We start from the raw sequence: 115,343 nt of genomic DNA, 5'->3' as shown, positions 1-115,343 counted from the left end.
GGTGGCGGTGCATTGGCAGGTGCGCGATGGCGAACGGGTTTCGCCGAACCAGCCGCTGTTTCATCTGGAAGGCCCTGCCCGTTCACTGCTGACCGGTGAGCGCAGCGCCCTGAACTTCCTGCAATTGCTGTCGGGCGTGGCGACCCGCGCACAGTACCTGGCGGACTTCGTTGCCGAGACTTCGGTGAAACTGCTCGACACCCGCAAGACCCTGCCGGGCCTGCGTCTGGCGCAGAAATACGCGGTCACCTGCGGCGGTTGCCATAACCATCGCATCGGTCTGTACGACGCGTTCCTGATCAAGGAAAACCACATTGCCGCCAGCGGTGGCATCCCGCAGGCCATTGCCGCTGCACACAAGATCGCCCCGGGCAAGCCGGTGGAAATCGAAGTGGAAAGCCTGGAAGAGCTGAAAGAAGCGCTGGCCGCCGGTGCCGACATCATCATGCTCGACGAACTGAGCCTCGATGACATGCGCGAGGCCGTGCGCCTGAACGGCGGCAAGGCAAAACTGGAAGCCAGTGGCGGCATCAACGAAAGCACGCTGCTGCCGATCGCACAGACCGGGGTGGATTACATTTCGATCGGCGCGATGACCAAGGATGTGAAGGCCGTGGACCTGTCGATGCGCCTGAGCATCTGAGCCGACCACGCAATAAAAAACGCCAGCCTTTCGAGGCTGGCGTTTTTGTTTCAGACCACCAGATTGTTCATCTCGCAGTATTCATCCCACTCGACGCCCAACACTTCGGCCGCTTCCTTGTGCAGTTCCAGACGCTTGGCCTCGAACTCCTCAGGCGTGCTGGTGTACTTGAGGGTCAACTCCCAAGGTTGCAGGCCCTGGGCTTCGGCTTCGTCTTCGAACGCCCACTGGATCTGGTCTTTCTGATCATCGGGACTCAGGTCCTTGATCTCTTCCTTCAGATCCGGAACATCCAGGATGTATTTTCTAAGCGCTTCTTCGTGACGTTGCTCTTGAGTTAATTCGGTCATGGCGTTCTCGCTGATCATAGGAATGGAGGATGGATCTGGATCATCAAGGATCTCTCTGACGCGGACTGTCCGGCCTTCGGAACCATTCGGGATCATCTGAAAACTGCTGGGCGATGCTCATGCAGACTACGAATATAGGACGTTTGGCGAGCGAATTACACGGGACTTTACATCTCTCGCACAAAAAGTTGACCGGGGGAACATAAAACCGGATTTCGAGGGGGGGAGCAGGAAGAAGGGAAAAGCGAAGTGGTGCCCGAGACAGGAATCGAACCTGCGACCTTCGCGTTACGAGTGCGCTGCTCTACCGGCTGAGCTACACGGGCGGTGGGCTAAACCTAGCACTGGTCTTGCAGGTCGGCAACTTCGTCGAATGACTCGATATTTCACGGACAAAAAAATGCCCCGCCGTTTTCATGGCGGGGCATTTTATTGCGCTAAAGCGGCGGGGTGATTAAACGCCCGAAGCCTTGGCAGCTGCCACGTCTTTGATGGACAGCTTGATACGGCCGCGGTTGTCCACGTCCAGTACCAGCACTTCCACTTCCTGGCCTTCTTTCAGGATGTCGGTCACTTTCTCTACGCGAGCGTCGCTCAGCATCGAGATGTGAACCAGACCGTCCTTGCCCGGCAGGATGTTGACGAATGCGCCGAAGTCGACGATGCGCTCAACCTTGCCGACGTAGATCTTGCCGATCTCGGCCTCTGCGGTGATGCCCAGAACGCGCTGACGTGCTGCTTCAGCCGCTTCCTTGGTTTCGCCGAAGATCTTGATCGAACCGTCGTCTTCGATGTCGATCGAAGCCTTGGTTTCTTCGCAGATCGCACGGATGGTCGCGCCACCTTTACCGATAACGTCACGGATCTTGTCGGTGTCGATCTTCATCGCGATCATGGTCGGAGCGTTGGCCGACAGTTCGGTACGCGACTGGCCGATGATCTGGTTCATCTGGCCGAGGATGTTCAGGCGCGCTTCCAGGGCTTGGCCCAGAGCGATTTCCATGATCTCTTCGGTGATGCCCTTGATCTTGATGTCCATCTGCAGCGCGGTCACGCCTTTGGCGGTACCGGCTACTTTGAAGTCCATATCGCCCAGGTGGTCTTCGTCACCCAGGATGTCGGTCAGGACGGCGAACTTCTCGCCTTCTTTAACCAGACCCATGGCGATACCGGCAACCGGTGCCTTCATCGGAACACCAGCGTCCATCAGGGCCAGGGAAGCGCCGCAAACGGAAGCCATCGAGCTCGAACCGTTGGATTCGGTGATTTCCGATACCACACGGATGGTGTAAGGGAACACGTCAGCGGCTGGCAGCATGGCCGAAACCGAACGACGGGCCAGACGGCCGTGACCGATTTCGCGACGACCGGCGCCACCCATGCGACCACACTCGCCCACCGAGAACGGAGGGAAGTTGTAGTGCAGCATGAACGGGTCTTTTTTCTCGCCTTCCAGAGTGTCCAGCAGTTGTGCATCACGGGCGGTGCCCAGCGTTGCAACGACCAGAGCCTGGGTTTCGCCACGGGTGAACAGTGCCGAACCGTGGGTCTTCGGCAGAACGCCGACTTCGATGTTCAGCGGACGTACGGTGCGGGTGTCGCGACCGTCGATACGTGGCTTGCCGTTAACGATGTTTTCGCGAACGGTGCGGTATTCGATTTCGCCGAAAGCAGCTTTGACGTCGGAAGCCGAAGGTTGGCCTTCTTCACCGGACAGCTTGGCAACAACCTGGTCACGCAGCTCGCCCAGACGCGCATAACGGTCGGCCTTGATGGTGATGGTGTAAGCCTGGGAAATCGCTTCGCCGAACTCGGAACGGATAGCAGCCAGCAGCTCGGTGGCTTCTGGAGCAGGTGCCCAGGTCCAGGTTGGCTTGGCCGCTTCGGCAGCCAGTTCTTTAACGGCATTGATTACGACCTGGAACTCGTCGTGAGCAAACAGTACCGCGCCCAGCATCTGGTCTTCGGTCAGCTCTTTGGCTTCCGATTCAACCATCAGCACGGCGTCCGAAGTACCGGCAACAACCATGTCCAGGCTCGAGGCAGCTTGCTGCTCGTAGGTCGGGTTCAGCAGGTAGCCGGTGCTTTCGTGGAAAGCAACGCGAGCGGCGCCGATCGGGCCGTCGAAAGGAATGCCGGAGATCGCCAGGGCAGCCGAGGTACCGATCATCGCAGCGATGTCCGGATCGGTCTTCTTGCTGGTGGAAACGACGGTGCAGACAACCTGCACTTCGTTCATGAAACCTTCCGGGAACAGCGGACGGATCGGACGGTCGATCAGTCGGGAAGTCAGGGTTTCTTTCTCGGAAGGACGGCCTTCACGCTTGAAGAAACCGCCAGGGATCTTACCGGCAGCGTAAGTCTTTTCCTGGTAGTGAACGGACAGAGGGAAGAAGCCCTTGCCCGGATCGGCTTGCTTGGCACCGACTACGGTCACCAATACGCTGACGTCGTCGTCAACGGTGACCAATACTGCGCCGGAGGCCTGACGGGCGATACGGCCAGTCTCGAGGGTAACGGTCGACTGACCGAACTGGAATTTTTTGATTACCGGGTTCACGGTGTCCTACCTTCTTTGTGGCTCTTGGGGGAACTGGTTTCTTGCGAAATTCTTGGGCAATGTCGGGAATCGGCCCAACGCCTGTCCAGGGTAAAACGTGTATCCAGATAAAACTTGAGGCTGGGAGCCTGCCGGACGCCGGCGGAAACCCGCTGACGTCTGACAGACAACCAACCTCATAGCGCAATCGCTGATTAGCGACGCAGACCCAGGCGAGCGATCAGAGCGCTGTAACGGCTCACGTCCTTGCCTTTCAGGTAGTCCAGCAGCTTGCGACGCTGGTTAACCATGCGGATCAGACCACGACGGGAGTGGTGGTCTTTACCGTTGGCCTTGAAGTGACCTTGCAGTTTGTTGATGTTGGCGGTCAGCAGTGCAACTTGCACTTCTGGCGAACCAGTGTCACCAACAGCTTGCTGGTAGTCGGCAACGATTTGAGCTTTTTCTTGAACGTCGAGAGCCATGAGGCAATCCTTTTATCAGGAAACTGTTTCAAAAACAGTTTCAACAGGCCAGGGACAAATCCCTGTATCTATAAATGAGTAGTGACCGTGCCTGTTGACAGCCACACTCGCCGGCCTGCTGTTACACAGACCGGTTTCCGGTCATTCTGACCGAATCAGTCGACGCGGCGCGATGCGCCCGTCTTCGCTCACTTCACCGATACCGATGAAGCGACCGTTGTGATCCTGTACCCGCACCATGCCAAACTTCGGAGCATCCGGGGCACGTACCGGCTGGCCGTTGAGCCAGTAGAACGCGCTCGCTTCCGAGAACTGCAGCAACGGCCAATCCTGCAGGCCGCTGTCCGATGGCATCAGGAAGCGGTCGACCGCTTCGTTGCCGCCTTCGGCATGTACCGCTTCCAGCTCTTCGAGGGTCACGGTCTGCGCCAGGGTGAAAGGCCCGGCCTGGGTACGACGCAGTTCAGCGACGTACGCACCACAACCGAGTTGCTCACCGATATCCTCCACCAGGGTGCGAATATAGGTGCCCTTGCTGCAATCCACCGCAAGACGCGCAGTATCGCCTTCGAAGGCCAGCAATTCCAAGCGCGCAATAGTAACAGAACGCGGTTCGCGCTCCACTACTTCGCCTGCACGGGCCAACTTGTACAGCGGCTGGCCATCACGCTTGAGAGCGGAGTACATCGGCGGTATCTGACTGATTTGTCCACGAAATTTCGGCAGAGCCGCTTCAATGTCGGCCTGACCAACGGTCACCGGACGCTCCTGCAAAACCTCACCTTCGGCGTCCGCCGTGGTGGTGGTCTTGCCCAGTTGCGCCAGGGTTTCGTAACCCTTGTCGGAATCGAGCAGGTACTGCGAGAACTTGGTCGCCTCGCCAAAGCACAGCGGCAGAACGCCGGTGGCCAGTGGGTCGAGACTGCCGGTGTGACCGGCCTTCTCGGCGTTGAGCAACCAGCGAACCTTCTGCAACGCGGCGTTGGAGGTGAACCCCAGCGGCTTGTCGAGCAGGATGATGCCGCTGACGTTACGACGGATACGTTTGACCTGAGCCACCGAGTTACTCCTTGGTGTCTTCGGGTTCTGCCGCAGCCACGTGCTGATTGTCCTCAGCCACGGCGCGCTCGATCAGGGCCGACAGGTGCGCACCACGCACGACGCTTTCGTCGTAGTGGAAGTGCAATTGCGGCACGCTGCGCAGCTTCATTTCGCGGGCCAGCTGCATGCGCAGGAAACCGGCAGCTGCATTGAGCACCTTGATGCTTTGCGCGATGTCTTCAGCATTGTCCTGCCCCATCACAGTGATGAAGATCTTCGCGTGACCGACGTCACGGCTGACTTCCACAGCGGTAATGGTGACCAGGCCGACGCGCGGGTCTTTGACTTCACGACGGATCAGTTGGGCCAGCTCACGCTGCATCTGATCGCCGATACGTTGGGTACGGCTGTATTCTTTTGCCATGATTTGTTACCTGTTACTGCCCCGCGGTGAAACCCGCAAGGTCTGAAAGCGGCAAACGCCCGGCCTGACAAAAGCCAGACCGGGCGTTGCGTTTAGAGTCCTGACGCCGTGCCGCGCACTTGCATGCGGCGGCCCGACGTGGCCCTTGAAGTGCGCGAGTCAGAGGCTGCGAGCAACCTGAACCTTCTCGAAGACTTCGATCTTGTCGCCGACTTTGACGTCGTTGTAGCTCTTCACGCCGATACCGCATTCCATGCCGGCACGTACTTCGGAAGCGTCATCCTTGAAGCGGCGCAGGGATTCCAGCTCGCCTTCGAAGATAACGATGTCTTCACGCAGTACACGGATCGGACGGTTACGGTGAACAGTACCCTCGATCACCATGCAGCCGGCGATGGCGCCGAACTTAGGCGAACGGAATACGTCACGGACTTCGGCCACACCGAGGATGTTCTCGCGAACATCGCTGCCAAGCATACCGGTCAGGGCTTTCTTGACGTCTTCGATGATGTCGTAGATCACGTTGTAGTAACGCATGTCCAGACCTTCCTGCTCGACGATCTTCCGTGCGCCGGCATCGGCACGCACGTTGAAGCCAAACAGTACAGCGTTAGAAGCCAGTGCCAGGTTGGCATCGGATTCGGTGATACCACCGACGCCGCCACCGACCACGCGCACTTGCACTTCGTCGTTGCCCAGGCCGTTCAGAGCGCCCTGCAAGGCTTCCAGCGAACCACGGACGTCGGATTTGAGGACGATGTTGAGCGTCTTCTTCTCTTCCTGACCCATGCTTTCGAAGATGTTTTCCAGCTTGCCGGCGTGAGCGCGAGCCAGTTTGACTTCGCGGAACTTGCCTTGACGGAACAGAGCCACTTCACGGGCTTTCTTCTCGTCGGCAACCACGCTCATCTCGTCGCCGGCGTCAGGCGTACCGTCCAGGCCGAGGATCTCGACCGGAATGGCCGGGCCCGCTTCCTTGATCGGCTTGCCGTTCTCGTCGAGCATGGCGCGCACGCGGCCATAGTTCGAGCCGACCAGCACCATGTCGCCTTGACGCAGCGTACCGTCCTGAACCAGGACAGTCGCCACCGGGCCACGGCCCTTGTCGAGACGCGATTCAACCACAACACCACGGCCAGGGGCCGAAGGAGTGGCGGTCAGTTCGAGAACTTCGGCCTGCAGCAATACAGCTTCGAGCAGTTCGTCGACGCCGGTACCCATCTTCGCGGAGACCGGAACGAATGGAGTGTCGCCACCCCAGTCTTCAGAGGTCACGCCGTGGGCCGACAGTTCGCTACGGATGCGATCGAGATCTGCACCCGGCTTGTCGATCTTGTTCACCGCAACTACCAGCGGAACGCCAGCAGCAACAGCGTGCTGAACAGCTTCGATGGTTTGTGGCATCACACCGTCGTCCGCCGCGACCACCAGGATCACGATGTCGGTCGCCTTGGCACCACGGGCACGCATGGCGGTAAACGCGGCGTGACCAGGGGTGTCGAGGAAGGTGACCATGCCGCGTTCGGTTTCAACGTGGTATGCACCGATGTGCTGGGTGATACCGCCAGCTTCGCCAGCAGCTACCTTGGCACGACGGATGTAGTCGAGCAGCGAGGTCTTACCGTGGTCAACGTGACCCATTACGGTCACAACCGGCGCACGAGGAACCGCTTCACCTTCGAACTTCAGGGACTCGGCCAGGGAATCTTCCAGGGCGGTGTCGCTGACCAGGGTCACTTTGTGGCCCAGTTCTTCGGCTACCAGTTGAGCAGTTTCCTGATCAAGCACCTGGTTGATGGTCGCTGGAGTACCCAGTTTGAACATGAACTTGATGATTTCGGCAGCCTTCACCGACATCTGCTGAGCGAGATCGCCAACAGTGATGGTTTCGCCGATCTTCACTTCACGCACGACAGGACCGGTAGGGCTCTGGAAACCGTGGGCGTTGCGTTTCTTCAGCTTGGCCTTGCCGCGACCGCCGCGACGGAAGCCATCGCTTTCTTCGTCGGTAGTGCGTGGCGCCACACGTGGAGCCGGAGCCTTTTCCTTGACCGATGCGCGATGCGGAGCGTTTTTGCGCTCGCCATCACCACCGCCACGACGGTTGTTGTCGTCGGCACGTGGTTTGTCCGGACGGCGCTGTTCGTCACGCTTGCGAGTGTCGGCAGCTGGGGCAGCAGCCACAACCGGCGCGGCTTCGCGCACAGGTTCGGCCACTGGCGCAGGTGCAGCGACGGCTTCGGCAGGAGCGGACGGCGCAGCAGGCTGGCGACGCGCTTCTTCTTCGGCGCGAACGCGGGCTTCTTCTTCAGCCTTCTGACGGGCAGCATTTTCTACTGCGCGACGTTCATCCAGTTCACGCTTGCGCTCGGCTTCGATTTCTTCCGGGCTACGCTGTACGAAAACTTTCTTCTTGCGGACTTCAACGCTGATGCTTTTGCTGCCAGCCACACGCAGGGTGCTGGTGGTTTTACGCTGCAGCGTGATCTTGCGTGGTTCTTCCACTTTCGCCTTGTGGCTGCTTTTCAAGTGGGTCAGCAGGGATTGCTTCTCACTGTCAGTCACATTTTCTTCGGCGGCGGTGTGCGGCAGACCTGCCTCACGCATCTGCTGCAACAGGCGCTCTACCGGTGTTTTGACCTCATCGGCCAGTTGTTTCACCGTGACTTGCGTCATGCACTTCTCTCCTCAGGCCGCGCCTAATTACTCGAACCAGTGGGCTCGGGCGGCCATGATCAACTTGCCGGCACGATCATCGTCAATGCCGTCGATGTCGAGCAGGTCGTCAATAGACTGCTCGGCCAGGTCTTCGCGGGTAATTACGCCGCGCACCGCCAGTTCCATCGCCAAATCCTTGTCCATACCCTCAAGCGAGAGCAGGTCTTCGGCCGGATGGGCGTCTGCCAGCTTTTCCTCAGTAGCGATGGCTTTGGTCAACAAGCGATCCTTGGCACGAGCGCGAAGCTCGTTGACGATGTCTTCGTCAAAGCCGTCGATGTTGAGCATTTCTTCCAACGGTACGTAGGCAATCTCTTCCAGGCTGGTGAAGCCTTCGTCTACCAGCACCTGAGCCAGTTCTTCGTCGACTTCCAGCTCGTCGATGAAGTTGCGCAGGATGTCGCCGGTTTCCGCTTGCTGCTTAGCCTGGATGTCCGATTCGGTCATCACGTTCAGGGTCCAGCCAGTCAGCTGGCTCGCCAGACGCACGTTCTGACCACCACGACCAATGGCCTGAGCCAGATTGTCTGCGCCAACGGCGATGTCCATGGCGTGGGCATCTTCGTCAACGATGATGGCCGCCACTTCTGCCGGCGACATGGCATTGATCACGAACTGGGCCGGGTTGTCGTCCCACAGGACGATGTCGACACGCTCGCCACCCAACTCGCCCGACACGGCCTGGACGCGCGAACCGCGCATACCGATGCACGCGCCTTGCGGGTCGATGCGTTTGTCCTTGGAGCGGACAGCGATCTTGGCCCGCGAACCCGGATCACGGGATGCGGCCATGACTTCGATCAGGCCTTCAGCGATTTCCGGCACTTCGATACGGAACAGCTCGATCAGCATTTCCGGCGCGGTACGCGACAGGATCAGCTGAGGGCCTCGGTTCTCGGTGCGGATTTCCTTGAGCAGCGCACGCAGACGCACGCCAACACGGAAGGTTTCGCGAGAGATGATGTCTTCACGGGCCAGCAACGCTTCAGCGTTATTACCCAGGTCGACGATCACGTTGTCGCGGGTCACTTTCTTCACGGTGCCGGAGATGATTTCTCCCAGGCGCTCGCGATAAGCGTCAACCACTTGAGCGCGCTCGGCTTCGCGCACTTTCTGCACGATGACCTGCTTGGCGGTCTGCGCAGCGATGCGGCCGAACTCGATGGACTCGATCTTTTCTTCAACGACGTCGCCAACCTTGGCGCCAGGGTGCGTTTCAGCAACCTTGCTCGGCCAGGTTTCGATGGCCGGATCATCGAGATCATTCTCTTCGACGACCGTCCAGCGACGGAAAGTTTCGTAAGAACCGGTGTGGCGGTTGATTTCCACACGCAGATCAACTTCGTCTTCAAAACGCTTTTTGGTAGCAGTGGCCAGAGCCAGCTCCAGCGCTTCAAAAATTACGCTTGCCGGTACACCCTTTTCATTGGATACCGACTCAACAACCAGCAGTACTTCTTTGCTCATCGTACGCCTCGCCTTTCGCAAGCCATTGGATCCGCGGGATCCGCGTCTCAGTCAAAACTGGGAATAATGTTGGCCTTGTCGATCATATCGATCGGCAACAGGAACTCATGGTCATCTACCTGCACCACGACGTCCTGCTCTTCTACACCGCGCAGAAGGCCCTGAAAGTTGCGTCGACCTTCAAAAGGCGAGCGCAGCTTGATCTTCACTTGTTCACCGACATATTTGGCAAACTGCTCAAGAGTGAACAGTGGGCGTTCCATGCCTGGCGAGGAAACTTCAAGGGTGTATTCAACGGAGATCGGATCTTCAACATCCAGCACACCGCTGATCTGACGGCTGACGATGGCGCAATCGTCCACCAGTACGCCGCCTTCCTTATCGATATAAACGCGCAACATTGAGTGGCGACCTTGAGCCGAAAACTCAATACCCCAGCATTCATAGCCTAGGGCCACGACCACCGGGGCCAGCAAGGCCTGCAACTCTTCTAGCTTGCTCGACACCTGAACCCCCTCGTGCATGTATGTGCATGCTATGCAAAATAAAAAAATGGGCGAAACGCCCATCCTTGAAACGCCGTCGAACAGCGGCGTTGAAAGTGTCCAGCTAACAAAAAGCCCCTTAAAAGGGGCTCCTTAAACTGGTTGCGGGGGCCGGATTTGAACCGACGACCTTCGGGTTATGAGCCCGACGAGCTACCAGACTGCTCCACCCCGCGACAAAGCTGGGGCGGAAGTATACGACCGATCCCTTATAGGGTCAATGTAACCTTCCACCTGCAAGAAAGCCCGCAACAGCGGGCTCTCCTGACTAATTGGTACCGAGAAGGGGACTCGAACCCCTACACCCTATGGGCACAACCACCTCAAGGTTGCGTGTCTACCAATTCCACCACCTCGGCAATACTACGTTTGAAACCCTTCTTACTTCTGCTCTTGAGCTGGAGGTACGTCAGTCGCTGGAGTAGCCGACTTTTGCTCTTGAAGCACCGGGACATCATCAGAAGCCGGTTGTTGCTTTGGAACTTCCAACACTGCCGGGTTTGGCAAACCTGCCTGAGTCAGCTGATGAGCCTTCTCTTTAGCAAAATAACCTAACCCCAAGCTGGTTATGAAGAAACCGGCGGCAAGTATAGCAGTAAACTTACTAAGAAAGGTAGAGGAACCTTGGCTTCCGAACACAGTATTTGAAGCACCTGCTCCGAAAGACGCGCCAGCGTCCGCACCCTTACCCTGCTGCAGCAAAACCAGAGCAACTACGCCCAATGCACCCAGCAGATGAAAAACGACTACGACTGTTTCCAGCATTTTTTCAGTTTCCCGCGGCGCGACAAATCGCACCGAACTCATCTGCATTCAGGGAAGCTCCACCAATGAGCCCCCCATCGATATCCGGCATGCCGAACAGTTCGACCGCATTGGCCGCCTTCACGCTGCCGCCGTATAGAAGCCGCACACCTCGTGCCACTTCAGAATTCTCTGCCGCCAACTGCTCGCGAATGGCTTTATGCACATCCTGAGCCTGTTGCGGCGTTGCAGTCAGCCCGGTGCCAATCGCCCAGACCGGCTCGTAAGCGATCACTGCGTTGGCAAAAGCACCGACACCCAGCTCCTCGATGATGCTGCCCAGCTGACGCCCGACAACTTCAAGAGTTTTTCCGGCTTCACGTTGCTCCAGGGTCTCCCCTACACACAACACCGGAATCAAGCCACACGCCTGTGCCGCTGCGAACTTGCGATTCAGCATTCCGTCTCGCTCGCCCATGATCTGGCGGCGCTCGGAGTGCCCGACAAGCACCAGGGAACAACCTGCATCCACCAACTGACTCGGCGCAATCTCGCCCGTCAACGCACCTTGCATGGATTCCACCGCAGAGTTCTGCGCACCGACCGAAATCGATTTGCCTTTCAAGCCATCAATCACTTGATTGATATACAAGCAAGGCGGGAATACCGCGACATCAACACCGCTTGGCAAGGCCAGATGACGAAGGCCGTTGATCAGCTCAGCGACGCTGGCGCGGGTACCGTGCATCTTCCAGTTACCAGCTACCATAGGGCGACGCATGCTGTACCTCGTCGGTCAAAGTGGGCGCAGATGTTACCCAACACAATCATGGCTGGCAAGCCGAATCAGGCAGAAACTTCAGTTACCAGTTTTGCCAGTTCTTCGGCATAGCCACGAACCTGGGTTTCGTCCTCGCCTTCGACCATCACACGCACCAGAGGCTCTGTCCCGGACTTTCGCAAAAGCACACGACCACGACCCGCCATCGCCTCGGTTACACGCTTGCTGGCTTCCTTGACAGCTGGATGTTCAAGCGGACTGTCGCCACCACCGAAACGCACATTGATCAGCACCTGAGGACACTTGCGCAGGGCCTGGCGAGTTTGCGCCAAACCTTCGTTACGGGTTTTCAACGCCATCAAAACCTGCAACGCCGCGATGATCGCATCGCCAGTCGTCGTGTGATTGAAGCAGACAACATGTCCGGAGTTTTCGCCCCCGATCAGCCAATCGCGCTCCAGCAATTCGGCAATCACATAGCGGTCGCCGACATTTGCCCGGACAAAAGGAATCCCCAGATCCGCCAGAGCCAGCTCCAGCCCCAGATTACTCATCAGCGTACCGACCACACCGCCCTGCAACTTGCCTCGCTCATGCAGATCGCGCGCAATAATGAAGATCAGCTCATCGCCGTCAACAATCGCACCCGTGTGATCAACCATCAACACCCGGTCGCCGTCGCCATCGAATGCGATCCCAAGGTCAGCGTGCTCGGACAGCACCGCCGCCTGCAACTGCCCCATATGAGTGGAGCCACAGTTATCGTTGATGTTCAGACCGTTAGGCTGCGCAGACAGCACCACGACTTCGGCGCCCAGCTCGCGAAAAACGCTAGGTGCGACCTTGTAGGTTGCTCCATGCGCACAGTCGATGACAATCTTGAGACCGGCAAAACTGGTGTTGGTCGGTACGCTGCTTTTGCAGAATTCAATATATCGACCGGAAGCATCGTTGATTCGCGAGACCTTGCCGATCTTGCTCGACTCGACGACCGTCATAGGGGTGTCGAGCAGCTCTTCGATCATCAACTCCAACTCATCCGGCAGCTTGGTACCTCTGCCGGAGAAAAACTTGATGCCGTTATCGTCATGCGGGTTGTGCGATGCGCTGATCACGATTCCGGCCTCGGCCTGAAATGTACGCGACAGGTAGGCAATTGCCGGAGTCGGCATCGGGCCCAGCAGCATCACATCGGCACCTGCGGATGTCAGGCCAGCCTCAAGGGCCGATTCGAACATGTAGCCGGAAATCCGCGTGTCCTTCCCGACCAGCACCTTGCAGGCACCCATCTTGCGAAAGGCCATACCGGCAGCCCAGCCGAGCTTGAGCATGAAGTCAGGAGTAATCGGATATTCCCCGACGCGACCACGAATGCCGTCAGTACCAAAATATTTCTTGCTCATAAGTGCTCCATCATTCTTATTCGGCTGATTCCACGGCTGCGAGCATTCGCACCACGTCCACCGTTTCCGCCACATCATGGACGCGCAATATACGCGCACCTTTCACCGACGCCAGTGCAGCCAGTGCCAAACCACCGTATAGACGCTCACCCACCGGGCGATTCAATGCATGACCGATCATGCTTTTGCGCGAAACGCCCACCAACAGTGGCCGCCCCAGCGCATGCAGGGCTTCCATATGCTTGAACAAGCTTAGATTGTGCTGCAGGGTTTTGGCGAAGCCGAAACCCGGATCAAGAATGATCCGCTCGGCCGGAATACCTGCCAACTCACACTGAGCCATGCGTTCGGCAAGAAACTCACCCACTTCCCGGGTGACATCCTGGTAACGCGGATCATCCTGCATGTCGCCAGGCTCGCCGAGCATATGCATCAGGCATACAGGCAACCCGGTGGCAGCAGCAGCATCCAGCGCGCCATCCCGCCGTAGCGAACGAACGTCGTTGATCAAACCGGCACCCAACCGCGCCGTTTCGCGCATGACCGCCGGAGTGGACGTATCGACCGATATGACCACATCCAGTTCGCGGTTGATCAGCTCGACGACGGGAGCGACACGCTCCAGCTCCTCCAATGGAGAAACCGCCCGCGCGCCGGGCCGGGTTGACTCCCCGCCCACATCGATCAGCGTTGCACCCGCCGCAACCATGGCTTCGGCATGACGCAAGGCCGCATCGAGCTGGCTGTATCGGCCACCGTCGGAAAAAGAATCGGGAGTGACATTGAGAATGCCCATGACATGCGTCCGGGCCAAATCAAGAACCCGGTTGCCGCAAGGCAACCGGGTCAGGGACTGTACAGAAGTCATTTCAAACCTTAAACGTCGGCAGCCGGGCCGCCAATCGGTGTTTCCGGACGCTCGCCCTGAATGACAGGAGGCGTGCCAGTACCGGTACCGCCCGACCAGTCGCGAGGCTCGCGAGGTGTACGACCGGCCATGATGTCGTCGATCTGCTCGGCATCGATCGTCTCGTACTTCATCAGGGCATCCGCCATCGCATCGAGCTTGTCGCGATTGTCCGTAAGGATCTGCTTGGCGGTGCCGTAGCACTGATCGATGATGCTGCGTACTTCGGAATCGATCAGCTTGGCTGTCTCACCGGAGAAGCTGGCATTCTGACCGCCACCACCGCGACCGAGGAATACTTCACCCTCTTCTTCGGCGTACATCAACGGACCGAGTTTTTCCGACAGGCCCCACTTGGTCACCATGTTCCGCGCAATCTGACTCGCACGCATGATGTCGTTGGAGGCACCAGTCGTCACACCATCAAAGCCCAAAGTCATTTCTTCGGCAATGCGGCCGCCGTACAGCGAGCAGATCTGACTGATCAGCGCACGCTTGGACAGGCTGTAGCGATCTTCTTCCGGCAGGAACATGGTCACACCCAGCGCACGACCGCGCGGGATAATCGACACCTTGTAGACCGGATCATGCTCGGGCACGACGCGACCAACAATGGCGTGGCCAGCCTCGTGATAAGCGGTGTTCTGCTTTTCCTTCTCGGACATGACCATGGATTTGCGCTCGGCGCCCATCATGATCTTGTCTTTGGCCAGTTCGAATTCCTTCATTTCGACGATTCGCTTGCCGGCACGGGCAGCGAACAGCGAAGCCTCGTTGACCAGGTTCGCCAGATCGGCACCGGAGAAGCCCGGAGTACCACGCGCGATAACGGCCGGAGCAACATCGTCACCCATTGGCACCTTACGCATGTGAACCTTGAGGATCTGCTCGCGACCACGGATGTCTGGCAAGCCGACCACCACCTGACGGTCGAAACGCCCCGGACGCAGCAGAGCCGGGTCCAGTACATCAGGACGGTTGGTTGCGGCGATGACGATGATGCCGTCATTCATTTCGAAACCGTCCATCTCAACCAGCAACTGGTTGAGAGTCTGTTCGCGCTCGTCGTGACCGCCACCCATGCCGGCGCCACGATGGCGACCAACGGCGTCGATCTCGTCGATGAAGATGATGCATGGAGCGTGTTTCTTGGCCTGTTCGAACATGTCACGAACGCGGCTGGCACCGACACCGACAAACATTTCGACGAAGTCGGAACCGGAAATGGTGAAGAACGGCACCTTGGCTTCGCCGGCAATCGCCTTGGCCAGCAAGGTTTTACCGGTACCCGGAGGACCGACCATCAGCACGCCGCGAGGAATGCGACCGCCCAGACGCTGGAACTTGCCCGGATCACGCAGGAACTCGACCAGCTCGCCCACTTCTTCCTTGGCTTCGTCGCAACCGGCAACGTCAGCCAGGGTGGTTTTCACCTGATCTTCGGACAGCAGACGCGCCTTGCTCTTGCCAAAGCTCATCGGCCCGCCCTTGCCGCCCGCACCGCCCTGCATCTGGCGCATGAAGAACATGAACACCGCGATGATCACCAGGATCGGGAAGCTGGCCACCAGAAGCTGGGTCCAGATGCTTTGCTGTTCAGGCTGCTTGCCTTCGACAACAACGTGGTTGTCGACCAGATCGCCGATCAGGCCATTGTCCTGGATTGCCGGACGAATGGTCTTGAAGCTGTCGCCATCGTTGCGTTTGCCGGTAATCACATAGCCGTCGACGGCCACGCGTTCGACCTTGCCATCCTTGACCTGCTGGATGAAGTCGGAATAGTTGAGGGTCTGCGGCTCGTTAGGGCTGGAGAAGTTGTTCATCACCGTCACCAGGACAGCCGCGATGATCAACCACAGGATCAGATTCTTTGCCATATCGTTCAATTAACTACCCTCTGAAGCAAGCTCCGCTACTGGCGCGCGCTTCGCATGATATTCACCGGCCTAACTTACTACATTACCTACAGCTCTGGCAGGCGCCGTCTGTAACCCTTTGTGAAACACTTTCTACACAATATTCGCTTATGCGCGCGGGGCGAAATACGAAAAACCTATCACCCCGCCAAAAAACCTCGTTTTACTCGCTACGACCGCGGTAGCCCCAAGCCAGCATGTACTGCTCGCGAGAGCTGCCACGAGAGGAGTCCGGCTTGATCATCTGGATCTTGTCGAACTTCTTGCGAGCGTCCTTCAGGTAAACATCGAACCCTTCGCCCTGAAAAATCTTGATCACGAAATTGCCACCCGGCTTGAGTATCCGCTCCGCCAGATCAAGCGCCAGCTCGCAAAGAAACATGGCTTTTGGCATGTCCACTTCAGGCGTACCACTCATATTGGGGGCCATATCGGAAATCACAAGGTCCACCTGCGAATTACCCACAGCCTCAAGGATCTGAGCGAGCACTGCATCCTCGGTGAAGTCACCCTGGATGAAAGTCACGTCCGGAATGCTGTCCATTTCCAGGATGTCCGAGGCGATCAGTCGCCCCTGACCACCGATGAGCCGGCTGGTGACCTGCGACCAGCCGCCAGGCGCCGCGCCGAGGTCGACGACGTTCATGCCCGGACGGATCAGTTTGTATTTCTCCTGGATCTCCAGAAGCTTGTAACTCGCACGCGAGCGGTAGCCATCCTTCTGCGCTTGCTTCACATAGGGATCATTGACATGTCTTTTCAGCCAACCAAGGCTTGTCTTGGAACGCGCCATTGGGCACCTCGTTGATTAGGGTCGTGATTAATTGGGCGGATCCACGAGCCCTCGGGTAAAATGGCCGCCATTTTACAGAATCCAGACGAAAGGGTCAGATTATGCCGCTCACTCCAGAGCAGAAGAAACAGTACAAATCCATTGGCCACCACCTGAAACCAGTTCTGACTGTGGCTGACAACGGTTTGACTGAGGGTGTTTTAGCCGAACTCGAACGCGCATTGGCAGATCACGAGCTGATCAAGATCAAGCTCAACATTCTCGATCGCGAGGCGCGCCTGGCGTCCGTTGCAGAGCTGTGCAAGACCGGCAAGGCCGATCTGGTTCAAGTCATCGGCAAGATGGCACTGATTTACCGCAAGAACTTCAGCGTCAACAAGCAGCTGTCGAACGTCCATCGCTTCAAGTGATGGCAAGGGTCAAGGGTGTGCTTCGCGCACCCTGCCACTCCATCCCGGCACCGGCTGCAATACCAGCACCAACCCGGAAAAACCCAACACAAGAAAGCTGAACACCTGCCAGCGCTGCGCATCCGGCCAGCCGACACGCACTGCGACAAACATCGCACACGCATACAACGCCATCAGCAACACCTGCCCGCGAAAATCTCGCCATAGACTGGCAAGGCCCTCGGCCTGTAACAGCACCAAAGCCTGAAATATCACGCACGCGACGGCAAAACCCACCACCGCCACTTCAAACGTACTTGCAACCTCATCGATCAGCAGCGGCGCCAGGCCAATTTGACCCAGCACCGGGCGCAGACCGAGATGTACCAGCCACAGGCCACCGACCCACAACATCTGGGCCAGTTGCCAGAGCATCGCGCCCGCATGCAGCGGGCGCCCACCCTCAGATGTGACGGACTTCGACAATCTCGTACTCGATATCGCCACCTGGCGTTTTCACGACGACCGTATCGCCCTCTTCCTTGGCAATCAAGGCGCGAGCGATCGGCGAGCCAACCGAAATCTTGCCGAGTTTGATGTCCGCCTCGTCCTCACCCACGATCTGGTAAGTCACGCTTTCATCGGTCTCGACGTTGGCGATTTCGACGGTGGTGCCGAAAATCACTTTGCCGGTGTGCGGAATGGTCGTCACATCGATGATCACCGCGTTCTGCAGGCGACCTTCGATATCACGGATCCGCGCCTCGACCATGCCTTGCTGTTCGCGCGCGGCATGGTATTCAGCGTTTTCTTTCAAGTCACCCAACTCGCGGGCCGTACCGATGTCCTGGCTGAGCTTCGGACGAACGACCTTGGTCAGGTGAGCATGCTCTTCTTCCAGGGCTTTGGAGCCCTGGACGGTCATTGGGTATTTATTCATGCCTTCAATCCTGCGTGTAGATCCTGCAAGCGGCGCACGGTCTTCTCGGGACCGAACTTCAGCGCTTCACAGATAGCTTCGCCAGCAGCAATGGTGGTGGTGCAGTAAATCTTGTGCTGCAAGGCGTTACGGCGAATGGAATAGGAATCGGCGATCGACTGGCGACCTTCGGTGGTGTTGATGATCAGGGTGACTTCGTCATTCTTGATCATGTCGACCACGTGCGGACGACCCTCGGTCACCTTGTTCACGCGACGCACTTTCAGACCTGCGGCTTCGATCAGCTTGGCAGTGCCGGCAGTGGCGACGACTTCGAAGCCCAAGTTGATCAGATCACGAGCCACGCCTGCAACCAGCGGCTTGTCATCGTCGCGTACGCTGATGAATGCGGTACCGCCGGTCGGCAGCACTTCGCTGGCACCCATCTGGGCTTTGGCAAAGGCTTCGCCGAAGGTGTCGCCGACGCCCATCACTTCACCGGTGGACTTCATCTCTGGGCCGAGGATCGGGTCAACGCCAGGGAATTTGGCGAATGGGAACACCGCCTCTTTCACGCTGTAGAAGTTCGGAATGATTTCCTTGGTGAAGCCGATTTCCTTCAGGGTTTTACCGGCCATGACGCGGGCCGCGATCATCGCCAGGGAAACACCGATGCACTTCGACACGAACGGTACGGTACGGGAAGCACGCGGGTTGACTTCGATAACGTAGATGTCTTCGCCTTGCAGCGCCAACTGAACGTTCATCAGGCCGACCACGCCCAGCTCCAGGGCCATTTTCTTGACCTGTTCGCGCATCTCGTCCTGGATGTGCGCCGGCAGCGAGTACGGCGGCAGCGAGCACGCGGAGTCACCGGAGTGAACGCCCGCCTGTTCGATGTGCTGCATGATCGCGCCGATCACTACGTCCTTGCCGTCGCAGACCGCATCCACGTCCATCTCGATGGCGCAGTTGAGGAAGTGGTCGAGCAGCACCGGGCTGTCGTTCGACACTTGCACCGCGTCACGCAGGTAACGCTTGAGTTCTTCTTCCTTGTAGACGATTTCCATCGCCCGGCCGCCCAGTACGTAGGACGGACGCACCACCAGCGGGTAACCGATTTTCGCAGCAGCGCGAACGGCTTCGTCTTCGCTGCGCACGGTGGCGTTTGGCGGCTGACGCAGGTTCAGGCGCTCAACCATTTGCTGGAAGCGCTCACGGTCTTCGGCACGGTCGATGGCGTCAGGGCTGGTGCCGATGATCGGCACGCCGGCCGCTTCCAGGGCGCGAGCCAGTTTCAGAGGCGTCTGGCCACCGTACTGCACGATCACGCCTTTCGGCTTCTCGACGCGGCAGATTTCCAGCACGTCTTCCAGGGTCACTGGTTCGAAATACAGACGGTCGGAAGTGTCGTAGTCAGTGGAAACGGTTTCCGGGTTGCAGTTGACCATGATGGTCTCGTAACCGTCATCGCGCAGCGCCAGTGCCGCGTGCACGCAGCAGTAGTCGAACTCGATGCCCTGACCGATACGGTTCGGGCCACCGCCGAGGATGATGATCTTGTCGCGACCGGACGGCGCGGCTTCGCACTCTTCCTCGTAGGTCGAGTACAGGTAGGCGGTGTCGGTGGCGAACTCGGCCGCGCAGGTGTCAACGCGCTTGTAGACCGGGAACACTTCCAGCTTGTGGCGGTGAGTGCGCAGGTTTTTCTCGGTGACGCCCAGCAGCTTGGCCAGACGCTGGTCGGAGAAACCCTTGCGCTTGAGCTTGTACATCAGATCGCGGTCGATAGCGGACAGACCGAGGGTCTTGACCTTCTCTTCGTCCTTGATCAGATCTTCGATCTGCACCAGGAACCACGGATCGATCATGTTCATGCCGAAGATTTCTTCGACGGTCATGCCGGCGCGGAAAGCGTCCGCCACGTACCAGATACGCTCGGCGCCCGGCACGGTCAGTTCGCGCTTGAGCACGCTCATGCTTTCCGGGTTGCTCAGGTCGACTTTCTCGTCCAGACCGCAAACACCCACTTCCAGACCGCGCAGGGCTTTCTGCAGGGATTCCTGGAAGGTACGGCCGATGGCCATGACTTCACCGACCGACTTCATCTGAGTGGTCAGGCGCGCGTCAGCGTTGGCGAACTTCTCGAAAGCGAAGCGCGGCAGCTTGGTCACGACGTAGTCGATGGACGGCTCGAAGGACGCCGGGGTACGGCCGCCGGTGATGTCGTTCTGCAGTTCGTCGAGGGTGTAACCGACGGCCAGCTTGGCCGCGATCTTGGCGATCGGGAAACCGGTGGCTTTCGAGGCCAGAGCCGACGAGCGGGATACACGCGGGTTCATTTCGATCACGACCATGCGGCCGGTGTCCGGGCAGATACCGAACTGAACGTTGGAACCGCCGGTCTCGACGCCGATCTCGCGCAGTACCGCCAGCGAGGCGTTGCGCAGGATCTGGTATTCCTTGTCGGTCAGGGTTTGAGCCGGGGCAACTGTGATCGAGTCACCGGTGTGCACGCCCATCGGGTCGAAGTTTTCGATCGAGCAGACGATGATGCAGTTGTCCTTTTTGTCGCGGACAACTTCCATTTCATATTCTTTCCAGCCGATCAGCGATTCGTCGATCAGCAGTTCCTTGGTTGGCGACAGGTCCAGACCACGGGCGCAGATTTCTTCGAACTCTTCACGGTTGTAAGCGATACCGCCACCGGTGCCGCCCATGGTGAAGGACGGACGGATGATGCACGGGAAGCCCAGGCGCTCGAGCACCGCGTTGGCTTCTTCCATGCTGTGGGCGATACCGGAACGCGGGCATTCCAGGCCGATGGCTTTCATCGCCTTGTCGAAACGCGAACGGTCTTCAGCCTTGTCGATGGTGTCGGCGTTGGCACCGATCATCTCTACGCCGAACTTCTCCAAAACGCCTTCCCGCTCCAGGTCCAGGGCGCAGTTCAGAGCAGTCTGGCCGCCCATGGTTGGCAGCACGGCATCCGGACGCTCTTTTTCGATGATCTTGGCAACGGTCTGCCACTTGATCGGCTCGATGTAGGTGGCGTCGGCCATGTCCGGGTCGGTCATGATGGTGGCCGGGTTGGAGTTCACCAGGATGACGCGGTAACCCTCTTCGCGCAGGGCTTTGCAAGCCTGGGCGCCGGAGTAGTCGAATTCGCAGGCCTGGCCGATAACGATCGGGCCAGCGCCGAGAATCAGGATGCTTTTAATGTCTGTACGTTTTGGCATGGGTTTGTCACTCAAATCCGCAGGTCAGTCGGCAAGCCGTCTTGATCGATTTCTGAAGTCCCGAGGGGGCCGCCGGTTCCGGGGCCGCCCTCGTGGGGCTTCTCGCTACAGTCTCAAGGCGAGCGCTTAGCGTCGCTTGGCCATCTCGTTGATGAAGCGGTCAAACAGAGGGGCCACATCGTTCGGGCCCGGGCTCGCTTCAGGGTGACCCTGGAAGCTGAACGCGCTCTTGTCGGTGCGTTCGATACCTTGCAGGGTGCCGTCGAACAGCGATTTGTGGATCGCGCGGACGTTGGCTGGCAGGGTTTCTTCGTCTACCGCAAAACCGTGGTTCTGGCTGGTGATCATCACGACGCCAGTGTCCAGATCCTGAACCGGGTGGTTGGCACCGTGGTGACCGTGGCCCATTTTCAGGGTCTTGGCGCCGGAGGCCAGAGCCAGCAGCTGGTGACCGAGGCAGATGCCGAAGACCGGAATTTCGGTTTCCAGCACTTCCTTGATTGCCTTGATCGCGTAGTCACATGGCTCCGGATCACCAGGGCCGTTGGACAGGAACACGCCGTCCGGTTTCAGAGCCAGTACGTCGGCAGCCGGGGTTTGCGCCGGCACCACGGTCACGCGGCAGCCGCGCTCGACCAGCATGCGCAGGATGTTGACCTTGACGCCGTAGTCGTAGGCAACCACGTGGTATGGCAGCTCGGACGCTTCGATGGTCGCGTGGCTGTCGGTTTTCAGATCCCAGACAGTGGAGCGCCATTCGTATTGGGTCTTGGTGCTGACGACTTTCGCCAGATCCATGCCCTTCAGGCCCGGGAAGCCTTGCGCCGCGGCGATGGCCGCTTCTTCGGAGATGTTGTCGCCGGCCATGATGCAGCCGTTCTGTGCGCCTTTTTCACGCAGGATGCGGGTCAGGCGGCGGGTGTCGATACCGGCGATCGCCACAACATTGTTGGCTTTCAGGTAATCGGACAGGGACATCGTGTTACGCCAGTTGCTCGCTACCAGCGGCAGGTCACGGATGACCAGGCCAGCGGACCAGACGCGGTCGGACTCGGCGTCTTCCGGCGTGGTGCCAGTGTTGCCGATGTGCGGGTAAGTCAGGGTAACGATCTGTTGGGCGTAGGAAGGATCGGTAAGGATTTCCTGATAGCCGGTCATTGCGGTGTTGAACACCACCTCACCAACGGTCTGACCGTCGGCTCCAATGGCTTCGCCGCGAAAAATGCTGCCATCAGCAAGGGCGAGTATGGCTGGCTTAGTCAAGAAGACCTCCCGTAAATAACGCATGAAAGGGCAATCGCAGGTTGTAAAAAAGCGGAGTGACGTATGGACACGTCACCCCGCTTCTTCACTGAATTATTCTGCGCGCTTTTAGTGGACACACTAAAGCTGTAGCTTACAGAAAAAGGGATTTTTGGTCTACCGCCAATGAGGCCGAAAGGCCGGAGAATGCGACAGGGCGTCGCTCGGCGGAGCAAAACCGGCACAAACAGGGCGTTTGCGCCGGCTTCAGAACATCTCAATGCAGGTCGAGCACGTCCTGCATGTCGTACAAACCAGGCTCGCGAGCATCCAGCCACAACGCCGCACGCACCGCGCCCTTGGCGAACGTCATGCGGCTCGAAGCCTTGTGCGTGATCTCCAGACGCTCACCTTCACAGGCGAACAGCACCGTGTGATCGCCCACCACATCACCGCCGCGAACAGTGGCGAAGCCGATGGTTTCACGCTCACGAGCACCGGTGTGGCCTTCACGACCATAGACCGCGACTTTCTGCAGATCACGATCCAGCGCATTGGCGATCACTTCACCCATGCGCAGGGCCGTACCCGACGGCGCATCGATCTTGTGCCGGTGATGAGCTTCGATGATTTCGATGTCCGCATCTTCCGCCAACACCCGCGCCGCCATATCGAGCAGCTTCAGCGACAGGTTGACGCCGACACTGAAGTTGGCCGCGAACACGATCGGAATATCCTTGCCCGCCTCGGCCAGCAGCTGCTTCTGCGCAGCGTCCAGCCCGGTCGTGCCGATCACCATCGCCTTGCCGGCCTTGCGGCAGAAGGCCAGGTTTTTCAGCATGACTTCCGGCAGGGTGAAGTCGATCAACACATCGAACTCTTCCGCCACCGACTCCAAATTCCCGGACAGCGGCACACCGATTCGACCGAGCGAAGCCAGCTCACCGGCATCCACACCGATCAGCGTACTGCCAGGGCGGACAATCGCGGCCGTCAGACCGGTCAACGGCGCGCGTTGCTGCACCGCCTCGACCAGAATCTTGCCCATGCGCCCGGCAGCGCCCATCACAGCTATACGTCGCATGCCGTCTCCTTACAGATCGCCGAAGAAGCGTTTCACACCGTCGAACCAACCGGTGGTTTTCGGGGAATGGCTGTTGTCATCCGCCAGGGAGCTGCGGAACTCTTCCAGCAGTTCACGCTGACGACGGTTCAGATTGACCGGTGTTTCGACGGCCACACGGCACATCAGGTCGCCCGCACCACCGCCTCGCACTGGCGCAACGCCTTTGCCGCGTACGCGGAACTGCTTGCCGGTCTGAGTCCCTTCCGGAATCTTCAGTTTGACGCGACCGTCGAGGGTCGGAATTTCCAGTTCGCCGCCCAGGGCTGCGTCGACGAAGCTGATCGGCACTTCGCAGAACAGGTGCTTGCCGTCACGCTGAAAGATGTCGTGCTCGCGGACGTTGATCACCACGTACAGGTCGCCGGTCGGGCCACCCTGAGTGCCCGCTTCGCCTTCGCCGGACAGACGAATGCGGTCGCCAGTGTCGACACCGGCCGGCACTTTGACGGAGAGGGTTTTGTACTCTTCAACGCGACCGTCACCGTGGCAGGAATCGCACGGATCGGAAATGATCTTGCCCTGGCCATGGCAGCGCGGGCAGGTCTGCTGCACCGAGAAGAAGCCTTGCTGCATGCGCACCTGACCGATGCCGCCGCAAGTCGGGCAAGTCGAAGGCGACGAGCCTTTCTTGGCACCCGAACCATCGCAAGGCTTGCAGTTGACCAGTGTCGGAACGCGGATATTCACGGTGGTGCCGCGCACCGCTTCTTCCAGGTTCAGCTCCAGGGTGTAGCGCAAATCGCTGCCACGCTGGGCGCCGCCACGGGAACCGCCGCGACCGCCACCGAAGAAGTCACTGAAGACATCGCCGAAGATGTCGGAGAAGTTCTGACCGCCGAAGCCTGCACCGCCGCCACCCATGCTCGGGTCGACGCCGGCATGACCGTACTGGTCGTACGCTGCACGCTTGCTGGAGTCGGACAGCACTTCGTAGGCTTCGTTGGCCTCTTTGAACAGCTCTTCCGACGCTTTGTCATCGGGATTACGGTCCGGGTGATGCTTCATCGCCAGACGGCGATAGGCCTTTTTCAGGTCTGCTTCGCTTGAGCCGCGCTCAACACCCAACACTTCGTAATAGTCACGCTTAGCCATAAGTTCTTCATACTCTTGAGGACGTTCGGCAAACCCCTCCTGAGCTTCGCCAAACTCGTTGAGCCCCAATACAGGCCCGGACCCAACTCACGTCAATTCAACGATCCTGGTCTTTGGTTCATGCAGTATTTGCGGCGCGAAAAGCAGGAGCATTCCCGGCCATACCGCCAGCACCCGAACCTTGTCGCATGCTGTAAAAATTCGCGTATTCCAGATACGCCAACGCGGGAGCAAGCTCCCGCGCGGCGACATCCTACCAGTCAGTGCCCAAAGGCAGTCAACCGGCCGACCAACAACTTACTTGTGGTCTTTGACTTCTTCGAACTCGGCATCGACAACATCGTCAGCCTTTTCAGCTTTCTCGTCGTGCGGTGCCGCGCCTTCAGCAGGCTGAGCCTGTTCGGCGTACATCTTCTGGGCAACCGGCGCAGAAACTTTCGACAGCTCTTCAACCTTGGCGTCGATGGCAGCCTTGTCGTCGCCTTTGACGGCAGCTTCCAGGGCAACCACGGCCGCTTCGATTGCAGCCTTCTCTTCTGCAGTCACTTTGTCGCCAGCGTCAGCGATCATCTTGCGAGTCGAGTGAACCAGTGCATCACCCTGGTTACGGGCAGCGGCCAGCTCTTCGAACTTGCGGTCCTCTTCGGCGTTCAGCTCGGCGTCGCGCACCATCTTCTGGATTTCTTCATCCGACAGACCGGAGTTGGCCTTGATGGTGATCTTCTGCTCTTTACCGGTCGCCTTGTCTTTCGCGCCGACATGCAGGATGCCGTTGGCGTCGATGTCGAAGGTCACTTCGATCTGTGGCACACCGCGTGGAGCTGGTGGAATTTCGGCCAGGTCGAACTTGCCCAGGGACTTGTTCTGTGCGGCTTGCTTGCGCTCGCCTTGCAGGACGTGAATGGTCACGGCGCCCTGGTTGTCGTCGGCAGTCGAGAACACTTGCGATTTCTTGGTAGGAATCGTGGTGTTTTTCTCGATCAGCGCGGTCATCACGCCACCCATGGTTTCGATACCCAGGGTCAGAGGGCTGACGTCGAGCAGCAGAACGTCTTTCACGTCACCGGCCAGAACGGCACCCTGGATGGCAGCACCCATGGCAACGGCTTCGTCCGGATTCACGTCTTTACGTGCTTCTTTACCGAAGAAATCGGTAACTGCCTTCTGCACCAGTGGCATACGAGTCTGACCACCGACCAGAATCACGTCGTCAATTTTGCTGGCGTCGATACCGGCGTCCTTCAGAGCAATACGGCATGGCTCGATGGTACGGTTCACCAGATCTTCGACCAGCGACTCGAGCTTGGCACGAGAGATCTTCACGTTCAGGTGCTTAGGACCAGTCGCATCTGCTGTGATGTACGGCAGGTTGACGTCGGTCGACTGCGAAGAAGACAACTCGATCTTGGCTTTCTCAGCGGCTTCTTTCAGACGCTGCAAGGCCAGAGGGTCGTTCTTCAGGTCCATGCCGGACTCTTTTTTGAATTCGTCGACGAGGTAGTCGATCAGACGCATGTCGAAGTCTTCACCACCCAGGAAGGTATCACCGTTGGTGGCCAGTACTTCGAACTGGTGCTCGCCGTCAACTTCAGCGATTTCGATCACGGAAACGTCGAAGGTACCACCACCCAGGTCGTAAACGATCACGGTGTGATCGCCCTTGGCCTTGTCCATGCCGTAAGCCAGAGCAGCTGCGGTTGGTTCGTTGATAATACGTTTTACGTCCAGACCGGCGATGCGACCGGCATCTTTAGTCGCCTGACGCTGGCTGTCGTTGAAGTAGGCCGGAACGGTGATCACCGCTTCGGTCACTGCTTCGCCGAGGTAGTCTTCGGCGGTCTTCTTCATCTTCTTCAGGACTTCGGCGCTGATTTGCGGCGGAGCCATCTTCTTGCCGGAAGCCTCGACCCAGGCGTCACCGTTGTCGGCCTTGACGATTTTGTAAGGCACCAGCTTGATGTCTTTCTGCACGACTTCTTCGTCGAAGCGGCGGCCGATCAGGCGCTTCACCGCGAACAGTGTGTTGTGCGGGTTGGTCACAGCCTGACGCTTGGCGGACTGACCCACCAGGATTTCACCATCGTTGGCGTAAGCGATGATCGACGGCGTGGTACGCGCGCCTTCAGCGTTCTCAATAACTTTGGCTACGCCGTTTTCCAGCACGGAGACGCAGGAGTTGGTAGTCCCCAGGTCGATACCGATAATTTTGCCCATGTTCACTCTCCCGAAACTTTGGATTTTTTTGCCGCAGCAGTGGTGGCTAACTGCGGTAATACTTAAACGCTTGACTTCTAAATGGGGGCCTTACGGCTAATTTCAAGCCTTCTCGTCAATCGAAGGCGAAACTGGCGCCGGCGCCTTGCTGACTACGACCATCGCCGGACGCAACAGGCGACCGTTGAGCTGGTAGCCCTTCTGGAACACTTTCAGAATGCTATTCGGCTCAAGGTCCGCACTTTCCTGCATGGCCATTGCCTGATGCTCCACAGCGTTAAACGGCTCGCCTTCCTGCGGGGTTACAGCGACAAGCTGATAACGCGCGAGGGTGTCGTGAAACATTTTCAGGGTCAGCTCGATGCCTTCGCGCATCGGACGGATGCTTTCGTCATCCGGGCTCGACAGCTCGAGGCCGCGCTCCAGGCTGTCGACGATCGGCAACAGGTCGCCGGCGAATTTTTCCAGCGCAAACTTGTGCGCCTTTTCGACATCCTGCTCGGCACGGCGGCGGACGTTCTGCAGATCGGCAGCTACGCGCAGCGATTGATCCTGCGCGGCGGCCAATTGCTCTTCGAGCACTTGTACACGGGTCGCCAGGTCATCACCCGAAGTCTCGGGCGCCTGATTGGCTTCTGGATTTTGCGTATCTACTGTCTGTTCGTCAGCCATAGAATTCTCCTTTCAATATCGTCCGCGAGTTCGATTCGCGCTTCTGCCCCGGTATATGGGGCCGCAAAATCAGGCTTCAAGGGCTGACAACGATTAACCCTACAAAAAAGTGCTGCATTGTCATTCCCGGGCGCGATAAACATTTGATCGGATCATCCCCATCGAGCTAAGCGAGGGCATTGTCAGCCCGAAACAAAACACTGTATAAATAACCAGACCTGAAGCCTGGGAGCGGCCTTTATGCTGGTGCACCTGTCCGTACACAACTACGCCATCGTTGAACATCTCGATCTTGAACTCGATCGCGGCATGAGCGTGATTACCGGGGAAACCGGCGCCGGCAAATCGATCATGCTCGACGCGCTGGGCCTGACCCTTGGCGATCGCGCCGACAGCGGCGTGGTTCGACCGGGCGCCGACAAGGCCGATATCCTGGCGACCTTCGATCTGGCCGACATCCCCGAGGCCAGTGCCTGGCTGGCGGAACGCGACCTGGAAATCGACGGCCCGTGCATCCTGCGCCGGGTCATCACCTCCGAAGGTCGCTCACGCGGCTATATAAATGGCACGCCCTGCCCGCTTGGCGATCTCAAGGCGCTCGGCGAGCTGCTGATCGACATCCACAGTCAGCACGAACACCAATCCCTGCTCAAGACCGACACCCACCGGCGCCTGCTCGACGAGTACGCCGGGGCTACCGATCTGGCGCGGCAGGTTCACCTGGCCGCCCAGCGCTGGCGCCAGACCCGTCAGGAGCTGGAACGCCTTTCCAATTCCGGCGACGAACAGCGCGCACGCCATCAACTGCTCAGCTACCAGCTCGAAGAACTGGAAAACCTCGGCCTCGGTGAAAACGAGCTGGAGGAACTGGAGCAGGAACACAAGAACCTGACCAACGCCGAAACCCTGCTCGGCATCTGCCGACAAGTGGTCGAGCAATGCAGCGAAAGCGATTCCGGCAACGTGCTGAATGCTCTGACGGCCAGCCTCAATCGCCTGTCGAGCGTGAACAACTCGGTCGGCGCGCTGGGTGAGGCGAGCAGCCTGCTGACCAGCGCGCAGATCCAGGTCGAAGAAGCCGTCGGCGAACTCAATCGCTTTCTCGACAACTTCGATGCCGATCCGGCGCGCCTTCAATATCTGGAAGAACGTCTGGACTCGATCTACACGCTGGCACGCAAACACCGCATTCAGCCGACGGAAGTGGCAGAGATGCAGCAAAAGCTGCTCGACGAAATCGAAGCCCTGGACGCCAACGATGAATCCATCGAACGTCTTGCCGAAGAACTCGCATCCTATGCCCGCCACTATCAGGAAAAGGCCCGGGAGCTGAGCGAGCTGCGTCATCAGGCGGCCGGCAGTCTGGCCAGCGCGGTGGAGCAAGAGATTCAGCGCCTGGGCATGCCCGGCGGTCGTTTCACCATCGAATTGCGCGCCAACAACAGCAGCGAACTGCAACCCAATGGCCTGGAACAGGTCGAGCTGCTGGTCAGCGCCAACCCGGGCCAGCCTTTGAAGGCCCTGGCCAAAGTGGCGTCCGGCGGTGAGCTGTCACGGATCAGCCTGGCCATCCAGGTGATTACCGCCCAGACCTCTCGCGTACCGACGCTGGTGTTCGACGAAGTGGACGTGGGGATTGGCGGTCCGACGGCCGAAATCGTCGGCCAGTTGTTGCGTCGCCTCGGAGATCGCGGACAGGTACTGACGGTCACGCATTTGCCACAAGTCGCGGCGCAGGGGCACCAACATCTGTTCGTGCACAAGGTGCGAGGCGAGCAGGCCACTCACACGGCCGTTTCGAAGCTGAGCAAGAATGACCGTATAGAAGAAGTCGCGCGGATGCTTGGCGGCATCGATCTGACCAAAGAGTCTTTGGCGCACGCGAAAAAGATGGTGGTTACCGCAAAAGTTTAAGCACCGCAGAAAGCACGAAGGCGACCCTTGGGTCGCCTTCGCTCGTTTCGCGAACCTGAAATTCGCGCGACATGCTTACTTTTTCTTGCGTACGTACAGCACCAGGTTGTGATCCACCAACTCGACACCGTGCTCCTCGGCGATTGCCTTCTGGAGTTTTTCGATTTCGGTGCTGACGAATTCGATGACCTCACCGGATTCCACGTTGACCATATGGTCGTGGTGGCCACCGTCGGCCAATTCGAATACCGCGTGGCCGCCGTCGAAGTTGTGACGGACCACGAGGCCAGCCGCTTCGAACTGGGTCAGAACACGGTAAACCGTGGCCAGACCGACGTCCTCGCCAGCTTCCATCAACGCCTTGTAGACGTCCTCGGCACTCATGTGACGCTGCTCTGTAGAGTCGAGCATTTGCAGGATCTTGACCCGTGGCAGGGTCACTTTGAGGCCGGCTTTGCGTAGTTCGCTATTTTCAACCATGGTCAGCTTTCTCGCGATGCTGCTTCGCAGCTTCTCTTAATGCGGGTATGATCGGCGTTTACGTTGTCCCAGCCAAGATAGTGGAAGTCGCCCACCGATGCAAAACACCAAGCTCTTGCTAACCAGTTTCACCTTTGTGGGACTGCTCGCACTCGCCGGTTGTTCATTCCCCGGGGTTTACAAAATCGACATCCAGCAGGGCAATGTCGTCACGCAGGACATGATAGACCAGTTACGCCCGGGAATGACCCGGCCGCAAGTACGGTTTATCATGGGCAACCCTCTGCTTGCCGACACGTTCCATGCCAACCGCTGGGATTATCTGTACAGCCTGCAACCTGGTGGCGGTGAACGCCAGCAGGAACGCATGAGTGTCATTTTCGACTCGAATGACCGCCTTGTCAGCCTGTCCGGTGACTTCATGCCGGGCGTCAGCCGTGACGAAGCCATTCTCGGCAAGGACAGTGGCACCAGCGTGACCGCTCCTGCTGAAAACGCCGAGCAGCCGAAACCGGAAAAACCGGCCAAGCCAGGCTCCTTGCTGGATCAGATCCAGAAGGACGTCGATGGTGTGGAAACCGTTCCGGTTCCAACGCCAGAACCGCTGGACACCTCGCCGCAATAATTTGCGACGCAATAAAAAACCCGGAAATTCCGGGTTTTTTATTGCCTGCCGTTTGGCCAGCCTACTGATTTCGCGCCTTGGCCTCGGCAGCTTTGGCGGCACGCAGACGGCGCACTTCTTTCGGATCAGCCAACAGTGGCCGATAGATCTCGATGCGATCGCCCTCCTGAACCCGTCGAGCATCCGGATCAGCGATCACTTTGCCGAAAATCCCCAAGGGACAACTGCTCAGATCCAGCCCCGGAAATTCACCATCAATCCCGGACGCCATCAGCGCCGCACGCACTGTTGTACCCTCAGCGACACTGATTACACGCAAAATCTGACGATCAACGGCGGCATACACCACTTCGATTTCGATCACCGGCTCAACCATGCATCTGCTTGGCACGCTGGCAGAACGCATCCACCAGCGTATTGGCCGCCTGATTGAACAAAGGCCCAAGCGTCGCGCGGACGAGCGGCCCGGCATAGTCGAAGGACAGATCCAGACTGATCTTGCAGGCTTTCTCGTTCAGCGCCTTGAATACCCAGACGCCGTGCAGCTGATTGAACGGCCCCTCCTCCAGGTTCATTTCAATCGACTGCCCCGGCACCAGCGTGTTGCGCGTCACGAAGTGCTGACTGAGGCCACCCTTGGCCACGCCGACACTGGCGCGCATATGCTCAGGCGAGCTTTCCAGGACTTCAGCAGACGAACACCACGGCAAAAACTCGGGGTAGCGCGCCACGTCATTGACCAGGTCGTAGAGAAATTGCGCCGGGTAAGGCAGCAGCGCCGATCGTTGAATATGTGTCGTCATGTAAGCGTCACTTCCAGAGCTGGGCGGCAAACACTACAAGAATGCCGATGGGCGCCACATAGCGCATCAAGAATAGAGACAGGGCGAACAGCGCCGGACTGCGAATCGACAATTCGTCACGCACCGCTTCACGCCCCATCACCCAACCGGCAAACAGCACGAAGCACAGTCCGCCGAGTGGCAACATGATCCGCGAGGTGAAGAAGTCGATCACGCCAAAGAAGTCCAGGCCACCGGCCGCACCCCATTGGTAGAGATGGAACACCCCGCCATCGTTCACGAAAAATTTGGCTTCCTTCCAGATATTGAAGGAAAACACCGTGCCCAGGCCGACGAACCAGCAGGTGAACGCCAACCAGAATGTCACCCAGGCACGACTGATTTTAGTCCGCTCGACCAGATAGGCGACCATCGGCTCCAGCAGGGAAATCGCCGAGCTCCAGGCGGCAATGGCCACCAGAACGAAGAACACCACGCCCATCAACTGGCCGAAAAGCACGTTACCGAAAGCAAATGGCAGGCTGACGAACATCAGCCCCGGGCCTTCACTCGGGTTCAAACCACCGGCGAACACAATCGGAAACAACGCCAGACCGGCCACCAGCGAAACGAAGGTATCGAGCAGCGCCACACCCACGACCGTGCCGGACAGCGAAGCTTCCTTGGTCATGTAGGCGCCGTAGATCATGATCGAGCCCACGCCCACGCTCAGCGAGAAGAACGCGTGGCCCATGGCCGGCAGCAAGCCGTCGAGGACTTTTTCCGGGTGGAAGTCGAACATGAAGTGCACGCCTTCCATGAAATGCCCGGTGGTCATGCTGTAACCCAGCAACACCAGCACCATCACGAACAGCAGCGGCATCATGATCCGCAGGCTGCGCTCGAGCCCGGCAACCACGCCTTTGGCGATCACTACGGCCGACAACAGCATGAAAACCGTGTGCCACAGCGTGATGCGCCACGGGTCGGCGATGACATTACCGAAGTACGCCCCGACCTGATCGGCCGTCGCGCCCTGGAAATCCCCGCGTCCCATATCAATGATGTAATCCAGCGACCAGCCGCCGACCACACTATAGAAAGACAGGATCAGCAGCGCCGTGATCATCCCGGCGAACGCGCCCCACGACCATTTGCCCGAATGCCCGGCTTCCAGCGCCAGCACCTTCAGGGCATTCGCCGGACTCTGACGGGCACGCCGGCCGATCAGGGTTTCGGCGAGCATCACCGGGATGCCGATCAGCGCGATACACGCCAGAAACATCAGCACGAAGGCGCCGCCACCGTAGACCCCGACCATGTAGGGGAATTTCCAGATGCTGCCCAATCCCACGGCCGAACCGGTCGCGGCGAATATGAAAACCCAGCGGCTAGCCCAACTGCCGTGGACAGAAACCTTGTCTGTCGACATCGTTTATCACGCCCAAGCGTTAGAAAAAGAGGCCGCATTGTCCGGGATTCACTCAACCTGCTCAAGCACGCAGCATCACCGTAGCCGACAGCCGTTTATCTCCATATAATGCCGCCCCTATGGCTAAACAGAAGAAACACCCAACAGGGACCATCGCGCAAAACAAAAAGGCGCGACACGATTACTTCATCGAGCACAAGTTCGAGGCTGGTCTGGTCCTGGCCGGCTGGGAAGTAAAAAGTCTGCGGGCAAGCAAACTGCAACTGGTCGACAGTTACGTGTTGCTCAAGGATGGCGAAGCCTGGTTGCTCGGCAGCCACATCACGCCTCTGATGACCGCCAGCACCCACGTCATTGCCGACCCGGTGCGTACCCGCAAGTTGCTGCTCAACCGCCGCGAGCTGGACAAGCTCGCCGCCGCCGTGCAGCAAAAGGGTTACGCCTGCGTGTGCCTGTCCTGGTACTGGAGCAAGCACATGGTCAAGTGCGAGATCGCACTGGGCAAGGGCAAGAAGGAATACGACAAGCGTGATACCGAACGCGAACGCGACGCCGGTCGCGAGTTGCAGCGTGCGGTGCGCAACAAGGGCAAGGAAGACTGATTCTTCTGCTTGAATGACCGTTCCCGCGCCCGGCACGGGAACGGTCATGCCTACATCCCTTTGCGTCGCTCGGCGCGAGCCATGCGCTGCACTTCCTGACGCACCTCTTCCAGCACTTCCTGCACATACAGAATGTGTCGACTGGACACTTCACGCGCCTGTTCCGCGCGCCCCTCGATAATCGCCAGATACAACTCCCGATGCTGCGTGATCAGCATGTCGCGGGTTTCCGTGCGCTGCTTGTACATGCCACCGATGTTGGTCACCACGTTGCGCTTGAGCAGATCGAACAGGCCGCGAATGGTGTGCAGCAACACCGCGTTATGACTGGCTTCGGCAATCGCCAGGTGGAATTTCGCATCCGCCGCGCCCTCTTCCGCCCGGCTCACTTCGTCGTGACGCGAATAGCAGTCCTGTAACTCTTCAAACGCAGCCGTCAGTCGTTCGCGATCCACATCCGTGGCGCGCAATGCTGCGTAATAGGCACACGATGCCTCCAGCGTGTGGCGAAATTCCAGCAGATCGCGCTGCGCCTCGGGATTGCTTTCCAGCAATTGCAGCAGCGGATCACTGAACGTCGAGCCGAGGCTTTCCACGACATAGTTGCCGCCGCCCTGCTTGCTGACCAGCAAGCCCTTGGCCGCAAGCTTCTGAATCGCCTCACGCAACGAGGGCCGGGAAACGCCGAACTGCTCCGCCAGTGCCCGCTCGGCCGGCAGACGTTCGCCGGACTTCAGCGTGCCTTCGAGAATCATCCCCTCCAGTCGCTCGACAATGTCGTCAGACAAACGGCGCTGACGTATCTGATCAAACCCCATCACTCAACTCTCCACCATCCCGACCGCTCGCCGGGCTCTCTATTCTGGCCTATCGACGCTGCGCCGACACCTGCCAGATGACGCCAATTCAACCGGTGCAATCCGACTCGCCGTCCGGTTGTTCGACAAAAGTTTTAGGGCGGCAAATTGACACACCGATATCAAGGCTTTTACCCTAGCCAACAGCGATTGTAAATTGGTCTTACCAATTAACCAAGAACGCTGACAGTGCCTGACCAACAACAATTAGGGGCCACCCCATATGCAAACCTGGCAACAGCTCTACAGCCCGCTCGGCAGTCTCGGCGTGTCCGCACTCGCGGCCGTCATCCCCATCGTGTTCTTCTTCCTCGCCCTGGCGGTGTTCCGCCTCAAAGGTCATGTAGCCGGCAGCATCACGCTCGCCTTGGCGATCCTTGTGGCGATCTTTGCGTTCCAGATGCCGGTCGACATGGCGTTCGCCGCCGCCGGATATGGTTTCGCCTATGGTCTATGGCCGATTGCCTGGATCATTGTGGCGGCGGTGTTTCTGTACAAACTCACGGTCAAGAGCGGTCAGTTCGAGGTCATCCGCAGCTCGGTGCTGTCGATCACCGATGACCAGCGCCTGCAGGTGCTGCTGATCGGTTTCTGCTTCGGCGCATTCCTGGAAGGTGCCGCCGGTTTCGGTGCGCCCGTGGCGATTACCGCTGCGCTGCTGGTAGGCCTGGGCTTCAACCCGCTGTACGCCGCCGGCCTGTGCCTGATTGCCAACACCGCACCGGTGGCGTTCGGCGCGCTGGGTATTCCGATCATCGTGGCCGGGCAAGTCACCGGCATCGACGCGTTCAAGATCGGCGCCATGACCGGCCGCCAACTGCCGCTGCTGTCGCTGTTCGTGCCGTTCTGGCTGGTGTTCATGATGGACGGCCTGCGCGGTGTGCGTGAAACCTGGCCAGCCGCACTGGTTGCCGGCCTGAGCTTCGCCGTGACCCAGTACTTCACTTCGAACTTCATCGGCCCGGAACTGCCGGACATCACGTCGGCCCTGGCCAGCCTGATTTCGCTCACCCTGTTCCTGAAGGTCTGGCAGCCAAAACGTGCCGCCGGCCAGCACATTGCCGGCGCCGTTTCCGCTTCGGTGGTGACTGCCAGCGTCGGCGGTTTCGGCCAGAAGCGCACCACCGTCGCTTCGCCTTACAGCCTTGGGGAAATTTTCAAGGCGTGGTCGCCGTTCCTGATCCTCACCGTGCTGGTGACCATCTGGACCCTCAAGCCCTTCAAGGCCATGTTCGCCGCCGGCGGCTCGATGTACGCCTGGGTGTTCAACTTCGCGATTCCGCACCTCGATCAACTGGTGATCAAGACCGCACCGATCGTTGCCGCCCCGACGGCGATCCCGGCCGTGTTCAAACTCGATCCGATTTCCGCGACCGGCACGGCGATTTTCTTCTCCGCGCTGATCTCGATGCTGGTGCTGAAGATCAATTTCAAAACTGGTCTGACCACTTTGAAAGAGACCTTCTACGAACTGCGCTGGCCGATCCTGTCGATCGGCATGGTGCTGGCGTTTGCCTTCGTCACCAACTATTCCGGCATGTCCTCGACCATGGCTCTGGTGCTGGCCGGTACTGGCGCAGCGTTCCCGTTCTTCTCGCCGTTCCTCGGCTGGCTCGGCGTGTTCCTGACCGGTTCCGATACCTCGTCCAACGCCCTGTTCAGTTCGCTGCAAGCGACCACCGCGCACCAGATCGGGGTCAACGACACCCTGCTGGTGGCGGCCAATACCAGCGGCGGCGTGACCGGCAAGATGATTTCGCCACAATCGATCGCCGTGGCCTGTGCCGCGACCGGTCTGGTGGGCAAGGAATCCGATCTGTTCCGCTTCACCCTCAAGCACAGCCTATTCTTTGCCACGATCGTCGGACTGATCACTTTGGCTCAGGCCTACTGGTTCACCGGCATGCTGGTGCATTAAGACTACAAGCGACATGGAAATAACCGACGCCGGTTCGTGATTCCGGCGTCAGCAATTCACAACCCGGTCTGTAAGGCTGCTGAAAGCAACGCGCTCTATATTCGGCAGCCTCAACAGACGGATAACCGGGCCCACCCGGAGACACGCCTGATGAGCGAGCTTTTTTACAACGCTGTGCCCAACGCCACTCGCGTCGCACCGCCACTGCCCGAACCCCGGCAATACCCCAGCGAGAAACCCTCGCAGGTCTACCTGTTCGGCACGTGCGTGGTCGACCTGTTCTACCCGGAAGCCGGGATGGACGCGATCCACTTGCTGGAACGCGAAGGCATCCGGGTCGACTACCCGCAAGGGCAGAGCTGCTGCGGACAACCGGCCTACACCTCGGGTTACACCGAGCAGGCACGGACGGTGGCGCGCTCGCAACTGGCTCTGTTTGCCGGGGACGATCCGGTGGTGGTGCCGTCAGGTTCGTGCGCCGGGATGATCCGCGAGCATTACGCCGACTTGTTCAAGGACGAGCCGGAAACGTTGAAACAGGTTCAGGCCCTCGCGGCCCGCACCTATGAGCTGGCCGAGTTTCTGCTGTTCGTCTGCAAGGTGCAGCTCAAGGACAGCGGCGAGCCGGTCAAAGTGGCGCTGCACACCTCGTGTTCGGCGCGACGGGAAATGAACACCCACTTGCACGGCCGCGAGTTGTTGGCGCAGTTGAGCAACGTGGAACGGGTCAACCACGATCACGAAAGCGAATGCTGTGGCTTCGGTGGGACATTCAGCGTCCGTATGCCAGACATTTCCGGCGCGATGGTGGCTGACAAGACCCGGGCGTTGAAGGAATCCGGCGCGCATCAGGTACTCAGTGCCGACTGCGGCTGCTTGATGAACATCAACGGCTCGCTGGAAAAACAGAAGGAAGCGCTGCGCGGGCAACACCTGGCGAGCTTCCTCTGGCAACGAACCGGAGGTGCGCGATGAGCACTTCCACGATTATTCCTACGGTTGCCGTAGAAGAAGATTTCCGCACCCGGGCACACAATGCCCTGGGCGATTCGCAGTTGCGGAACAACTTCCGCACCGCGATGGATTCACTGATGACCAAGCGGGCAGCGGCTTTCAGCGATGCCCACGAAAGAGAACATCTGCGTGAACTGGGCAATGCGATTCGTGCCCGCGCGCTCTCCAAGTTGCCCGACCTGCTCGAGCAACTGGAACAGAACCTGACCCGCAACGGTGTGACAGTGCACTGGGCGGAAACGGTGGACGAGGCCAATGGCATCGTCCTTTCGATCATCCGCGCTCACGAGGCGCGGCAAGTGATCAAGGGCAAATCGATGGTCAGCGAAGAGATGGAGATGAACCATTTCCTCGAGGCTCGGGACATTGAATGTCTGGAGTCCGACATGGGGGAGTACATCGTCCAGCTCGACCACGAGAAGCCTTCACACATAATCATGCCGGCAATCCACAAGAATGCCGGTCAGGTCGCGTCCTTGTTCCACGACAAACTTGGCGTGGAATACACCAAGGACGTTGACCAACTCATTCAGATCGGTCGCAGGGTCCTGCGGCAGAAATTCTTCGAAGCGGACATCGGCGTCTCCGGTGTCAACTTCGCCGTGGCCGAAACCGGCACCCTGCTGCTGGTGGAAAACGAAGGCAACGGCCGCATGACCACCACCGTGCCGCCGGTGCACATCGCCGTCACCGGCATCGAAAAAGTCGTGGAAAACCTGCGCGACGTGGTGCCGCTGCTGTCGCTGCTGACCCGCTCGGCGCTGGGCATTCCGATCACCACCTACGTCAACATGATCTCCGGCCCGCGCAAGGAACACGAACTCGACGGCCCGCAGGAAGTGCATCTGGTACTGCTCGACAACGGTCGCAGCCAAGCGTTTGCCGACAGCGAACTGCGCCAAACCTTGAACTGCATCCGCTGCGGCGCCTGCATGAACCATTGCCCGGTTTACACCCGCGTCGGCGGCCATACCTACGGCGAGGTTTACCCCGGCCCGATCGGCAAAATCATCACCCCGCACATGGTCGGCCTGGCGAAAGTCCCGGATCACCCGAGCGCTTCTTCGCTGTGCGGAGCCTGCGGTGAAGTGTGTCCGGTAAAAATTCCTATTCCCGCACTGCTGCGCCGCCTACGCGAAGAGAACGTCAAAGCCCCCGACAGTCCTCATCAAGTGATGCGCGGTCAGGGCAGCAAGTATTCGCGCAAGGAACGCTTCATCTGGAACGCCTGGGCGAAGCTCAACAGCTCGCCGACTTTGTATCGACTGTTTGCGTTTTTCGCCACACGCCTGCGCGCGCTGGCGCCGAACAATGTCGGCCCTTGGACGCAGAATCACAGCGCGCCGAAACCCGCCGCCCGCTCACTGCATGACATGGCTCGCGAACACCTGGCCAAACAAGGAGACCGTTGATGAGCGCCAAGCAAAACATCCTCGGCAAGTTAAGGAAAAGCCTGACCGGCACCACCCCGATTGCCGACAACTTCGACGTCGATCTGGTGACCCAGCCTTACACCTACAGCGCCGAACAACGGATCCCGCAACTGCGCAAACTGATGGAAGCGGTGCACACCGAAATCCACCTGACTTCCGCTGATGCGTGGCCTGCGCTGCTGGCGCAATTACTGCGCGACCGTCAGTTGCCAAGCCTGCTGATCGCACCGACTACGCCCCACGGGCAACGGATCACACAACACTGGGCGAACAATCCTGATCTGCCGGCGCTGAAGTCCTACGACCGGCCGATGGAGGAATGGAAAGCCGAGCTGTTCAACGACACCCCGGCCAGCCTGACCGGCACCCTCGGCGCCATCGCCGCCACCGGCAGCCTGATTCTCTGGCCGACCCGCGAAGAACCACGGCTGATGAGCCTGGTACCGCCAGTGCATTTCGCCCTGCTCAAGGCCAGCCAGATCCGCGACAACTTCTACCAGGTGCAGCAGGAATTCGAGTGGGCGCAAGGCATGCCGACCAATGCATTACTGGTGTCCGGCCCGTCGAAAACCGCCGACATCGAACAAGTGCTGGCCTACGGCGCCCACGGCCCGAAAGACCTGGTGGTGTTGATCCTGGAGGACCAATGACCTTACCGGCGACTTTCCTGCGCGATGCGCAGCAACTGATTCCTGCCGAACGCCGTTTCGACGATCCGCTGTCGACCCTGGCCTTCGGCACCGACGCCAGCTTCTACCGGTTGATTCCGCAACTGGTGATCCGCGTTGAGTCCGAAGATGAAGTGGTGGCACTGCTGAAACTGGCCCAGCGCGATCAGGTCCCGGTGACCTTCCGCGCCGCCGGCACCAGCCTGTCCGGCCAGGCGATCAGTGATTCGGTGCTGATCGTGCTTGGGGATAACTGGAACGCCCGGGAGATCCGAGGGCAAGGCACACAAATCCGCCTGCAACCGGGCGTGATCGGCGCTCAGGCCAACGCGTGGCTCGCACCGTTCGGGCGTAAGATCGGCCCGGATCCGGCTTCGATCAACGCCTGCAAGATCGGCGGCATTGTCGCCAACAACGCCAGCGGCATGTGCTGCGGCACCGCGCAAAACACTTATCACACGCTGGCCGGGATTCGTCTGGTGCTGGCCGACGGCACACGTCTGGATACCGAAGATGCTGCCAGCGTCGAGGCGTTTCGAGTCAGCCACGGTGAATTGCTGGAACGTCTGGCGACCTTGGGCCGCGAGACCCGCGCCAATGCCGAACTGGCCGCGCGAATCCGCCACAAATACCGTCTGAAAAATACCACCGGCCTGTCGCTCAACGCTCTGGTGGATTTCGATGAGCCTGTGGATATCTTGAGCCACTTGCTGGTCGGTTCCGAAGGCACTCTCGGCTTCATCAGCGCGGTGACTTACGACACAGTGATCGACCACTCGAACAAGGCCTCGGCGCTGATCGTTTTCCCAGACGTGGAAACCTGCTGCAACGCCGTCACCGTACTGAAAAGCCAACCGGTGTCCGCCGTGGAACTGCTCGACCGCCGCAGCCTGCGCTCAGTGCAGGACAAACCCGGCATGCCGGCTTTCGTACAGCAGCTGTCGAACAATGCCTGCGCGCTGTTGATCGAATCCCGCGCCGCTTCTTCCACTTTGCTGCAGGAACAACTGGCGCAGATCATGGCGTCGCTCAGCGCCTTTCCGGTGGAAAAGCAGGTCGACTTCACCGAAGACCCGGTCGAAAACGCCCGCCTCTGGGCGATCCGCAAGGACACCTTCCCTGCCGTCGGCGCCGTGCGCAAGACAGGCACCACGGTGATCATCGAAGACGTGACCTTCCCGGTAGAACAACTGGCGATCGGCGTGAACCGCCTGATCGAGTTGTTCGACAAACATCACTACGACGAAGCGATCCTTTTCGGACACGCGCTGGAAGGTAATCTGCACTTCGTCTTCACCCAAGGCTTCAACAGCGCGGAAGAAGTCGCACGCTATCAGGCGTTCATGGACGACGTGGCGCAACTGGTGGCCGTGGAGTTCGGCGGTTCGCTGAAGGCGGAACACGGCACCGGGCGCAACATGGCGCCCTTCGTCGAACTGGAATGGGGCAGCGACGCCTATCAATTGATGTGGCAGCTCAAACGCCTGCTCGACCCTAACGGCATTCTCAATCCGGACGTGGTGCTCAGCGAAGATCCGCAGATCCACCTCAAGCACCTGAAACCGCTGCCGGCGGCCGACGAGATTGTGGATAAATGCATCGAGTGCGGTTTCTGCGAGCCGGTCTGCCCCTCGAAAGGCCTGACCCTGAGCCCGCGCCAGCGCATCGTGATCTGGCGCGACATCCAGGCAAGAAAACGCGCCGGAATCGACACCACCGAACTGGAAAAAGCCTACGAGTACCAGGGCATCGATACCTGCGCCGCGACCGGTTTGTGTGCGCAACGCTGCCCTGTAGGCATTAACACCGGCGAGCTGGTGAAAAAGCTTCGCGGCCGTCACGCCACGCATACGAAAACCGCCAACTTGATCGAAGGAAATTTCGCCACCACCCTGCAAGGTGCGCGTTTCACCCTGCATGTGGCCAATGGTGCGCGGATGTTGCTGGGCGCACCGCGTCTGGCGAAGCTTTCGGCCACCCTGACGCGGCTGTCCAAAGGTCAGGTGCCGCTGTGGACCCACGCGATGCCGCAGCCGGAAAAAGCCATTCGCTTCAGCCCGGCCGTGTCGGATGAACGTCCGCGCGTTGTGTATCTGGCGGCCTGCGTCTCGCGAGTGATGGGGCCGGCGGCGGGCGACAAGGAGCAGATGTCGCTGTACGACAAAACCCGTGGCCTGCTGGAAAAGGCCGGTTATCAGGTGGTGTTCCCGGACAATCTGGACAACCTCTGCTGCGGCCAGCCTTTCGCGTCAAAGGGCTATGCCGAACAGGCCGAGCACAAGCGTCAGGAGCTGATCGGCGCATTGCTCCAGGCCAGTCGCGGCGGGCTCGATCCGATCTATTGCGACACCAGCCCCTGCACGTTGCGGCTGGTGCAGGATGTGGGAAATGTTCGCCTGGATCTGTATGACCCTGTCCGATTCATCCGTACGCATCTGATGGATCGTCTGGAGTTCATGCCGCAGGAAGCACCGATTGCAGTTCATGTCACGTGCAGCACTCAGCACCTGGGGGAAAGCCAGGCGCTGATCGACCTGGCCCGCAAATGCAGCAAGACGGTGGTGATTCCGGAAGGCATTCACTGCTGCGGTTTCGCCGGCGACAAGGGTTTCACCACGCCGGAGCTCAACAGCCACTCACTGAGAACGCTCAAGGATGCGGTGCAACAGTGCAGCGAGGGGATTTCCACCAGTCGCACCTGCGAGATCGGTCTGACGCAACATGGCGGCATCGACTACCACGGTCTGGTGTATCTGGTGGACCGGGTAACCCGATCCAAAGCCCCCGCAACTGCCCTCTGAAGAAATATAGAACCCTTGCGAGCGACCGCAGTCCACAGAACAAGCCCCGAACAATCGGGGCTTGTCCTCCATTCGGTTGCCCGTCCTGACGGCCAGCGAAGTCTGGATCCCTCAGTTCAAGGAGATTCATATGAAACGTTCTGTACTGTTAGGTCTGTTCGTTACTGCCTCGATGATGGCGTCTGCTTCGTTCGCCGCCGACAAGCCCGCCGATCTGTGCGATGCCAATCTGCAAACCATCAACAACGCCAAGGCGCAGGCAATGGCCTCACCCGACCTGAATCAACGGGTAGAAGCCAGTGTGCAAAAAGCCCAGGCACTCAAGGCCCAGGGCAAGATCGACGAATGCGTGGCTGAAACCCAGCAAACCATTCTGGAAATCCGCAAAACCAGCGGAACCAACAACTGATCGAAGCTCAGGCCAACCTTCGGGTTGGCCTTATGAGCCGTTTGGCGTACACTGCGCAGGCTTGTTGCTCACAAGATCCACAGAGCACCAGGCTCGGGGCCGTTTAGGATTCGACGCCGGTTGCGAAACTCTAGGTGCATGCCGACTTGGTAACAGAAGTCGTAAATCCACTGTTGCAACTACTTATAGTTGCCAATGACGACCAATACGGTGCTGCTCTCGCTGCTTAATTGCAGCTGACATGCACTCCTGGTACCTTCGGGTCCAGCAATCATCAGGGGATGTCTGTAAACCCAAAATGATTGTCATATAGAACAGAATCGCCGTGCAGTACGTTGTGGACGAAGCGGCTAAAACTTACACAACTCGCCCAAAGCACCCTGCCCGTCGGGTCGCTGAGGGTTAACTTAATAGACACGGCTACGCATGTAGTACCGACAGCGGAGTACTGGCGGACGGGGGTTCAAATCCCCCCGGCTCCACCAAATAGACAAAAAAGACGTCCATGGACGTCTTTTTTGTGTCTGCGATTCGGTGCTGATTTGGGAACTTCAAATCAGCACCTGCTTTTTCGGCCAACGAGGCTTTTTACGCAGGCATGTAAAAATAGCTCAACGGCACCAATCGCTTGGTCTCCGGATCAGTAGCCGGGTAATGGGCCATCAGAGTGCGAGCCAGTTCATCCAGCGTCCACATTGTCAGATGGACATGGGCCCTCTCTCCCTCATAAAGCGCCTCCTTGGTGAACCCGCCAGTGCTGACATACAGCCCGCGATCATCCTTGTGCCGACCGCCCAAGAAGCTACGAATCTCACTACTCCCCATCCGGGCATTTCGATGTTTAACCTCCACAACAATGCGTGGCGGTTCAAATCCAAAACCATCAGGGGAAGCGATGATGTCTTTCCCCCTGTCAGCACCGGCCGGGGATACGAGTGTCTTGTAACCCATAGCTCGCAAAATCCCGGCTACCAGCTCCTGCATTTCAGCCCAATCCAGACTGTTGATTTGGTCCTTGATCCTCTCAAAGGCAATCTCTTGAACATCTTTCAACGGGTCTTCCAGAGCCTCTGGGTCTTCAATAAGATCTTTCGGCGTAGCGGAGACGTTTTTACCAGTAGCGAGGGCCAGCAATTCCTTCTGAGCATCCTCTGCAACATTAAATACGGTTAGTGTTGATCCCAGACTGTTTCTGCTCGCGCCAGTTAGCTTGTCGCGATCAACTTCCTCTGGGAACCACTCAACAGACCGAGTTAAAGACATCCCATCATCCGCCAGATCTGGGCGAAGCTGGCATTCGCCAGTGAAGCGACCGACCAGATACGTTCGGTTCGCGGGAGAATACGTAACGACCGTATCGCCAATGCTGATTTCGTTAACGAAACGAAATACCTGTGAAGCACCAGATACGGCACTCCCGTCCTTAATCCCTGGCTGGAGGTCTTTATAGGCCTGAATCAACGCCTTCCGAGAAACACCTGGCTTGGCCTCAGGGGCTAGTTGAGCCCAACCAATCGCCGCCATATTGCGATCTCTGAAATCGTCATAGAGACGGCCGCCGTCACCTCGAATCATCCACATCGCTGGCATGCTGACACTCGTTATTTCCATGAATTCGAAGTGAGACTGTAGCAATGGTGGGCGTTTGTGTGAACGAAAAGCACGACTATAGCGGCCAGATAATGCCATAGCTCTGCCGGTCGTTTTAGTATCGTGGCCATGCTCCGGAATGAGGGCGTCGAGGTGGGACACTTCCAGATCAGAGGATTAATGAAGAAGCAGCGGTTGATCAGCAGAAGTTGGTTCTCATGTGTGTAAGAAAGCCCCGGCTGAATGCCCGGAACTCCCGACCTCCTCTATCAGCAGTACGCCGTGGCAACACCGAACACGACTTAGTGCGCTGACATCACCTATATCTGGGCAAAGGGCCACTGGAAACGGATGCAGGGCTGGGCGATATCGATCTGGTCATCCAAACACTCGACAGGGCTTTTGAAATGCGTCGCAGGCCAAGAGACGTCCTGTTTCATAGCAATCAGGGAAGCCAATACGGCAGGCGTAATTTACGCCAGCAACTGTGGCGCTATCGGATGACCCAAAGCATGAGCAGACCGAAAAAACTGCTACTCCCTACCGATAGAGCAGCTGTTTCGTAGCCTGAAGAAGGTTTTGACTGAGCAGGACATGGGTGTCGATACCTCATAACTGGCCACGGCCTTATCCGCACAACGGTTTCGTGCCACTGGCGGCTGCGGAAATTGTTGACAACCAATTTAGGGATGGGTGCCAACCCTAACAGGACGCCCATTAAATTTGCCCTCCAACCCCCTTGAATTTATCGACAAAAATAGCAACTTTGCGAAAGACCCTTTGTTTTTTTGCCAAGTAAGCCGGATTAAGTGGACTCATCTTAGGCAAAACGGAACTGAGCTCAGTTCCATTATCGCTAGCAAACTCCCGCTTCAGTGAAGTGGCGATGTAGCGCTTAGCCGCCACTTCATTCAACTCCTCATCGCTGACCAGCTCTTGGGCCTCGCGCCGCTGCTCTGATTGGGCGAAAGTGAAAAAAGCATCGATCACGCTAGCCTTGTCATCAATTCGATCCAAATCGGTCTGGTTGATGAAATCCACCACCAGGCTTTCTTTGGCTCGGTTGCCCAGGCTAGCTCGAATTACCCGGCGCATCTCCTCGACCAGCACCGCCTTGTCCTTGACCTTCTTATTCTTCTCGAAGATGAGCTCAAGGATGTAATCCAGATTGATTTCCTGAGACTTGAGCAGGTCCACTTCGAAAACCACATCGTCCCAATCGATAGTGGACTCGCTTGCTTCGTTGCCCGCTTTCTCGCGCCTCAGCCAATCGCGGATGTCATTGTAGGTGGAGCGATAGTCCTGCACCTTACGCTCGGCAGGTAGGCGGATGGTCTGCAGCTCGGCTACCTTCTCGTCATCCAGGTGGTGTTCGAGCTTAAATGCTTCCACGGCCTGAGGGTCGCTAATATCGACCGTTTGCAGCGCCTTCAGCGCCGCAAACTCGTCGTAGTTCTGCAGCACACTTTCCACACGTAGGTACTCACCAAACAACTTGGCGAAGTCTTTCTTCTCCGATTCCTTGATGATGTTGGCCGGGTCGGGAAAACGTTGCTCCAGCTCCGCAACCACATCCATGAAGCCACGCCGCGCCTCGCCGGTCAGCGTGTCGGTGAAGCCCTCCATGTACTCCTTGTAACTTTTTTCCAGCACTACGTTGCGCGTGTTCTTGTCGCCGAACAACGTGATGGCATCGACCGTAGCCTGCTCCAGATCGCGGAAGGTGATTATATTGCCGAAAGTCTTGGTGGCGTCGAAGATACGATTGGTGCGTGAATAGGCCTGGATCAGGCCGTGATAGCGCAGGTTTTTGTCGACGAACAGCGTGTTGAGCGTTGGCGCATCGAAGCCGGTCAGGAACATGCCGACCACAATTAGCAGGTCGATTTCCTGTTCCTTCACGCGCTTGGCCAGGTCGCGGTAGTAGTTCTGGAAACCCTTGCTGTCCACGCCAAAACTACTTTTAAAAAGCGCGTTGTAGTCAGCAATCGCCGCGCTCAGGAACTCTTTAGCGGTGCTGTCCATCGCCGACACTTCGAAGCTCTCATCGACGATGTCACCAATGGCGTCCTGTTCTTCATTGGGGGCGAAGGAGAAGATGGTTGCGATGCGCAGCGGCTTGTCGCTGCCTTCCTGCAGCTTTTGCAGTGTCTCGTAGTACGCCTTGGCGGCATCGACGCTGCTCACCGCGAACATGGCATTGAAGCCCCTGTTTGCTCCCTGTACACGATGGGTCTTCTGGCGAAAATGAGTGAGCAGATACTGCGAGATTTCTCGGATGCGCGTGGGGTGGAGCAAAGCCTGGCGGTTCTCTGCGGCGCTGAGCTTCTTCTCGTCCTGCTCGGTTTCCAGAGCCTTGAACTGTGGACGGACATCGTTGTAGTCAACCTTGAACTTGAGCACCTTCTCGTCACGGATGGCATCTGTGATTACATAGGAATGCAGCTCGCGGCCAAACACGCTGGCGGTTGTATCGGCGCCCAGTGCATTTTTTGGGAAGATCGGCGTGCCTGTGAAGCCGAACTGATAGAAGCGCTTGAACTTCCTCTTCAAATTCTTCTGCGCCTCGCCAAACTGGCTGCGGTGGCACTCGTCGAAGATGAACACCACCTGCTGGTGGAACACCGGCAGGTCGCCTTCGCTCTTCATCAGGTTGTTAAGCTTCTGGATGGTTGTGACGATGATCTTGTTGTCGTCCTTATCCAGGTTGCGCTTGAGGCCCGCCGTGCTCTCTGAGCCATTGACACTGTCGGGTGAAAAACGCTGGTACTCTTTCATGGTCTGGTAATCCAGATCCTTGCGATCCACAACGAAGAACACTTTGTCGATGAACTCCAGCTCGGTGGCCAAACGCGCAGCCTTGAAGCTGGTCAGCGTCTTGCCTGAGCCGGTAGTGTGCCAAATAAAACCGCCGCCCTCAGCGCTGTTCCAGCGCTTGGCCTGCCAGGCACTGCGGATCTTCCATAGGATGCGCTCGGTAGCGGCAATCTGGTACGGGCGCATCACTAGCAGGGTGTTGCTGACGTCGAACACCGAATAGGTGAGTAGTACATCGAGCAGGGTGCGCTTCTGGAAGAAGGTCGCGGTAAAATCCTTCAGATCTTTAATCGGGCTGTTGTCCGCCTGCGCCCAGTTCATGGTGAAGTCAAAACTATGCTTGTTGCGCTGGGTGGTGTTGGCGAAGTAGCGCGTATCGGTGCCATTGGAGATCACGAACAGCTGCAGATACCGGAACAGCGAATGCGCGGTGTTGAAGCTCTCCTTGCTGTAGCGGTGCACCTGATTGAAGGCTTCGCGGATCGCCACGCCACGCTTCTTCAGCTCCACCTGCACCAACGGCAGGCCATTGACCAGAATCGTCACGTCATAGCGGTTGGCGTGGCTGCCCGCCTGCTCGAACTGCTTGATAACCTGCATCTTATTGCGGGCCAGGTTCTTCTTGTCCAGCAGGTAAATATTCTGGATGCGCCCGTCATCGAACACGAAGTCATGTACATGGTCATCGTGAACCTTGCGGGTCTTGTCGAGGATGTTGTCACTGGGTTTGTCCAACCAGCTTTCCACGAAGCGCTCCCATTCGGCCTCGGAAAATTCGACTCTGTTCAGCGCCTGCAACTGCGTGCGCACATTGGCCATCAGCGCCGGCATCGTCTTCAGCCCGGTGGAATGCTCATAGCCCTGATTGACCAGATCCTGGATGAACTCGCGCTCCAGATCGCCTTCACTCTGGTAGCTCTCGGCAACTTTCCATTCCTTGGCGTATTTATCCAGGACGATGAAGTTGTTAGATTCAGCGATGACCTTGCTGTACTCAAGCATTTTGTTGTTCCTGTTGCCAGTATCGATGGCTGCTATTCAAGTGGTCGAGTAACAGTTTGACCATCGCTTTCTCTGCGGGCGTTGGCTCGGCGATCGCTTCATTCGATAGCGTGCTGTGGCTGGTGAAATTGAGAACTCTGCTCAAATAAAGCTGCTTGTCATCAGGCAAAAGGTCGGACCACTTTGGGTGGCCAAGAAAGCTGGCTGTTTTCTCGTAGAGGTTACGCAGCAAGGTGAAATGAAACCGTTCAACCTTGTTTTCAGCAATCGCCTGCTCAATGGTTTGCTTCAGGTGCAGGTGATAGGAAAAGCTCTTGTTGGAGTCGCCGCGTTTCTCAGTAAGCACAAAGCTGCCGTCTTCAAACCGCTCCAGCATGTAACAGGTCTTGCCATTCAGTTCATTAAAGAGCACATTATAGAACAGTGGGTTGTGCGTCGAAACGATGAACTTCAGATTGGACTGACTTGATTTGATCAGACTGGCCAGATTGACTGCCAGCTCAATCAAATGGTTTTCATCGAGGGAGCTGACGGGGTCGTCAATGAAGACATACTCCAGCTGATCAAAGGCGCCAGTCTCGCGCTCGCCCGGCTCGGCAAGATTTAAAATCGTTACCGCCTGATCCAGCAAGGTGTAGAAAACACTCCAAATAAAATTGCTCTCTTCGCCTTTGGAAAGCTTTATATGAGGGGAATGCTCCTCGTTACCGCGCTCTAGGGAGAAGGTGACTTCATCAAAATCAGCGCTGAAATGCGGCGTTAGCTTGTCGTTCGCATAACGCTGAAAATAATGAATGATATTTCCATCTTGCCCCAGATCCTTGAGTAGCGTCAGCAGCCAACTGGTATAAGAATTGGGCTGAATCCTCAATTTGTACTCGGCATCACCCACCAGATCGTTATCCCAATAGAACAGGTCTTCGGTGAAGGCGTTGTAATAGAGAATCTTGTTGCGTGATAGTTCAGGCTCGCCTACTTCCTCATCGCCCACTACGCCATCGGTCTTAGGCGCAATAAGTTGCTTGAACTCACGCGACAGGCGCGTCTTGCCCGTACCGTTGAAGGCGTAGATCAGTTGCACCTTCCCGTTGGCGTCTTTCAGTTGCTGGGCAATCTCGGTCAGCGTGTTATTCATATTAAGCTGTAATCTCTTCCGGTTTTGGGAAGCCCAGCAGCAGGTCGCGATAGTACTCGTATTGCTTCTGTCGGAGCGCGGCCTCGCGGGGCAGAACTTCGCTGATAGAGTTGGTGAGAGTATCTAACTTGTCCAGAACTGTGGCAATGCGCTCTTGTTCACTCATTGGCGGAAGTTGGACTTTCAAGCTCTTTAGGAGGCCGCCCGTCACCAGCGGCTGCCCAGCACCTACCGCGTATTGGTTCAAGTTCATGTGCGCTAACTGATGAAAAGCAAAGCGTACGTTCCACGCCTCATTGGGTCGAACTATTAGCGTGTTATCAGACACGTCAAAACTACCGACGACTGCGTTAACTCGCCCAGCATTTGCGCCGACGCGAGCAACAAGAAGCACATTGCCCGAGTAGGCTGCTTCATTTGTAAAGCCGATCAGGCCTGTAGATCCATAGACTGGAACAGCGCCCTCGGTAGTTCGAACCTTATTTCGTCCCGAAGCAATGCTTGTTGTGATCATCTCAAGCGTCTTCCACTCCAACTCTTGCTCTTCAAAACTCAACAACCGGTTACAGTAGTAGTTGTATTGCTTTTCGCGAATGCTAAGCTCGGCGGTTAGCTCGGCGGTAAGCTCGGAGGTAAGCTCAGTGAAGGTGTCGAGCATACGCACGATTTCGGACTGGATTTCTAACGATTTTTTGGGATTGTCTGGGCAGGGAATGGGAATCCGAATCTTTGCCATATCAGTGGCAGATACGTCGATTACTTTTGTTCCCTTTGCGTACTTTCTTTTCTCACCAAAAAACTCGCTCGTCTGGGTGAAATAGGCAAAGTATTTACCGAGCAAGCAACTGCCAGGCCTCAAGATGGTTGCGTGGCCTCCTGTTACAGCCTGTTGCTCTCCAAGATAAACAAGAGCCTTCCCCACATCCTTAAGGTTCTCGCTTGTATTGGTAATTACCACATCCCCCTGATTGACTTTTCTTAATTGCCTAGCCAAATCAGGTGATACAAACGATTTTGTTTTAGACGTGGACAAACCGTAATGAGTGTAGATCTGGCCATAGTGGATAGCTGGCACACCTTTTTCGGTGAAATCCTTTTTTTGCAAGCCGCTACCGCGAACTAACTCGCCGAGCTCGCTCAGCGCCTTCCACTCCACTGCCACCCCATCCAACAGGCTGTCCATGAAACTAATGTTACTCATGCCTCAGCCTCCTCACCTTCGATCTCTGCGACGATTGCATCAATCTCAGACCGAAGCTGAGCAATCCGGGCGACTGTCTTTTTCAGCTCTAAATTGAGCTGGGCAATGCTCACCACTTCACGAGTGTCCCTAGCTTCCACATAACTACTAACCGACAGGTTGTAATCGTTGGCGGCCACCTTTTCCAACGGCACCGACTGCGCGAAGTGATCGACATTCTCTTTGCTATCGAACACCTGCATGATGCGCTCGATATGCGCGTCTTCCAGCAAGTTATTATTGGTGCCCTTCTTGAAAAGCGCGCTGGCGTCGATGAACTGGGTTGTGGTGTCGGTCTTGTTTCTCGCCAGCACCAGAATGTTCACGGCGATGGTGGTGCCGAAGAACAGGTTGGGCGCTAGCGAGATCACCGTTTCCACATAGTTGTTGTCCAACAGGTATTGGCGGATCTTCTGTTCAGCGCCGCGCCGGTAGAAAATGCCGGGGAAGCAGACGATGGCCGCGCGCCCCCTGCCAGACAGGTAACTCAAAGCATGCAGCACAAAGGCGAAGTCGGCTTTGGACTTGGGCGCCAGCACGCCCGCTGGGGCAAAACGGTCGTCATTGATCAACGTCGGGTCGTCGTCGCCGATCCACTTCACCGAATACGGCGGATTGGAGACGATGGCGTCGAAGGGTTTGTCGTCCCCGAAGTGCGGAGCGCGCAGCGTGTCGCCGAGCTGGATGTTGAACTTGTCATAGTTGATGTTGTGCAGAAACATGTTCATCCGCGCCAGGTTGTAGGTGGTATGGTTCACCTCTTGGCCGAAGAACCCATCCTCAATGACATGGGCGTCGAAATGCTTTTTCGCCTGCAGCAGCAGCGAGCCGGAGCCGCACGCCGGGTCGTAGATTTTGTTGACGCTGGTCTGCTTGTGCATCGCCAACTGGGCGATCAGCTTGGACACATGCTGCGGGGTAAAGAATTCGCCGCCGGATTTGCCGGCATTGGCCGCATAGTTGGAGATGAGGAACTCGTAGGCGTCGCCGAACAGGTCGATGTGACTGGCATCGAAGCTGCCGAACTCCAGCTTGCTCACGCCCTTGAGCACGTCCGCCAAGCGCTTGTTCTTGTCGGCGACGGTATTGCCTAGGCGGTTGCTGGTGGTATCGAAATCGGCGAACAGGCCCTTGATGTCCTGCTCGGAGGCGTAGCCGTTGGCCGAGCTCTCAATAGCGGCAAAGATGCGCGCCAGATCGGTATTCAAGCTGTCGTTGCTGCTGGCCTTGGCGACCACGTTGCTGAACAGCTGGCTGGGGGCAATAAAATAGCCTTTGGTCCTGATGGCGTCATCTTTGGCGGAGGCGATCAGCGGGTCATCATCCTCCATCACCGCGTAATCAACCGCGCTGTCGCCGCCGGTAATGTAGTCAACGAAGTTCTCGCTGATGAAACGGTAGAACAGGGTGCCAAGCACGTACTGCTTGAAGTCCCAGCCATCGACGGCGCCACGCACGTCATTGGCGATGGCCCAGATCTGACGTTGTAGGGCGTTACGTTGTTGGGTACTGGTCATACTGCTTATCCTGTTTCATACGGTTTTCATGATCTTTCCAAAGCATTCGGACCTGACCTGAATCGTGTTATGTGCGTGTCGAGCCGACGTTGGCACAAGGACGCTCATTCTATGTGCTCCCTTCAATTAGATATACTGCCGTAGGCCTTCTTTACCCCCTACAATCAATAGCATACCCACAAAAACACGCTGACTTTCGCGGCTTGATGACACAGTGAAACCGCCTGCCGTGTGGATGAATGCCGAAACCGCTTCTCTTGCTTTTTCCACTGCCAGTGTGAGGATCTGCCCTATGAGGTTGGGTGGGGGTTGCTCGATATTTCGTACTCAGCCCCAGTTTTTTGCACGTCGCAAACCTGGGCGAGTTAATCCAAATGAAACTTTCTCAAGATCATTGTTGGTGTCGATCTTCGTTTTAACGATAAATCCCAAGACGTCACCGACACCGCACATCTGAAGGCTCCTGCGAAAAGCTGCTCCCCTTCTGCGTTGAAGCTGACTGAAAGCTTACTTGGCCAAGGTGCCTGCTGATCGAGCTAGGGGCAGATCGCAGAGGTGGACATACGTATCGCAACATTGAATGTGCATGCGTGTGGGGACATCGTACGCGCAGGGGCAAACCAACAGCACGATCTTTTGCTTGATAGATTCGATCCCGATTCCTTTTTGGGGAAGAAGTTAAAAAATCGCAGTCCATCGAAAGCCAGACCACCCAGCATTTCACCTAGTACCCAAGAATATTTACCAATAAATGATTAACTAGTAAAAATATAGATACCGAATTTTTTCAAATTACCCCGTCCCACCAACTCTCAAACGACAAGACCCTCCCAGTGCGGGCATTGTCGCATCTGCAGTTCCGCCCACCCACCGTCCTAGGAAATTTCCCGCAACCCGCGTCGACTTTCATGAACTGGTTCAAGATGCTTCCAAACGCTAGTCTTCGCGCTCCGCTGCAACCCGGCAGATGGTTTACCAAAGGAATTCGCCGGGAGCCTGAAACCATGGAGCCTCGTCATGAAAAAAGACACCCGAAGCCTGCCTGATCAAACACCGTCTCACGAAACCGAATCGAAAGAACCGGCTGTGCTTGCCCAGCCTCAGGAATACGTGAGAAAGCCGCGTCGCACCCTGCCGTTCAACGAGATTTTCTCCGTGCGCACCGACGTGGACACGGCCACTCTGCTGACCCATGCCTGTGAAACCCTGGCGGCGCTCAACATGATGACGGCGAACATCGCCGATGATTTCACAGGCTCTCAGCGCAGCCGCTTGCTGGCGATCCGGCAGCTGTCGATCATGACCGAAATGCTGGTCAATCGCGCCGTGGAGAACCTTGATCCAGTGAATCTGGTGCCCCGTACGACGGCGCCTGTCGTGCACTGAAAATCGACTGCCCGTCGATGACGCAAGTCGTTCATCGACATGAACTTTTCTTCACCCCGGCGGCGGTGATGGCCGTGTACATTGGCCTCGCTCATTCAAGAAACTACGGTTCGCCCGCGCTCCTGCGGGCTTTTTTTCGCCTGCGTTTTGCCCGGCAGGCGGTAGACGCAGGTGTCTTGCTCACCGTGCCGTTCCGATTGCCGGGCCCCTGGGTGGATCCTGATCAACACAAACCCGACAGCCTCGGCCAGACGCCGGCTTCGCGCATTGGCAGAGGACGCCGTCAGGTAAAAGGTGAATTCAGGAAGGTTGTTGAGCAGATGCGTGAGGGCGGCGCGCATGTAGCCCTTGCCCGATTGCTCGGTGTTGGCCCAATAGCCCACGACGTAGCGGTTGCGCGAGCGGGGCTTGAGTCCGATGCAACCGATCAGCGCTTGCCCGTCCTCGGTCACGATCAGCCATCGTCGCTCGCCGGTTTCACTGTTGAACTCTTTTCGGGCCTTTAGCAGGAATTCGAGCGCCTGCTCCGCGTTGGTGTATTCACGCGGCCAGGGTAGAAATTCCGAATGATCCGGGTAGCTGGCGTTCAGCGCCTGCTGAAACAACGAGTAAAACGCCGGATCCGCCGGTATCAGTCGCAGCGACTGCTCCCCCGCCTTGAATGCCCATTCCATCATGTCCTCCTTGAACGACGAACCTCATAACCGGATGTGAAGTGAATCAGGGAAATTTATAGTGTTCTACGGGCGGCGATCCAGTTGTGTTTTCCGTCCGGCCGGACAATTCTGTCAATCATTCCCTGCCTCCGGAGCACCCGATGCCGCTGCTGACCCTCCCCTGTCAACGCCTGACGCTCGCGGTACTCGACCCGGATCAAGCGCCTCTGGAAAGCGATTTCTATCAACGCAACCTGCGCCATCTCGCACCGTGGTCACCGATTCGCACCACCGACTATTTCTCCACCGAACAGATCCGCCGACGCCTTGAAATACAGGCCAGCGCCTTCGAAGCCGGGCTCGCGGTGCATATGGCGTTGCTGACCCCCGACGGCGAGCAAATGATCGGCGCCTGCAATTTCAGCGGGATCATCCGCGGTGCGTTTCAGGCGTGTTATCTGGGTTATCACATCGACGAGGCGAATCAGGGCAAGGGCTTGATGCAGGAAGCGCTGGAGGCGGCTATCGCCTATATGTTCGAGACCCAGAACCTGCACCGGATCATGGCCAACTACATTCCCGGCAATGAACGCAGCGAACGATTGTTGGAGCGCCTCGGGTTTGAACGTGAAGGCTATGCCAAGGCGTACCTGAACATTGCCGGGCGCTGGCAGGATCATGTGCTGACGGCGCGGGTCAATCCGCGTTTCGAAACGCCGGAGCAACGCTGGTCACGACCGCTGTCCTGACGTTCACAAATTATTAAGGATTGGCCGCGTAAGCTCGGGTTTCCGCTCACTTCCGGTTGCCTGAACCCATGTCGCGTGCCGCCTCTTCCCTGCTTCTGCTTGCCGCCCTGCTGTTCTTTTTCGCCCTTGGCAACCATCAACTGCAAGGCTCCACCGAGGCCCGGGTTGCGGGCATTGCGATGGAAATGCACCTGGACAACGACTGGGTGACACCGCGCCTGTTCGGCGAACCCTTCCTGGAAAAACCGCCCCTGAGCCTGTGGCTGGACGCCGGCGCCATGCGCGTTTTTGGCGTCTCACCTTGGGCGGTGCGATTGGCGTCGGCGGTGGCCGGGTTGCTCAGCGTGATGCTGCTGTACGCAATGTTGCGCCGCTTCGAACGCCCGAAGACCATCGCCTGGACGGCAGGGATTCTGCTGGCGACCATGGCCAGTTACTGGAGCAACGTGCGTGGCGTCGGCGAGGATGCGTTGCTCGCCCTCGGCGTGACCACGGCGCTGTTAGCGTTCTTCCAGGCGCAGCGAGCACCGACTCCAGCCAATTCGTTGCTGTTCGTCGCCGGGATAGCCATCGCCACGCTGAGCAAAGGCGTGCTCGGTCTGGCGATGCCGGGGGTGGTGATTTTCGCTTATCTGCTGGCCGACAATCTGATGGACAGGCGCTTCAAACTGAGCGAGTGGTTGCGGCCCGGTTTGTTGACAGCGCTCGGCCTGATCCCGCTGATGATCTGGCTCGCGGTGCTTTATCAGCACGGCGGCGCCCAGGCAGTCAGAGAAGTCTTGCTGACCAACAGCGTCGGGCGTTTCAGCGGATCGTTCGTCGAAGCCGGCCACTACGAGCCGTTCTACTACTACCTCGCCAAGCTGCCGCAGGCGTTCTTGCCTTGGAACATTCTGGTCTATCTGGGCCTGTGGCATTTTCGCAAGGAACTGAAGGCCAACCGTTACCTGCTGTTTTTCAGCCTGTGGATCATTGCGCAGTTCCTCCTGCTGACCCTGGCTTCTAGCAAACGCACGGTTTACCTGATGTCGATGACACCCGCAGCGGCAGTGATCGCAGCGGAATACGCAAACGTGCTGTTCGACAAGTTGAAGGATCACAAGAGTGGTTTTGTCGGACGAATCGCCCGTCATCGTCAGACAGTGGTGGCGGGGATACTGACGGTGGTGATCGCCAGCTACCTTGGCGCCGCGCAATGGGCACTGCCGAACGCCGATAAACACCTGTCGTTCCTGCCGCTGACCGAGCACATCCAATCCTTGCAGGCGAGCGGCAATCAGGTCGCACTGTTTCAAGCCAACGAGCGGGTCGGCGGCGCCAGCGTGTTCTATACCCGGAGCGTCCTCAAGGGCCTGGACACCGATGCGCAATTGAAGGACTTCCTCAGCGCCTCGCCATCGAACATCGCCGTGATCTCGGGAGACAGCGAACCCGCCGCCCCGCTGAAAGTCCACAAGACCATGATGGTCGGGCGCCAGGCGTATTACTTCGTGGGCTATTGAAGCCACGACAGCGCAAACAAAAACCCGCCGGTGATGGCGGGTTTTTCATTTCAGCGGCGAGAGACTCAGAGAGAAACCTCAGGCTGTGCAGCTAACACCTTCCGTTCACGCTTGCTCAACACCGGCAATTCCAGACGAGCCCGCCCGTAGAACGCCAGCGCCGTCAGCAAACACGCCAGCCACACGAAGATCCCGGCCCAGAACGTGTGGGACATGTAATGCCAGCCCTGTAGGACTCGCGTAGTGCCGTAGACAAAACCGAGCAGCAGCGAGCCCCACAGCAATGCGCTGGAGAAGCGCCATTGATAACGACGCGCCACGAAATACAGCGCCAGCATGGTGAAGCCCCCGGAAGCATGGCCGCCCGGCCAGCAACGCCCTTCACCCGCTTCGTGGAACAGCTGGAAATTGTTGTACCACTCGATGTGCGGCATCTTTCCGCCGTACAGCGTGGTCTCGATCGGGCAGTAGACGCTGGTGTGTGCCTTGAGGAAATGGATCACCCCGGTGCAGACCGCGAAAGCCACCACCACAAACAGAAAATCTCTACGGTGCTCGGCGGCAAAGCGCAGCACCGGGGCGACTTTGCAGCGCTCGAGAAAACCGCCCAGACGCGGATGCTTTTGCGGTTTCACCAGCGGCCAGACAAACGACAGCATGGCGCCGATCAAGGCAATTTCCGCCGTCCAGTTCGGAATGATCCGCGCCCACTTGTGGGTCAGTTTTTCGAAGAAGTGAATCTTGTCGAGCGGGAACGATTGGCTCAGCGGATCGAACAGCAGATTGCTGAACGCGATGTCGATACGGGTCATGTCGAACATCAGGAACACCAGCGCAGTACACAGCAGCGGGATGCCGAAGTTGTAAGCATAAAAGCGGGATTTCATCGGGTGGTCACCGTGCGCCAGTCGGAGGCTTCAATGAAGCCGAGCATCTGTGGGGCCGCCGGGCTGGCGGCGGAAACAAACAGCGATGCGCCGTAGCCGAGGGTCGAGGCCGGCACCTTGAGGTCTTTTTCCAGCTGCGCCATGCATTCGCTGTGGGTCACCAGAATCAGGTTGCGTCCCGGGACTTTGTGCGCGAGCGCGTCCTGCAGCATCCGGCCCTTGCAACTGATCAACCAGTCTTCACCGGTCGCTGCCTTGTTGAACATGTAGCCGGCGGTCTGCACGGTGCGCATCATCGGGCTGTTGTAAACATCGGCCTTGTCCAGGCCCAACTGCTCGAACTGCGCGCCGACGCTCACCGCGACACTGCGCGAGCGATCGGTGATGCCATCGTGACCGCTCAGGCACGCCGCTTTCGAGTGGTCGCAGCGCTCGACGTGGCGTACCAGCACGATGATTTCGCCTTTGTTCCAGCCCTCCTTCAGCGCCTGCGCCCCGGCCACATTGCCGTGGGCAAGGTCAGGCACCGCCGCCGGGGCGAGCAGCCAGAGGGTCAGCGGAATCACCAGCGCCGACGCTGCCAAGACCACCCAGGTGTTTCGAAAACGGGCCAGACCGCTCAGATCAATCGAGCGCTTGACGCCGAACAGACTCAGTCGCAATTCCACAAAAAGCCGCCATCACTTGTCATTCGATGCGGCGAGGTTAAAGAGCACGGCGTGGGCAGGCAGTGAAACCCATGTGAAAAAAGTCTTGGGGGCGCTTGTTACAAATTGCGTAGGACAAAATCCTTTCAGCTATCGGATTTGCGGCCGATACAGTCCTGCTTACACCCTTGCTGGCTCAAAAAAACAACAATCTTCCAGCCTGACCGACGATCAAGACGCACAACGTTTTCTGGAGGATTTGTGATGAATAGCTGGTTCGGCAACATCAGCGTTAACCTGAAACTGGGGCTCGGATTCGGCCTCGTCCTGGCCCTGACCTGCATCCTGGCGCTCACCGGCTGGACCAGCCTGGGCGGCCTGATTGATCGCAGCAACTGGATGAGCGACATCACCCAGCTCAACGCTGGCCTGACCAAACTGCGCGTGGTGCGCCTGCAATACATGCTGACCAACGGCGACGAAACCGCCGCGCAGAACGTGCAGACCACCCTCGACGGTTTCGCCGCACAACAGCAAGCGCTGATCGGCAAATTCAAGAGCCCGGAAAACGTCAAACTGCTCAAGGAGCAGGCGGCGACCATCACCGAGTACCAGACGTCCCTGAACAAGATGCGTAACGCCTACCGCACCGGCAACACGGCGCGCGACACCATGGCCGCCAATGCCGAGACCGCGTACAACCTGATCGAATCGATCAGCGCCCGCGTCCAGCAGATGGACATGAGCGAGCAGCGTTTCGAGCAGTTCCAGGCCATCACCGCCGCCAAGGAAGCCTTCATCCTGGCGCGTTACGAAGTACGCGGCTACACCGCTACTACCAATGCCGAGACCGAGCAGAAAGCCGTCGGCCAACTGGACGTGGCCATCGCCAGCCTCAAGCAGCTGAACGTGCATTTCGCCAGTTCGCAGCAGGACGCCCTGCGTCAGCTGGAAACCGCGCTGACCAACTACCGCAGCGCCTTGCAGGCCTTCAAGAACGCCAACACCGATGCGGTGCAGGCGCGCAAGGAAATGACCGATCAGGGCGCGACCATCGTGACCCTGAGCGAGCAGCTGTATCAGATCCAGCTCGACCGTCGTGACATCGAAAGCGCCCAGGCCCGCACCCTGCAACTGATCAGCACCCTGCTGGCCTTGCTGGTGGGTGTCATCGCCGCGTTCATCATCACCCGTCAGATCACCCGTCCGCTGCAGGAAACCATGGCCGTGGTCGACCGCATCGCCAGCGGCGACCTGAGCCACAACGTGATCGTCACCCGCCGCGACGAACTCGGCGTGCTGCAACAAGGCATCGCGCGCATGGGCGTGACCCTGCGTGACCTGATCAGCGGCATCCGCGACGGCGTGACCCAGATCGCCAGCGCCGCCGAAGAACTGTCGGCCGTGACCGAGCAGACCAGCGCCGGCGTGAACAGCCAGAAGGTCGAGACCGATCAGGTCGCCACCGCGATGCACGAGATGACCGCCACCGTGCAGGAAGTCGCGCGCAACGCCGAAGAAGCCTCGCAAGCCGCAGCTGCCGCTGACGGCGAAGCCCGCGAAGGCGACAAAGTGGTGAACGAAGCCATCGCCCAGATCGAGCGTCTGGCCAGCGAAGTGGTGCGTTCCACCGAAGCCATGAGCGTGCTGCAACAGGAAAGCGACAAGATCGGCAGCGTCATGGACGTGATCAAGGCCGTGGCCGAACAGACCAACCTGCTGGCCCTCAACGCCGCCATCGAAGCCGCCCGTGCCGGTGAAGCCGGTCGCGGTTTTGCCGTGGTCGCCGACGAAGTCCGTGGCCTGGCCCAGCGCACGCAGAAATCCACCGAGGAAATCGAAGGCCTGGTGGCCGGTCTGCAGAACGGCACTCAGCAAGTCTCGGCCGTGATGAACAACAGCCGCGCCCTGACCGACAGCAGCGTCGCCCTGACCCGCAAGGCCGGCGACTCCCTGGAAAACATCACCCGCACGGTGTCGAACATCCAGTCGATGAACCAGCAGATCGCCGCAGCCGCCGAACAGCAAAGCGCCGTGGCCGAAGAAATCAGCCGCAGCATCATCAACGTCCGCGACGTGTCGGAGCAGACTGCTGCGGCGAGTGATGAGACCGCCAAGTCCAGCGTTGAACTGGCGCGATTGGGTGGGCAGTTGCAGCAGATGGTGAGTCATTTCCGCGTGTAAACCCTGCACACGAAAGCCGATGTACAAAGAAGGGCAGCTGAAAAGCTGCCCTTCTTTTTTGTCCTTAAATTGCCAACTTCAGGAAGTAGATGACGCGTTCTGAAACGTAATTACACACGGTTGGCGATGGGTGTTTAAGGACACTCGGTGATACGTCCCGAAGCCCACAAAACCTTGCGCCGTTGCCTACGGCTACGCCAGAATCCGCCGGCTTGTGCGCCTTGGGCTGGCTGCGTAATTTGATTGCGTCACTGATTTCCAGTGATCGAGCTTAGCGGCTCGGGTAGTCGCTTTACGGTTGCACATGTCGAATCCAGTCAGGCACTCGCCTGCACTTGATGGTGGCTGTGCGCATGGCACCTTCGGGTGCGCCGGGTTTAAGGTGACTACCGGTCCGCTAACTTGCGCACAGCTGCCACCCTTTTGCTTAGCGGCGAAAAGGTGCGGCCTCAACCAAGAGGTTAGTCACCATGTTCAAGGTAACGCCAAACCCACCGCTCACCGACCCCACAATCATCCCGGATCCGGCATCCCCGTACGAATGCCCCGGCTCGAAACGCTTCAACGAAGCCGCCGAACGCGCCCTCGATTATCACCTGGGCCCACTCAGCGCCCACATCATGGCCGCGCCCTACAAACCCAACACCCTCTATCAGGCTCACCCCGAAGCCGACACCGAATCCCTGCTGGTAGACGCCAGCGAATCCCTCGGCTCCGCCACCGTCATGCTCAACAATCATGTTGCGCTGGTCGAGGGCAGCCACCGCAAGACCCTGCAAGGCATCGCCCAGATCGTGATGATCGCCGAAATGGCCGTTAACCGTGCGCTGGACAAGGTCGTGCCGACTGATTGATGCGGGAGGTGGCGAGTGCGGTGTGCTCGCCATTTTTTTGCTAAACCGAAAACCATCCCTCCCTCTCCACAGCGTGGTGAGGGAAGGAAATGCAGCTAAGTCAAATCACTCACCGCGTCCCCCGCTGCCGCAACGCCGAAGGCATGAAATACGAATCCTCCGGCACCGGTTGCGAGAAGTCGACGGTGGACGCCTCTTCGTTATCCAGGTTCTGCACGTAGTAACGCCGCGCCTGCAAGTCGTGGAATACGTCCAGTGCGCTCCAGGTGGTGGGCAGGTCGTAGAAGTTTTTCAGGTAGGCCATCGACACGCGCCACAGCTCCCCTCGCCCGTCGTATTGGTCCACAAGTGCGGCGCCCCAGCTGTCTTCGTCGAGGAACAGCACGCGTTTGGAATAGATATGCCGTGAGCCTGGCTTGAGTGTGCCTTCGACCACCCAGACCCGGTGCAACTCGTAGCGGGTGTATTGCGGGTTGAGGTGGCCGGGGGTGAGCAGTTGGGCGTATTTCACGTCGGGGCTGCCGACTTTGTAGTTGTTGTAGGGGATGTAGATTTCCTGCTTGCCCTTGAGCTTCCAGTCGAAGCGGTCCGGCGAGCCGTTGAACAGGTCGGTGTCGTCTGCGGTGCGCAGGCCATCGGAGGAGGCGATCGGCGTGTCGTATGCGAGGTTCGGCGCACGGCGCACGCGGCGTTGGCCGGCGTCGTAGATCCAAGCCTGGCGGGCGTCCTTGAGCTGGTCCAGTGTCTCGTGCACCAACGCTGCACCACCGGCGAGGCGGGCCGGGCTTTTCACGAAGGCGAGGTAGTAGAACAGGATGTTTTTCAGGTCGACGAACTGACCGCCCGGGCGGTAGTAGTTGAAGAAGCCTTCCTGCTGCGAGGTCACCAGCGCGAAGCTGCCGTTGCGCTGCACGGGTGCTTCGGAGGCGCGACGGACCACGTAGATGCCGCGATAGCGGGTGATGTGATTCCACAGCACTTCGACGCCATCCTTGGGCACCGGGAACGGCACGCCGCCATAGGCATCGGCGAACCCGCTGCCACCCTCCAGCAGTTTGGCCGAGGTCGCATTTTTCAGGGTGTTGTCATACAGCCACTGCGGCGCCGAGCCGGAGCGGCGCGAGGGATAGACCGGCATCTGGAAGGTGTCGGGGTAGCTGGTGAACAGGGCGATCTGGCCGGGGCTGAGATGCGCTTTGTACTGGTCGAGATTGGCCTTGGTGATGGTGAACAGCGGTTTGTCCGCCGCGTACGGATCCGGGTGATGCTGGCCGGGTTTGTAGCCGGCCGGTGCCTGGGTGATGCCGCCGGTCCAGGCCGGAATGGTGCCGGCCGCATTGCCGGCGCGCTCGGCGCCCATGGGGGTGAGCGAGGTTTTCAGTTGTTCGGCTTGCTGGGGCGAGATGGCGGCCAGTGTACTGCCGGCGGTGAGGCTCAAGAGCAACGCTAGTGTGGTCTTGGTCAGTCGTGATGCAGGAAACATGTTCGTTCTCCGAAAATAAAACCAGGTCTGCATAGCCAGCAAATCCCCTGTGGGAGCCAGCCTGCTGGCGATGGCGGTGAGTCAGGCAACACAACGTCTGGATGTGCCGTCCTCATCGCGAGCAGGCTCGCTCCCACAGGGGGCACCGGTGTTCTGGATATCAAAGGAAATACTTGAGGTTGAAACCGACGTTGTCGCGGTCGCGAATGCCGTTGTTCTGCCCACCGCCGTAGAACTCGGTGTACTGCAACTCGGCTTCGAGCCTGTTCTGGTAGTTGGCCTTGATCCCCAGCGTGTAGGCCTTGCGGCCCTCGATGGTGTTGCCGGCCTGGTAGCTGTTGCCCTTGAAGTCGTCCTTGTAGACGACGTAAGGCGAGACGTTGACCCCGGCGTACACGTCGTTCCAGGTGCCGTTGAACATCACCGTGTAGCTGTAGGAATCGCGATTGACCTGATCGTCGCGATCGCCACCGGACACATACGAAGTGTTGCCGGTACCGGCGTAGTAGCGGTTGCTGCCGTCGTAAGCGGTGTATTGCAGGCTGCTGCCGCGCAGGTGCTCGGAGGCCAGTTCGAAGATGCCGAACATCGAGTCGAACGACAGCGTCGGGCCGAAGTTGTAGATGCTGCCCAGCGAAGTGTTGAACGCTTCCACCCGCTCGGCGTTGTTGATCTGGCTGTCGAGGGTGACCATTTGCCCGCCGACGTTGATGGTCTTGCCGGACACCGCTGCGGCAGCGCCGTTGGCCAGATCGCCGATCAAATCGTTGGTGGCCGCGAGGCCGATGGGCAGGTTCGGTCGGTAGGCCACTTCACCGAACACCGAAGCCTCGCCCAGCGTGGTGTTGAAGCTGAAACCGTACATGCGGATGTCTTCGGCATAACGCCGATGGGCCTGGATGTTGCCCATCACATCGGCAGTCGCCAGCCCGTTGGCGAGGGCCCCGGCCTGACTGCCGGCAACGCTGGAGAGCATGTTGGTCAGGGCATTCATGTCGATGCCGTTGTAACCGCCCAGGTCGGCAGCGATGGTCGGCTCCTTGGCGTGGTAATTGACCATGTACAGGCCGAACTCGGTGCTGTTGAGTTCTTCGGCGATGTAGCGGAAGGCGAAGCCGAACTGGCCGTCATTGCGCGCGTTGTAGTCCTTGCCGATCGACGCCACTTTCAGTGTGTTGCCATAGGCCGGAGTCACGCCGTTGGCGTACAGGCCGGTGGACTTCAGCGCCGGGCCGAGCAACGGATTGTTGCCCAGCGCGCTGTACAGACCGATGACATTGCCGAACCCCGGCACCGGCGTATCAAGCGCGGTGCCGCTGAAGTTGTTGTAGGCGGTGTTGCCGCCGTCGGCAAACAGGTCGGTCTGCGAGTAGAACGTGCCGACCGGATCGATGCGGGTTTCTTTCCAGTTGGTCTGGTAGAAACTCTCCATCGTCAGGCTGTCGGTCAGGCCGATGTTGAAGCTGACCGCCTCCACTGGCATCAGCACTTCCTTGACCTCGGCGCCGGGCAAGCGATATTTCGCGGCGTCCACCGGGTTGGTGGTGTTGACCCCGCCGCGATAGAAAATCCCCTCGCCCCAGTTGAACACCTGCCGCCCCACTCGCGCGGTGACCGGCATTGATGCGACGTCCCAGGTGCCATGAACGTAGGCGTCGAGCATCTCGATCCGGCTGCCGGCGATGTCGCGGGTCTGGCCGGTGAAACGGTCCTCCTGGGGATAACTCTGGCTCGGCTGCGACGGGCTGTTGTTGTGGTAGTAGTCGTTGCGCTTGTCCATCAACTGGGTGTCGTAGAACGCGGTGCCGCGCAGGAACATCCCGTAGTTCTGGTAGTTGGCTTCCAGCTCCGAAGTGATCTTGTACACCTCGGAAACCAGCCCGGTGTCGAAGTTGCGATTGCCGTCGTTGGTGTTGACGTCATCGTTGGTCTTGTCCCGGCCCTGGACCCGCCACAAGCGGCCATAGGACAAGGTCGTGTCGAGCGAGCCGGTGACCTGATTGTCCAGCACGCTGAACTCGGCGGCCTGCACCGCATCAACTGCGCAGAGTTGCAGCAGCCCTGCCAAACCGACACCGGGGAGCGCTACGCCAGACAGGCGCAATCGAGTGTTGATCATCTGTTCCTCCTTCCCTGTTCTTATTGTTGTGTGTTGCCGCGATGCTTATGGCGCCAGCCCCGCACGGACAAAAATCCGGCTGTGGGCGCCGAAATGGCCGAGCAGCCGGAGCAGTTGCTGATTGAGCTCCGGGTGCTCGAAGGTCTCGCGCTGCAACTGATTGCCCGCGCTGAAATCGCTGGTGACCGGCGCCGTTTCCAGCCACTGGCCGATGGCTTCATCGAAGGCAGCGGAGTCGTCGACCGACTCAGCACTCACCACTTCCCGCAGGTAGTCCACGGAGTACGGCGGGTAACGCGCGTCCCCGGCGGCATCGGCGTAAGCGTCGAGCATCGGATGCAACTGACCGGCACGCAGCACGCGGCGCAGCCAGGTCGACTGGTATTTCTCGACTTCCATGTGGCGGGTCGCGACCCGTTCGATGGACGCCTGTTTGTCCTCCGCAAAACCGGCCAGCGCCTTGCCCTCCAGCAGCAGAAGGCTCGGCAGTTCGACGCCCGGCAACGGCTTGGCGTGATACGGCTGGGTCAGGTCCTGAACGTGGTGCAGGCCCCAGCCGAGAAAGCGATAACCCCAGTAAGAATGGCCGGTGGCAAACGCCAGTCGCGCCAGCCCCATGTACTGATACGCACGCCAGTCCGGCCAGCTGCGTTCGAGGAATTCGGCGGCCGCGTACACCACCGGGCTTTCATGGAAAAAGCCCATGTGGAACGGCGCCTGGGAGCTGTACTGGAAGCGCGCATCGCCAAACGGCTGCGGGCCGAAGCCATACAGCGCGGCGACTTCGCCGGGGTTGTCGCTGAACAGGTTGATGTCGTGGCCGTAATCCGGCTCGTCGGCAGCGCTCGCCAGTACGGCCAGAGGCGCGACTTTTTCGTGGTCGCTCACACGAATGAAACGCTGGCGATTCCACGGCGACAGCGTCTGCTCGACCATGACCTGATCGGCCTGCAGATGCTCGCGCTCGGGCAGGTCTTTGCCCGGCAACGGCTGGATGACCATCGCCAGAAAAATCTGCGGATTGATCCGCAGCGCGGTGAGAAAGTCGTGGCGCAGATTGTCGCTCGGCGCGGCGGGCAACTTGAGGTTGTCGGGGCGCGGCGGGTACTGCTTGAAATGCTCGCGGGCGAAGCGCTCCTGCTCATCGAGCAACGCGACGATGGCCGGATATTGCTCGGAGAGAAACTGCTCCAGCGGCTCAACTTCGACGGGCGACGCATCGCGCAACGCCGGCAGATCCTGCAACGCCAGGTAGCTGCCCACCGTATGGTTCGACCAGCCCCACGCCGTGGGGGCCATTGCGCAAAGCAGCAGGAGGGAGATCAGCTTCATTGCTTCTGGTTCTTGTTATGTGTGCCGAGGGGATCGAGCCTAACAATCGACCCCGCCTCTGACACTGTCCGATCTCACCAGAAAAGTTCTCCGATAGCGCCACGTGCGCTGTTCGTTCAGGCCGGGTAACCGGTGATCTTGCGGATGCTCTGGTACAACGGTTTGAGCTGCCGATACATGCGCAGATAAACGTCCTTGTACAGTCGCTCGTAGACCTGCTGCGCCTCGGGTTGCGGCTGAAACACCGCGCCAACCCGGGTCATCGCCGCAATTGCTGTGGGGAAATCCGCGTGCAGCCCCAGCCCCACCGCGCAGCAAATCGCCGCGCCCAGACCGGACGCTTCATAGACGTGCGGACGCTCCGCCGGCAGGCCGAAAATGTTCGCCGTCAGTTGCATCGCCGCATCACTTTGCGAACCACCGCCAGCGACGCGTAAACGGGTGACGGAGATCTTCGAGCGCTTCTCGATTTTCTCCATGCCCTGGCGCAAGGCGTAGGCCAACCCCTCAAGGATCGCGCGGTAAATGTGCGCACGGCTGTGCACGTCACCGAAGCCGATCATTGCGCCTTTGGCTTCCACGCCCGGTTCGCGAATACCGGGCGACCAATACGGTTGCAGCATCAACCCCATCGACCCCGGCGGCACTGCATCGACCAGCGCGTCGAACAGTTGCTCGGGCTCGATGCCCTGCTCTTTGGCCTGCTGCATTTCCCGCAGGCCGAACTCGTTCTTGAACCAGCTGACCATCCAGTAACCGCGATAAATCATCACCTCGCAGTTGTACTGATCCGGCACCGCCGACGGGTACGGCGGAATCAACGGGACGATTTCCAGATAGCGCGAACGGGTGCTGGTGATCGTCGCCGTGGTGCCGTAAGACAGGCACACCGTGCCCGAATCGACGACGCCGGAACCGAGCACTTCACAGGCCTTGTCGGCCCCCGCCGCGATCAGCGGGACGCCTTCGGGAATGCCGGTGTGGCGGCTCGCTTCGGCGCTGATATGGCCGAGGGTTTCACCGGGTTTGTGCAAGGTCGGCAGTTGCTCGGGACGCACCGCCAGCGCCTGCCATTTCCAGTCACGGGTTGCGGCCCAGCGCAGGCGCTTGAAGTCGAACGGCAAGTAACCGACGCAACAGCCCACCGAGTCGACGAAACGTCCGCACAGGCGATGCGTGAGAAACCCCGAGAGCAGCAAAAACTTGTCGGTCGCCGCCCACACTTCGGGTTGATGGCGGGCAATCCAGTTGGCCTCGGCCTGGGCGCGAAAGTAATCCACCGTAGCCTGCGCGCCGGCCAGTTTGAACAGCCAGCCCCACGGCCCCTTGATCCCGCCTTCGACTTGGCTCTGGCGCTGATCGAGCCAGAGAATCGCCGGGCGCAACGGTTTGCCCTGGGCATCGACGTTGATCACCGTGCCGCGCTGCGTCGTGAGAGAAACCCCGGCGATCTGCGAACGATCAATGCCGGTTTGCGCCCACACCTGCTGGCAGGCCTCACCCAGTTTGGCCCAGTAATATTCGGGATCCTGCTCGGCCCAGCCCGGTTGCGTCGAGTAATAGGCCTGCAATTCAACCTTGCCCTTGCCGAGCAGATTGCCCTGCAAATCGAAGAGCAGCGCGCGCACGCTCTGGGTGCCATTGTCGATGGCCAGCAGGTAATGCTTGTTCGGGTGGTTGTCCATGGAGCTCTCTTCGAGGGGCATCACTGCGCGATTTCCGGCAGGCCGTGATGGCGTTGCCATAACGCCTGATAGCGTTGCTGTTCCTGTTGCCAGTGTTCGTCGTCCCAGCCCAGTCGCGGCTGACAGAGTCGGCGAATGGCCGGGAAATAATCCGCGCCGCCACAGGGCAGCAACAGGCCGAGGCGGGTTCGGCGCAGCAGCAGGTCATCCAGGTGCAGGACCATTTCCGACTCGCAGGCGAAAGCCAGTTCCGCCCACAAGGTGTCGGTGGCGCCGACGGTGTCGAGGCCCAGTTCGGCGAGCAATTGCGCCAGCCTCGGTAGGTCCCGGCCATGTCGCCCGGCCAGACGTCGCCACTGGCCGGGGCTGAGACTGGGAATCGCCAGTGGCGGTACCGTCGCGAACACCGGCGCGGCATCATCGTCGAAAGAGCGACCGAGCATGTCGGCGCAGGCCTTGAGCACTTCGATGGCTTGCGGGCGAAACGTCGTGAGCTTGCCGCCGGCCAAGGTGACGCAACCCGGCTCCTGCCACAGCACATGTTCACGGGTTTCGTTCGACGGTTTGTCCTGATGCTCACCTGCCGTGCTGCCCACCACAGGGCGCACGCCGGACCAGGTTGAAAGCACGTCGGTTGCTGTCACTTCAGCGCCGGGAAACTGCTGTCGGCAGGCGGCCAGCAGATAGTCGAGTTCTTCGGTGCTGATGCTCGCGCTCTGGTCCAGATTCTCGCGGTGATCAAGGTCCGTGGTGCCGACCACCGTGGCGCCTTCCCAAGGGAAAACGAACACTGGTCTCCGATCCTGCTCGTGCATAAACGTGAAGGCCTGCGCCACTGGCAAGCGCCAGCCCGGCAGCAGCAAATGACTGCCACGCAACGGGCGCAACTGACGCGGCGCCTCGGATGGACGCAAGCGTTCAGCCCAGGCGCCGGTGGCCACCGCTAGCACACCACAACGCAATTGAATTGAAGCGCCGGCTTCGCAGTCTTCGACCTGAACCCCGCACACCCGCCCGTTTTCCCGCAGCAGATGTTCGACGCGTACACCGTTGAGCACCACCGCACCGTCCGCCCGCGCTTCGCTCAACACGCGCATCACCAGCCGCGCGTCATCAGTCAGCGCATCGACAAAACAGGTGCCGCCCAGCAGGTCATTTTCTTTCACGCCCGGCGCCAGATAACGCAGTTGCTGCGCATCATGGAAACGATGATCGCGGCGCCCGGCCAATGCGTCATAGATCGACAGCAGACCACCCAACACTCGCGGCCCGGGAAAGCCGCCGCGATAGTGCGGCATCATGAAACTCATCGGTTCCACCAGCCCCGGCGCTTCGTCGAGCAGACGCTGGCGTTCGCGCACTGAATCTCGGGTCAGGCGCCACTGGCCCTTGGCGATGTAGCGCAAACCGCCATGGACCATTTTCGAAGACCGACTGGAGGTGCCCCAGGCGAAATCACGCTGTTCCAGCAGCAGGCAACGCCAGCCACGGCGCGCGGCTTCACGCAGGATGCCGGCGCCGCTGATACCGCCGCCGATGACGATCAGATCCCAGGTTTCACCCGCCAGCGTCGGCAGGACTTGCTGGCGCCATTCGGCGTTCCAGTCCGCGCTCATCGCCGTCACTCCTGCAACAGCGTGCCGGGGTTCAGGCGCCCGGCCGGGTCGAAGTGCCGGCTCAGCGCCTGCAAGGTGTCCATCGCCAGCTCGCCCTTTTCGCGCGGCAGGTACGGCGCATGATCCTTGCCCACACCGTGCTGGTGGCTGATGGTGCCGTGGTTGTCGACGACGGTTTGACTGGCCGCGTGTTTGAGGGCCTTCCAGCGGGCCAGTGTCGCGGGATAGTCCGCCGCCGGGCGAAACACGTAAGTGGTGTAGATGCTCGAGCCTTCGCCGTAGACGTGGGACAGATGGGTGAACACGTGCACTCGCTCCCCCTCCGCCGCCAACGCATCGCGCAGGCTGTTTTCGATCCGGTTGAGCAGGTTGTCGACGTTGCTCCAGTCGGTGGCTGTTTCGAGGGTGTCGACCACGTAACCGGCGTTCCACAGGTTCTCCCGCAGATACGGAAAACGAAAGCGGTTCTGCGCCCACTTCTTGCCCAGCAGCGTGCCGGTGAACACACCGCCGAACGCTTTCAGATGCTGACGGGCCTGGCTCAGGGACAGCGCATTCTGCTTGCGATTGCCGGTCACGCCGAAGGTCAGCAGGCACTTGCCCTGCCCCGCACCGCGCAGGTTCAAGTATTTTTCCAGCCAGGCGATCTGTTGTGGATGGCCGGCCAGCGCCAGTTGGGTTTCGGTTTCCACCGCGTTGGATAAGCGCAGCATCGACAGCGGTACCCGCGCTTGCGCCAGTTGCTGAATGGCTTGCAGCGCCTTGCTCCAGCTGGGCAGAAACACACCGTAGAAACGCTCATCGGCCGGCAGCGCGCTGACCCGCACCTTGACCTCGGAAATGATCCCGAAACGCCCCTCGCAACCCAGTACCACTTCGCGCAGATCAGGGCCGGCCGCCGAGGCCGGGAAGGTTGGAATTTGCAGCGGCCCGGCAAAGGTTTCCAGGGTTCCGCCGGCGAACAGTTGCTCAATCCGCCCATAGCGCAGCGACTGCTGACCGCTGGAACGACTGGCCACCCAACCGCCCAGCGTCGACAGCTCCCACGACTGCGGAAAATGCCCCAGCGTGTAGCCACGGGCGCGCAATTGGCTTTCCACCTGCGGGCCGCTGGCGCCGGGGCCGAAAGTCGCCAGCAGGCTTTGTTCGTCGAGGTCGATCAGGCGGCTCATCCGCGCCAGGGACACCGTCACCACGGGCCGCGCAGAGTCTGGCGGGTTGATGTGCCCGGCCACCGACGTGCCGCCGCCGTAGGGGATCAGGCACAGGTCCTGCGCCTGGGCGAGCGCCAGCAATTGGCGGATGTGTTCGTCGGTTTCCGGGAACGCCACGGCGTCGGGGTAATTGCCCAGCGCGCCTTCGCGCAACGCCAGCCAGTCCGGCAGGCTCTGGCCTCGAGCATGCAGCAGACGGTCATGGGCATCGATGCTGTACAAGGCGTGTTCCGCCAGCCGCGAGACCGGCACGCGGGCCAGCGCCGCTTCGAGCGTCGCATCGGGCAGCGCGCGCCCCTTCCCCAGTCGTTCATGGAGAAAACTTGCGCCCTGGGCCGGCAGTTCGACCACCGTGGTTGCATCTCCCCAGCCGTTCCAGCGTCGCATGCGTGTGTCCTTCTGTGCAGTCTGATCAGTGAGATTTCAGGCCCTCATACTAGTCAGCCGGCCGAAAGTGTCACGGTCGCATCCGGCCAGTTCGAGTAGCCAATTGAGTCAAACGTCGCGCAAGCGTCAGCCATTTACTTTAGTCGTGGATTCAAATTACCTTTCAGGGCGCTCATCCGCCCGTGGCGGCCTCGATCAAGGGAATACGGTCATGCAATCGCTCGGCTTCACCTCCGTTCCGCCGCTGCTCAAGTACCTGCGCCATGCCGAACATCTGGGCCTGGCCATCGAGCCTGCGTTGGCGGCGGCCGGGTTGCAGGCGCAACAGCTGAGCGACAACAGCCTGCGCCTGCCGGGTGAAACCCATGAGCGGTTGCTCGATTACTTTTGCGAACACTCGGGCGATCCGCTGTTCGGCCTCAACGCCGCGAATTTTGTGCTGCCCAACTCCTGGAGCGTGCTCGGCTACATCACCATGAATTGCGCGACACTGGGCGACGCCATGAGCCGGATCATGCCGTTCGAAAAACTGGTGGGCGACATGGGCGTCAGCCGCGCCGAGGTGCACGACAGCCACGTGCACCTGATCTGGAGCTGCCGTTTTGAGCGCCCGCGGATTCGCCGGCACCTGGTGGAAAACGTGCTCGGCTCCTGGCTGCAATACGCACGCTGGATCGCTGACACCCAACTGTCGCCGGCCGCCGTGTGGCTGGAACACTCGATCCCGGCGGACACCACGCAGGCGCAGTACGAACAGTTTTTCGAATGCCCGGTGCTGTTCGATCAGCCGTATTCAGCGCTGGTCGTGCCGTTGCCGTATTTGCAGTTGCCATTGCGTCAGGCCGATGCGCATTTGCTGCGCACCCTGGAAGAACACGCGCAGAGTTTGATGGCGACGCTGGAGGATGCGTCGCTCGAACAGCGGGTGAAAAGCATCCTGCGCCAGTTGCTCAAGGAAGGTCTGCCGCGCAAGGAACAGGTGGCCGAACATCTCGCCGTCTCGGTGCGCACCCTGCAACGCCAGTTGCATCAGGCCGGCACCTCGTATCAGCAGATCCTCGACGAGCTGCGTCAGGAACTGGCCGAGCATTATCTGCTCAACAGCACCTTGCCGATTCAGGACATCGCCCAGTATCTGGGCTTCACCGAACCGCGCTCGTTTCACCGCACCTTCAAGAGCCGACGCGGCATGCCGCCCGGTGAGTTTCGGCAGACTCACCGGGTAGCGAACGACAGCTAGAGACTGATCGCGTTGGTGAACACCAGACGATTGCCGAACGGATCGGCGATGGTCATGTCCTGGCTGCCCCACGGCATGGCCTGGATGCCCGGGTGCGAGAACTTGTAGTTCTTGGCGACCAACTGCTGTTGGAACGCCTCCAGCTCATCGGTCTCGATCCGCAGGGCAGAACCCGGTGTCGCATCGCCGTGGTGTTCGGACAAATGCAGCACGCACTCGCCGCGCGAGACTTGCAGGTACAACGGGAAACCGGGTTCGAAACGATGCTGCCAATCGATCTTGAAGCCGAGGAAGTCGACGTAGAATTCCACGGCCTTGGCTTCATCGAAAATCCGCAGGATCGGGGTGGTTTTGCCGAAGCTCATGGGTTGCTCCCTGACTGATTGGCCCCAGAGTGTAGCCGGGGTGGATGTCAGCAATTCGGCTTGGTGATGGCTTTCTTTAATTGCAATGTGCCATCACCGTGACGCAGTCAGCAAAATTCAACGAAAGCCGTCGCGCAGATCACCCTGGCGCGCCAGGAACCGTCCTGGTCTTTGGCCATTGGCCTGACCGTCGCGGTAACTCAACACGCCATTGATCCACACGCCATCAATGCCTTGGGCGGCACGTTGCGGCTCGTTGAAATCCGCCACGTCACGCACGGTCGCCGGGTCGAACAACACCAGATCCGCCCAGTGCCCTTCACGAATCTCGCCCCTTTCCTTCAAGCCGAAACGCGCGGCCGACAGACCGGCCATCTTGTGCACGGCGGTGTGCAGCGGAAACAGCCCGACATCACGACTGAAATGTCCGAGCACCCGTGGGAAAGCGCCCCACAGACGCGGGTGCGGGAACGGGTCTTCCGGCAGGCCGTCGGAGCCGACCATCGACAGCGGATGAGCGAGGATCCGGCGCACGTCGTTCTCGTCCATCCCGTAATACACCGCACCCGCCGGTTGCAGGCGTTTGGCGGCGTCGAGCAACGACAGGTTCCATTCGGCGGCGATGTCCATCAGGTCACGACCGCCCATTTCCGGATGCGGCGTCGACCAGGTGATGGTGATGCGGTGGGCGTCGGTGACCTGCTTCAGATCCAGGGTCGAAGAACTCGCCGCATACGGATAGCAATCGCAGCCGACCGGGTGAGTTTTCGCCGCCTCTTCCAGCGAGGCGAGCAACTGCGGACTACGGCCCCAATTACCGGCGCCAGCACATTTCAGGTGGGAAATGATCACCGGTGATCGTGCGTGACGCCCGATGCGGAAGGCTTCGTCCATTGCTTCCAGCACCGGTTCGAATTCACTGCGCAGGTGCGTGGTGTACACCGCGCCGAACGCATTCAGTTCTTCGGTCAGTTGCATGACTTCATCGGTGGATGCGGAGAACGCACTCGCATACGCCAGGCCTGTGGATAAACCAAGGGCGCCCGCCTCCAGGCTTTCACGCAACTGTTCGCGCATCGCGCTGATTTCATCGTCGGTGGCGGTGCGAAACAGATCATCAAGATGATTGCTGCGCAGCGCCGTGTGGCCGACCAGCGCCGCGACGTTCAGCGTGGTGTTGGCCGCTTCGACCGCCGCGCGGTAATCGCTGAAACGTGGATAAACGAACGCCGCCGCCGAGCCGAGCAGGTTCATCGGATCCGGCGGATCGCCGCGCAAACTGACCGGTGCCGCACTGATCCCGCAGTTGCCGACAATCACCGTGGTCACGCCCTGGCTGAGCTTGGGCAGCATTTGTGGCTGGCGAATCACCACGGTGTCGTCGTGGGTGTGCACGTCGATGAAACCCGGCGCCAGCACACGCCCGGCGGCGTCGATTTCCTCGGTGGCGCGGGCCTCGCCCAAGTCGCCGATGCGCGCGATGCGGCCATCGAGGATCGCCACGTCGGCGGCGTAACCGGGGCTGTTGCTGCCGTCGATGACCAGGGCGTTGCGAATCAGGGTGTCGTACAGCATGTCAGTCTCCCAGCGGCAGGTGATCGTCGCCGCCACGGTATTCGTCGAGGGCGAGTTTGATCCGCCGCAGACGTTCTTGATTGTCTTCAGGATTGGCTAGCGCCAGCTCGGTGGCCAGCACGTCGATGGCGAGCAGCATGCCGTAGCGTGCCGCCGTCGGTTTGTAGATGAACGAGGTCTCGGCGCCTTGCAGCGGCAGGACAATGTCGGCCAGTTCCGCCAGCGGCGAGTCGGCGCGGGTGATGGCGAGAATCCGTGCGCCGTAGTTGCGCGCCAGCGCTACGGTCTCCAGCAACTCCGGGGTGATGCCGGTCAGCGAACAGACGATCACCACCTGCTCGGCGCTGAGGCTGGCGGCGGTGACGCGCATCATCACTGCGTCGTGGCACACCGCAATCGGGTAGCCGAGGCGCACCAGCCGCACTTGCAACTCATCGCTGCACAGGGTCGAGCAACCGCCGATGCCGAAGGCGTGGATCATCCGCGCCTGGCCCAGCAGTTTCACCGCATCGACGAAGCGCGATTCATCGAACGCCGCCAGATGCTGGCGCAGGGTGGTTTCAATATCGCCGACGATCTGCCCGTAAAACGCCGACTGTTCGGGCGTGCCCGCCGGGTCGAGGAAACGGCTGCCGACGCCACTGGCCTGGGCCAGTTGCAGGCGCAGGTCGCGCAGGTCGCGGCAACCGACCGTGCGGGCGAAGCGCGACAGCGTGGCAGTGCTGACTTCGGCCCGCTGGGCCAGCTCTTCGAGGCTGGCGGAGGCGGCAAATCCTACGTCGTCGAGCATCAGACGGGCGATGCGTCCTTCACCGGCGCTGAAGGAATCCTGACGGGCGCGGATCTGATAAAGGATGTCCATGGCGGATAACTCCGACTACAGCAGGTAAGAAAGACCGACGGTCAGGGCAAAAGCGACAACCGAGATCAGGGTTTCCAGCACCGTCCAGGTCTTGAACGTCTGGGCCACCGTCATGTTGAAGTATTCCTTGATCAACCAGAAGCCGCCGTCGTTGACGTGGGAAAAGATAACCGAGCCCGCGCCTGTCGCCAGCACCAGCAGTTCCGGGTGTGGATAACCCAGACCGATGGCCACTGGCGCGACCACGCCGGAAGCCGTGGTCATGGCAACGGTGGCCGAACCGGTGGCGATGCGCATCAACGCGGCGAACAACCAGCCCATGATCAACGGCGACAGGTGAAATTCGTGGGCCAGGCCGACGATCTGATCGGTGACGCCGGCGTCCACCAGAATCCGGTTCAGGCCGCCGCCAGCACCCACCAGCAAGGTAATGCTGGCGGTCGGTGCCAGGCACTCGTTGGTGAATTTGAGGATCGATTCCCGGTTGAAACCCTGCGCAATGCCGAGCGTCCAGAAACTCAACAGCGTCGCCAGCAACAGCGCAATCACCGAGTTGCCGATAAACAACAGGAACTGATTGAAGCCGCTGCCCGGCGTGGAAATCAGGTTGGCCCAGCCGCCGATCAGCATCAGCACCACTGGCAACAGAATGGTCGCCATGGTGATGCCGAAACCCGGCAGGCTGTTGCGAGGTTCGCGTTCGAGGAATTGTTTTTCCAGCGGGTTATCCGCCGGCAACTGAATGCGCGGCACGATGAATTTGGCGTACAGGGGGCCGGCAATGATCGCCGTCGGAATGCCGATGGCAATCGCATACAGCAAGGTCTGCCCGACCGACGCCTGATAGGCCTGCACCGCCAGCATCGCCGCCGGGTGCGGCGGCACCAGCGCATGCACCACCGACAGACCGGCGACCATCGGCAAACCGACCATCAGGATCGACACGCCAACCCGCCGCGCCACGGTAAAGGCAATCGGCACCAGCAACACGAAACCGACTTCGAAAAACAGCGGCAGCCCCACCAGAAACGCAATGCACACCATCGCCCAGTGCGCGTTCTTCTCGCCAAAGCGCTCGATCAGCGTGCGCGCCATCTGCTCGGCCCCGCCGGACTCGGCCATCATCTTGCCGAGCATCGTCCCCAGCGCCACCACCAGCGCAATATGCCCCAGCGTCTTGCCCACCCCGGCCTCATACGCCCCCACCACGCCGGACGGCGGCATCCCCGCCACCAGCGCCAGGCCGATGGAAATCAGGGTGATGACAATGAACGGATTGAGCCGGTAACGGGCGATCAGAACGATCAGGGCGATGATGGCAACGGCGGCGTAGACCAGCAGCCAATAGCCGAAGGACGGTGTCATGCGGTACTCCTCGAAAGGGTCACGTTCGAATGGGTTGTGAAACTCATAAATCATTTCGAGATCGAGTTTTCAAACGAAGTGAAAGTAATTTTCGTGGAGGGATAAGGGTTGTCGCTTTTGGATATGTCTTGTCGCGAATAATGAAAATCGAGGGGTGGGATTTTCATGATCCTCGGGCACAAAAAACCGGTGAAAACAAGCAAGCTTGCTTCCACCGGTCTTGGGGCGTCACCTTTTCAGCGTGGACTCACACCATTTCGTTACGAATCCATTCAACCACCGACGTACGCTTCGGCGCCCAGCCCAGCAGTTCGCGGGCGTGTTTGCCGCGTACGCGGCTGTTGGAGCCGAGGCCGTAGTTGGCCATTTCGTAGCCCCACTCGGCTTCGGCGTCTTTCAGCGGCCAGTCTTGTGGCTCGCCGAGGTTCAGGGCCTGGGCCATGGCGGTGGTCATGTCGATGAACGACGCTTCGCCGCTTTCGACGAAGTAGAAGGTGCCCGGGACGTTTTTGGTCAGGGCCAGCAGGTACAGCGCCACCACGTCTTCGATGTGCACGTTGGACCAGATGTTCTGACCGGTGCCGACGTGACGCACTACGCCGCTTTTACGTGCCTGTTTCAGCAGACGCGGCAACTGCACGCTGTCGCGATTGACGCCCAGGCTGTGGCCGTAGATCAGGGTGTTGCAGATGACGGCCGAGTTCACACCGTCCTTCGCTGCCGCGAGGATCAGGTTGTCGATGGCCACCCGTGCGGCCTTGTCGACGGTCGGCTCCGGCAGGTTGTCTTCGAAGTAGATGACGTCGCTGGATTTGCCGCCCGAGGCGTCGCCGACGATGCTCGAACCGCTGGTGTGCAGGAACACTTTGTTCGAGCCGCGCAGGGCATCGAGCAAGGCTTCGACCGCGCCGCGATGGTCGCTGCTGGCGGCGTTGATCACGGCGTCGGCGGCGCGGGCCTGTTCGGCCAGCAATGCGTTGTCGTCGAGGGTGCCGATTACCGGGGTGATGCCCAGTGCTTTCAGCTCATTGGCCTGTTCGGCGCTGCGTACCAGACCGGTGACGGTGTGGCCGGCCTGGACCAGACCGGTGGCGATGGAGCCGCCGATAAAACCGGCAGCGCCGGTGACGAATACGTTCATGGAGAAACTCCCTGCGTGAGTAAGTGATGCAACGAGTATCGACCGCCGAGCTCGGTGGAAAAACCCGCCCACAACCAAATCACTGTTGCGCAGGGATCACGAATCAGCCTTTGAAATCGGCGCTGGCGTAAGCCGCCAGTTTGCTCTGGATGAAGTCGAGGAAGCACTGGATGCGCAGCGCCAGCTGCGAGTTGCGGTAGTACACCGCGTTGATCGGCTGGCGATAACCGCTGTTGAATTCCGCCAGCAACACCTTCAGCCGCCCGGCACGTATGTCGTCGATGGTCATGAAGTGCGAGAGGCAGGCAATGCCCTGGCCTTCCAGCGCCAGATGGCGAACCGTCTCGCCGCTGGAGGCGCTGATTGCCGGAGTGATCGGCCAGCGGTCACCGTGCACGTAACGCAGCGGCCACTGGTTGAGGCCTTCGTTCTGGGTGAAGCCGAGCAAGGTGTGTTCGCTGAGATCGGCCACTTGCAGCGGCGCGCCGTGTTTTTCCAGATAGGCGGGACTGGCGACGATCAGCAGCGGACTGCAACCCAGCGAACGAGCATGCAACGTCGAATCGGCGAGGGTGCCGATGCGGATGGCGACGTCGGTGCTTTGTTCCAGCAGGTCAATGATCAGGTCATTGCTGTTGAGTTCGAGCTGGATGTCCGGGTACAGCCGACGGAACTCGTCGATGTACGGCACGATGGCGTGGAGCATGAACGGCGATGCGGCGTTGATGCGCAACCGTCCTGATGGCGTCTGCTGACGGGAAGAGAGGCGCTCTTCGAGTTGATCCATCTGGTCGAGGATCAGCTTGGCCTGTTCGAAGAAATACTTGCCCTCCTCGGTCAGGTCCATGCGCCGGGTGGTGCGGTTGATCAGCGTGGTGTCGAGCTTGGCTTCCAGCCGCGACAGCGTGCGGCTGACCGCCGACGGCGTCTGTCCGACCTGCTCGGCGGCGGCGGAGATCGAACCGCATTCGATCACGCAGACGAAAATCTGCAACTCATCGGATCTGGCTTTCACGGGTGTCCTCGAATCGAAAGGCCTGCAGCGCAAGCTCAGGCCTTCGATAGTAGCCGAGCGTCAGGCCTTGAGGCCAAACACCTCGGTCAGATGCTGCTCGTAGCGCGCCACATCCGCTTCGATGTTCGGGCGTTTCATCACGTCCACACAGAGGAATGTCGGCAGGCCGGTCATGCCGAGAAACTCGTTGGCCTTGTGGAACGGGAAGTACACGGCGTCCACGCCTTTGGCTTCAAAGAAGTCGGTCGGATCATCGAACGCCTGCTGCGGTGCGTTCCAGGTCAGCGACAGCATGTATTGCTTGCCCTGGATCAGACCGCCGCTGCCGTACTTCTGCGACGAATCGGAACGGGTGCGGCCATCGCTGGCGTAGAGGCTGCCGTGGCCTTCGGTGAATACTTCGTCGATGTACTTTTTCACGGTCCACGGCGCGCCCATCCACCAGCCCGGCATCTGATAAATGATCACGTCGGCCCAGAGGAATTTGGCGACTTCTTCGGCGATGTCGTAACCCTCGTCAATGAAGGTGGTCTTGACGTCGACACCGCCACGATCCAGCACGCTCAGCGCCGCTTCATGCAGGGTGGTGTTGTAGCGACCGTCGGAGTGGGCGAATTTTTTACCGCCATTGAGCAACAGCACTTTTTTCATGGGAGAGCCTCGATCGGATTCCGATGCGCAGCGCAGAGCGCTGGATGGAGAAGGGGAAAAATTCAATGGCGGCAGATTAGCGATCCGCCTCGCGCGGAATAAGCACCGGTTGCGCAAAATTCATTTGAGTAAAACGCACGAATCGAATGCCGATTGTTGCCGTAGGATTGACCGCCATCTAAATCTGAATGGAGTTTTTTGCGATGAGCGAACGCCAGGGTTTCATCCTGCACGCCAAGACCCGCCCGGAAAAAGCCGAGGCCTTCGAAGCATTTTTCCGCGCCTATGTCGAACCGAGCCGCGCCGAACCCGGCTGCATCGAGTACCACATGCTGCGCGACAAGGAAGACCCGAGCCTGTTCATTTTCTACGAGATCTGGGAAAGCCAGGCGCATCTGGACGTGCACTCGAACCTGCCGCACATGCAGCAATTCCTGGCCCAGCGCATGGAGTATCTGGAGCGGGATTTCGATATCCGCCCGATTGAAATGCTCAGCGATTCGTCCGCTAGCCGCTGATCAGCAGATGGGCGCCGAGCGCGCCCAGACCAATGAAGAACACCCGCTTGAACAGCACGGCGCTGATGCGCTGACGCAGCCATTGGCCGAGCAACATCCCGAGCACCGCCGGGATCAGCGCCAGTAGCGAGGCGCTCAACTCCGCGCCACCGAGCGACCCGCGCCAGAGCAATCCACCGGCCAGTGCCAGGGTCGACACGCTGAAGGACAGGCCCAGCGCCTGCACCAGCTCATCGCGGCTCAAGCCCAGGGCCTGCATGTACGGAACGGCGGGAATCACGAACACACCGGTGGCCGAAGTAATGACGCCGGTGATCACGCCACACAGCGGACCGAGCCACGGTTCATGGCGGCGACTGACACTCAGCGTCGGCAGGAACAATCCGCTCAGCGCATAGAGCAACAGCGCCGCGCCGAGCCCGCGCACGACCCAATGCCCGCCCGCCATGCCGATCCACAAAGTGCCCATGGCCGTGCCGAGAAAGATCGCCAGCAGCATCGGCCACAAGCGTTTCACCAATCCCCGCAAGTGCCCGCCGAACGCCAGTTGCCAGACGTTGGTGAGGGTCGCTGGAATGATCAGCAACGCCGCAGCCTGCGACGGTGCCATAGCCAGACCGAGCAAACCCATGGCAACGGTGGGCAGGCCGAGACCGATCACGCCTTTGATCAGACCGGCGACGACGAAGGTCGAAATCACCAGCAATGAAAGGGCCAGACCGAGGTTTTGATAGAAATCTGCGAGTGCGTTCATCGCCACACTTTGCGCCTGCGCGGGTGAACTGAAAATCTGTCATACACTGAGGCAGCCTCTACCTGTACAAGAGGCTTGTAAATTCTTCGCGGCCACTGGCCTCTTCGCGGGCAAGCCCGCTCCCACAGTGTTTGTGTTGTACGCAGAACTTGTGTTCGACATCGGACCTGTGGGAGCGGGCTTGCCCGCGAAGGCGTCAGGACTGACACCACTGATATTGAGGCTGTCCCATGCACTTCGACCTCACCGACCTGCGCCTGTACCTGCACATCATCGACAGCGGCAACATCACCGCCGGCGCCGCTCGCAGTCATCTGTCGCTGGCGGCGGCCAGTGCGAGGATCCGGGCGATGGAAGCTTCGTTGGGCACCGAGTTTCTTGAGCGCGGGCGCCGTGGCGTTACGCCTACACCGGCCGGCAAAGCCCTGGCGCAACATGCGCGGGTGTTGCTGCAACAGGCCGAACGCCTGCAACAGGATCTGGCCGAATACGCGCGCGGCGTCAAAGGCCAGGTGCGTCTGCTGTGCAACACCACGGCGCTCAGCGAATACCTGCCGGAGGTGCTGGCGGATTTCCTGCGCGAGCACCCAAACCTCGACATTGATCTGCAGGAATTGCCCAGTGCCCGCATCACCCATGCCTTGCGTCAGGGCGCGGCGGATCTGGGCATTGTGTCCGACGCGATCGACACCACCGACTTGCAGACCCGAGCCTTTCGCGATGATCCGCTGATGCTGATTCTGCCGCTGGAACACCCACTGTCTGACGCGACCGAAGTCAGCTTCAGCGACGCCCTGCGCCACGACTTTGTCGGGCTGCACGTCGACAGTGCTCTGGCGGTGTACCTGGAAGAACAGGCACTGCACAGCGGCTCGCGGATGCAGATCCGTATCCGCGCCGATGGTTTCGACGGGGTGATGCGCATGGTGGCCCGCGGTGCCGGTCTGGGCATCGTGCCGCTGGCGGCGGTTCAGCGTGCCGCGCCGCAAGCCTTCAAGACCCTGCCGATGAATGAAGGCTGGGCCAGGCGCAAACTGTTGCTGTGCGCCCGCGACTTCGCCGCCCTCCCCACCTATGCCCGCGCCCTGCTCGACACCTTGACTCTGCCCTGAGGGGCAGACTTTACCCTTGGGGTTTCTTCCTCAGGGGCATTCATGATGGGCAAGCGGATTTTGTTGATTCTCGGCCATCCATCCAGCAAAAGTTTTTGCGCGGCACTGGCCGGACGCTACGCACAGTCAGCTCGCGCGGCAGGGCACGAAGTACGGGAAATCGCCCTCGGCCAGCTCGATTTCGATCCGATCCTGCGCAAAGGTTACCGTCAGGTTCAGACCCTTGAACCGGATCTGCTCCAGGCCCAGGCCGACCTGCTGTGGGCCGAACACCTGACGCTGGTGTACCCGATCTGGTGGGGCGGGATTCCGGCGCTGCTCAAAGGTTTTTTCGACCGGGTCCTGCTCCCCGGCTTCGCTTTCAAGTACCGCCAGGGCAAAGCGTTCCCCGACAAACTCCTGCATGGTCGCAGCGCCCACCTGCTGGTCACTATGGACACCCCGCCCTGGTATTACCGCTGGATCTATCGCATGCCCGGCCTGCACGAGGTGCGCAAAAACACGTTGGCGTTCTGCGGTATCGAACCACGCCGGACACTGACCTTCGGGCCGGTGCTCGGCGCCAGCGACCATCAGCGCGAAACCTGGCTGAAGCAGGCCGGATCGATTGCCCGCCATTGAGTTTTCCGCTATTGCTGCTCGGGCCCGCTGACGGAGAAAAGGGATTTGCACATGTACATCGGCCAGGCCGCACAGCGTTCGGGAACCACGATCAAGACCATCCGCCATTACGAGTCGATCGGCCTGCTGCCCGAGGCCCCGCGCCAGGGCAAATACCGGGTCTACGACCCGCAGACGGTCGAACTGCTGAGCTTTATCAAATGCGCGCAGGCGCTGGGTTTTCGCCTCAGGGAATTGCAGGCGATCTTCGCCGGCCAACCGGAATTGTCACCCTACGAAAAAGCCCGCCGCGCGATTGCCGACAAGCAAAAGGAAATCGCGGCGCAGCTGCTGAAACTCACCCGACAGCAAGAGGAATTGAGCACGCTGGAGGCCAGCCTTGAACAGGCGCAACAGCAATGCCTGTCGAGCGTATCGACCGCAAAATAAGCACAAGGAATAGCTTGCAAGGTACGTATACATACGTACTATATCGCCAGAGCGAACGTGTTGCCCGATACCCGTTTTCGCACAACGACAACGGACAAGGAAGAACGGATCGGCTCCATTAAACCTACATGGAATGAGGTGACGCGATGGTTGATTCAACGGAGTTTCGTAATGCAATGGCGATGCTGGGGAGTGCCGTCACCATCGTCACGACCGATGGCCCTGCGGGGCGTTTCGGCTTTACCGCGTCGGCGGTGTGCAGCGTGACGGATTCACCGCCCACGCTGCTGGTGTGCGTCAATCGCTCGTCGTCCAACCACGAGCATTTCAAGACCAATGGCGTGCTGTGCGTGAACGTCCTGACCGGTGATCACCAGTCGACATCAGGGGCGTTCGCCAATCGGCAGTTGAGCATGCAGGAGCGTTTTTCCAGCGTGAACTGCCAGACCCTCAAGACCGGTTCGCCGGTGATCGAAGAGGCGCTGGTCAGCCTCGATTGCCGGGTCAGCAAGGTCGACGAGGTCGGCACCCACAGCATCTTCTACTGTGAAATCCTCGAGCTGCAGCAACACAGCGAGGCCACGGAAGGCCTGGTCTATTTCAACCGCAGTTACTACCGTCTGAACGACGAACTGCGCTTGGCACCCGAGCAGTGATCCAGACACCCGCCGGCCTCGGCTGACGCCGGCCGGCGGGTCATGACAGGGATGTAACCATGCTATTCAATGAAGACAACTTCGCGGATATCGACCTGAACCTGATCATCATTTTCCTGGTGTTGTTCCGCGAACGCAGCGTGTCACGCACGGCCGAGCGCCTGCACGTCAAACAACCCGCCATCAGCGGATCGCTGGCACGACTGCGCAAGCGGTTCGATGATCCTCTGTTCCTACGGTCATCCAGAACCATGCGCCCGACCTCGAAAGCCGAGCAACTGGCGCAAGCGCTGACGCCGGCCATCAAGCAGATCGAAGCGGTGATCCGGCTCTGAAAAACCGGCGAAAAAAACCTGCGGGCGTGAACGCCCGCAGGTTTTTTTCATCAGGCCGACTTGAGCGCCTGAGCGTATTCAACCCGTGCCCAGAAGGCAGGCAAAAAGCACTCGCTGACCAGCAGCGCCGAACCATTGCGGGTGAAACGCGAACGCCGGGCCAGCAGACGTTTGGCCTGTGGCGCGAAGCGATAGGACAGCGCCGCCAGCGGTGCGCCGGGGGACAGCAAGGCGCACTGGAAAGGCTCGCGCAGGGTCTGCTCCGACGTGTAGAGAATCTCCGCCAGCGGTCGACGGCCATAGCCGTTCAGATCCGCCCAGTCGCCATTCAGTGCCGGCACGCTGGTCAGGCTGCGCGCGGTGACGCAGGCTTCGCCATCGAGTTTCATCACCACTTCACGCACCCAGCCGATAGTGGCCGGCGGCACGTTCAGCGCTTGCGCTTCTTCAGGATTGAGCGGGCCATGGGACTGCTCGACGACTTCGATTGAATAATCGCCCATGGCTTTCAGACGTGGGGTCAGTGCCCCGGGCAAAAACAGCCAGTGATGCTCGGAGCCGGTCAATTCCGACAGCGGTCGCGATGACCAGTAATGACTTGTATCCATACCCGCTCACACCTTCCTGGTGATGGTGAATTGTTGGTTGCCGTGGAAGGCCAACCCTTCACCGGCGGTGTCTGTCACTCGGCTCCGTTTTCTTCGGTCACTTCGTGTTTGCTGATGACGCTGATGGTCTGTTCATCGGTCTTGACCGCCGCCAGCAGCGAGTCGAGCAATCCCGGAAAACGCACGTCCATGTCTTCACGACGCAGGGACAGCAGGTTTTCCCGACCGTAAGGGCGCTGCCAAATCAGACCGCTGTCGCGCAGAACCCGCCAGTGGTGGGTCATGGTCGACTTCGATGCGCCCTTGAGGATCCGGCCGCATGGATGTTCCTGGCCATCGGACAACACTTTCAACACGGTCAGGCGTAGCGGGCTTCCCAATGCGTTCAGCACATTTTCCAGAAGGATCTGATCCTGATTGGGATGATTCGGGACGTTCATAGGTAGCTACCCTTGATGATATAGGCGGGAAAAATCCGGCTTGTATTCGTCTATACGAGAACAGTAAGACTATACACAAGATGCTTTTTCCCCGCGACAGCCGCCCCGAGGGCGGCGTCCCGCAAAACAACTACAAATCGCTGCTCTGCGCTGTCTCCAGCGCGGGTGTCTGGAACCCGCCGCCCAGCGCCGCCATCAACGAAACCGAACTGTCGATGTGCTTGCTGTTGAGGAAGGCCAGGCGCATTTCGTCCTGGATCAATTGCTGCTCGATATTCAGCGCATCGAGGAACGTGTCCTCCCCGGCCTTGTAGCGCGACTGCGACAGATCGTAAGAAGACTGGGCAATCGAACAGGCATCGCGCTGCACGACGATTTGCTGCTCGAACGAACGCAACTGCGTCACCGAAATTGCCACCTCGTGCAGGGCCGAATTCAACACCCGGTTGTACTGCGCAATCGAACTGTCGAGTTCGGCATTGCCGGCCTTCAGATCCGAGCGCAGACGACCCGCATCGAAGATCGGCAGCGACACCGTTGGCGCCACATTCCAGAACTTGCTGACCCCGGCGAACAACGCATCACCGGTCAGCGCATGGGAACCCGCCGCTGCCACCAGATTGATGTTCGGGTAGAACGTGGTCTTCACTGCCTCGACGTTCTTGGTCTCGGCCTCCACGCGCCAACGCGCAGCGACGATGTCCGGACGACGGCCCAATAGTTGAGCCGGCAACTGCGCCGGCAATGCCACCACGCTCGCTTGCAGATTCGATGGCCGCTCAAGCGTGTGCGCACGATCAACGCCCTTGCCGATCAGCGCCGACAATTGAAGACGAGCGATTTCGATGTCTTCGTTGGCGCCGATCAGGGTCGATTCCGAACGCGCCTTGAGGCTCTGCACCTGCTTGAGTTGCGACAGGTTGTCGAGGCCCGAGCCATAGCGTGAATCCGTCAGATCCACCAGTTTGCTCAGGCGTTCGAGATCCCGTTGATTGAGCTCCGAGACCTGCCAGGCATACGCCAACTGGTTGTAAGCCTTGACCACGTTTGTCGCCAGAATCAGCCGCGACGATTGCAGATCGACTTCCGCCGCTCGTGCGCTGTTGAGCGCCGATTCCCACGCGGCACGCTGGCCGCCCCAAAGATCGAAGGTGTAGCTGAAATTCACCGCCAGATTGCGTGCGGTGAAGTACTTGTGGCCCTCGCCGCTGTAGTCCTCGAAGCGTGACAGCCGACCGCGAGTGACACCCGCCGACGCGTCCATTTCGGGATAGCGCTCGGCGTCGCGCAGGTCGAGAAATGCATTGGCCTTCGCGACCCGGGCAGCGACTTCCTGCAAGTCCGGGTTGCTGGCATACGCCTCCTCGATCAATGCTCCAAGACGTGGATCGCCCAGCGATGTCCACCAGTCCGCACGCGGCCATTGCGCCGGCGGCAGCTTGTCTTTCAGGCTGTCGGACGGCGCATCGCCGACCGCCAGCAATTTGCCCTGATGATCGATCCCGGCGTAGTTCACACAACCCGCCGCCAACAGGATGGACGCCGCCAGCGGCGCCAGCATCAAACGTGTAATCGAATGCATGTCACGTCCTCACAGGATGGGTTGCGGCACACCGGCCGGTTCGGCTTCGGGTGCGTGGCTCGGTTGCTTGATCGAACTGAGCAGCGTGTACACCGACGGCAGAATGAACAGGGTGAACAAGGTGCCGATCAGCATCCCCACCACAATCACCAGGCCCAGGCCGAAGCGGCTGTTGGCGCCGGCACCGCTGGCGAACAACAGGGGCGCGAGGCCGACCACCATCGCCGCAGTGGTCATCAGGATCGGCCGCAGACGCACCTGCGCGGCGTGCTGGATCGCTTGCACGCGGTCCATGCCTTGCTGGCGCTGCAACTCGTTGGCGAACGCGACCATCAGGATCCCGTGCTTACTGATCAGACCGATCAGCGTGATCAGGCCGATCTGGGTGTAGATGTTCATTGAGGTCATGCCCAGCGCCAGCGGTACAAGGGCTCCGCAGATCGACAGCGGCACGCTGATCAGGATGATGAACGGGTCGCGGAAGCTCTCGTATTGCACGCTCAGCACCAGGTAGATGATCACTAGGGCCAGGCCGAAGGTGAACGCCAGGCTGTTGCCTTCCTGCACGTATTGGCGGGCGTCGGACTGCCAGTCGAAACTGAAGCCGGCCGGGAAGCCTTCCGATTGCTTCTGCAGGAAGCCCACTGCATCACCCAACGTCACGCCCGGCGCCGGAATGGCCTGGAACGTGGCGGAGTTCTGCTGGTTGAACTGGGTCAGGCGATTCGGCTCGACCTTGACGCTGAGGGTGGCCAGTGTCGACAGCGGGACCGGATTGCCTTTCTGGTCCTTCACGTAATACAGCTTCAGGGTTTCCGGGGTCAGGCGATCCGCCGACACCGATTGCGGAATCACGTCATAGGAACGGCCGTGGAACGAGAACCGGTTGACGTACTTCTCGCCGATCAGGCTGTTGAGCGTCTCGCCGATGTCCTGCATGCGGATGCCCAGGGCGTTGGCCTTGGCCCGGTCGACCTGGATTTCCACCACCGGGTTGTTGAAGTCCAGATCACTGTCGACCACCGCGAACAGACCACTGGCTTGCGCCGCCTGCTTGAGCTGATCCATCACGTTGTACAGCGCCAGATATTCCTGATCGCTACGGATCACCATCTGCACCGGCAGGCCACCGGTGGAGCCCGGCAGCGGCGGCATCTGGAACACGAAAATGCTCGTGCCTTCGATCTGGTTCACCCGCGCCTGCAAGTCAGGCTGGATGGTGTTGGCGTCGCGACCGCGCTTTTCCCAGTCCACCAGGTTGATCCCGCCGACGCTGTTGGACAGACCGTCGGAACCGTTCGCCACCCAGTTGCTGTAACCCTCGGGGATTTCGTTGAAGGTCTTGTACAGCTCGTGGGCGTAGGCTTCGAGGTAATTCAGGTTGGCGTGCTGCGGTGCCTTGATCGCGGTCAGCAGAATGTTCTGGTCTTCCAGCGGCGCCAGTTCGGTCTGCGCCGAGCGATAGAGGAACGGCAGGCTGAAGAAGATCACCAGCGCCACGCTCAGGCTGATCCAGCGACGCGCCAGCGAACCACCGAGCAGCGCGCCATAACGACGGGACAGATACTGGAAGAAACGATCCGCCTTGACGGCCATGAAGCCTTCGCTGGTTTTCGCGTCCAGCAGGCGGGTACTCATGATCGGCGACAGGGTCAGGGCGACGATGCCGGAAATCACCACGGCGCCCGCCAGGGTCAGTGCGAACTCCTTGAACAGCGTGCCGGTGAGGCCGCCCATCAAACCGATCGGCGCGTACACCGCCGCCAGGGTGAAGGTCATCGCTACGACTGGCCCGGCCACTTCACGGGCGCCGATCAGCGCAGCGTCGAACGGCGTCTTGCCCTCTTCGATGTGACGGTGAACGTTTTCCACCACGACGATGGCGTCGTCCACCACCAGCCCGATGGCGAGCACCATGGCGAGCAGGGTCAGCAGGTTGAGGCTGAAGCCGAACATCTGCATCAGCATCGCCGCGCCGAGCATCGACAGCGGAATGGTCACCAGCGGAATCAGCACGGTGCGGAACGTACCCAGGCACAGGTAAATCACCAGCACCACGATCACCAGCGCTTCGAGCAGGGTGTAGCTCACCTCGTCGATCGACGACTGAATGAAGTGCGCCACTTCGAACGGGATCTGCACGGTCACGCCCGGCGGCAGGGTTTCCTGAATCTGCGGCAGCAATTCGCGCACGCGTTTTACGATGACCAGCGGGTTGCCGGTCGGTGCGGCGTCCAGACCGAGGAACAGCGCCGGCACGTCACTCATCGCGCCGCTGGTATCGGTGGAGGCTGCGTTCAGTTCCACAGTGCCGACGTCACGCACACGGATGATGTGGCCGTTGTCGTTGCGCAGCACCATGTCGCGGAAATCTTCGACGCTGTTCAGGTCAGTGTTGACCCGCAGGTTGCTGACCACGTACAGGCCTTTGACCTGCCCTGGTGCTGCCTGGAAGTTGTTGCCCTCGATGGCCGCCGAAACGTCCTGCCCGGTCATGCCGTAACCGGCCAGACGCTGCGGGTCGAGCCACAGGCGCATGGACAGTTTCTGCTCGCCCATGATGTTGATCTTGGCCACGCCTTCGATGCCGGCGAACATCGGTTCGACGACGCGGGAGATGTAATCCGACATCTCCGGAATGGTCAGGTTGGAGCTGGCGAACGCGACGTAGGCCACGCTGGTGAAGCCGCCGGAAGTGCGTTCCACCACCGGGTCGTACGCGTCCTTCGGCAAGCGGTATTTGATCTGGTTGACCTTGGCCATGACCTCGGTCAGCGCCGCGATCGAGTCACTGTTCAGTGCCATGCGGATCGTCACCTGGCTGCGACCCTGGGTCGAAGTCGACGACAGATAGTCGATGCCCTCGACCGAGGCCACGGCCTGGCTGATCGGTTGGGTGACGAAGCCTTGCATCAGTTCCGAAGAAGCGCCGGGATACTGGGTCGTGACCGTGATGGTCGATGTTTCCAGCATCGGGTACTGGCGGATCGGCAAGTTCATCAGCGCGCGTACCCCGAACAGCAGGATCAGCGTGCTGACCACCACGGCCAGCACCGGGCGGCGAAGAAAGAGGTCGGTGAAATTCATTTTTCCAGCCCACTGAGTTTAAGAGCAATCGTGTCCGGGACACCTTCCACCGCCACGCCGTCGTGGAGCTTGAGCTGGCCGGACGTCACCACTTGCACGCCTTCGGTCAGGCCCTTGTCGACCACCGCCCAGCCATCGCGGCGCTCGCCGACCTTGATGCTTTCGCGCTTGACCTTCTGCACCCCGGCCTCGTCGGTGTAGACCGAGAACACGCTCTCGCCGTAGGCGTTGTAGGTGATCGCGGTTTCCGGAATCAGCAGCTCGGCGGTCTGCGGCAGGGTCACCGAGACCCGTGCATACATGCCGGGACGCAGGCGTTTTTGCGTGTCGGTGATGACCGCTTGAACGTTGATGGTGTGAGACTGGTTGATCTGCGGATCGACCGCGACGATCTTGCCGGCGAAGGTCACATCACCCCAGGCATCGACCTTGGCCTGCACGGTCTGGCCCAGTTGCACTTGCGAGCCATCGCGCTCGGCGAGGGTGAAGTTGACGCGCAGCACGCCCGGATCGGTCAGGGTTGCCACCGCGCTGCCGGCCTGCAGGTATTGGCCCAGGTGCGCCTGGCGAATGCCGAGGGTGCCGGCGAACGGCGCACGAATGTGCCGTTGGGCGATCTGCGCCTGCATGCGCTCCATGTCGCCTTTGGCCGCGTCGTATTGAGCGCGGGCACTGTCGAAGGCGCGACGGCTTTCGGCGCCGGTCTTGGCCAGTTCCTGGACCCGGGCGAACTGGGCCTTGGCCGATTCGTACTCGCCTTTCAGGCGCACCAGTTCGCCTTGCTCCGGCGCGTCGTTGAGCTTGAGCAGCACCTGCCCTGCCTTCACTTCATCGCCGGACTCGAAATCGATGTCCACCACTTTGCCGCTGACTTCAGCCGACACCAGCACCTGACGCTGGGCTTCGAGTTTGCCGATGGCTTCGAGGTAGTAGGTGTACGGTTGTTTCTTGACTACGGCCAGACCGACCCGGGTGCTGGGGATCCGTTGCTCGGCCGCCGCCGGTGGCGGCGACCAGAAACGCCAGCCCAGTGCAGCGGATAGCACCACCACAAGAATAATAAAGATCAGCGACTTGATAATGTTTCGAGCAAGCATGTGGCACTCCCTTGACTCTTTGCTGCGAGCACAAAAGTTTGAGTTTTAAGAAAATAAAGGTGCAACTTAAGGCGGGCGCGTTATCGATCCCTGTGAACTTTCACTTGTAAACGCGCCCGCTTTATTTATCCGCTGTTACGCCGCGGCCAGTACGTTGGTTTTATCCAGGTAATACTTGCCGATACCGTGCAAGTTCAAAGGCGACAGGGTGAAGTGCTTCGAACCGGTGTGGATATCGCGGAAGCAACGCTCCAGGAAGTGCGACTTGTAGACGGCTTTGGAACCGGCCATCGAGTAGATCTGGTTGACCGCATTGACCGAGTTTTCGGTCAGCACCGAGGCTGCCAGACCGACGCGGGCGCTGACCGGTTCGCCGATGGTTTCACCGCGGTTGATCACCTGGTGGATCGCATCTTCCAGCAGCAGTTGTGCGGTGTGCACCGAGGAGATGGCGCGACCGGTCTTCTCGAAGATCACCCCTTCCAGACCCGGATCGGTGTTCACGGCGCGGTCGTTGCGGAAATGGTCGACCGCAGCGCGGGCCACGCCCAGCACGGTGGACATCGCCGCCAGGGTGCCGAACTCGTAGTAACCGGTGGCGTAGGCCCGGGAGCTGCGCGCTTCGGGGGATTGTTTGAGAGTTTCGACATCCAGCGAGAAGGACTTGTGGACGATCACGCTGGAGCACTGGAAGTGATGGCTGCCGGTGCCGCGCATGCCCAGGGTGTCCCAGGTCGGCAGGATGGTGCACTGGCTGGCGGGCACGAAGAACATCCGCACTTCCGGAGTGGTGTTGTTTTCAGTGCCTTTGACGGTGGCGGTGCAGACCAGCCAGTCGGCGTGGGCCGAGCCACTGGCGAACGCCCATTTGCCGCTCAGCAGGTACTCGTCGCCCATCGGCAGCGCTTCGCCGCCGGAGTGGATGGCGCCGATCACGAAACCGTCGCAGTGGTTGTAGATCGCTTCGGAAGTGGCTTCCGGCAGGTAATCCGACAGGCGCCCCATCGCCACTTGCACCGCCAGCTGCCAGGACAGCGAGGCGTCAAACCGGGCGAATTCCAGCAGCAGGGCGGAGGTGGTCTGGATATCGACCTGGGACCCGCCGAACGCCTTGGACACCGAGGTGCGGCCAAAACCCTCCTTGAAGAATCGGGACATCACATCCTTGTGCGTCGCATTGGTCTGCTCGCTGTAATCGCGGTGCTGAATAATCAGCGGATTGAGTGCACGCACCTTCTCGAGCCATTCATTGGATTCGGAGGGAAGGCTGTTCCATTGCATTAGATTTTTCATAACGGCTCCTAGCTATTATTTATTTACGATCAGCAGACGAAAAAACAGACAGAACTTTTTATTGTTGTTAAACCCCGATAAAAATGTACGTCTACAGTCGTACATTTGACAAGCACTATTATCAGACTTCTTTCATTTCCCAATAAAAGAGCAATCACTGTCCGACAATTACGCAAGGCGCAAGAGGCCAACGTAACTTGCGAACAAGTTACGTTGCTTGAATCTTTTTGCTTACTTCACGCCGGCGCGCCGGTCACTGACTTTCGACAGTGAGGCCCAGTCCTGATCGGCCTGACCATGGGCCATGCCGTCCAGCAGGTTGTCCTTCAACACGCTGGCAAACGGCAGCGGCACCTGGGCCGCTTCACCGGCCTCCAGCGCCAGGCGAACATCCTTGAGGCCCAGCGATAATTTGAAACCGGCCGGCTCGAATGTTTCATTGACCATCAGCTTGCCGTATCCCTGATAGACCGGCACGGCGAACAGGGTCGAGGTGATCATTTCGATGAACGCCTCGCGACTGATGCCGTAACCGCCGGCCAGGGTCGAGGCTTCGGCCATGGATTCGATCGCCGAGGCAATCATCAGGTTAGCCGACAGTTTGGCGGCGCAGGCCACTTCAGCCGTGTTACCGAACGTCCAGGTCTTGCGCCCCAGCACATCGAACAGCGGCTGCACCCGGGCCAGTGCTTCGGCGGGCCCGGAGGAGAGAATGTTCAGATTGCCGGCAGCCGCCACATCGACCCGCCCCAGCACCGGTGCCGACACGTAACCGACGCCACGTGCTTCATGCACGGCCGCCAGCTCCCTGGCCAGCGCCACGGATACCGTGGACATATTGACGTGAACGCTGCCGGCCCGCAGACCGTCCAGCGCCTTGGCATCGAAGAACACCGAGCGGATCGCCGTGCCATCGCCGAGCATCGAAATCAGCACCTCGGCCTGCGCCGCCAGTGCCGGTGTCGCGACAGCTTCGGCGCCGGCCGCGGCCAATGCTTCCAGCGGTGCCGACGAACGATTCCACACGCGGACCCGATGCCCGGCTTTCAGCAGGTTCAGCACCATCGGTGCGCCCATCGTGCCCAGACCGATAAATCCCAGTTCCATGTCGCGTTCCTCTCTCGATGAGGTCTTCAAGTCCGTTTGTGCAATGACCCATGTTTGCGATTGTACGTGTACAGGCGTACATTTCAAGTGCCGCGATGATTCATTCTTCGCGGCAAGGGTTTCAAACACACCTTTACCCAAGGCAAGGAGGCTTTATGCAATTCGGGATCTACACCGTTGGCGACGTCACGCAAGACCCTACCAACGCCCGTACCCCCAGCGAATCCGAGCGCATCCAGGCCACCCTGCAAATTGCGCAGAAGGCCGAAGACATCGGACTGGACGTGTTCGCCACCGGCGAGCACCACAATCCCCCGTTCATCACCTCCTCTCCCACCACGCTGCTGGCCTACATCGCAGCCAAGACCCAACGCATCATTCTCTCGACGTCCACCACCCTGATCAGCACTAACGATCCGGTGCGTCTGGCCGAAGAATATTCGCTGCTGCAAAACCTCTGCGGCGGCCGTATGGACCTGATGCTCGGCCGGGGCAACACCGCGCCGGTCTACCCCTGGTTCGGCAAGAGCATCGCCGACGGTCTGCCACTGGCGATGGAAAACTACCGCCTGCTGCACCGGCTCTGGCGCGAAGAAGACCTCAACTGGAGCGGACGCTTTCGCACCCCGCTGAAAAACTTCACCTCGATCCCGCGGCCCCTCGATGACCTGCCGCCCTTCGTCTGGCACGGCTCGATCCGCACCCCGGAAATCGCCGAACAGGCGGCGTATTACGGCGACGGTTTTTTTGCCAGCCACATCCTCTGGCCCCGTGAGCACTTCATGGCGCTGGTCGAGTTCTACCGCGCGCGGTTTGCCCATTACGGTCACGGCACGCCGGAGCAGGCGATCGTCGGTCTCGGCGGGCATATTTTCATGCGTCGCAACTCGCAGGATGCGCGCCGTGAATTCCGTCCCTACTTCGACAACGCCCCGGTGTACGGCCACGGTCCATCCCTGGAAGAATTCATGGAAATGACCCCGCTGGCCGTCGGCAGCCCTCAGGAAATCATCGACAAGACCCTGACCTTCCGCGAGTACTTCGGCGACTATCAGCGCCAGCTGTTCCTGTTCGACCATGGCGGCATTCCGCTGAAAACCGTGCTGGAACAACTCGACATGTTCGGCAAGGAAGTGTTGCCGGTGCTGCGTGAAGAAACCCGCAAACGCCGCTCCCCGCTGGCGGCCGAAGCGCCGACTCACGCCAATCGCCTGGCCCGTTTGCAAACCCCGTCGGCCGAACCGCACTCGACGGTCAAAGCTGCCCAACTCGACAGCGTGACCGGCCACTGACCCTGTGGGAGCGAGCAGGCTCGCTCCCACACTTGATCAGGCAGCGCCTTTCAACGGGCGCTGCGCATCCATCGCAACCACCACGTCATCGTTGATCAGTCGCGCCAGATACTGACCGTAACCGGTCTTGCTCATGCTGCCCGCGTGCACCAGCAATTGCGCGTCGTCGATCCAGCCCTTGTTGTAGGCGATCTCTTCGAGGCAGGCGATTTTCAGGCCCTGGCGTTTCTCGATGGCCTGCACGAAATTGCCGGCCTCAATCAACGCATCGTGGGTTCCGGTATCCAGCCAGGCCATCCCACGACCCATCACCGATACGTTCAATTTCCCGCGTTGCAGATAGACGTTGTTGACATCGGTAATCTCCAGTTCACCTCGCGGCGATGGCTTGATGTCGGCGGCAATCTTCAGCACTTCGTTGTCGTAGAAATACAGGCCTGTGACGGCATAGTTGGACTTCGGATCGCTCGGTTTTTCGCAGATGCTCAAGGCCTTGCCGGCAGCATCGAATTCCACCACGCCAAAGCGCTCGGGATCGGCCACGTAGTAGCCGAACACTGTCGCGCCTTCATCACGCGCCGCCGCTTGCAGCAGGGTTTCACCGAAACCGGCGCCGTAGAAAATATTGTCGCCGAGCACCAGGCACACGTTGTCTTCACCGACGAATTCGCGACCGATGATGAACGCCTGCGCGAGGCCGTCCGGGCTCGGTTGTACCGCGTAGCTCAGGCTCAGGCCCAACTGGCTGCCGTCGCCGAGCATGCGCTGGAAGCCCGGCAGATCTTCCGGCGTGGAGATGATCAGGATCTCGCGGATTTCCGCCAGCATCAGCACCGACAGCGGGTAGTAGATCATCGGTTTGTCATACACCGGCAGCGACTGTTTCGAGACGCCCAGGGTGATCGGGTGCAGACGCGAACCGGCGCCGCCTGCCAGCAGAATTCCTTTGTACTTGGCCATGCTTTTTTCCTTTCAAGCAGTGAGATTTGAATGACTGAATGGTCAGGCCACGAGGGCTTCGTCGCGTTGCTCGCCGAGGCGCTCCAGCGCGTAGGCACCGGACATCACCCGCACCCACCAGGCGCGGTTGTCCAGATACCAGTCGACGGTTTTCTTCATGCCGCTTTCGAAGGTTTCCTGCGGCGTCCAGCCCAGCGTCGCGTGGATTTTTCCGGCATCGACCGCGTAGCGTTTGTCGTGGCCCGGACGATCCTTGACGAAGGTGATCAGGTCGCGGAAGTGCGCAACACCCGCCGGTTTCTCCGCACCGCGCGCTTCGAGCAGGTCGCACAGGGTGTGCACCACTTCCAGGTTGGTCTTCTCGTTGTGGCCGCCGATGTTGTAGGTCTGCCCGACCTCACCGCGCGTGACCACCGCATACAAGGCGCGGGCGTGATCCTCGACGAACAGCCAGTCGCGAATCTGCGCACCATCGCCGTACACCGGCAACGGCTTGCCTTGCAGCGCATTGAGAATGACGTGTGGAATCAGTTTTTCCGGGAAGTGATACGGCCCGTAATTGTTTGAGCAATTGCTCATCACCACCGGCAGGCCGAAGGTGCGATGCCAGGCGCGGACCAGATGATCGGAACCGGCCTTGGTCGCCGAGTACGGCGAACTTGGCGCATACGGCGTACGCTCGGTGAACGCCGGATCTTCGGGCTCCAGGTCGCCATACACTTCATCGGTGGAAATGTGATGGAAACGGAACGCCGCCTGACGCTTAGCGTCCAGTCGGTTCCAGTAACCACGCGCCGCTTCGAGCATCGTGTAGGTGCCGACGATATTGGTTTCGATGAAGGCTTGCGGGCCATCGATCGAGCGGTCCACGTGGGACTCGGCAGCCAGGTGCATCACCGCATCCGGTTGCAGCCGTGCGAACAATTCGTCCAGCGCTGGCTTGTCGCAGATGTCGACCTGACAGAACCGATAACGCGGCGAATCGGACACGTCGGCCAGCGATTCAAGGTTGCCGGCGTAGGTCAGTTTGTCGACGTTGATCACTTCACATTCGGTCTCTTCAATCAGAAACCGCACCACGGCCGAGCCAATGAAGCCCGCGCCCCCTGTCACTAAAATTTTCATCAGCGCCTCCCCTGGCAAAATGATGACTTAACGTCCTTCGATGCTGTGTGCGGGTCAGTTCAACAACGCCACCCAATATTGCGATAGCCCTTGTTCGAGAATCAGCAGCGTCTGGATGCAGACGAAGCTTTCGTCGGTGGTTGCCGAGGTTGCGTTGAGCGGGCCGAATCCACCGTCCTGCTTCTGATGGGAAGCGATCCAGTCTTTCGATTCCTGCAAATACGTCGGCTGCGCGTCGAGCAGGTACATCGCCGCGATGGCCATGTAAGTGCCCACCAGGCTGATCGCTTTGCCCGGCCGGTAATGGAACGAGCCGTTGGCCAGTTGCAGGCTCTGCAGCCAGGCGACGGTCTGTTCGGCATCGACGATGCGTCGGTTGAGAATGAACAGCGTCGACACCACGCGGTACACCGAAAACGCGTCCGGCGGATACCCGGGCTTATTGGCGAAACCGCCGTCGGCCGAGCGGCAGCGCAAGGCGAACGCCATCACGCCCTGCTCGTCCGGCGCCTTGGCTTCAAGCGCATGTAGCGACAGCACCGCCAGATTGGTGTGCCAGATGTCCGAGCCGAAACCCGGTACATCACCGAACCCGCCGTCCGGGTTCTGACACGCTTGCAGGTAAAGCACGCAACCGCCGATATCGTTCGGCAAGGCGCCCAGCACTCGCAGCGACAACACCGCGCAGTAGGTGGCGAACACATCGCTCAGATGCCCCGGCTGCTCGGCGAATCCACCGTCGGTGTTTTGCGAGGCCCGGATGCAATCGATCAGGCTGGCCTTGTTTTCGATTTGCAGACCCAGCGCGTGCAAGTCCGAGATCACGTGCAGTCCGGAAAACACCTGCCAAGTCTTGTCAGCACGGAAACCCAATGGCGCGGTTTCGGCTGTCAGCCCGTAAGGCGTTTCGTTCGATGCCCGGGCCTTGGCCAGCCACGCCAGATAACGCTGCAGATCAACATTAATGGTCGGCACGCCATTCGGATGAATGCGCTGCACATCACCACCGCCATCGATCACTTGCAGCTCACGGTTTACCAACGCCGCATCGTCATGATGAGTGACGGCAGCGGCCGGCTCGATGGACTGCAACGCGTGGGCCGCGGCGAGTTGGGTTTTCAGGCTTTTCAGGTGCAACGGCAGGTACGTCAGGTTGCCGATGCTGAAGATCCCCGGCTGACGCGGCGGTGCCCAGAATTGCCGAATGAACGGCACGGTCGGGTCATCCGGGGTCGACCAGAAATAGCCCTTGCCCATGAACAGACCGCCATTGCGGGCGTCGTGAAACTCCAGCAACGCTGCCGTCACCGAAGCCCGATCCGCTTCGCTCGCGCCGGACGGCAAGGCCTGAATCGCCTGCAACAGCAACGCCACGTCGTAGGCGGTCTTGATCGGAAATGGCGACTCGTGATTTCTGTACGAGGTGTGCCAGTCGCAACGCACTTTGCCGTTGATCCCGACCCGATCCCAATACCCGCCGTACGCCGGATCGCGGAACAGCGCCAGGGTTTGCAGCAGGAACGAGCGGGCCAGGTTCGACAACGCATTGTCGTCGCGTGCATCAGCCAGTTGCGCCAGCACCAGGCTGACTTGAGCCCGCACACCGCAACGGGTCAGCGCCACATCGACACAGGATTGGCTGTCGCTGCCGGCCACCCGGCCGATCAGGTTTTCTGCATGAATCTGCAAGTGCCCGACCAACCCGAGACCCAACGGCTGATTGTCGATACGCGCGAGCAACGCCGTGGCGCTGATGTCGAGATCGATCGAAGTCGCGAGCTCCAGCGGAGTCGACCAGTCGCTGCTGTACAGGCCGGCGACCGTGGACCGAGCGTAGATCGCTTCGACCTTTTCCAGCAGGCCGTGGATCGCGGCATTGTTCGCCGCGTCCTGCGGCACCCGGCGCTGATAGGCAATCAATGCCGCCAGCGCGTCCAGTTGCAGCGCCAGCGTGCGGCAGCGTCCGGAGCCGTGCGGCGTCCAGTAGCGGTCGGCCAGTTCGTGGAAACCGCCATTCGACGCATCATGCAAACGCATCAGCCCGTCATGGGCAAAACGCAGTTCGACATCGTCGCCGTGCTCGGCCTGATAGAGCGTCGCGGCGACCTGATCCTGCAACTGCTTGTCGCTGGAAATCGCAACCTCGCCACTGGCATCGGTCACGGCGAAAAAGCCGCCGTGGTCGATGTCCTTGAGGCCTTGATCAAATAGAAACTGCGGATGCAGTGACATGGTGAATCCCTCTTCCTTGAGGTTAAGCGGCTTTGCTTTCGGTCAGCGACACAACGCTGCCCTGGCACAACTCGATGATGCGCGTCGCGGCGCGGGCGGCACCTTCGCCATCCGGCGCGGACACTTGCTGATGCGGCGCGTAGTAGGTCGAAGCATCGGTGTCCTTTTCCAGTTCGCCCTGGATCAGCTCGACGATCGCATCGCGGTCGTGGCCCAGATGCGTCGGGAAACCCAGCAGCTCCAGACGGCGCAGCGCCTCGAGTTCGTGGTACTCGGACTTGGACGGCAGCACGAACAGCGTCGGAATCTGCAGTGCGGCGATTTCCGTCACGGTGATCCAGCCCGGCGCCGAAATCAGCAGGCTGGCTTCGCGCAGCAGGCCCATCCAGTCCGGGTAGTACGGCACGCAGACGACGCCGTCCTGAGCCTGGATATCCTGACGGCCCAGCAACACCAGTTTCAGTTCCGGATTGCGCTCGCGCAGGATCTTGAAGCTGTCCAGATAGGCGGCGAGCAGCGCGTCCTTGTTCTGGGCAAACATCGTGGTGCCGCTGATCGAAGCCACAATGAACGGCGAGTCGCCGAGGTTCAGTTGCTCGCGCACGTTCAAACCGGTCTGCACATTGATGTCGCGGATCATCGGACCAACGAAATGCGCCTTGCCGCTGACCAGTGCTTCGGCCACCGGCGTGCCCTGATCGAGGGACGCCACGTACGGTTTGTCGGTCAGCACCAGTTGGCTCTGATTGATCATCCAGTTGAACTGGCTGTGCAGCGCGGTGCGGGCCCGGGCCATTTCCAGCGCATTGACTTCGAAACCGCCGTCGGCCAGATCATGGTCTTCGAGCTGGCACAGGGTGAAGTCGTAGCGCTCGGTGACGAACACCAGCGGCGTGCCGCTGAAAATCGCGGCCAGGCAGGCGGCCATGTTGTAGTCCGACACCAGGGCAGTCGGCTTGTACTCGGCGATCAGCGCCAGGTAAGACAGAATCCGCTCGCCGGACAAGAAGGTATTGGCGATATAACCGCCAATGTAATTATTCCAGTCGAGCTCTTTCGACAAGTTGCTCTTTTTCGAGTAATCGACCAAACGACCGGCAATATCCACAACTTCTACGCCAGACTTTTCGAACATCGGCGTGAAGGTCGGCTGCAAGGAAGCCAGTGCCACGGTCAATGGCATGTCCGGACGCTGTTTCTTGATCGCCTGAGCGATGGACAGCGCGCGCATGTTGTGACCGGAACCGGTTGGATTGGGGGCAAATAAAATCATTCTTGAATCTCCATTAGTTGAACAACGCCATGAACCACAGTGTTTTCCAATACATCCCTTATAACCACCGAGTACGGCTTGATAACGGCACCGTCACCAATATTCAGTGGACCTACCAAGATGGCGCCCTCGCCAATAACGCAACGACTTCCAATGCGCACCGGTGCCTCCTCCCAAGGCAGTGAGCGGAAAGAATGATCATGGGTGGAGGCAACGATCGTGACCCCCTCGGACAACTCGCTGAAAGCACCGACGGATACGCCGCCGGCCGCCTCGATAACCACACCGGCAGCCAGTCGCACGCCGGTGCCCAATTCGATGCCACCCAGTTGCGACATGCCGCCCTGACGGTTGCTGCGCCCGATCAGAATGCAGTCCCGGGCGATTTCCACCGACGCTCCGCCGCGCAGTTCGGCATCGATCAGGGCGTCGTCGCTGATGTCCCAGGTCAAGGTGTCGGGGTTCAGCGACTTGAGCCGCGCGACCGACTGCGTGGACCGATCGAGCATCGACGGCAATCCCTGACGCGCCCGCTCCCGGACTTTGGCCAACACTGGTTCGGGGCTCGGCCGGCCGTCCTCGACCACGCTGCGCCGGGCAATGACCCGCGCCGGACGACCGACGACGATTGCGTCCGGCGGCACATCCGCTGTCACCAACGCGCCAGCCGCCACCACGGCCCCGGCACCGATGGAAACACCGGCAGCCACGGTGGCCTTGGCGCCCAGCCAGACATTTTCGGCAATCCGAACCGGCGACTGCGCCGTCCCCAGGCACTGGGCACCGGTGGCGAACATGCTGGATTTACCGATGGACGCGTGCTGCAAATCGCACCTGAAGCCGATGAAGCAGTCATCGCTTATCTGCACATTTGTCAGGCGACTGCCGGCACGCACCCAGACGTGCCGACTAAGTTCACTCGCACTATCAACAATCGTCGAAACTTCAATTACGTTTATGTCGTCCACAATAAAGCCTCATTCCATTGATGCCGGGCACATAAAAATTCGATAGACGTGCGTATCCCGCAGATATAAATCCGCCAGTGCACAAATAATAATTAACTGTTTATTTAAGGCTTCTACTCAAAGCACGCGAGACATTGCGTCCGCGCCGCTTATTAACTGTCCGGTTCATTCAACTGTCATTATTCATTAACAACAGGTAGAAGTTCACACTTGAGCCAAAAGCCAAGTCAGTTTCAAGATGAGAAAAAGCCGATTCAAGTCTGTCCGTGACTCAGATGGAGCTCCGTTTTGAGGAATAGTTCTTTAGTACGAATGTTATAGTACAGACGATTTTGTTTTGCAATAGGTGTCAGAATGGTTATCTCGTTTTAGTCTAAAAATTGATTGAACTTTTATGGTGCACGCTTGTGCCAAAACCTTCTTATATGCACAGTGCTGGTGCAAATTAGGGAGGAGTGCAGATTTGCCCCAGCGCTTACAGGCATCTGGAGGTCGACCCCAGACACTTCGACAGCACCCGCGAAGGCTACGGTGACGGCTCTAACTCCCTCTGGCCTGGAGCCGTCATGCCCGCACCTATCACCGTTTTGCGCGACACCCATCCCCTGCCCGTACTCGACGCCTGCAAATGGGAAAAGCTCGAGGGCGACCCGCACACCGTCAACCTCAACGCCTACACCAGCGAAGACGGCAGCAAGATCATGGGCACCTGGATCTGCACACCGGGCAAGTGGCGGGTGGACTACGTGAAGTGGGAGTACTGCCATTTCCAGGAAGGCTACTGCGTGATTACCCCGGACGGCATGGAGCCGATTCACCTGCGCGCCGGCGACATCTTCGTGGTCGAGCCAGGCATGAAGGGCACCTGGGAAGTGGTCGAGACCGTACGCAAATATTTCGTGTTCGCCTGATACAAAAAAAGCCGGGAAACCACCCGACGTGATTTCCCGGCAACACCTACTGCATCTGAATTGCAGACCTGTGACGAGCACAGGCCTGACGACGATTACTGCGGCTTGCGATAGCTGTTGATGATCGCCGAGAAGTCCTTGCCACCTTCCCCGCGCTGACTCATCGCCTGATACAACTGCTGCGCCACCGCGCCCAGCACCACCGGCTGATGGGCCTGACGTGCCGCTTCGGTGGCCAGCCCCAGATCCTTGAGCATCAGCTCGGCGCCGAAGCCGCCGGTGTAACCACGCGAAGCTGGCGCCGTTTCGACGATGCCCGGCCACGGGTTGTACATTTCCGAACTCCAGCAACGCCCGGTCGAGCTGTTGATGATCCCGGCGAGCACCGTGGTGTCGATGCCCAGCGCATCGCCCAGCGCCATCGCCTCGCTGACGCCGACCATCGAAATGGCGAGCAACAGGTTGTTGCAGATCTTGGCGATCTGCCCGGTGCCGACCTCACCGCAATGCACGATGTTGCGGCCCATCTGCGCCAGCACCGGTTGCAGGGTGGCGAACAGTTCCGGAGTAGCACCGACCATGAAGGTCAGCGTCCCGGCCGTGGCGCCACCAGTACCACCGGACACCGGTGCATCGGCCATGGCCACGCCTTGTTTGGCGGCCGCCGCCGCCACATCGCGCGCAGTCTGCGGATCGATGGTGCTGCAATCCACTGCCGGCACACCTTTACCGATCCCGGCGAGAACACCGTCTTCACCGAGCCAGACGCTGCGCACATGCACCGCCGCCGGCAACATGGTGATCACCAGTTCTGCATCTTCAGCAGCTTCGCGAGCCGAAGCGCGGATGGTGCCGCCCAGCTGCTCGAGTTCCGCCAGCACGGTTTTGTTCAGGTCCACCAGATTCAGCGAATGCCCGGCCTTGATCAGGTTGCGCGCCATCGGCGCGCCCATGTTGCCCAGACCGATAAATGCGATTTTCATGGCCATTCCTCAGCGCAGGTTGATGGTGGTGTTCACGCCGTCGTTGACGCTGTCGTCATCGAACCAGCGCGCCGTGACCGTTTTGGTCTGGGTGTAGAACTGCACCACTTGCTTGCCATACGGGCCGAGGTCGCCGAGTTTCGAACCGCGCGAACCGGTGAAGCTGAAGAACGGGACCGGCACCGGAATCGGGATGTTGATGCCGACCTGGCCGACGTCGATTTCAGTCTGGAATTTACGCGCCGCCGCACCGCTCTGGGTGAACAGGCCTGTGCCGTTGCCGAACGGGTTGGCGTTGACCAGCGCGATGGCCTGATCGAGGGTGTCGACTTCCAGCACCACCAGCACGGGGCCGAAGATTTCCTGGGTGTAGATCTGCATGTCGGTGGTTACCCCGGAAAACAGGGTCGGGCCGACGAAGTTGCCTTTCTCGTAGCCCGGCACGCTGATGTCGCGACCGTCCAGCTCGAGTTTGGCGCCTTCCTTGATGCCGCTTTCGATCAGATCGAGAATCCGCGTCTTGGCCTTTTTCGAAATGACCGGACCGACATCGGTGCCCGGCTCGTTGCCGGCGTTGACCTTGAGTTTCTGCGCCAGCGCTTTCAGATCCGGCAGCCATTGTTTGGCCGCACCCACCAGCACCACCACCGAGGTGGCCATGCAACGCTGACCGGCCGCACCGAAACCGGCGCCGACCAAGGCATTGAGCGCTTGCTCGCGATTGGCATCCGGCAGCACCACCGCGTGGTTCTTCGCGCCCATCATCGATTGCACGCGCTTGCCATGCTTACCGGCCAGGTCATACACGTGAGTGCCGACGGCGGTCGAACCGACAAACGAAACGGCCTTGATGTCCTTGTGGGTGCACAGGCCATCGACCACGTCCTTGCCACCATGGACGACGTTCAGAACACCGGCCGGAATGCCCGCTTCAATCGCCAGTTCCACCAGCAGCATGGTCGACAGCGGATCCTGTTCGGATGGCTTGAGGACGAAGGTGTTGCCGCAGGCGATGGCCATCGGGAACATCCACAGCGGAATCATTGCCGGGAAGTTGAACGGGGTGATGCCGGCGCAAACGCCGATCGGCTGGCGCAGGGTGTAGGTGTCGACGCCGCCGGCCACGTTCTCGGCGAACTCGCCCATTTGCAGGCTGCCGATGGAACAGGCGTGCTCGACCACTTCCAGGCCACGGAAAATATCACCTTCAGCGTCAGCGATGGTCTTGCCCTGCTCGGCGCTCAGCACCACGGCGATGCGTTTGGAATGCTCGCGGATCAGCGCTTGCAGCTTGAGCATGATGCGCATGCGCGCGCCGATCGGGGTCAGCTTCCAGGTCTGGAAGGCGCGCTGTGCGGCGCTGACGGCGGCGTCAACTTCAGCGGCGGTGGCGAACGGGACTTTAGCCAGCACTTGCTGGGTCGCCGGGTTGACGATGTCGTGCCATTCGGTGGTCTGCGACTCGACCCACTCGCCGTCGATCAGCAGCTTGACCTTCTGGACCGTGGTTTCGTTGGGCGTAAGCGATGCGTTCATGCTGGTCTCCAGAAATTGTTTTTATCTTGGGAGCCAAGGCGAAAGGTTCGCCTTGAGATGAGGCGTGTGTCGCGAATTGGTTGTCGGACTGTTTTTGGAGTATAGATGTGCAAACTTCTAATAAGAACGCACATATAAGCCCGTCCATCATGCAAAAAAACATCACCTCTCTAGGCTCGCTGAACTGGGACGACCTCAAGTTTTTCCTCGAAGTCGCCCGTACCCGCAAGGCCAGCACGGCGGCCAAACGCCTGGCGGTGGACTACACCACCGTGTCGCGACGGATCAGCTCGCTGGAAGCGGCGCTCGGCACTTTGCTGTTCGAAAAGTCGCGCACCAGCGGTTTTGTGCTGACTGCCGAAGGCCAGCGCCTGCTGAGTTATGCCGAGTCGATCGAAAGCACGCTGCACATGGCCTGCGAGCAGGTGTCCGGCTCCGGCGTCGCGCTGTCGGGGCATGTGCGGATGGGTTGCACCGAAGGTTTCGGCAGCTTCTTCATCACCCCGCAACTGAGCCACTTCGTCGACGCCTACCCGGCGATCTCGGTGGACATCCTGCCGTTGCCGCACTTCATCAGCCTGTCCAAACGCGAAGCCGACATCGTCATCGCCCTCGAACGCCCGGAACACGGACCGTACGTGTGCTGCAAACTCTGCGACTACCGCTTGCAGCTCTACGCGACCCAGGAATACCTCGACAAACACCCACCGATCCGCCGCCCCGCCGATTTGGGCAAGCATCAATTCATCAGTTATGTGGATGACCTGGCGTTCAGCTCGGAGCTGCTGTATCTGGCAAACGTGGTGCCCGGCGCCAGCGCGAACTTGCGCAGCACCAGCGTGATCGCGCAATTCGTGGCGGCGCAGCAGGGGCGCTCGCTGGCGATTCTGCCGTGCTTCCTTGCGGCCCAGGATCCGCGCCTGTTGCCAGTGTTGCCGGAGGAAATCGACATCACCCGGCAGTTCTGGATGTACTGCCGGGAGGATCTGCGCAAGCTCAAGAGGATTACCCTGTTGTGGGATTACATCCGCGAAGTGACCGAGCGCAATCAGGCGCTGTTGATGGGGCAGACCCGCGAAATGCAGTTCGCCGACTAGTCGGCGCTGACCACGATCGACACCCGGCGGTTTTCGGTGCGGCCGGCGGCAGTGTCGTTGGAGGCGACCGGTTCGCGACTGCCGAGGCCTTGCAGCTGAATGTTCTCTTCTTTCATGCCAACCGACGTCAGCACTTTGCCGACGCTTTTCGCGCGACGCAGAGACAGCTGCTGGTTGTAGGTTTCCTTGCCCGAAGCGTCGGTATGGCCATCGACCCGCACGCGCTCGATGCCGACACCCAGCAACGCTTTGCCGATGCGCTCGACGATTTCGGTACTTTGCTTGTTCAGGCTTTCGACATCGCTGCCAAACAGCACTTTGCCCGACAGGCCGAACTCCCAGCCGTCATCGGTCAACTCGAAGCCTTGCTGCTTGAGGACCGCGACTTGGGCAGGCGTCAGACCCTTTTGTGGAGCGGTCTGGCAACCGGTCAGGGCCAGCATGGCCGTCAGCAACAGGGTGGAAAACAGTCGAAAGGAAAGTGAGAACACGGGCATCAGCTCCTGGTTTGAACGGAATCGACCGGGTGCTCCGACCCGGCCGTGAATTGGGCGCCGCGCGACAAACGCTTGGCTTGGTACATCGCGGCATCCGCCGCATCGAGCAAGGTGCCGGGCGTGGCGCCATGATCGGGGTAAACGGCGATGCCGATACTGAGCGAAGTCACGACACTGCTGTCGCCTGGCAGCGCAATCGGGATGTCCATGCTGGCGAGGATCTTGTCGGCAATGCGCTCGGCGTCTTCGGTCTTGTGCAGGGGCGTCAGCAGAACGGCAAATTCATCACCGCCCAGACGCGCCACCAGATCTTCCTCACGCAACTGCGCTCGCACCCGATCCGCTACCGCCACCAGCACCGCGTCGCCGGCGGCATGACCGAAGCTGTCGTTGATATCCTTGAATCGGTCGCTGTCGAGAAACAGCACCGCCACGCGCTCGTTCAGTTTGTGGGCGCTGCGCAGTGCACGGATCAGGCGGCCTTCGAAAAAGGCCCGGTTCGGCAATCCGGTGAGGCTGTCGTGGCTGGCCTGGTGAGCGAGGGTTTCGTTCTCGCTTTGCAGGTGGGTTTGCCAGTCTTCGAGTTCATCGAGCAAGGCATTGAAGTCATTGCCCAGGTTGTCGAGCTCGGCAATCTTTGCCCGGGGTACGCGTCGATCGAGTGCCCGCTCGCTACGGGCGGCATGCGCTACTGAAGCCAGGCTGTGCAACGGACCGATGATCCTGCGCAACTGACGCTGCGCCAGGTACAGCGCGACCCAGGCGCTGATCGCCGTGCAGAGAATGATGCCCGCCAGACCGCTCAACAGGAAGCGCATCAGGCTGCCGCCGTGGCCGATCAGCAAAATGCGGCCGATCTCCCGATCCTGATGCAGGATCGGCAGGCTGATGGGTTTTTCCAGAATGACCCTCGCGACCTGCATCTCCAGTTCGGAAAACAGGCCGTTCTCCGGACGCTGCCAGCGCGCGATCAACTGGCCTTGAGTGTCCAGCACCTGGGCATCCGCCACTTCTTCGGTCGAGGCGATCAACGCCAGGGCTTCGGTCGCGGCGGCCTTGTCGTTGAACACCACGGCGGCTTCCACGGTGTAACTGATCGAGCGGGCGATCAAGTGCAGGTTGTGATCGGCATAGACACGCAGCGCCAGCACCCCAAGCAGCGTCAACGACACACTGGCCATTGCCACGGCGACCAGCGCCACAATCAGGTTGCCACGGCCGATGACCGAGCCGAGGGTCGGGCGCCCTGTGGATTTATCGCGTCTCATGGCACCGCCGGTTTGCGGCGCGACAACTGCAGCACGCTGGGATGAATGCGCACGCCGCTGCGGGCGACGGAGTCGAGATTGACCTCGAACGACACTTGCTCATCGCCGACCCGCAGACAAAACAGGCTGCCGACCGTGCATTGATCGCCGCCTTCACTGATGCTCAGCACCGGATGACCAATCAGGGATGCGAACAGCCGGCTGCGTTCGTCGATCGTAAGCTTGCCAATGTAGACCGCGTCGCACTCGCTGACGATGGCCGGATTATCGGCCAACAGTCGACGCACGATGACCGGACGCCCCGTGGCCTGGGTCGTGCCCTTGACCAGGTCGTCGGTGTATTCGGTCGGGCCGACGATGCACAGGCGCAACTGTGCTGGCTCTACCGGCCAGCGCGCGTAACTGAGGATACCGAGGACAACCTGGGTGACGGATTTGGCCCGCTGTTCGGCCATGCCCGCCGGGGGTTGAGTCTGGGCAGCGGCCACACCCGAGAGCAAACAGAGCACACCGGCAAGCAACGCCCGCTTGCAGCCAACTACGCGCTCTGTCGCCCAGACAGCCACCTTCATGCAGGGATTCTCTTGGATCGTTACGAAATGATGCCGCAACGATAGCACAGCGTTGGAACGCCAGCGATACAGCGGCCTCTGACCGGTCGGTCAATTATCGGCGGCAATTGAAAGCTCCTTCATCCTTTATGCGGCGTCCCGTCTTCCAGTTCCAGCATCAGTCCACTCAAGCGCTTCACCTTGCGCTGCACCGCTTCTTCAAACACGCCGCTCCGAGGCTCGATCAAGGTGAACCAGTCCTTGGCCCGGGTAATTCCGGTGTAGATCAGTTCCTTGGTCAACACGGGATTCAGGGCGTCCGGCAGGATCAACGCGGTATGGGCAAACTCCGAGCCCTGCGACTTGTGCACAGTCATCGCATAGACGGTCTCTACATCGTTGAGCCGGCTAGGCAGCACGAAACGCACCCCGCCGCGCCCGTCGTTACGCGGGAACGCCACTCGCAACACGGACTTACCGGCATCCGGCCCATCGCGCTCGGGCAGTTTCAGGGCGATACCGATGTCACCGTTCATCAGCCCCAGACCGTAGTCGTTTCGGGTCATCAGCACCGGGCGGCCTTCGTACCATTGCTGGTCGCTTTCGATCAGCCGCGCCTTGAGCAACGCATCAGTGATGCGCTGGTTCAGCCCCTCGACACCCCATGGCCCTTTGCGCACTGCGCACAACAACTGGAAGGTATCGAAGGCCCGCAGGACGTCACTCGCCCAGTCGGTCCAGCCCGGGCTCTCGAGCGGCGTTCCGCTCGCCGGACGTCGATCGCGCAAGACGCTCAGATAGTGTCGATATCCGTGAGGGCCTACGCCGTGCCCATCGAGCACCAGGTGCTCAAGGTTCCGGTCGTGTTCGTTCTGAAGCGGCAACGAAAACACATCACCATGGGTTCTGGCGTCCAGTAACTGGCGAGCCTCGACCGGGAGTTGCTGATTCACCCGTCGCGCCAGTTGACCGATGCCGCTGCCCTCGCCGAAACGCCGCGAGTGTCGCAGCATCACCACTTGCTGGGCCAACGGATGCGAGCCGTCAGTGCCTTCGTGCAAGCCGCTGTCCTGCAGGGATTCACCGCTTACACTCTCGAGCCACTGGCGGGTCTGCGGACTGTACCAACCGGCCTCGGCATCGCGGCACAAATCCCCCAGCACCGCGCCCGCCTCCACCGAGGCCAGTTGATCCTTGTCGCCCAGCAACACCAACCGGGCATGAGGCGGCAAGGCATCAAGCAGGTTGGCCATCATTTCCAGGTCGATCATGGATGCTTCATCGACCACCAGAACGTCCAGGGGCAGACGGTTACCGGCATGGTGGCGAAAGTGCCGCGTGCCGGGACGGCTGCCAAGCAGGCGGTGCACCGTGGTCACCTCGGTCGGAATTTTTTCCCGGACGCTATCAGCGACCTTCAGCGATTGCACTTGCTGACTGATGGACTCGGTCAACCGCGCCGCCGCTTTACCGGTAGGCGCCGCGAGGCGGATGCGCAATGGCTGGTGCGCCTCGACCGCAGGTGCCTGGAGCAACGCCAGCAGACGGACCACCGTCGTCGTCTTGCCGGTGCCCGGGCCACCCGTGATGATGCTGAAGGCACTTCGGGTGGCCAAGGCGCAGGCGAGTTTCTGCCAGTCGATGACATCCGCACGCTGGGCCGGATCGAACAGCTCGTCCAGCCGCCGTGCAAGATCGGGTGGTGTCGCTTCCTGCTCCGCGAGACGCTGATGCAATGCGCTGTCGATACGCCGCTCGTAGGCCCAATAGCGCCGCAAGTACAGGCGTTTGCCGGACAACACCAGCGGGCGCTCCTGCGCCGGCGCACCTTCGTCGGCAGCCAGTGCCACCAGCGAACTGCCGGCCAACACCTTGCACCAGTGCGCTCCGTCGAGGGTTTCGAGCAGTTGCGAAGGCAGCAGCAACACGCCGGGTTGCACATCCCCCTCCGGCGGCAGGGAAAGTGCAAAATCCGGCGCCTTGAGGGTTTCGAACAGATCCAGGCAGACATGACCATGGCCGAGCTGGTGACTGGTCAATGCGGCGGCGAGCAACACCAGCGGATCGACATCGGGTGCCAATTCATGAAGAAAAGCCACGAATGCCTTGTCCAGCGCCCGCAACCAGCCACGCTCGACCCATTGGGTCAGCAGCAGCAACAGGTCATCGGCACGGGCCAGGGGCGTCAGTTGCGCAAGGCTGTCGGCGGTCAGCGGCGTTGGCAGCAGGTCTGCGAATGTCCGGCTCATAGCAGTACTCCCTGTTCCCACGCGGGCTCGGCCTTGGGTTGCGGTTTGCCCTGGAACATGAAGTCCAGACGTTCGATCAGCTCCCTTGGTGGTCGCGCGAAGTAAACGCCACCGCCAGGGGCCCGTGTTCCGCGCAGGAACAGATACAACGCGCCGCCGATATGCCGGTCGTAGTCGTAATCCGCGAGCCGCGCCTTGAGCTGACGATGCAGTGCCAACAGGTACAGCACGTATTGCAGGTCATAACGGTTGTCGAGGATCGACTGCTCCATGGCCCGCTCGGTGTATGCAGCGTCATCGACGCCCAGCCAGTTGGATTTGTAATCGGCCACGTAGTAACGACCCTCGTGCTCGAACGTCAGGTCGATAAAGCCTTTGAACATGCCATTGAGCTGCACCGCTTCGGCGCCGACCCGGGCCACACCGTTGTGAGTGAATTGACGCACCTGTTCGTCGAGCTTGAGCACGTCGACTTTGTGGCTGGCGAACCAGAATTCCATCTCGACCCGATACTGCTTCAGTTGCTCAAGCACCACCGGCGGTTGGTCGAGCCCTGCGGGCAACGGCAGTTTGAGCAAGTGTTGCAACCAGTCGCCGAGGGTGGTGATCCAGCCTTCCCAGCCCCGCCGATTGCAACGTCGGGCAATCGCATCGTCCAGCGACTCGCGGGTGACCGCGAACCCTTCCTCCCCTGCCCACTCCAGCAAACCGTGAAGAAACGTTCCCGGATTCGGTCCGCGAGGGAAGCGGTGAATATCGGCCCCGCCGGCGATGATCTCGCGCGGAGCTTCAGGATCGAGGCGTTCGTCGTCGAACAGTTTTTGCGCTTGCGGACTGTCTGGAGCTTCGTCATTGCCGACGCTCAGCACGTCACTGATGCGCAAGGCGCTGTATGACGCGATCCACCAGTTTTCGCTGGCCCTGCGGCTCGGCAAAAGGGTGGCACGTAGCGTGGCTTCGTTACGCGGAGGCTGGTACTCCTCGCTTGTGGCCTCCGGCATTTCAACAACGCTCAGCGCCGAACAATCCTGTTGCAGATCGTCCAGCCAGCGAGCCAATCCGCTGGACTCGTTCAACGTTGCGCCGCCGCCTAACAGATAGCCCAGCGCAGAAAGATGCAGCACCGAACTGCTGTGGTTACCGCGCTTGAGATCCGTCACCCCGAGCCAACACGCGTGTTGCGCGCGGGTCAGCGCGACATAGAGCAAACGCAGATCCTCCGCCAGGCGCTCATTGTCCGCCAGGGCGATCAGTTCAGCGTCGGGCTTCAGACTGATGCGGGCCTTGCCGGACTCATCGTGGTAATGCAGCGGCAATCGACTGCCATCCACGGGTTTGGCCGAGCAGATGAACGGCAGGAACACCAAAGGGTATTCAAGCCCCTTGGACTTGTGAATGGTCACGACCTTGACCAGTTGTTCGTCGCTTTCAAGACGCAGGATCTGCTCTTCACCTGCCTGCCCGGACAGCGCCAGATGCTCGGCCAGATGACGGATCAGTGCCTGCTCGCCATCGAGTTCCGACGCGGCCTGTTGCAACAACTCCGACAGGTGCAACAGGTTGGTCAGCACCCGCTCGCCATCACTGCGGGCAATGAGCATCTGCGGCAGTTGAAAGTCGTGCAGCAGGCGCCGCAACATCGGCAGCACCCCTTGCTTGCGCCAGAGCTCACGATAACCACGGAACTGCATGACCCGGGTTTCCCAGACCAGTTCGTCCTGATTCAGGCGCTCCAGTTCAGCCAGTGGCAGATTCAGTGTGATGCACGCCAGCGCCGCTTTCAGGGAGCGTTCGACATCCGGCTCGGCGCACGCCTTGAGCCACGACAACAGGTCATGGGCTTCCTGTGCGGCAAAGACCGAGTCCTTGTCCGACAGATAAACGCTGCGGACTCCGCGCGTTGCGAGCTCACCGCGTACCGCCTGCGCCTCTTTACCGTCGCGCACCAGGATCGCAATGTCCGCTGGCCGCAGCCCACGCCAATCCTTGCCCTCTTGCGCAAACCCGGCGCGACCAGTCTGTCCGCCATTGAGCAGGGTCGTGATCTCACTGGCGCAGGCCGCCGCCAACTGCTGACGATAAACCGTCCCGGACAGTGGCTTGTCGGTGGATAAATGCCAGATGCTCAGCGCTGGCACATCAAGCCCGGATACCTGCAAATGTTCTTTACGCCCCTGAGCCTCTACAGGCTGGAATGGCACCGGGTTATCGCCGTTTTTCTCTCGGAACAGAAATGCTCCGCGCCCTTGCTCACGGGACTCGGCACGTTCGAAAACATGGTTGACCGCACTGACCATCCCGTGACTGGAACGGAAGTTCGTGCCCAGGGTATGCAGGCGTCCGGTTGTAGCCTGGCGGGCTCGCAGATAGGTGTAGATGTCCGCGCCACGGAAGGCATAGATCGCCTGCTTGGGGTCGCCAATCAGGAACAGCCCGGTCTCGGGATTATTCTCTTCAATGCGATAGATGCTTTCGAAGATCCGGTACTGCACCGGATCGGTGTCCTGGAACTCATCGATCAGGGCGACCGGGAACTGCTCGCGGATTAGCGTGGCGAGACGTTCCCCACCATCGGATTGCAGGGCAGCATCCAGACGCAACAGCATGTCGTCGAAACCCATTTCGGCCCGACGGCGCTTCTCGTCTTCAAAGCGAGCACCAACCCATTTGGCAGCATGCTGCAGCACGGCCGCATCGGGCGTCGGCAAATTGTCGAGGCTCGACTTGAGCACAGGCATGGCATCCAGGCCCGGGTGACTCGGCGGCTCGCCCTTCCAGGCTTCAGCCATGCCCTCCGGCGTGAGCCTGGCGAACCCGGTGCCGATATCCAGTTGCTCGAGCGACTCGTCCTCGGCCCAGGCCTTGAGCTTTTCGAACCAGGGTTCGAAATAGCGGGCCTGCATCTTGCGCCCGTCCACGGTTTTGTTGGCGACGCCCTGATGGCAGATGGCGAGTAACTCATCAGCCCACTGCCGCCATGGCCCCTTCAACTCCACCAATGCCGCACGGCGTTCCTGCAGGCAGTCTTCGATCAGCTCGGATGGCGTCTTTTCTGAATCCCCTTCGCGCTCGGTGCCAAACAGCCCACGCACACGCGGCAACAGGGCCGCCGGCCCTCCCCAGTGGCTGCGAACCCAGTTCAAGGCATCGCCCTGCATCGGATAGCAGAACAGCCGCCAATAATCGCGCAGCACTTCGCCGAGCAGGTCGCTGTGATCGGTTTCCAGGGTCTGGGTAAACAGACTACCGCTGTCGAACGCATGCTCGCGCAGCATTCGCTGACACCAGCTGTGGATCGTCGAGACCGCAGCTTCATCCATCCATTGCGCTGCGATATCCAGTCGGTTCGCGCAACCGGGCCATTGTTGCGGATCGAACTGTGCACGCAGCTCATCGATCAGCGCATCAGGGGGAGGCGTCTCGTCACGAAAGAAACGGGCGGCCTCGGCCAGACGCGTGCGTATGCGCTCGCGCAGCTCTTTGGTGGCCGCGTCGGTGAAAGTCACCACGAGAATCTGCGGGGGCAACAGCTCTCGAGCGAAACCACTCGCCTCGCCTCCGTGGCCGAGGATCAACCGCAGATACAACGCCGAAATGGTAAACGTCTTGCCAGTGCCCGCACTGGCTTCAATCAGTTGGCTGCCCTTTAACGGGAATGCCAGGGCGAGAGGCTGCTGGTTACTCATGCGCCTGCCTCCTCGTGGGTCCATGAACGCCAAGGTGCCTCAAGCAGAGGGCGATACAGTGCATCACACCAACCGGAGAAGGTTTCATCCGCCTGCAGTGCATCGAAGTCGGCGAATTGTCGGGACAGAGCCGGACTTTCACGCCGCTCGCCTTCGCTGGTCTGAGCATCGCCCTCATAGGCTTTACGGGCAGCCGCTTCAGCCTTGACCGGATCGGTCTGGGCCAGCCATGCAAAAGCCGTTTTCACCGCGACCGGAAGTGGCTGGCGCATGCCCGTCTGCCAGGCACGCAGCAGATCCTCAAGAATGCGCCCCGCTCGAGTCTGTTCCAGAGGTTCAAGAAGGAGCGTGTCATCACTCGCCACCAGTGCGGTCGTCAGGGAGAGTCCACTGGCGCACGCGACGAGATGGCTGACCCAGGGATTGGTCATGCGATGCCATTTGCGGCTCTTGATCGAGCCTATGCTGTTGGGGATTGTTGTGACCGACAGTACGCCGCCATCGGCGCGCCGGTGCAAACCGCCTAGCCATCCTTCAAGGCGCAGTTCCTGCCATTCAAAATTGATCGGTAGCGCGTTGGTTAGCGGTGTTGGCCATAACGCCAACAGCTGTTGATATCGTTGCAACAAGTCTGGCAAAGGCTCGATCAACTCTCGCTGAAGGCATTCACCGAATCCGGCCATGGGCAGCAGTCCGCTGTTCTGCAGGCGTCGGGCTTGAGACTCGAGCGCCTGATCAACATTGTTCGGGTGTCTCAAGGCTGCCCCGAGCAAGCTGTCGCTGAGCATGTATCGCTGCAATGCATCCAGCACAAAGGGTTCTTCGTCAGCCTGTGGAACCTGCGCCGCTTCGAAGTAAACCTTGAGTCGCTGAGTGAAAAAGTGTCGAACCGGATTGCGCAGGAAGTCCTGCAGCAGCTCCAGACTCAACGGTTCCTCCTGAACATGGGGGGCAAGCATTGTTGCGACGTCATTCTGCTCGTGATGCTGATGCAGCACTTGCCATTCGCTGGCATAGCTGAACAGTTTGTCTTCCTCATGGAAGTAGCGCGAACTGAATGGCTGCAACGGATGCTCCTGAGTCATGGCAATCAGAAGATCTTCGTTGTCGTCGACCGATCGCCATCCATTGGCGAGATGATCGCGCAACTGGCCGATCAACACAGAGGCTGGCCGCTCGCTGTTGTCGCGAATGCTGCGGCCCACCCAACTGATGTAGAGCTGGTGACGGGCGGATAAGAGCGCTTCGAGCAGAAGATAGCGATCATCCTCCCGACGGGATCGATCTCCCGGCCGGTAGTCGCTGCCCATGAGATCGAAGTCCAGCGGCGGTTGAGCGCGTGGATAATCGCCATCGTTCATGCCCAACAGGCAAACCAGCCTGAACGGGATCGCGCGCATAGGCATCAGCGTGCAAAAGTTCACGGCTCCCGCCAGGAAGCGCTGCGACAGACGCCCCTGATCCAGCCCCGCCAGCCAGGCCTCACGGACGACGGTCAGTGGCAGCTCGTCCAGCAGACCGACGGCCTCGCAGGTTTCCAGCCAGGTTTCGCGCAACTCCTCGAGCTGAGCCAGCAGGTAGTCGTCATGCTCATCTTCGGGTTTGAAAAACAGCTGCATCAACGCCTGAAGCCGATATCCCCATTCCTGTGGTTGCGCGGGTTTCATCAGTTGCTGATGCGAAAGCTCCAGTGCATCCAGCAACGCTACCAACGGGCCGATCAACGCGGCATCGAGACCACCGATTTCATCGTAGGGTTCGATATCCCCACAGGCTCCGGAACTGCCGACGGCATAGCCGAGCAGCATCCGACGCAGGCCGAAGCGCCAACTGTTTTGCTCCAGTTCGTCGGGCAATCCCAGTTCGGCCCGTTGCCCGGCATCGATGCCCCAACGTACGCCGGCCCCTTCGATCCAGCGATGCAGAGTCGGCAAGTTTCGCTCCTGCACACCAAACCTGGCGCGTAACGCAGGAACGTCGAGCAGGTCGAGAATTTCACTGACGGGGAAACGACTGTCCGGCAGCTTGAGCAAATGCTCGACAGCGATCAGTAATGGATCCCGCCCGCGCTGGCCCTGATCGGCCATAGTGAAGGGAATGAAGCGTGGATCCTGACGATCCAGTTGGCCAAATACGGCGCGGATATGCGGCGCATAACTATCGATGTCAGGCACCATCACGATCACATCGCGAGGGCGTAATTGAGGGTTGGCACTGAAACGGGCCAGGAGTTGGTCGTGGAGAATCTCCACTTCGCGCTGGGCGCTATGAGCTAT

The 115,343-nt window shown here is 59.7% G+C and carries 95 protein-coding genes, 3 tRNA genes, 1 other RNA gene and 1 pseudogene (2 of these 100 running past the window's edge); 28 read left to right on the top strand and 72 right to left on the bottom strand.

Annotation, left to right across the window (positions count from 1 at the left end; translation table 11 throughout):
* Positions 1–643: the 3' portion of a carboxylating nicotinate-nucleotide diphosphorylase gene (nadC, locus tag ABTV87_RS04040; RefSeq protein ID WP_007953729.1), read on the top strand. Its footprint begins 206 nt before the window's first position; 643 of the gene's 849 nt are visible here — the last part of the coding sequence; its start codon lies beyond the left edge, outside the window; the stop codon is at positions 641–643.
* A 50-nt stretch (positions 644–693) separates the two neighbouring features.
* Here the strand turns inward: nadC and ABTV87_RS04035 are convergent, their stop codons facing one another.
* From ABTV87_RS04035 to rlmE, 17 genes are all read right to left on the bottom strand, one after another.
* Positions 694–993: a DUF6388 family protein gene (locus tag ABTV87_RS04035; RefSeq protein WP_127796895.1), complete on the bottom strand. Its 300-nt coding sequence runs from the start codon at positions 991–993 to the stop codon at positions 694–696.
* Between the two features lie 250 nt (positions 994–1,243).
* A tRNA-Thr gene (locus ABTV87_RS04030) sits at positions 1,244–1,319 on the bottom strand.
* Between the two features lie 128 nt (positions 1,320–1,447).
* Positions 1,448–3,553, bottom strand: coding sequence for a polyribonucleotide nucleotidyltransferase (gene pnp, locus ABTV87_RS04025; protein ID WP_007953735.1), 2,106 nt, complete (start codon positions 3,551–3,553; stop codon positions 1,448–1,450).
* A 194-nt stretch (positions 3,554–3,747) separates the two neighbouring features.
* Complete coding sequence (gene rpsO, locus ABTV87_RS04020) at positions 3,748–4,017, bottom strand: 30S ribosomal protein S15 (RefSeq protein ID WP_011332409.1); 270 nt, start codon at positions 4,015–4,017, stop codon at positions 3,748–3,750.
* 141 nt (positions 4,018–4,158) lie between these two features.
* Positions 4,159–5,076, bottom strand: coding sequence for a tRNA pseudouridine(55) synthase TruB (gene truB, locus ABTV87_RS04015; protein ID WP_375745389.1), 918 nt, complete (start codon positions 5,074–5,076; stop codon positions 4,159–4,161).
* Positions 5,077–5,080: 4 nt separating this feature from the next.
* Entirely contained in the window at positions 5,081–5,482 is a 402-nt protein-coding gene (gene rbfA, locus ABTV87_RS04010) for a 30S ribosome-binding factor RbfA (RefSeq protein ID WP_007953741.1), read from the bottom strand.
* Positions 5,483–5,641: 159 nt separating this feature from the next.
* A complete protein-coding gene (gene infB / locus ABTV87_RS04005) occupies positions 5,642–8,158 on the bottom strand; it encodes a translation initiation factor IF-2 (RefSeq protein ID WP_007953742.1) in 2,517 nt (838 codons plus the stop codon).
* A gap of 27 nt (positions 8,159–8,185) precedes the next feature.
* Positions 8,186–9,667 carry a transcription termination factor NusA gene (nusA, locus tag ABTV87_RS04000; RefSeq protein ID WP_003221546.1) on the bottom strand — a complete coding sequence of 494 codons (1,482 nt, stop codon included), beginning with the start codon at positions 9,665–9,667 and terminating at the stop codon, positions 8,186–8,188.
* 47 nt (positions 9,668–9,714) lie between these two features.
* Positions 9,715–10,173: a ribosome maturation factor RimP gene (gene rimP, locus ABTV87_RS03995; protein ID WP_039769696.1), complete on the bottom strand. Its 459-nt coding sequence runs from the start codon at positions 10,171–10,173 to the stop codon at positions 9,715–9,717.
* A gap of 138 nt (positions 10,174–10,311) precedes the next feature.
* Positions 10,312–10,388: transfer RNA gene (locus ABTV87_RS03990), tRNA-Met, on the bottom strand.
* A 97-nt stretch (positions 10,389–10,485) separates the two neighbouring features.
* A tRNA-Leu gene (locus ABTV87_RS03985) sits at positions 10,486–10,571 on the bottom strand.
* Positions 10,572–10,593: 22 nt separating this feature from the next.
* On the bottom strand, positions 10,594–10,977 hold the full coding sequence (gene secG / locus ABTV87_RS03980) for a preprotein translocase subunit SecG (RefSeq protein WP_011332406.1): 384 nt from the start codon (positions 10,975–10,977) through the stop codon (positions 10,594–10,596).
* Between the two features lie 4 nt (positions 10,978–10,981).
* A complete protein-coding gene (gene tpiA / locus ABTV87_RS03975; protein WP_007953744.1) occupies positions 10,982–11,737 on the bottom strand; it encodes a triose-phosphate isomerase in 756 nt (251 codons plus the stop codon).
* Between the two features lie 65 nt (positions 11,738–11,802).
* On the bottom strand, positions 11,803–13,140 hold the full coding sequence (gene glmM, locus ABTV87_RS03970; RefSeq protein WP_007953745.1) for a phosphoglucosamine mutase: 1,338 nt from the start codon (positions 13,138–13,140) through the stop codon (positions 11,803–11,805).
* A gap of 16 nt (positions 13,141–13,156) precedes the next feature.
* Entirely contained in the window at positions 13,157–14,008 is an 852-nt protein-coding gene (gene folP, locus ABTV87_RS03965; RefSeq protein ID WP_045121717.1) for a dihydropteroate synthase, read from the bottom strand.
* A gap of 8 nt (positions 14,009–14,016) precedes the next feature.
* The gene (gene ftsH / locus ABTV87_RS03960) at positions 14,017–15,924 is read right to left on the bottom strand and encodes an ATP-dependent zinc metalloprotease FtsH (protein WP_011332403.1); all 1,908 of its coding nucleotides are present in this window, start codon (positions 15,922–15,924) and stop codon (positions 14,017–14,019) included.
* A gap of 202 nt (positions 15,925–16,126) precedes the next feature.
* Complete coding sequence (gene rlmE, locus ABTV87_RS03955) at positions 16,127–16,756, bottom strand: 23S rRNA (uridine(2552)-2'-O)-methyltransferase RlmE (protein WP_007953751.1); 630 nt, start codon at positions 16,754–16,756, stop codon at positions 16,127–16,129.
* Between the two features lie 101 nt (positions 16,757–16,857).
* On the opposite strand from rlmE, the gene ABTV87_RS03950 reads away from it, so the two are divergent.
* Positions 16,858–17,166: a YhbY family RNA-binding protein gene (locus ABTV87_RS03950; protein WP_007953753.1), complete on the top strand. Its 309-nt coding sequence runs from the start codon at positions 16,858–16,860 to the stop codon at positions 17,164–17,166.
* A 9-nt stretch (positions 17,167–17,175) separates the two neighbouring features.
* Here the strand turns inward: ABTV87_RS03950 and ABTV87_RS03945 are convergent, their stop codons facing one another.
* The 8 genes from ABTV87_RS03945 to grpE form a co-directional block, all read right to left on the bottom strand.
* Complete coding sequence (locus ABTV87_RS03945) at positions 17,176–17,580, bottom strand: MFS transporter (protein WP_127796890.1); 405 nt, start codon at positions 17,578–17,580, stop codon at positions 17,176–17,178.
* A 28-nt stretch (positions 17,581–17,608) separates the two neighbouring features.
* Entirely contained in the window at positions 17,609–18,085 is a 477-nt protein-coding gene (gene greA / locus ABTV87_RS03940; protein ID WP_007953757.1) for a transcription elongation factor GreA, read from the bottom strand.
* Positions 18,082–21,303: a carbamoyl-phosphate synthase large subunit gene (carB, locus tag ABTV87_RS03935; protein ID WP_007953758.1), complete on the bottom strand. Its 3,222-nt coding sequence runs from the start codon at positions 21,301–21,303 to the stop codon at positions 18,082–18,084. The genes greA and carB overlap by 4 nt, the downstream gene beginning before the upstream one ends.
* Positions 21,304–21,429: 126 nt before the next feature.
* On the bottom strand, positions 21,430–22,566 hold the full coding sequence (gene carA, locus ABTV87_RS03930; protein ID WP_007953761.1) for a glutamine-hydrolyzing carbamoyl-phosphate synthase small subunit: 1,137 nt from the start codon (positions 22,564–22,566) through the stop codon (positions 21,430–21,432).
* A gap of 256 nt (positions 22,567–22,822) precedes the next feature.
* Positions 22,823–23,629 (bottom strand): 4-hydroxy-tetrahydrodipicolinate reductase, encoded by an 807-nt coding sequence (dapB, locus tag ABTV87_RS03925; RefSeq protein WP_007953764.1) that lies wholly within the window; start codon positions 23,627–23,629, stop codon positions 22,823–22,825.
* A gap of 9 nt (positions 23,630–23,638) precedes the next feature.
* Positions 23,639–24,763 (bottom strand): molecular chaperone DnaJ, encoded by a 1,125-nt coding sequence (gene dnaJ, locus ABTV87_RS03920; protein WP_007953765.1) that lies wholly within the window; start codon positions 24,761–24,763, stop codon positions 23,639–23,641.
* 297 nt (positions 24,764–25,060) lie between these two features.
* Complete coding sequence (gene dnaK / locus ABTV87_RS03915; RefSeq protein ID WP_433899030.1) at positions 25,061–26,977, bottom strand: molecular chaperone DnaK; 1,917 nt, start codon at positions 26,975–26,977, stop codon at positions 25,061–25,063.
* Between the two features lie 102 nt (positions 26,978–27,079).
* Entirely contained in the window at positions 27,080–27,649 is a 570-nt protein-coding gene (gene grpE / locus ABTV87_RS03910; RefSeq protein ID WP_127796888.1) for a nucleotide exchange factor GrpE, read from the bottom strand.
* 240 nt (positions 27,650–27,889) lie between these two features.
* Here grpE and recN point away from each other — a divergent pair, with 240 nt between their 5' ends.
* Positions 27,890–29,563: a DNA repair protein RecN gene (recN, locus tag ABTV87_RS03905; protein ID WP_085608031.1), complete on the top strand. Its 1,674-nt coding sequence runs from the start codon at positions 27,890–27,892 to the stop codon at positions 29,561–29,563.
* A gap of 75 nt (positions 29,564–29,638) precedes the next feature.
* Here the strand turns inward: recN and fur are convergent, their stop codons facing one another.
* Positions 29,639–30,043, bottom strand: a complete 405-nt coding sequence (gene fur / locus ABTV87_RS03900) for a ferric iron uptake transcriptional regulator (protein ID WP_007953774.1) — start codon at positions 30,041–30,043, stop codon at positions 29,639–29,641.
* Positions 30,044–30,140: 97 nt separating this feature from the next.
* On the opposite strand from fur, the gene ABTV87_RS03895 reads away from it, so the two are divergent.
* The gene (locus ABTV87_RS03895; protein ID WP_074691914.1) at positions 30,141–30,668 is read left to right on the top strand and encodes an outer membrane protein assembly factor BamE; all 528 of its coding nucleotides are present in this window, start codon (positions 30,141–30,143) and stop codon (positions 30,666–30,668) included.
* Between the two features lie 61 nt (positions 30,669–30,729).
* Here the strand turns inward: ABTV87_RS03895 and ABTV87_RS03890 are convergent, their stop codons facing one another.
* From ABTV87_RS03890 to ABTV87_RS03880, 3 genes are read right to left on the bottom strand one after another with little or no spacing between them, the layout of a single operon-like run.
* Positions 30,730–31,044 carry an RnfH family protein gene (locus ABTV87_RS03890; protein ID WP_433899029.1) on the bottom strand — a complete coding sequence of 105 codons (315 nt, stop codon included), beginning with the start codon at positions 31,042–31,044 and terminating at the stop codon, positions 30,730–30,732.
* Positions 31,037–31,471 (bottom strand): type II toxin-antitoxin system RatA family toxin, encoded by a 435-nt coding sequence (locus ABTV87_RS03885; protein WP_003221509.1) that lies wholly within the window; start codon positions 31,469–31,471, stop codon positions 31,037–31,039. The genes ABTV87_RS03890 and ABTV87_RS03885 overlap by 8 nt, the downstream gene beginning before the upstream one ends.
* Positions 31,472–31,478: 7 nt before the next feature.
* Complete coding sequence (locus ABTV87_RS03880) at positions 31,479–32,882, bottom strand: sodium-dependent transporter (RefSeq protein ID WP_007953780.1); 1,404 nt, start codon at positions 32,880–32,882, stop codon at positions 31,479–31,481.
* Positions 32,883–33,001: 119 nt separating this feature from the next.
* Between ABTV87_RS03880 and smpB the strand changes: the two genes are divergently transcribed.
* On the top strand, positions 33,002–33,484 hold the full coding sequence (gene smpB, locus ABTV87_RS03875; protein ID WP_007953781.1) for an SsrA-binding protein SmpB: 483 nt from the start codon (positions 33,002–33,004) through the stop codon (positions 33,482–33,484).
* Between the two features lie 50 nt (positions 33,485–33,534).
* Here smpB and ABTV87_RS03870 read toward each other — a convergent pair whose 3' ends face one another.
* Positions 33,535–34,302, bottom strand: a complete 768-nt coding sequence (locus ABTV87_RS03870) for an FCD domain-containing protein (protein ID WP_007953782.1) — start codon at positions 34,300–34,302, stop codon at positions 33,535–33,537.
* Between the two features lie 262 nt (positions 34,303–34,564).
* Between ABTV87_RS03870 and ABTV87_RS03865 the strand changes: the two genes are divergently transcribed.
* The 7 genes from ABTV87_RS03865 (at position 34,565) to ssrA (ending at position 43,069) form a co-directional block, all read left to right on the top strand.
* Positions 34,565–36,259 carry a lactate permease LctP family transporter gene (locus ABTV87_RS03865; RefSeq protein WP_207984991.1) on the top strand — a complete coding sequence of 565 codons (1,695 nt, stop codon included), beginning with the start codon at positions 34,565–34,567 and terminating at the stop codon, positions 36,257–36,259.
* A 150-nt stretch (positions 36,260–36,409) separates the two neighbouring features.
* Positions 36,410–37,234 carry a (Fe-S)-binding protein gene (locus tag ABTV87_RS03860; protein WP_433899028.1) on the top strand — a complete coding sequence of 275 codons (825 nt, stop codon included), beginning with the start codon at positions 36,410–36,412 and terminating at the stop codon, positions 37,232–37,234.
* Positions 37,231–38,685 (top strand): LutB/LldF family L-lactate oxidation iron-sulfur protein, encoded by a 1,455-nt coding sequence (locus ABTV87_RS03855; RefSeq protein ID WP_085711865.1) that lies wholly within the window; start codon positions 37,231–37,233, stop codon positions 38,683–38,685. Before ABTV87_RS03860 ends, ABTV87_RS03855 begins: the two co-directional genes overlap by 4 nt.
* Positions 38,685–39,356, top strand: a complete 672-nt coding sequence (locus tag ABTV87_RS03850) for a LutC/YkgG family protein (protein ID WP_102687340.1) — start codon at positions 38,685–38,687, stop codon at positions 39,354–39,356. Before ABTV87_RS03855 ends, ABTV87_RS03850 begins: the two co-directional genes overlap by 1 nt.
* A complete protein-coding gene (locus ABTV87_RS03845; RefSeq protein WP_433899027.1) occupies positions 39,353–42,175 on the top strand; it encodes an FAD-binding and (Fe-S)-binding domain-containing protein in 2,823 nt (940 codons plus the stop codon). Before ABTV87_RS03850 ends, ABTV87_RS03845 begins: the two co-directional genes overlap by 4 nt.
* 130 nt (positions 42,176–42,305) lie before the next feature.
* Positions 42,306–42,584, top strand: a complete 279-nt coding sequence (locus ABTV87_RS03840) for a hypothetical protein (RefSeq protein ID WP_007953788.1) — start codon at positions 42,306–42,308, stop codon at positions 42,582–42,584.
* 95 nt (positions 42,585–42,679) lie between these two features.
* Positions 42,680–43,069: a transfer-messenger RNA gene (gene ssrA, locus ABTV87_RS03835) on the top strand.
* A gap of 103 nt (positions 43,070–43,172) precedes the next feature.
* On the opposite strand, the gene ABTV87_RS03830 is transcribed toward ssrA, so the two are convergent.
* The 5 genes from ABTV87_RS03830 to ABTV87_RS03810 form a co-directional block, all read right to left on the bottom strand.
* Positions 43,173–44,174: a restriction endonuclease gene (locus ABTV87_RS03830; protein WP_240869924.1), complete on the bottom strand. Its 1,002-nt coding sequence runs from the start codon at positions 44,172–44,174 to the stop codon at positions 43,173–43,175.
* A gap of 717 nt (positions 44,175–44,891) precedes the next feature.
* A complete protein-coding gene (locus tag ABTV87_RS03825; RefSeq protein ID WP_240869922.1) occupies positions 44,892–47,993 on the bottom strand; it encodes a type I restriction endonuclease subunit R in 3,102 nt (1,033 codons plus the stop codon).
* Positions 47,986–49,128: an AAA family ATPase gene (locus ABTV87_RS03820; protein ID WP_240869920.1), complete on the bottom strand. Its 1,143-nt coding sequence runs from the start codon at positions 49,126–49,128 to the stop codon at positions 47,986–47,988. The genes ABTV87_RS03825 and ABTV87_RS03820 overlap by 8 nt, the downstream gene beginning before the upstream one ends.
* 1 nt (position 49,129) lies before the next feature.
* A complete protein-coding gene (locus tag ABTV87_RS03815; RefSeq protein ID WP_433899026.1) occupies positions 49,130–50,329 on the bottom strand; it encodes a restriction endonuclease subunit S in 1,200 nt (399 codons plus the stop codon).
* Complete coding sequence (locus tag ABTV87_RS03810; RefSeq protein WP_433899025.1) at positions 50,326–51,885, bottom strand: type I restriction-modification system subunit M; 1,560 nt, start codon at positions 51,883–51,885, stop codon at positions 50,326–50,328. The genes ABTV87_RS03815 and ABTV87_RS03810 overlap by 4 nt, the downstream gene beginning before the upstream one ends.
* 1,017 nt (positions 51,886–52,902) lie before the next feature.
* Between ABTV87_RS03810 and ABTV87_RS03805 the strand changes: the two genes are divergently transcribed.
* Positions 52,903–53,271 (top strand): DUF6124 family protein, encoded by a 369-nt coding sequence (locus ABTV87_RS03805; protein ID WP_240869913.1) that lies wholly within the window; start codon positions 52,903–52,905, stop codon positions 53,269–53,271.
* Between the two features lie 95 nt (positions 53,272–53,366).
* Here the strand turns inward: ABTV87_RS03805 and ABTV87_RS03800 are convergent, their stop codons facing one another.
* A complete protein-coding gene (locus ABTV87_RS03800) occupies positions 53,367–53,945 on the bottom strand; it encodes a GNAT family N-acetyltransferase (RefSeq protein WP_433899024.1) in 579 nt (192 codons plus the stop codon).
* Between the two features lie 143 nt (positions 53,946–54,088).
* Between ABTV87_RS03800 and rimJ the strand changes: the two genes are divergently transcribed.
* Complete coding sequence (gene rimJ, locus ABTV87_RS03795; RefSeq protein WP_433899023.1) at positions 54,089–54,676, top strand: ribosomal protein S5-alanine N-acetyltransferase; 588 nt, start codon at positions 54,089–54,091, stop codon at positions 54,674–54,676.
* A gap of 68 nt (positions 54,677–54,744) precedes the next feature.
* Positions 54,745–56,178 carry an ArnT family glycosyltransferase gene (locus ABTV87_RS03790; protein WP_433899022.1) on the top strand — a complete coding sequence of 478 codons (1,434 nt, stop codon included), beginning with the start codon at positions 54,745–54,747 and terminating at the stop codon, positions 56,176–56,178.
* Positions 56,179–56,243: 65 nt separating this feature from the next.
* Here the strand turns inward: ABTV87_RS03790 and ABTV87_RS03785 are convergent, their stop codons facing one another.
* The gene (locus tag ABTV87_RS03785) at positions 56,244–57,065 is read right to left on the bottom strand and encodes a phosphatase PAP2 family protein (RefSeq protein WP_433899021.1); all 822 of its coding nucleotides are present in this window, start codon (positions 57,063–57,065) and stop codon (positions 56,244–56,246) included.
* Positions 57,062–57,733: a histidine phosphatase family protein gene (locus ABTV87_RS03780; protein WP_433899020.1), complete on the bottom strand. Its 672-nt coding sequence runs from the start codon at positions 57,731–57,733 to the stop codon at positions 57,062–57,064. Before ABTV87_RS03780 ends, ABTV87_RS03785 begins: the two co-directional genes overlap by 4 nt.
* 243 nt (positions 57,734–57,976) lie before the next feature.
* Here ABTV87_RS03780 and ABTV87_RS03775 point away from each other — a divergent pair.
* The 3 genes and pseudogenes from ABTV87_RS03775 to ABTV87_RS03765 all read left to right on the top strand — a co-directional run.
* A pseudogene (locus tag ABTV87_RS03775) lies at positions 57,977–58,990 on the top strand (methyl-accepting chemotaxis protein); the annotation flags it as partial.
* A gap of 42 nt (positions 58,991–59,032) precedes the next feature.
* Complete coding sequence (locus tag ABTV87_RS03770; RefSeq protein ID WP_371321019.1) at positions 59,033–59,896, top strand: methyl-accepting chemotaxis protein; 864 nt, start codon at positions 59,033–59,035, stop codon at positions 59,894–59,896.
* 470 nt (positions 59,897–60,366) lie between these two features.
* Positions 60,367–60,750 (top strand): DUF6124 family protein, encoded by a 384-nt coding sequence (locus ABTV87_RS03765; RefSeq protein ID WP_007953801.1) that lies wholly within the window; start codon positions 60,367–60,369, stop codon positions 60,748–60,750.
* A gap of 109 nt (positions 60,751–60,859) precedes the next feature.
* Here ABTV87_RS03765 and ABTV87_RS03760 read toward each other — a convergent pair whose 3' ends face one another.
* The 6 genes from ABTV87_RS03760 to ABTV87_RS03735 all read right to left on the bottom strand — a co-directional run bounded on the left by ABTV87_RS03760 (position 60,860) and on the right by ABTV87_RS03735 (position 70,586).
* A complete protein-coding gene (locus ABTV87_RS03760; protein WP_258712865.1) occupies positions 60,860–62,233 on the bottom strand; it encodes a DUF1329 domain-containing protein in 1,374 nt (457 codons plus the stop codon).
* A 160-nt stretch (positions 62,234–62,393) separates the two neighbouring features.
* Positions 62,394–64,352, bottom strand: a complete 1,959-nt coding sequence (locus ABTV87_RS03755) for a DUF1302 domain-containing protein (RefSeq protein ID WP_433899019.1) — start codon at positions 64,350–64,352, stop codon at positions 62,394–62,396.
* A 45-nt stretch (positions 64,353–64,397) separates the two neighbouring features.
* Positions 64,398–65,684, bottom strand: coding sequence for a phospholipase (locus tag ABTV87_RS03750; RefSeq protein ID WP_433899018.1), 1,287 nt, complete (start codon positions 65,682–65,684; stop codon positions 64,398–64,400).
* Between the two features lie 116 nt (positions 65,685–65,800).
* The gene (locus ABTV87_RS03745) at positions 65,801–67,369 is read right to left on the bottom strand and encodes an FGGY-family carbohydrate kinase (RefSeq protein WP_433899017.1); all 1,569 of its coding nucleotides are present in this window, start codon (positions 67,367–67,369) and stop codon (positions 65,801–65,803) included.
* Between the two features lie 20 nt (positions 67,370–67,389).
* Positions 67,390–68,985 carry a glycerol-3-phosphate dehydrogenase/oxidase gene (locus ABTV87_RS03740; RefSeq protein WP_258712861.1) on the bottom strand — a complete coding sequence of 532 codons (1,596 nt, stop codon included), beginning with the start codon at positions 68,983–68,985 and terminating at the stop codon, positions 67,390–67,392.
* Between the two features lie 5 nt (positions 68,986–68,990).
* Positions 68,991–70,586: an FAD-binding oxidoreductase gene (locus ABTV87_RS03735; protein ID WP_433899016.1), complete on the bottom strand. Its 1,596-nt coding sequence runs from the start codon at positions 70,584–70,586 to the stop codon at positions 68,991–68,993.
* Between the two features lie 211 nt (positions 70,587–70,797).
* Between ABTV87_RS03735 and gliR the strand changes: the two genes are divergently transcribed.
* Complete coding sequence (gene gliR, locus ABTV87_RS03730; protein ID WP_433899015.1) at positions 70,798–71,826, top strand: AraC family transcriptional regulator GliR; 1,029 nt, start codon at positions 70,798–70,800, stop codon at positions 71,824–71,826.
* Here gliR and ABTV87_RS03725 read toward each other — a convergent pair.
* From ABTV87_RS03725 to ABTV87_RS03695, 7 genes are all read right to left on the bottom strand, one after another.
* Complete coding sequence (locus ABTV87_RS03725; protein ID WP_007953815.1) at positions 71,823–72,191, bottom strand: glyoxalase superfamily protein; 369 nt, start codon at positions 72,189–72,191, stop codon at positions 71,823–71,825. The two genes, gliR and ABTV87_RS03725, sit on opposite strands and share 4 nt — an antisense overlap.
* 117 nt (positions 72,192–72,308) lie before the next feature.
* Positions 72,309–73,766 (bottom strand): N-acyl-D-amino-acid deacylase family protein, encoded by a 1,458-nt coding sequence (locus tag ABTV87_RS03720; protein ID WP_433899014.1) that lies wholly within the window; start codon positions 73,764–73,766, stop codon positions 72,309–72,311.
* A gap of 1 nt (position 73,767) precedes the next feature.
* A complete protein-coding gene (locus tag ABTV87_RS03715; RefSeq protein WP_258712857.1) occupies positions 73,768–74,628 on the bottom strand; it encodes a MurR/RpiR family transcriptional regulator in 861 nt (286 codons plus the stop codon).
* Between the two features lie 15 nt (positions 74,629–74,643).
* Complete coding sequence (locus ABTV87_RS03710; RefSeq protein ID WP_258712856.1) at positions 74,644–75,993, bottom strand: GntP family permease; 1,350 nt, start codon at positions 75,991–75,993, stop codon at positions 74,644–74,646.
* A 247-nt stretch (positions 75,994–76,240) separates the two neighbouring features.
* Positions 76,241–77,134, bottom strand: coding sequence for an NAD-dependent epimerase/dehydratase family protein (locus tag ABTV87_RS03705; protein WP_115076469.1), 894 nt, complete (start codon positions 77,132–77,134; stop codon positions 76,241–76,243).
* Between the two features lie 103 nt (positions 77,135–77,237).
* A complete protein-coding gene (locus ABTV87_RS03700; RefSeq protein ID WP_007953823.1) occupies positions 77,238–78,149 on the bottom strand; it encodes a LysR family transcriptional regulator in 912 nt (303 codons plus the stop codon).
* 60 nt (positions 78,150–78,209) lie between these two features.
* The gene (locus ABTV87_RS03695) at positions 78,210–78,800 is read right to left on the bottom strand and encodes an NAD(P)H-dependent oxidoreductase (protein WP_179692729.1); all 591 of its coding nucleotides are present in this window, start codon (positions 78,798–78,800) and stop codon (positions 78,210–78,212) included.
* Positions 78,801–79,003: 203 nt separating this feature from the next.
* Here ABTV87_RS03695 and ABTV87_RS03690 point away from each other — a divergent pair, with 203 nt between their 5' ends.
* Entirely contained in the window at positions 79,004–79,318 is a 315-nt protein-coding gene (locus ABTV87_RS03690; RefSeq protein ID WP_085608002.1) for a putative quinol monooxygenase, read from the top strand.
* On the opposite strand, the gene ABTV87_RS03685 is transcribed toward ABTV87_RS03690, so the two are convergent.
* On the bottom strand, positions 79,308–80,072 hold the full coding sequence (locus ABTV87_RS03685) for a sulfite exporter TauE/SafE family protein (protein WP_258712855.1): 765 nt from the start codon (positions 80,070–80,072) through the stop codon (positions 79,308–79,310). The genes ABTV87_RS03690 and ABTV87_RS03685 overlap by 11 nt on opposite strands.
* Before the next feature lie 230 nt (positions 80,073–80,302).
* Here ABTV87_RS03685 and ABTV87_RS03680 point away from each other — a divergent pair, with 230 nt between their 5' ends.
* From ABTV87_RS03680 to ABTV87_RS03660, 5 genes are all read left to right on the top strand, one after another.
* Positions 80,303–81,184 (top strand): LysR substrate-binding domain-containing protein, encoded by an 882-nt coding sequence (locus tag ABTV87_RS03680; protein ID WP_258712854.1) that lies wholly within the window; start codon positions 80,303–80,305, stop codon positions 81,182–81,184.
* 45 nt (positions 81,185–81,229) lie between these two features.
* Positions 81,230–81,805, top strand: a complete 576-nt coding sequence (locus ABTV87_RS03675) for an NAD(P)H-dependent oxidoreductase (protein ID WP_433899013.1) — start codon at positions 81,230–81,232, stop codon at positions 81,803–81,805.
* Positions 81,806–81,856: 51 nt separating this feature from the next.
* Positions 81,857–82,234 carry a MerR family transcriptional regulator gene (locus ABTV87_RS03670; protein WP_258712852.1) on the top strand — a complete coding sequence of 126 codons (378 nt, stop codon included), beginning with the start codon at positions 81,857–81,859 and terminating at the stop codon, positions 82,232–82,234.
* A gap of 146 nt (positions 82,235–82,380) precedes the next feature.
* Positions 82,381–82,890, top strand: coding sequence for a flavin reductase (locus tag ABTV87_RS03665; RefSeq protein WP_007953834.1), 510 nt, complete (start codon positions 82,381–82,383; stop codon positions 82,888–82,890).
* Positions 82,891–82,949: 59 nt separating this feature from the next.
* The gene (locus tag ABTV87_RS03660; protein WP_007953837.1) at positions 82,950–83,225 is read left to right on the top strand and encodes a helix-turn-helix domain-containing protein; all 276 of its coding nucleotides are present in this window, start codon (positions 82,950–82,952) and stop codon (positions 83,223–83,225) included.
* Between the two features lie 50 nt (positions 83,226–83,275).
* Here ABTV87_RS03660 and ABTV87_RS03655 read toward each other — a convergent pair whose 3' ends face one another.
* The 7 genes from ABTV87_RS03655 to ABTV87_RS03625 form a co-directional block, all read right to left on the bottom strand.
* Positions 83,276–83,833 (bottom strand): chorismate--pyruvate lyase family protein, encoded by a 558-nt coding sequence (locus ABTV87_RS03655; protein WP_085607997.1) that lies wholly within the window; start codon positions 83,831–83,833, stop codon positions 83,276–83,278.
* Between the two features lie 74 nt (positions 83,834–83,907).
* Positions 83,908–84,273, bottom strand: a complete 366-nt coding sequence (locus tag ABTV87_RS03650; RefSeq protein WP_102687318.1) for an ArsR/SmtB family transcription factor — start codon at positions 84,271–84,273, stop codon at positions 83,908–83,910.
* Positions 84,274–84,403: 130 nt separating this feature from the next.
* Positions 84,404–85,855, bottom strand: coding sequence for an efflux transporter outer membrane subunit (locus tag ABTV87_RS03645; RefSeq protein ID WP_433899012.1), 1,452 nt, complete (start codon positions 85,853–85,855; stop codon positions 84,404–84,406).
* A 9-nt stretch (positions 85,856–85,864) separates the two neighbouring features.
* Positions 85,865–88,942 carry a MexW/MexI family multidrug efflux RND transporter permease subunit gene (locus ABTV87_RS03640; protein WP_085746844.1) on the bottom strand — a complete coding sequence of 1,026 codons (3,078 nt, stop codon included), beginning with the start codon at positions 88,940–88,942 and terminating at the stop codon, positions 85,865–85,867.
* A complete protein-coding gene (locus ABTV87_RS03635; RefSeq protein ID WP_085607993.1) occupies positions 88,939–90,039 on the bottom strand; it encodes an efflux RND transporter periplasmic adaptor subunit in 1,101 nt (366 codons plus the stop codon). The genes ABTV87_RS03640 and ABTV87_RS03635 overlap by 4 nt, the downstream gene beginning before the upstream one ends.
* A gap of 135 nt (positions 90,040–90,174) precedes the next feature.
* Positions 90,175–91,332, bottom strand: a complete 1,158-nt coding sequence (locus ABTV87_RS03630; protein WP_236191602.1) for an oxidoreductase — start codon at positions 91,330–91,332, stop codon at positions 90,175–90,177.
* 231 nt (positions 91,333–91,563) lie between these two features.
* Positions 91,564–92,484 carry an NAD(P)-dependent oxidoreductase gene (locus tag ABTV87_RS03625; protein WP_433899833.1) on the bottom strand — a complete coding sequence of 307 codons (921 nt, stop codon included), beginning with the start codon at positions 92,482–92,484 and terminating at the stop codon, positions 91,564–91,566.
* 110 nt (positions 92,485–92,594) lie between these two features.
* On the opposite strand from ABTV87_RS03625, the gene ABTV87_RS03620 reads away from it, so the two are divergent.
* Positions 92,595–93,731 carry an LLM class flavin-dependent oxidoreductase gene (locus ABTV87_RS03620; RefSeq protein ID WP_085607988.1) on the top strand — a complete coding sequence of 379 codons (1,137 nt, stop codon included), beginning with the start codon at positions 92,595–92,597 and terminating at the stop codon, positions 93,729–93,731.
* 36 nt (positions 93,732–93,767) lie between these two features.
* On the opposite strand, the gene rfbA is transcribed toward ABTV87_RS03620, so the two are convergent.
* From rfbA to ABTV87_RS03595, 5 genes are read right to left on the bottom strand one after another with little or no spacing between them, the layout of a single operon-like run.
* The gene (rfbA, locus tag ABTV87_RS03615; protein WP_085607986.1) at positions 93,768–94,691 is read right to left on the bottom strand and encodes a glucose-1-phosphate thymidylyltransferase RfbA; all 924 of its coding nucleotides are present in this window, start codon (positions 94,689–94,691) and stop codon (positions 93,768–93,770) included.
* 42 nt (positions 94,692–94,733) lie between these two features.
* A complete protein-coding gene (gene rfbB, locus ABTV87_RS03610) occupies positions 94,734–95,816 on the bottom strand; it encodes a dTDP-glucose 4,6-dehydratase (RefSeq protein WP_433899011.1) in 1,083 nt (360 codons plus the stop codon).
* A gap of 54 nt (positions 95,817–95,870) precedes the next feature.
* The gene (locus ABTV87_RS03605; protein ID WP_433899010.1) at positions 95,871–98,048 is read right to left on the bottom strand and encodes a prenyltransferase/squalene oxidase repeat-containing protein; all 2,178 of its coding nucleotides are present in this window, start codon (positions 98,046–98,048) and stop codon (positions 95,871–95,873) included.
* A gap of 22 nt (positions 98,049–98,070) precedes the next feature.
* The gene (locus tag ABTV87_RS03600) at positions 98,071–99,321 is read right to left on the bottom strand and encodes a hypothetical protein (RefSeq protein WP_433899009.1); all 1,251 of its coding nucleotides are present in this window, start codon (positions 99,319–99,321) and stop codon (positions 98,071–98,073) included.
* Complete coding sequence (locus ABTV87_RS03595; protein WP_433899008.1) at positions 99,318–100,289, bottom strand: acyltransferase; 972 nt, start codon at positions 100,287–100,289, stop codon at positions 99,318–99,320. The genes ABTV87_RS03600 and ABTV87_RS03595 overlap by 4 nt, the downstream gene beginning before the upstream one ends.
* Positions 100,290–100,855: 566 nt before the next feature.
* Between ABTV87_RS03595 and ABTV87_RS03590 the strand changes: the two genes are divergently transcribed.
* Positions 100,856–101,200: a cupin domain-containing protein gene (locus ABTV87_RS03590; protein WP_007953863.1), complete on the top strand. Its 345-nt coding sequence runs from the start codon at positions 100,856–100,858 to the stop codon at positions 101,198–101,200.
* Between the two features lie 95 nt (positions 101,201–101,295).
* On the opposite strand, the gene mmsB is transcribed toward ABTV87_RS03590, so the two are convergent.
* On the bottom strand, positions 101,296–102,183 hold the full coding sequence (mmsB, locus tag ABTV87_RS03585) for a 3-hydroxyisobutyrate dehydrogenase (protein WP_039772935.1): 888 nt from the start codon (positions 102,181–102,183) through the stop codon (positions 101,296–101,298).
* 9 nt (positions 102,184–102,192) lie between these two features.
* Positions 102,193–103,719: a CoA-acylating methylmalonate-semialdehyde dehydrogenase gene (locus ABTV87_RS03580; RefSeq protein ID WP_433899007.1), complete on the bottom strand. Its 1,527-nt coding sequence runs from the start codon at positions 103,717–103,719 to the stop codon at positions 102,193–102,195.
* 149 nt (positions 103,720–103,868) lie between these two features.
* Here ABTV87_RS03580 and ABTV87_RS03575 point away from each other — a divergent pair, with 149 nt between their 5' ends.
* Positions 103,869–104,816 carry a LysR family transcriptional regulator gene (locus ABTV87_RS03575; RefSeq protein ID WP_114881330.1) on the top strand — a complete coding sequence of 316 codons (948 nt, stop codon included), beginning with the start codon at positions 103,869–103,871 and terminating at the stop codon, positions 104,814–104,816.
* On the opposite strand, the gene ABTV87_RS03570 is transcribed toward ABTV87_RS03575, so the two are convergent.
* The 6 genes from ABTV87_RS03570 to recC form a co-directional block, all read right to left on the bottom strand.
* Positions 104,813–105,313 carry an OmpA family protein gene (locus tag ABTV87_RS03570; protein WP_170929403.1) on the bottom strand — a complete coding sequence of 167 codons (501 nt, stop codon included), beginning with the start codon at positions 105,311–105,313 and terminating at the stop codon, positions 104,813–104,815. The genes ABTV87_RS03575 and ABTV87_RS03570 overlap by 4 nt on opposite strands.
* Complete coding sequence (locus ABTV87_RS03565; protein ID WP_433899006.1) at positions 105,313–106,581, bottom strand: diguanylate cyclase domain-containing protein; 1,269 nt, start codon at positions 106,579–106,581, stop codon at positions 105,313–105,315. Before ABTV87_RS03565 ends, ABTV87_RS03570 begins: the two co-directional genes overlap by 1 nt.
* A complete protein-coding gene (locus ABTV87_RS03560; RefSeq protein WP_433899005.1) occupies positions 106,578–107,153 on the bottom strand; it encodes a YfiR family protein in 576 nt (191 codons plus the stop codon). The genes ABTV87_RS03565 and ABTV87_RS03560 overlap by 4 nt, the downstream gene beginning before the upstream one ends.
* A gap of 119 nt (positions 107,154–107,272) precedes the next feature.
* Complete coding sequence (recD, locus tag ABTV87_RS03555; RefSeq protein WP_433899004.1) at positions 107,273–109,381, bottom strand: exodeoxyribonuclease V subunit alpha; 2,109 nt, start codon at positions 109,379–109,381, stop codon at positions 107,273–107,275.
* Positions 109,378–113,067, bottom strand: a complete 3,690-nt coding sequence (recB, locus tag ABTV87_RS03550) for an exodeoxyribonuclease V subunit beta (protein WP_433899003.1) — start codon at positions 113,065–113,067, stop codon at positions 109,378–109,380. The genes recD and recB overlap by 4 nt, the downstream gene beginning before the upstream one ends.
* Positions 113,064–115,343, bottom strand: the 3' portion of a protein-coding gene (gene recC / locus ABTV87_RS03545) for an exodeoxyribonuclease V subunit gamma (protein ID WP_258713586.1). 1,173 nt of this gene lie beyond the right edge of the window; 2,280 of the gene's 3,453 nt are visible here — the last part of the coding sequence; the start codon falls outside the window, past its right edge; the stop codon is at positions 113,064–113,066. The genes recB and recC overlap by 4 nt, the downstream gene beginning before the upstream one ends.

Origin of the sequence: Pseudomonas sp. PSE1(2024), assembly GCF_050990555.1 — a bacterium.
GTDB classification, from domain to species: Bacteria; Pseudomonadota; Gammaproteobacteria; order Pseudomonadales; family Pseudomonadaceae; genus Aquipseudomonas; species Aquipseudomonas aphyarum.
Note: the sequence above shows the minus strand (reverse complement) of the source record. Positions and strands in the feature narration are given on the sequence as shown.

Coding starts and splice junctions, on each gene's coding strand:
- ABTV87_RS03735 (WP_433899016.1), bottom strand. CDS start 70,586: ATGCGACGCTGGAACGGCTGGGGAGATGCAACCACGGTGGTCGAACTG.
- ABTV87_RS03710 (WP_258712856.1), bottom strand. CDS start 75,993: ATGACACCGTCCTTCGGCTATTGGCTGCTGGTCTACGCCGCCGTTGCC.
- ABTV87_RS03855 (WP_085711865.1), top strand. CDS start 37,231: ATGAGCACTTCCACGATTATTCCTACGGTTGCCGTAGAAGAAGATTTC.
- ABTV87_RS03820 (WP_240869920.1), bottom strand. CDS start 49,128: ATGAATAACACGCTGACCGAGATTGCCCAGCAACTGAAAGACGCCAAC.
- ABTV87_RS03630 (WP_236191602.1), bottom strand. CDS start 91,332: ATGAAAAATCTAATGCAATGGAACAGCCTTCCCTCCGAATCCAATGAA.
- ABTV87_RS03860 (WP_433899028.1), top strand. CDS start 36,410: ATGAGCGAGCTTTTTTACAACGCTGTGCCCAACGCCACTCGCGTCGCA.
- grpE (WP_127796888.1), bottom strand. CDS start 27,649: ATGGCTGACGAACAGACAGTAGATACGCAAAATCCAGAAGCCAATCAG.
- ABTV87_RS03675 (WP_433899013.1), top strand. CDS start 81,230: ATGGGCAAGCGGATTTTGTTGATTCTCGGCCATCCATCCAGCAAAAGT.
- ABTV87_RS03825 (WP_240869922.1), bottom strand. CDS start 47,993: ATGCTTGAGTACAGCAAGGTCATCGCTGAATCTAACAACTTCATCGTC.
- ABTV87_RS03895 (WP_074691914.1), top strand. CDS start 30,141: ATGCAAAACACCAAGCTCTTGCTAACCAGTTTCACCTTTGTGGGACTG.
- rbfA (WP_007953741.1), bottom strand. CDS start 5,482: ATGGCAAAAGAATACAGCCGTACCCAACGTATCGGCGATCAGATGCAG.
- ABTV87_RS03600 (WP_433899009.1), bottom strand. CDS start 99,321: ATGATTTTATTTGCCCCCAATCCAACCGGTTCCGGTCACAACATGCGC.
- dnaJ (WP_007953765.1), bottom strand. CDS start 24,763: ATGGCTAAGCGTGACTATTACGAAGTGTTGGGTGTTGAGCGCGGCTCA.
- ABTV87_RS03580 (WP_433899007.1), bottom strand. CDS start 103,719: ATGAACGCATCGCTTACGCCCAACGAAACCACGGTCCAGAAGGTCAAG.
- ABTV87_RS03685 (WP_258712855.1), bottom strand. CDS start 80,072: ATGAACGCACTCGCAGATTTCTATCAAAACCTCGGTCTGGCCCTTTCA.
- ABTV87_RS03650 (WP_102687318.1), bottom strand. CDS start 84,273: ATGAACGTCCCGAATCATCCCAATCAGGATCAGATCCTTCTGGAAAAT.
- ABTV87_RS03950 (WP_007953753.1), top strand. CDS start 16,858: ATGCCGCTCACTCCAGAGCAGAAGAAACAGTACAAATCCATTGGCCAC.
- ABTV87_RS03845 (WP_433899027.1), top strand. CDS start 39,353: ATGACCTTACCGGCGACTTTCCTGCGCGATGCGCAGCAACTGATTCCT.
- ABTV87_RS03565 (WP_433899006.1), bottom strand. CDS start 106,581: ATGAGACGCGATAAATCCACAGGGCGCCCGACCCTCGGCTCGGTCATC.
- recD (WP_433899004.1), bottom strand. CDS start 109,381: ATGAGCCGGACATTCGCAGACCTGCTGCCAACGCCGCTGACCGCCGAC.
- ABTV87_RS03635 (WP_085607993.1), bottom strand. CDS start 90,039: ATGCTTGCTCGAAACATTATCAAGTCGCTGATCTTTATTATTCTTGTG.
- ABTV87_RS03945 (WP_127796890.1), bottom strand. CDS start 17,580: ATGCTCTGGCAACTGGCCCAGATGTTGTGGGTCGGTGGCCTGTGGCTG.
- nusA (WP_003221546.1), bottom strand. CDS start 9,667: ATGAGCAAAGAAGTACTGCTGGTTGTTGAGTCGGTATCCAATGAAAAG.
- ABTV87_RS03840 (WP_007953788.1), top strand. CDS start 42,306: ATGAAACGTTCTGTACTGTTAGGTCTGTTCGTTACTGCCTCGATGATG.
- ABTV87_RS03865 (WP_207984991.1), top strand. CDS start 34,565: ATGCAAACCTGGCAACAGCTCTACAGCCCGCTCGGCAGTCTCGGCGTG.
- folP (WP_045121717.1), bottom strand. CDS start 14,008: ATGACTTCTGTACAGTCCCTGACCCGGTTGCCTTGCGGCAACCGGGTT.
- carB (WP_007953758.1), bottom strand. CDS start 21,303: ATGCCAAAACGTACAGACATTAAAAGCATCCTGATTCTCGGCGCTGGC.
- ABTV87_RS03725 (WP_007953815.1), bottom strand. CDS start 72,191: ATGAGCTTCGGCAAAACCACCCCGATCCTGCGGATTTTCGATGAAGCC.
- ABTV87_RS03830 (WP_240869924.1), bottom strand. CDS start 44,174: ATGCCAGCGATGTGGATGATTCGAGGTGACGGCGGCCGTCTCTATGAC.
- ABTV87_RS03745 (WP_433899017.1), bottom strand. CDS start 67,369: ATGGACAACCACCCGAACAAGCATTACCTGCTGGCCATCGACAATGGC.
- ABTV87_RS03695 (WP_179692729.1), bottom strand. CDS start 78,800: ATGAAAAAAGTGCTGTTGCTCAATGGCGGTAAAAAATTCGCCCACTCC.
- ABTV87_RS03790 (WP_433899022.1), top strand. CDS start 54,745: ATGTCGCGTGCCGCCTCTTCCCTGCTTCTGCTTGCCGCCCTGCTGTTC.
- ABTV87_RS03760 (WP_258712865.1), bottom strand. CDS start 62,233: ATGTTTCCTGCATCACGACTGACCAAGACCACACTAGCGTTGCTCTTG.
- ABTV87_RS03590 (WP_007953863.1), top strand. CDS start 100,856: ATGCCCGCACCTATCACCGTTTTGCGCGACACCCATCCCCTGCCCGTA.
- ABTV87_RS03770 (WP_371321019.1), top strand. CDS start 59,033: ATGGGCGTGACCCTGCGTGACCTGATCAGCGGCATCCGCGACGGCGTG.
- ABTV87_RS03605 (WP_433899010.1), bottom strand. CDS start 98,048: ATGTCACTGCATCCGCAGTTTCTATTTGATCAAGGCCTCAAGGACATC.
- ABTV87_RS03850 (WP_102687340.1), top strand. CDS start 38,685: ATGAGCGCCAAGCAAAACATCCTCGGCAAGTTAAGGAAAAGCCTGACC.
- recN (WP_085608031.1), top strand. CDS start 27,890: ATGCTGGTGCACCTGTCCGTACACAACTACGCCATCGTTGAACATCTC.
- ABTV87_RS03750 (WP_433899018.1), bottom strand. CDS start 65,684: ATGAAGCTGATCTCCCTCCTGCTGCTTTGCGCAATGGCCCCCACGGCG.
- secG (WP_011332406.1), bottom strand. CDS start 10,977: ATGCTGGAAACAGTCGTAGTCGTTTTTCATCTGCTGGGTGCATTGGGC.
- tpiA (WP_007953744.1), bottom strand. CDS start 11,737: ATGCGTCGCCCTATGGTAGCTGGTAACTGGAAGATGCACGGTACCCGC.
- ABTV87_RS03570 (WP_170929403.1), bottom strand. CDS start 105,313: ATGCCCGTGTTCTCACTTTCCTTTCGACTGTTTTCCACCCTGTTGCTG.
- ABTV87_RS03885 (WP_003221509.1), bottom strand. CDS start 31,471: ATGACGACACATATTCAACGATCGGCGCTGCTGCCTTACCCGGCGCAA.
- ABTV87_RS03720 (WP_433899014.1), bottom strand. CDS start 73,766: ATGCTGTACGACACCCTGATTCGCAACGCCCTGGTCATCGACGGCAGC.
- dnaK (WP_433899030.1), bottom strand. CDS start 26,977: ATGGGCAAAATTATCGGTATCGACCTGGGGACTACCAACTCCTGCGTC.
- ABTV87_RS03765 (WP_007953801.1), top strand. CDS start 60,367: ATGTTCAAGGTAACGCCAAACCCACCGCTCACCGACCCCACAATCATC.
- gliR (WP_433899015.1), top strand. CDS start 70,798: ATGCAATCGCTCGGCTTCACCTCCGTTCCGCCGCTGCTCAAGTACCTG.
- infB (WP_007953742.1), bottom strand. CDS start 8,158: ATGACGCAAGTCACGGTGAAACAACTGGCCGATGAGGTCAAAACACCG.
- ABTV87_RS03655 (WP_085607997.1), bottom strand. CDS start 83,833: ATGGATACAAGTCATTACTGGTCATCGCGACCGCTGTCGGAATTGACC.
- glmM (WP_007953745.1), bottom strand. CDS start 13,140: ATGAGCAAGAAATATTTTGGTACTGACGGCATTCGTGGTCGCGTCGGG.
- ABTV87_RS04035 (WP_127796895.1), bottom strand. CDS start 993: ATGACCGAATTAACTCAAGAGCAACGTCACGAAGAAGCGCTTAGAAAA.
- ABTV87_RS03575 (WP_114881330.1), top strand. CDS start 103,869: ATGCAAAAAAACATCACCTCTCTAGGCTCGCTGAACTGGGACGACCTC.
- ABTV87_RS03755 (WP_433899019.1), bottom strand. CDS start 64,352: ATGATCAACACTCGATTGCGCCTGTCTGGCGTAGCGCTCCCCGGTGTC.
- mmsB (WP_039772935.1), bottom strand. CDS start 102,183: ATGAAAATCGCATTTATCGGTCTGGGCAACATGGGCGCGCCGATGGCG.
- ABTV87_RS03785 (WP_433899021.1), bottom strand. CDS start 57,065: ATGAAATCCCGCTTTTATGCTTACAACTTCGGCATCCCGCTGCTGTGT.
- ABTV87_RS03800 (WP_433899024.1), bottom strand. CDS start 53,945: ATGGAATGGGCATTCAAGGCGGGGGAGCAGTCGCTGCGACTGATACCG.
- ABTV87_RS03645 (WP_433899012.1), bottom strand. CDS start 85,855: ATGCATTCGATTACACGTTTGATGCTGGCGCCGCTGGCGGCGTCCATC.
- ABTV87_RS03665 (WP_007953834.1), top strand. CDS start 82,381: ATGGTTGATTCAACGGAGTTTCGTAATGCAATGGCGATGCTGGGGAGT.
- ftsH (WP_011332403.1), bottom strand. CDS start 15,924: ATGGCAAAGAATCTGATCCTGTGGTTGATCATCGCGGCTGTCCTGGTG.
- ABTV87_RS03705 (WP_115076469.1), bottom strand. CDS start 77,134: ATGAACGTATTCGTCACCGGCGCTGCCGGTTTTATCGGCGGCTCCATC.
- ABTV87_RS03870 (WP_007953782.1), bottom strand. CDS start 34,302: ATGGGGTTTGATCAGATACGTCAGCGCCGTTTGTCTGACGACATTGTC.
- ABTV87_RS03640 (WP_085746844.1), bottom strand. CDS start 88,942: ATGAATTTCACCGACCTCTTTCTTCGCCGCCCGGTGCTGGCCGTGGTG.
- ABTV87_RS03715 (WP_258712857.1), bottom strand. CDS start 74,628: ATGGACATCCTTTATCAGATCCGCGCCCGTCAGGATTCCTTCAGCGCC.
- rpsO (WP_011332409.1), bottom strand. CDS start 4,017: ATGGCTCTCGACGTTCAAGAAAAAGCTCAAATCGTTGCCGACTACCAG.
- ABTV87_RS03880 (WP_007953780.1), bottom strand. CDS start 32,882: ATGTCGACAGACAAGGTTTCTGTCCACGGCAGTTGGGCTAGCCGCTGG.
- ABTV87_RS03620 (WP_085607988.1), top strand. CDS start 92,595: ATGCAATTCGGGATCTACACCGTTGGCGACGTCACGCAAGACCCTACC.
- ABTV87_RS03680 (WP_258712854.1), top strand. CDS start 80,303: ATGCACTTCGACCTCACCGACCTGCGCCTGTACCTGCACATCATCGAC.
- ABTV87_RS03560 (WP_433899005.1), bottom strand. CDS start 107,153: ATGAAGGTGGCTGTCTGGGCGACAGAGCGCGTAGTTGGCTGCAAGCGG.
- rimJ (WP_433899023.1), top strand. CDS start 54,089: ATGCCGCTGCTGACCCTCCCCTGTCAACGCCTGACGCTCGCGGTACTC.
- ABTV87_RS03805 (WP_240869913.1), top strand. CDS start 52,903: ATGAAAAAAGACACCCGAAGCCTGCCTGATCAAACACCGTCTCACGAA.
- ABTV87_RS03815 (WP_433899026.1), bottom strand. CDS start 50,329: ATGAGTAACATTAGTTTCATGGACAGCCTGTTGGATGGGGTGGCAGTG.
- dapB (WP_007953764.1), bottom strand. CDS start 23,629: ATGCGACGTATAGCTGTGATGGGCGCTGCCGGGCGCATGGGCAAGATT.
- smpB (WP_007953781.1), top strand. CDS start 33,002: ATGGCTAAACAGAAGAAACACCCAACAGGGACCATCGCGCAAAACAAA.
- recB (WP_433899003.1), bottom strand. CDS start 113,067: ATGAGTAACCAGCAGCCTCTCGCCCTGGCATTCCCGTTAAAGGGCAGC.
- rlmE (WP_007953751.1), bottom strand. CDS start 16,756: ATGGCGCGTTCCAAGACAAGCCTTGGTTGGCTGAAAAGACATGTCAAT.
- rfbB (WP_433899011.1), bottom strand. CDS start 95,816: ATGAAAATTTTAGTGACAGGGGGCGCGGGCTTCATTGGCTCGGCCGTG.
- ABTV87_RS03740 (WP_258712861.1), bottom strand. CDS start 68,985: ATGAGCGCGGACTGGAACGCCGAATGGCGCCAGCAAGTCCTGCCGACG.
- greA (WP_007953757.1), bottom strand. CDS start 18,085: ATGAATAAATACCCAATGACCGTCCAGGGCTCCAAAGCCCTGGAAGAA.
- ABTV87_RS03660 (WP_007953837.1), top strand. CDS start 82,950: ATGCTATTCAATGAAGACAACTTCGCGGATATCGACCTGAACCTGATC.
- ABTV87_RS03810 (WP_433899025.1), bottom strand. CDS start 51,885: ATGACCAGTACCCAACAACGTAACGCCCTACAACGTCAGATCTGGGCC.
- ABTV87_RS03690 (WP_085608002.1), top strand. CDS start 79,004: ATGAGCGAACGCCAGGGTTTCATCCTGCACGCCAAGACCCGCCCGGAA.
- fur (WP_007953774.1), bottom strand. CDS start 30,043: ATGGTTGAAAATAGCGAACTACGCAAAGCCGGCCTCAAAGTGACCCTG.
- rfbA (WP_085607986.1), bottom strand. CDS start 94,691: ATGGCCAAGTACAAAGGAATTCTGCTGGCAGGCGGCGCCGGTTCGCGT.
- ABTV87_RS03890 (WP_433899029.1), bottom strand. CDS start 31,044: ATGGTTGAGCCGGTGATCGAAATCGAAGTGGTGTATGCCGCCGTTGAT.
- ABTV87_RS03670 (WP_258712852.1), top strand. CDS start 81,857: ATGTACATCGGCCAGGCCGCACAGCGTTCGGGAACCACGATCAAGACC.